This window comes from Sphingomonas sp. PL20 (genome assembly GCF_017875905.1).
In the GTDB taxonomy this organism is placed as follows: domain Bacteria; phylum Pseudomonadota; class Alphaproteobacteria; order Sphingomonadales; family Sphingomonadaceae; genus Sphingomonas; species Sphingomonas echinoides.
The window spans coordinates 1798134-1911534 of record NZ_JAGINH010000002.1; the positions used below are offsets into that span (position 1 = coordinate 1798134).

Annotated in this window: 115 protein-coding genes, 2 tRNA genes and 1 pseudogene (2 of these 118 only partly in view); 70 read left to right on the top strand and 48 right to left on the bottom strand. The window is 64.5% G+C overall.

The genetic code is table 11. The annotated features are described in order from the left end of the window. Positions 1-260 carry the 5' end (the start) of a potassium channel family protein gene (locus H4W01_RS08125; RefSeq protein ID WP_209610628.1) on the bottom strand. The gene continues 820 nt to the left of window position 1, outside the view, so 260 of the gene's 1080 nt are visible here — the first part of the coding sequence; its start codon is at positions 258-260; its stop codon lies beyond the left edge, outside the window. 59 nt (positions 261-319) lie between these two features. Continuing rightward, the gene (locus tag H4W01_RS08130) at positions 320-865 is read right to left on the bottom strand and encodes a DUF882 domain-containing protein (RefSeq protein WP_029622319.1); all 546 of its coding nucleotides are present in this window, start codon (positions 863-865) and stop codon (positions 320-322) included. Positions 866-944: 79 nt separating this feature from the next. Between H4W01_RS08130 and H4W01_RS08135 the strand changes: the two genes are divergently transcribed. The 25 genes from H4W01_RS08135 (at position 945) to H4W01_RS08255 (ending at position 24382) form a co-directional block, all read left to right on the top strand. Beyond that, positions 945-1961, top strand: a complete 1017-nt coding sequence (locus H4W01_RS08135; RefSeq protein ID WP_209610629.1) for a L,D-transpeptidase family protein — start codon at positions 945-947, stop codon at positions 1959-1961. 3 nt (positions 1962-1964) lie between these two features. Next, positions 1965-2567 (top strand): M23 family metallopeptidase, encoded by a 603-nt coding sequence (locus tag H4W01_RS08140; RefSeq protein ID WP_209610630.1) that lies wholly within the window; start codon positions 1965-1967, stop codon positions 2565-2567. Positions 2568-2604: 37 nt separating this feature from the next. Next, a complete protein-coding gene (gene efp, locus H4W01_RS08145; protein WP_010402584.1) occupies positions 2605-3168 on the top strand; it encodes an elongation factor P in 564 nt (187 codons plus the stop codon). A 146-nt stretch (positions 3169-3314) separates the two neighbouring features. Beyond that, positions 3315-4127, top strand: coding sequence for an inositol monophosphatase family protein (locus H4W01_RS08150; RefSeq protein ID WP_010402585.1), 813 nt, complete (start codon positions 3315-3317; stop codon positions 4125-4127). A gap of 273 nt (positions 4128-4400) precedes the next feature. Next, positions 4401-4775, top strand: coding sequence for an NADH-quinone oxidoreductase subunit A (gene ndhC / locus H4W01_RS08155; RefSeq protein WP_010402587.1), 375 nt, complete (start codon positions 4401-4403; stop codon positions 4773-4775). Next, a complete protein-coding gene (locus H4W01_RS08160) occupies positions 4766-5308 on the top strand; it encodes a NuoB/complex I 20 kDa subunit family protein (protein ID WP_010402589.1) in 543 nt (180 codons plus the stop codon). Before ndhC ends, H4W01_RS08160 begins: the two co-directional genes overlap by 10 nt. Then, a complete protein-coding gene (locus H4W01_RS08165; RefSeq protein WP_209610631.1) occupies positions 5305-6144 on the top strand; it encodes an NADH-quinone oxidoreductase subunit C in 840 nt (279 codons plus the stop codon). The genes H4W01_RS08160 and H4W01_RS08165 overlap by 4 nt, the downstream gene beginning before the upstream one ends. Before the next feature lie 121 nt (positions 6145-6265). Then, the gene (locus H4W01_RS08170; RefSeq protein WP_209610632.1) at positions 6266-7501 is read left to right on the top strand and encodes an NADH-quinone oxidoreductase subunit D; all 1236 of its coding nucleotides are present in this window, start codon (positions 6266-6268) and stop codon (positions 7499-7501) included. After that, the gene (locus tag H4W01_RS08175; RefSeq protein ID WP_126847275.1) at positions 7498-7836 is read left to right on the top strand and encodes a nuclear transport factor 2 family protein; all 339 of its coding nucleotides are present in this window, start codon (positions 7498-7500) and stop codon (positions 7834-7836) included. The genes H4W01_RS08170 and H4W01_RS08175 overlap by 4 nt, the downstream gene beginning before the upstream one ends. Beyond that, on the top strand, positions 7836-8504 hold the full coding sequence (locus H4W01_RS08180) for a complex I 24 kDa subunit family protein (RefSeq protein WP_209610633.1): 669 nt from the start codon (positions 7836-7838) through the stop codon (positions 8502-8504). The genes H4W01_RS08175 and H4W01_RS08180 overlap by 1 nt, the downstream gene beginning before the upstream one ends. Beyond that, positions 8501-8671, top strand: coding sequence for a hypothetical protein (locus H4W01_RS08185; protein ID WP_154651252.1), 171 nt, complete (start codon positions 8501-8503; stop codon positions 8669-8671). Before H4W01_RS08180 ends, H4W01_RS08185 begins: the two co-directional genes overlap by 4 nt. 1 nt (position 8672) lies before the next feature. After that, a complete protein-coding gene (gene nuoF, locus H4W01_RS08190) occupies positions 8673-9977 on the top strand; it encodes an NADH-quinone oxidoreductase subunit NuoF (protein WP_209610634.1) in 1305 nt (434 codons plus the stop codon). Beyond that, complete coding sequence (gene nuoG, locus H4W01_RS08195) at positions 9977-11977, top strand: NADH-quinone oxidoreductase subunit NuoG (protein ID WP_209610635.1); 2001 nt, start codon at positions 9977-9979, stop codon at positions 11975-11977. The genes nuoF and nuoG overlap by 1 nt, the downstream gene beginning before the upstream one ends. After that, a complete protein-coding gene (gene nuoH / locus H4W01_RS08200) occupies positions 11974-13029 on the top strand; it encodes an NADH-quinone oxidoreductase subunit NuoH (protein WP_209610636.1) in 1056 nt (351 codons plus the stop codon). Before nuoG ends, nuoH begins: the two co-directional genes overlap by 4 nt. Then, complete coding sequence (nuoI, locus tag H4W01_RS08205) at positions 13026-13511, top strand: NADH-quinone oxidoreductase subunit NuoI (RefSeq protein ID WP_209610637.1); 486 nt, start codon at positions 13026-13028, stop codon at positions 13509-13511. The genes nuoH and nuoI overlap by 4 nt, the downstream gene beginning before the upstream one ends. Positions 13512-13544: 33 nt before the next feature. Next, positions 13545-14156: an NADH-quinone oxidoreductase subunit J gene (locus H4W01_RS08210; protein WP_010402604.1), complete on the top strand. Its 612-nt coding sequence runs from the start codon at positions 13545-13547 to the stop codon at positions 14154-14156. Beyond that, on the top strand, positions 14153-14458 hold the full coding sequence (gene nuoK / locus H4W01_RS08215) for an NADH-quinone oxidoreductase subunit NuoK (protein WP_010402606.1): 306 nt from the start codon (positions 14153-14155) through the stop codon (positions 14456-14458). Before H4W01_RS08210 ends, nuoK begins: the two co-directional genes overlap by 4 nt. Before the next feature lie 7 nt (positions 14459-14465). Further along, positions 14466-16556 (top strand): NADH-quinone oxidoreductase subunit L, encoded by a 2091-nt coding sequence (nuoL, locus tag H4W01_RS08220; protein WP_209610638.1) that lies wholly within the window; start codon positions 14466-14468, stop codon positions 16554-16556. Continuing rightward, positions 16553-18082 (top strand): NADH-quinone oxidoreductase subunit M, encoded by a 1530-nt coding sequence (locus tag H4W01_RS08225; RefSeq protein ID WP_209610639.1) that lies wholly within the window; start codon positions 16553-16555, stop codon positions 18080-18082. Before nuoL ends, H4W01_RS08225 begins: the two co-directional genes overlap by 4 nt. Next, positions 18079-19518: an NADH-quinone oxidoreductase subunit NuoN gene (gene nuoN / locus H4W01_RS08230; RefSeq protein ID WP_209610640.1), complete on the top strand. Its 1440-nt coding sequence runs from the start codon at positions 18079-18081 to the stop codon at positions 19516-19518. The genes H4W01_RS08225 and nuoN overlap by 4 nt, the downstream gene beginning before the upstream one ends. An 8-nt stretch (positions 19519-19526) precedes the next feature. Next, a complete protein-coding gene (locus H4W01_RS08235; RefSeq protein WP_209613290.1) occupies positions 19527-20243 on the top strand; it encodes a biotin--[acetyl-CoA-carboxylase] ligase in 717 nt (238 codons plus the stop codon). Positions 20244-20342: 99 nt separating this feature from the next. Then, positions 20343-21125 carry a type III pantothenate kinase gene (locus H4W01_RS08240; RefSeq protein ID WP_010402619.1) on the top strand — a complete coding sequence of 261 codons (783 nt, stop codon included), beginning with the start codon at positions 20343-20345 and terminating at the stop codon, positions 21123-21125. 201 nt (positions 21126-21326) lie between these two features. Further along, positions 21327-22904: a ribonuclease J gene (locus H4W01_RS08245; protein WP_209613291.1), complete on the top strand. Its 1578-nt coding sequence runs from the start codon at positions 21327-21329 to the stop codon at positions 22902-22904. 5 nt (positions 22905-22909) lie between these two features. After that, positions 22910-23188, top strand: coding sequence for a DUF1467 family protein (locus H4W01_RS08250; RefSeq protein WP_209610641.1), 279 nt, complete (start codon positions 22910-22912; stop codon positions 23186-23188). A gap of 234 nt (positions 23189-23422) precedes the next feature. After that, positions 23423-24382, top strand: coding sequence for an IS110 family transposase (locus H4W01_RS08255; RefSeq protein ID WP_209610642.1), 960 nt, complete (start codon positions 23423-23425; stop codon positions 24380-24382). Between the two features lie 100 nt (positions 24383-24482). Here the strand turns inward: H4W01_RS08255 and bfr are convergent, their stop codons facing one another. The 7 genes from bfr to aroQ form a co-directional block, all read right to left on the bottom strand. Then, on the bottom strand, positions 24483-24968 hold the full coding sequence (gene bfr, locus H4W01_RS08260; protein WP_209610643.1) for a bacterioferritin: 486 nt from the start codon (positions 24966-24968) through the stop codon (positions 24483-24485). A gap of 32 nt (positions 24969-25000) precedes the next feature. Continuing rightward, positions 25001-25171 carry a (2Fe-2S)-binding protein gene (locus tag H4W01_RS08265; protein ID WP_010402626.1) on the bottom strand — a complete coding sequence of 57 codons (171 nt, stop codon included), beginning with the start codon at positions 25169-25171 and terminating at the stop codon, positions 25001-25003. 82 nt (positions 25172-25253) lie between these two features. Next, positions 25254-27494, bottom strand: coding sequence for a phosphoribosylformylglycinamidine synthase subunit PurL (gene purL / locus H4W01_RS08270; RefSeq protein WP_209610644.1), 2241 nt, complete (start codon positions 27492-27494; stop codon positions 25254-25256). Between the two features lie 94 nt (positions 27495-27588). Next, positions 27589-28542 (bottom strand): alpha/beta fold hydrolase, encoded by a 954-nt coding sequence (locus tag H4W01_RS08275; RefSeq protein ID WP_209610645.1) that lies wholly within the window; start codon positions 28540-28542, stop codon positions 27589-27591. A gap of 179 nt (positions 28543-28721) precedes the next feature. Then, on the bottom strand, positions 28722-30074 hold the full coding sequence (accC, locus tag H4W01_RS08280) for an acetyl-CoA carboxylase biotin carboxylase subunit (protein WP_209610646.1): 1353 nt from the start codon (positions 30072-30074) through the stop codon (positions 28722-28724). A gap of 129 nt (positions 30075-30203) precedes the next feature. Continuing rightward, a complete protein-coding gene (accB, locus tag H4W01_RS08285) occupies positions 30204-30683 on the bottom strand; it encodes an acetyl-CoA carboxylase biotin carboxyl carrier protein (protein ID WP_209610647.1) in 480 nt (159 codons plus the stop codon). Between the two features lie 36 nt (positions 30684-30719). After that, positions 30720-31154: a type II 3-dehydroquinate dehydratase gene (gene aroQ / locus H4W01_RS08290; RefSeq protein ID WP_209610648.1), complete on the bottom strand. Its 435-nt coding sequence runs from the start codon at positions 31152-31154 to the stop codon at positions 30720-30722. A 167-nt stretch (positions 31155-31321) separates the two neighbouring features. Between aroQ and thiS the strand changes: the two genes are divergently transcribed. Both thiS and H4W01_RS08300 read left to right on the top strand, forming a co-directional pair. Then, positions 31322-32329 (top strand): sulfur carrier protein ThiS, encoded by a 1008-nt coding sequence (gene thiS, locus H4W01_RS08295; RefSeq protein WP_209610649.1) that lies wholly within the window; start codon positions 31322-31324, stop codon positions 32327-32329. Positions 32330-32374: 45 nt separating this feature from the next. Beyond that, a complete protein-coding gene (locus H4W01_RS08300) occupies positions 32375-33130 on the top strand; it encodes an alpha/beta hydrolase (protein ID WP_334685204.1) in 756 nt (251 codons plus the stop codon). Here the strand turns inward: H4W01_RS08300 and H4W01_RS08305 are convergent. Next, positions 33127-33624, bottom strand: coding sequence for a class I SAM-dependent methyltransferase (locus H4W01_RS08305; RefSeq protein ID WP_010402639.1), 498 nt, complete (start codon positions 33622-33624; stop codon positions 33127-33129). The two genes, H4W01_RS08300 and H4W01_RS08305, sit on opposite strands and share 4 nt — an antisense overlap. A 160-nt stretch (positions 33625-33784) precedes the next feature. Here H4W01_RS08305 and H4W01_RS08310 point away from each other — a divergent pair, with 160 nt between their 5' ends. Beyond that, positions 33785-33955, top strand: a complete 171-nt coding sequence (locus H4W01_RS08310; RefSeq protein ID WP_029622322.1) for a CsbD family protein — start codon at positions 33785-33787, stop codon at positions 33953-33955. 33 nt (positions 33956-33988) lie between these two features. On the opposite strand, the gene H4W01_RS08315 is transcribed toward H4W01_RS08310, so the two are convergent. The 4 genes from H4W01_RS08315 to H4W01_RS08330 form a co-directional block, all read right to left on the bottom strand. Further along, the gene (locus H4W01_RS08315) at positions 33989-35656 is read right to left on the bottom strand and encodes a thiamine pyrophosphate-binding protein (RefSeq protein WP_209610650.1); all 1668 of its coding nucleotides are present in this window, start codon (positions 35654-35656) and stop codon (positions 33989-33991) included. A 243-nt stretch (positions 35657-35899) separates the two neighbouring features. Then, the gene (gene grxD / locus H4W01_RS08320) at positions 35900-36235 is read right to left on the bottom strand and encodes a Grx4 family monothiol glutaredoxin (protein ID WP_010402645.1); all 336 of its coding nucleotides are present in this window, start codon (positions 36233-36235) and stop codon (positions 35900-35902) included. Between the two features lie 4 nt (positions 36236-36239). Then, positions 36240-36479: a BolA/IbaG family iron-sulfur metabolism protein gene (locus H4W01_RS08325; protein WP_010402646.1), complete on the bottom strand. Its 240-nt coding sequence runs from the start codon at positions 36477-36479 to the stop codon at positions 36240-36242. Continuing rightward, complete coding sequence (locus tag H4W01_RS08330; RefSeq protein WP_010402647.1) at positions 36479-36802, bottom strand: DUF1476 domain-containing protein; 324 nt, start codon at positions 36800-36802, stop codon at positions 36479-36481. The genes H4W01_RS08325 and H4W01_RS08330 overlap by 1 nt, the downstream gene beginning before the upstream one ends. Before the next feature lie 197 nt (positions 36803-36999). On the opposite strand from H4W01_RS08330, the gene H4W01_RS08335 reads away from it, so the two are divergent. Next, positions 37000-38445 (top strand): Nramp family divalent metal transporter, encoded by a 1446-nt coding sequence (locus tag H4W01_RS08335; RefSeq protein WP_209610651.1) that lies wholly within the window; start codon positions 37000-37002, stop codon positions 38443-38445. Positions 38446-38450: 5 nt separating this feature from the next. Here the strand turns inward: H4W01_RS08335 and H4W01_RS08340 are convergent, their stop codons facing one another. From H4W01_RS08340 to H4W01_RS08370, 7 genes are all read right to left on the bottom strand, one after another. Continuing rightward, a complete protein-coding gene (locus H4W01_RS08340; protein WP_209610652.1) occupies positions 38451-39452 on the bottom strand; it encodes an NADPH:quinone oxidoreductase family protein in 1002 nt (333 codons plus the stop codon). Next, on the bottom strand, positions 39415-40044 hold the full coding sequence (gene leuD / locus H4W01_RS08345; RefSeq protein ID WP_209610653.1) for a 3-isopropylmalate dehydratase small subunit: 630 nt from the start codon (positions 40042-40044) through the stop codon (positions 39415-39417). The genes H4W01_RS08340 and leuD overlap by 38 nt, the downstream gene beginning before the upstream one ends. 226 nt (positions 40045-40270) lie before the next feature. Beyond that, entirely contained in the window at positions 40271-41725 is a 1455-nt protein-coding gene (gene leuC / locus H4W01_RS08350; protein WP_209610654.1) for a 3-isopropylmalate dehydratase large subunit, read from the bottom strand. 101 nt (positions 41726-41826) lie between these two features. Then, positions 41827-42462 carry a CoA transferase subunit B gene (locus tag H4W01_RS08355; RefSeq protein WP_209610655.1) on the bottom strand — a complete coding sequence of 212 codons (636 nt, stop codon included), beginning with the start codon at positions 42460-42462 and terminating at the stop codon, positions 41827-41829. Continuing rightward, the gene (locus tag H4W01_RS08360; protein ID WP_209613293.1) at positions 42462-43322 is read right to left on the bottom strand and encodes an HAD family acid phosphatase; all 861 of its coding nucleotides are present in this window, start codon (positions 43320-43322) and stop codon (positions 42462-42464) included. Before H4W01_RS08360 ends, H4W01_RS08355 begins: the two co-directional genes overlap by 1 nt. 146 nt (positions 43323-43468) lie before the next feature. Next, entirely contained in the window at positions 43469-44170 is a 702-nt protein-coding gene (locus tag H4W01_RS08365; protein WP_209610656.1) for a CoA transferase subunit A, read from the bottom strand. A 476-nt stretch (positions 44171-44646) separates the two neighbouring features. Beyond that, positions 44647-45339 carry a VIT1/CCC1 transporter family protein gene (locus tag H4W01_RS08370; protein ID WP_209610657.1) on the bottom strand — a complete coding sequence of 231 codons (693 nt, stop codon included), beginning with the start codon at positions 45337-45339 and terminating at the stop codon, positions 44647-44649. A 132-nt stretch (positions 45340-45471) separates the two neighbouring features. On the opposite strand from H4W01_RS08370, the gene H4W01_RS08375 reads away from it, so the two are divergent. The 8 genes from H4W01_RS08375 (at position 45472) to H4W01_RS08410 (ending at position 52532) form a co-directional block, all read left to right on the top strand. Then, complete coding sequence (locus tag H4W01_RS08375; RefSeq protein WP_209610658.1) at positions 45472-45840, top strand: BlaI/MecI/CopY family transcriptional regulator; 369 nt, start codon at positions 45472-45474, stop codon at positions 45838-45840. Beyond that, positions 45837-47474 (top strand): M56 family metallopeptidase, encoded by a 1638-nt coding sequence (locus H4W01_RS08380; protein WP_209610659.1) that lies wholly within the window; start codon positions 45837-45839, stop codon positions 47472-47474. The genes H4W01_RS08375 and H4W01_RS08380 overlap by 4 nt, the downstream gene beginning before the upstream one ends. Before the next feature lie 56 nt (positions 47475-47530). Then, positions 47531-48388 carry an MBL fold metallo-hydrolase gene (locus H4W01_RS08385; RefSeq protein WP_209610660.1) on the top strand — a complete coding sequence of 286 codons (858 nt, stop codon included), beginning with the start codon at positions 47531-47533 and terminating at the stop codon, positions 48386-48388. Further along, positions 48385-49068 (top strand): DUF4230 domain-containing protein, encoded by a 684-nt coding sequence (locus H4W01_RS08390; RefSeq protein WP_209610661.1) that lies wholly within the window; start codon positions 48385-48387, stop codon positions 49066-49068. The genes H4W01_RS08385 and H4W01_RS08390 overlap by 4 nt, the downstream gene beginning before the upstream one ends. A 107-nt stretch (positions 49069-49175) precedes the next feature. After that, positions 49176-49913: a hypothetical protein gene (locus H4W01_RS08395; protein WP_209610662.1), complete on the top strand. Its 738-nt coding sequence runs from the start codon at positions 49176-49178 to the stop codon at positions 49911-49913. A gap of 51 nt (positions 49914-49964) precedes the next feature. Continuing rightward, the gene (gene nadA / locus H4W01_RS08400) at positions 49965-50966 is read left to right on the top strand and encodes a quinolinate synthase NadA (protein ID WP_209610663.1); all 1002 of its coding nucleotides are present in this window, start codon (positions 49965-49967) and stop codon (positions 50964-50966) included. After that, complete coding sequence (gene nadC / locus H4W01_RS08405) at positions 50963-51808, top strand: carboxylating nicotinate-nucleotide diphosphorylase (protein ID WP_209610664.1); 846 nt, start codon at positions 50963-50965, stop codon at positions 51806-51808. The genes nadA and nadC overlap by 4 nt, the downstream gene beginning before the upstream one ends. A 10-nt stretch (positions 51809-51818) precedes the next feature. Beyond that, positions 51819-52532 (top strand): ribonuclease T2 family protein, encoded by a 714-nt coding sequence (locus H4W01_RS08410; RefSeq protein WP_209610665.1) that lies wholly within the window; start codon positions 51819-51821, stop codon positions 52530-52532. Between the two features lie 21 nt (positions 52533-52553). Here H4W01_RS08410 and H4W01_RS08415 read toward each other — a convergent pair whose 3' ends face one another. From H4W01_RS08415 to H4W01_RS08445, 6 genes are all read right to left on the bottom strand, one after another. Further along, positions 52554-52964, bottom strand: a complete 411-nt coding sequence (locus tag H4W01_RS08415) for a DUF4112 domain-containing protein (protein WP_029622326.1) — start codon at positions 52962-52964, stop codon at positions 52554-52556. A gap of 27 nt (positions 52965-52991) precedes the next feature. Continuing rightward, positions 52992-54470: an ABC transporter substrate-binding protein gene (locus H4W01_RS08420; RefSeq protein WP_334685205.1), complete on the bottom strand. Its 1479-nt coding sequence runs from the start codon at positions 54468-54470 to the stop codon at positions 52992-52994. A gap of 79 nt (positions 54471-54549) precedes the next feature. Further along, positions 54550-55863: a formate dehydrogenase accessory sulfurtransferase FdhD gene (fdhD, locus tag H4W01_RS22820; protein ID WP_334685206.1), complete on the bottom strand. Its 1314-nt coding sequence runs from the start codon at positions 55861-55863 to the stop codon at positions 54550-54552. 7 nt (positions 55864-55870) lie between these two features. Beyond that, complete coding sequence (locus H4W01_RS08435; RefSeq protein WP_209610666.1) at positions 55871-56680, bottom strand: formate/nitrite transporter family protein; 810 nt, start codon at positions 56678-56680, stop codon at positions 55871-55873. A 74-nt stretch (positions 56681-56754) separates the two neighbouring features. Continuing rightward, entirely contained in the window at positions 56755-57216 is a 462-nt protein-coding gene (locus H4W01_RS08440; RefSeq protein ID WP_209610667.1) for a hypothetical protein, read from the bottom strand. A 71-nt stretch (positions 57217-57287) separates the two neighbouring features. Continuing rightward, positions 57288-59588, bottom strand: a complete 2301-nt coding sequence (locus H4W01_RS08445; RefSeq protein WP_209610668.1) for an FdhF/YdeP family oxidoreductase — start codon at positions 59586-59588, stop codon at positions 57288-57290. Between the two features lie 281 nt (positions 59589-59869). Between H4W01_RS08445 and H4W01_RS08450 the strand changes: the two genes are divergently transcribed. Together H4W01_RS08450 and H4W01_RS08455 are read left to right on the top strand one after the other, a co-directional pair. Next, positions 59870-60754: a 2-dehydro-3-deoxygalactonokinase gene (locus H4W01_RS08450; RefSeq protein WP_209610669.1), complete on the top strand. Its 885-nt coding sequence runs from the start codon at positions 59870-59872 to the stop codon at positions 60752-60754. Then, the gene (locus H4W01_RS08455) at positions 60751-61383 is read left to right on the top strand and encodes a 2-dehydro-3-deoxy-6-phosphogalactonate aldolase (RefSeq protein ID WP_209610670.1); all 633 of its coding nucleotides are present in this window, start codon (positions 60751-60753) and stop codon (positions 61381-61383) included. Before H4W01_RS08450 ends, H4W01_RS08455 begins: the two co-directional genes overlap by 4 nt. Before the next feature lie 39 nt (positions 61384-61422). Here the strand turns inward: H4W01_RS08455 and H4W01_RS08460 are convergent, their stop codons facing one another. Further along, entirely contained in the window at positions 61423-62574 is a 1152-nt protein-coding gene (locus tag H4W01_RS08460; protein ID WP_209610671.1) for an aldose epimerase family protein, read from the bottom strand. A 117-nt stretch (positions 62575-62691) separates the two neighbouring features. On the opposite strand from H4W01_RS08460, the gene araD1 reads away from it, so the two are divergent. The 3 genes from araD1 to H4W01_RS08475 all read left to right on the top strand — a co-directional run bounded on the left by araD1 (position 62692) and on the right by H4W01_RS08475 (position 66081). Beyond that, complete coding sequence (araD1, locus tag H4W01_RS08465; RefSeq protein WP_209610672.1) at positions 62692-63672, top strand: AraD1 family protein; 981 nt, start codon at positions 62692-62694, stop codon at positions 63670-63672. Further along, complete coding sequence (locus H4W01_RS08470) at positions 63669-64595, top strand: Gfo/Idh/MocA family protein (protein WP_209610673.1); 927 nt, start codon at positions 63669-63671, stop codon at positions 64593-64595. The genes araD1 and H4W01_RS08470 overlap by 4 nt, the downstream gene beginning before the upstream one ends. 184 nt (positions 64596-64779) lie before the next feature. Beyond that, a complete protein-coding gene (locus H4W01_RS08475) occupies positions 64780-66081 on the top strand; it encodes a sugar MFS transporter (protein WP_435804124.1) in 1302 nt (433 codons plus the stop codon). A gap of 194 nt (positions 66082-66275) precedes the next feature. Here the strand turns inward: H4W01_RS08475 and H4W01_RS08480 are convergent. From H4W01_RS08480 to rpsA, 3 genes are all read right to left on the bottom strand, one after another. Continuing rightward, positions 66276-66361: transfer RNA gene (locus H4W01_RS08480), tRNA-Leu, on the bottom strand. Between the two features lie 45 nt (positions 66362-66406). Continuing rightward, positions 66407-66685 carry an integration host factor subunit beta gene (locus tag H4W01_RS08485; RefSeq protein WP_010402707.1) on the bottom strand — a complete coding sequence of 93 codons (279 nt, stop codon included), beginning with the start codon at positions 66683-66685 and terminating at the stop codon, positions 66407-66409. A gap of 162 nt (positions 66686-66847) precedes the next feature. After that, entirely contained in the window at positions 66848-68575 is a 1728-nt protein-coding gene (gene rpsA / locus H4W01_RS08490) for a 30S ribosomal protein S1 (RefSeq protein WP_010402708.1), read from the bottom strand. Between the two features lie 328 nt (positions 68576-68903). Here rpsA and bla point away from each other — a divergent pair, with 328 nt between their 5' ends. The 3 genes from bla to H4W01_RS08505 all read left to right on the top strand — a co-directional run bounded on the left by bla (position 68904) and on the right by H4W01_RS08505 (position 70482). After that, complete coding sequence (gene bla / locus H4W01_RS08495) at positions 68904-69800, top strand: subclass B3 metallo-beta-lactamase (RefSeq protein ID WP_334685207.1); 897 nt, start codon at positions 68904-68906, stop codon at positions 69798-69800. A gap of 141 nt (positions 69801-69941) precedes the next feature. Beyond that, positions 69942-70202, top strand: coding sequence for a type II toxin-antitoxin system ParD family antitoxin (locus H4W01_RS08500; RefSeq protein ID WP_209610675.1), 261 nt, complete (start codon positions 69942-69944; stop codon positions 70200-70202). Further along, a complete protein-coding gene (locus H4W01_RS08505) occupies positions 70102-70482 on the top strand; it encodes a type II toxin-antitoxin system RelE/ParE family toxin (RefSeq protein WP_209610676.1) in 381 nt (126 codons plus the stop codon). The genes H4W01_RS08500 and H4W01_RS08505 overlap by 101 nt, the downstream gene beginning before the upstream one ends. On the opposite strand, the gene cmk is transcribed toward H4W01_RS08505, so the two are convergent. The 3 genes from cmk to aroA are packed head-to-tail and all read right to left on the bottom strand — an operon-like array spanning position 70479 to position 72699. Continuing rightward, positions 70479-71108: a (d)CMP kinase gene (gene cmk, locus H4W01_RS08510; RefSeq protein WP_209610677.1), complete on the bottom strand. Its 630-nt coding sequence runs from the start codon at positions 71106-71108 to the stop codon at positions 70479-70481. The two genes, H4W01_RS08505 and cmk, sit on opposite strands and share 4 nt — an antisense overlap. Then, complete coding sequence (locus H4W01_RS08515; RefSeq protein ID WP_010402712.1) at positions 71105-71353, bottom strand: CBU_0592 family membrane protein; 249 nt, start codon at positions 71351-71353, stop codon at positions 71105-71107. The genes cmk and H4W01_RS08515 overlap by 4 nt, the downstream gene beginning before the upstream one ends. Then, positions 71350-72699, bottom strand: coding sequence for a 3-phosphoshikimate 1-carboxyvinyltransferase (gene aroA / locus H4W01_RS08520; RefSeq protein WP_209610678.1), 1350 nt, complete (start codon positions 72697-72699; stop codon positions 71350-71352). Before aroA ends, H4W01_RS08515 begins: the two co-directional genes overlap by 4 nt. 108 nt (positions 72700-72807) lie before the next feature. Between aroA and H4W01_RS08525 the strand changes: the two genes are divergently transcribed. Beyond that, a complete protein-coding gene (locus H4W01_RS08525; RefSeq protein ID WP_010402715.1) occupies positions 72808-73125 on the top strand; it encodes a TIGR02300 family protein in 318 nt (105 codons plus the stop codon). Between the two features lie 127 nt (positions 73126-73252). Further along, positions 73253-73328 (top strand) — tRNA-Ala (locus H4W01_RS08530). 27 nt (positions 73329-73355) lie between these two features. On the opposite strand, the gene H4W01_RS08535 is transcribed toward H4W01_RS08530, so the two are convergent. Then, the gene (locus H4W01_RS08535; protein ID WP_209610679.1) at positions 73356-74339 is read right to left on the bottom strand and encodes a zinc-dependent alcohol dehydrogenase family protein; all 984 of its coding nucleotides are present in this window, start codon (positions 74337-74339) and stop codon (positions 73356-73358) included. 285 nt (positions 74340-74624) lie between these two features. Between H4W01_RS08535 and guaB the strand changes: the two genes are divergently transcribed. The 4 genes from guaB (at position 74625) to H4W01_RS08555 (ending at position 78249) form a co-directional block, all read left to right on the top strand. Then, positions 74625-76082 carry an IMP dehydrogenase gene (gene guaB, locus H4W01_RS08540; protein WP_209610680.1) on the top strand — a complete coding sequence of 486 codons (1458 nt, stop codon included), beginning with the start codon at positions 74625-74627 and terminating at the stop codon, positions 76080-76082. A 122-nt stretch (positions 76083-76204) separates the two neighbouring features. Further along, the gene (locus H4W01_RS08545) at positions 76205-77377 is read left to right on the top strand and encodes an RsmB/NOP family class I SAM-dependent RNA methyltransferase (RefSeq protein ID WP_209610681.1); all 1173 of its coding nucleotides are present in this window, start codon (positions 76205-76207) and stop codon (positions 77375-77377) included. Positions 77378-77411: 34 nt separating this feature from the next. Further along, on the top strand, positions 77412-77918 hold the full coding sequence (locus H4W01_RS08550; RefSeq protein ID WP_209610682.1) for a tetratricopeptide repeat protein: 507 nt from the start codon (positions 77412-77414) through the stop codon (positions 77916-77918). 118 nt (positions 77919-78036) lie between these two features. Then, a complete protein-coding gene (locus tag H4W01_RS08555) occupies positions 78037-78249 on the top strand; it encodes a DUF4287 domain-containing protein (RefSeq protein ID WP_209610683.1) in 213 nt (70 codons plus the stop codon). 69 nt (positions 78250-78318) lie between these two features. On the opposite strand, the gene rsmA is transcribed toward H4W01_RS08555, so the two are convergent. The 4 genes from rsmA to H4W01_RS08575 form a co-directional block, all read right to left on the bottom strand. Continuing rightward, positions 78319-79161 (bottom strand): 16S rRNA (adenine(1518)-N(6)/adenine(1519)-N(6))-dimethyltransferase RsmA, encoded by an 843-nt coding sequence (gene rsmA, locus H4W01_RS08560; RefSeq protein ID WP_209610684.1) that lies wholly within the window; start codon positions 79159-79161, stop codon positions 78319-78321. Beyond that, positions 79158-80153, bottom strand: a complete 996-nt coding sequence (gene pdxA / locus H4W01_RS08565) for a 4-hydroxythreonine-4-phosphate dehydrogenase PdxA (RefSeq protein WP_209610685.1) — start codon at positions 80151-80153, stop codon at positions 79158-79160. The genes rsmA and pdxA overlap by 4 nt, the downstream gene beginning before the upstream one ends. Before the next feature lie 16 nt (positions 80154-80169). Then, entirely contained in the window at positions 80170-81573 is a 1404-nt protein-coding gene (locus H4W01_RS08570; RefSeq protein ID WP_010402726.1) for a peptidylprolyl isomerase, read from the bottom strand. A 92-nt stretch (positions 81574-81665) separates the two neighbouring features. Continuing rightward, complete coding sequence (locus tag H4W01_RS08575) at positions 81666-83903, bottom strand: LPS-assembly protein LptD (protein ID WP_209610686.1); 2238 nt, start codon at positions 83901-83903, stop codon at positions 81666-81668. 196 nt (positions 83904-84099) lie between these two features. Here H4W01_RS08575 and H4W01_RS08580 point away from each other — a divergent pair, with 196 nt between their 5' ends. The 4 genes from H4W01_RS08580 (at position 84100) to H4W01_RS08595 (ending at position 87189) form a co-directional block, all read left to right on the top strand. Beyond that, on the top strand, positions 84100-85575 hold the full coding sequence (locus H4W01_RS08580; protein ID WP_209610687.1) for a leucyl aminopeptidase: 1476 nt from the start codon (positions 84100-84102) through the stop codon (positions 85573-85575). A 122-nt stretch (positions 85576-85697) separates the two neighbouring features. Then, positions 85698-86138, top strand: coding sequence for a DNA polymerase III subunit chi (locus H4W01_RS08585; protein WP_209610688.1), 441 nt, complete (start codon positions 85698-85700; stop codon positions 86136-86138). A gap of 78 nt (positions 86139-86216) precedes the next feature. Continuing rightward, on the top strand, positions 86217-86639 hold the full coding sequence (gene ndk / locus H4W01_RS08590; RefSeq protein ID WP_209610689.1) for a nucleoside-diphosphate kinase: 423 nt from the start codon (positions 86217-86219) through the stop codon (positions 86637-86639). Positions 86640-86658: 19 nt separating this feature from the next. Next, entirely contained in the window at positions 86659-87189 is a 531-nt protein-coding gene (locus tag H4W01_RS08595; protein ID WP_334685208.1) for a GNAT family N-acetyltransferase, read from the top strand. Here the strand turns inward: H4W01_RS08595 and H4W01_RS08600 are convergent. Genes H4W01_RS08600 through purM form a run of 3 tightly spaced genes read right to left on the bottom strand, consistent with a single transcriptional unit; the run spans position 87167 to position 89529 of the window. Beyond that, complete coding sequence (locus H4W01_RS08600; protein WP_334685209.1) at positions 87167-87817, bottom strand: hypothetical protein; 651 nt, start codon at positions 87815-87817, stop codon at positions 87167-87169. The genes H4W01_RS08595 and H4W01_RS08600 overlap by 23 nt on opposite strands. Positions 87818-87825: 8 nt before the next feature. After that, positions 87826-88380 (bottom strand): phosphoribosylglycinamide formyltransferase, encoded by a 555-nt coding sequence (purN, locus tag H4W01_RS08605; protein ID WP_209610692.1) that lies wholly within the window; start codon positions 88378-88380, stop codon positions 87826-87828. A 39-nt stretch (positions 88381-88419) separates the two neighbouring features. Beyond that, positions 88420-89529 carry a phosphoribosylformylglycinamidine cyclo-ligase gene (purM, locus tag H4W01_RS08610; protein WP_209610693.1) on the bottom strand — a complete coding sequence of 370 codons (1110 nt, stop codon included), beginning with the start codon at positions 89527-89529 and terminating at the stop codon, positions 88420-88422. Positions 89530-89591: 62 nt separating this feature from the next. Here purM and H4W01_RS08615 point away from each other — a divergent pair, with 62 nt between their 5' ends. Genes H4W01_RS08615 through H4W01_RS08635 form a run of 4 tightly spaced genes read left to right on the top strand, consistent with a single transcriptional unit; the run spans position 89592 to position 95910 of the window. Next, complete coding sequence (locus tag H4W01_RS08615; RefSeq protein ID WP_010402738.1) at positions 89592-90854, top strand: hypothetical protein; 1263 nt, start codon at positions 89592-89594, stop codon at positions 90852-90854. Between the two features lie 19 nt (positions 90855-90873). Next, complete coding sequence (locus H4W01_RS08620) at positions 90874-91497, top strand: HdaA/DnaA family protein (protein ID WP_209613298.1); 624 nt, start codon at positions 90874-90876, stop codon at positions 91495-91497. Beyond that, a complete protein-coding gene (locus H4W01_RS08630; protein ID WP_334685210.1) occupies positions 91494-94403 on the top strand; it encodes an RNA degradosome polyphosphate kinase in 2910 nt (969 codons plus the stop codon). Before H4W01_RS08620 ends, H4W01_RS08630 begins: the two co-directional genes overlap by 4 nt. 7 nt (positions 94404-94410) lie before the next feature. Continuing rightward, positions 94411-95910: a Ppx/GppA phosphatase family protein gene (locus tag H4W01_RS08635; protein WP_209610694.1), complete on the top strand. Its 1500-nt coding sequence runs from the start codon at positions 94411-94413 to the stop codon at positions 95908-95910. A gap of 21 nt (positions 95911-95931) precedes the next feature. Here the strand turns inward: H4W01_RS08635 and H4W01_RS08640 are convergent, their stop codons facing one another. Beyond that, positions 95932-96270: a RebB family R body protein gene (locus tag H4W01_RS08640; protein WP_010402742.1), complete on the bottom strand. Its 339-nt coding sequence runs from the start codon at positions 96268-96270 to the stop codon at positions 95932-95934. Between the two features lie 108 nt (positions 96271-96378). After that, positions 96379-97566 (bottom strand): ribonuclease D, encoded by a 1188-nt coding sequence (gene rnd / locus H4W01_RS08645; RefSeq protein WP_010402743.1) that lies wholly within the window; start codon positions 97564-97566, stop codon positions 96379-96381. 175 nt (positions 97567-97741) lie between these two features. Here rnd and aspS point away from each other — a divergent pair, with 175 nt between their 5' ends. The 3 genes from aspS to H4W01_RS08660 are packed head-to-tail and all read left to right on the top strand — an operon-like array spanning position 97742 to position 101384. Next, on the top strand, positions 97742-99544 hold the full coding sequence (aspS, locus tag H4W01_RS08650; RefSeq protein ID WP_209610695.1) for an aspartate--tRNA ligase: 1803 nt from the start codon (positions 97742-97744) through the stop codon (positions 99542-99544). A gap of 2 nt (positions 99545-99546) precedes the next feature. After that, positions 99547-100590, top strand: coding sequence for an SMP-30/gluconolactonase/LRE family protein (locus H4W01_RS08655; RefSeq protein WP_209610696.1), 1044 nt, complete (start codon positions 99547-99549; stop codon positions 100588-100590). Beyond that, complete coding sequence (locus H4W01_RS08660; RefSeq protein WP_209610697.1) at positions 100587-101384, top strand: polyphosphate kinase 2 family protein; 798 nt, start codon at positions 100587-100589, stop codon at positions 101382-101384. Before H4W01_RS08655 ends, H4W01_RS08660 begins: the two co-directional genes overlap by 4 nt. 1 nt (position 101385) lies before the next feature. Here the strand turns inward: H4W01_RS08660 and H4W01_RS08665 are convergent, their stop codons facing one another. Both H4W01_RS08665 and H4W01_RS08670 read right to left on the bottom strand, forming a co-directional pair. Continuing rightward, entirely contained in the window at positions 101386-101841 is a 456-nt protein-coding gene (locus H4W01_RS08665; protein WP_209610698.1) for a hypothetical protein, read from the bottom strand. A gap of 89 nt (positions 101842-101930) precedes the next feature. Next, positions 101931-102560, bottom strand: coding sequence for a carbonic anhydrase (locus tag H4W01_RS08670; RefSeq protein WP_209610699.1), 630 nt, complete (start codon positions 102558-102560; stop codon positions 101931-101933). Between the two features lie 66 nt (positions 102561-102626). Here H4W01_RS08670 and lipA point away from each other — a divergent pair, with 66 nt between their 5' ends. Together lipA and H4W01_RS08680 are read left to right on the top strand one after the other, a co-directional pair. Further along, positions 102627-103544 (top strand): lipoyl synthase, encoded by a 918-nt coding sequence (gene lipA, locus H4W01_RS08675; RefSeq protein WP_209610700.1) that lies wholly within the window; start codon positions 102627-102629, stop codon positions 103542-103544. Beyond that, on the top strand, positions 103544-104041 hold the full coding sequence (locus tag H4W01_RS08680; protein ID WP_029622336.1) for a type II toxin-antitoxin system RatA family toxin: 498 nt from the start codon (positions 103544-103546) through the stop codon (positions 104039-104041). Before lipA ends, H4W01_RS08680 begins: the two co-directional genes overlap by 1 nt. Here the strand turns inward: H4W01_RS08680 and H4W01_RS08685 are convergent. Next, positions 103963-104502: a CinA family protein gene (locus H4W01_RS08685; protein ID WP_010402752.1), complete on the bottom strand. Its 540-nt coding sequence runs from the start codon at positions 104500-104502 to the stop codon at positions 103963-103965. The two genes, H4W01_RS08680 and H4W01_RS08685, sit on opposite strands and share 79 nt — an antisense overlap. A 2-nt stretch (positions 104503-104504) precedes the next feature. Continuing rightward, positions 104505-105758 (bottom strand): 2-C-methyl-D-erythritol 2,4-cyclodiphosphate synthase, encoded by a 1254-nt coding sequence (gene ispF / locus H4W01_RS08690; RefSeq protein ID WP_209610701.1) that lies wholly within the window; start codon positions 105756-105758, stop codon positions 104505-104507. 100 nt (positions 105759-105858) lie between these two features. On the opposite strand from ispF, the gene dusB reads away from it, so the two are divergent. The 6 genes and pseudogenes from dusB to hfq form a co-directional block, all read left to right on the top strand. Next, positions 105859-106863 carry a tRNA dihydrouridine synthase DusB gene (dusB, locus tag H4W01_RS08695; protein ID WP_209610702.1) on the top strand — a complete coding sequence of 335 codons (1005 nt, stop codon included), beginning with the start codon at positions 105859-105861 and terminating at the stop codon, positions 106861-106863. Continuing rightward, positions 106842-107921, top strand: a complete 1080-nt coding sequence (locus tag H4W01_RS08700) for a two-component system sensor histidine kinase NtrB (RefSeq protein ID WP_209610703.1) — start codon at positions 106842-106844, stop codon at positions 107919-107921. Before dusB ends, H4W01_RS08700 begins: the two co-directional genes overlap by 22 nt. Then, positions 107918-109336 (top strand): nitrogen regulation protein NR(I), encoded by a 1419-nt coding sequence (gene ntrC / locus H4W01_RS08705; protein ID WP_209610704.1) that lies wholly within the window; start codon positions 107918-107920, stop codon positions 109334-109336. Before H4W01_RS08700 ends, ntrC begins: the two co-directional genes overlap by 4 nt. Positions 109337-109468: 132 nt before the next feature. Then, positions 109469-111646, top strand: a complete 2178-nt coding sequence (locus tag H4W01_RS08710; RefSeq protein WP_010402760.1) for a sensor histidine kinase — start codon at positions 109469-109471, stop codon at positions 111644-111646. 4 nt (positions 111647-111650) lie between these two features. Next, positions 111651-113024 (top strand): nitrogen assimilation response regulator NtrX, encoded by a 1374-nt coding sequence (gene ntrX, locus H4W01_RS08715; RefSeq protein WP_010402761.1) that lies wholly within the window; start codon positions 111651-111653, stop codon positions 113022-113024. A gap of 98 nt (positions 113025-113122) precedes the next feature. Beyond that, a pseudogene (hfq, locus tag H4W01_RS08720) lies at positions 113123-113401 on the top strand (RNA chaperone Hfq); its annotated part runs 237 nt beyond the window's last position; the annotation flags it as partial.

The window sequence follows — 113401 nt, forward strand, 5'->3', positions numbered from 1 at the left end:
ATCATCCCGGTGCAGCCGAACACGATCGTTGCGATCGTGATGGTGTGCAAATAGCCGGTGTCGATCGGCCTGACTTCGTCATACCCGACCGAGAAGACCGTCAGCAGCACCATGTACGAGGCGTCGACGAAGCTCCACCCCGCCGCCATATAGCCGAGTGTCGCCAGGACGATGACGAGCCCGACATAGCCGAGAATCGTGATCAGATTTCGGGCGGGGGAGCCGAGGACGGCTTCAGCGTCGGCTAGGATCTTGCGCACGGACCGGGACTGTTGCCCAGCGCGACAGGCAAGTCCAGTGGGCGATTAACGGCTCACGGTTACCAGTGCCGCACGCGCCCGGTATCGACATGGACGAAGCCGTCGCGCGGATAATAGCCGACCCCGCCGCCACCCAGGGCAAGGGCCGCGCCATGCAGCCGGTCGAGCGTCACGCCGGGCACCATGATGTCGGTCGCCTTGCCCAGCATGTGCTGGCTCTGGCTGGCGACGCCGGTATGTTCGCCGCCCTTGGCGCGGAGCGCGGCATTGGTCGCGGGGGAGCGATAGCCCGAGATCAGATTGATCTTGCTGCTGCCGCTCAGCTCCAATTTGTCGCGCAACTGCACCAGCAAGGCGAGCAAACGGCGGTCCATCACCGTCGCTTCGCCCGTGCGCCAGTCGCGCAAGCCATGGTTCAGCTCGGCCAACCCCTCGGGCAGGAAAGTCCCGTTCCGCGCGAACAGCGCATCGACGGTTTCGTTATTGTGGACGTTGCGAATGGCGAGGCGCCATTCCGTGCCGACCGCCATCGCCGGAAAAGGAAGCGCAAGCGCCGCACCGCCGACCAGCGCGCCGCCCAGCATCGCGCGTCGGGACATTATCATCGCTTCAGGCATCGCGCTGGACACAAGCCGCTATTCCAATCGTTCGTCTGGTTAGCTTACTATGTAGGAGATTGAAGCGATGCGAAAAACCTTGGCCGGATCGGCTTGTCTGGCAATAGCATCGCTTGGCCTTGTTGCGGCCGCGCCTGTGGGAACCATCAGCGCAGCGGCCACTCCTGCGCTCGATCTTTCGACGTTACATGTGCAGGTCATCCTCGATCATCTTGGCTTCTCGCCCGGGGTGCTGGATGGTCGCGCCGGGAAATCGCTGGTGGCGGCGCTCAAGGGCTTTCAGGAAACGCGCGGGCTGCCGCAAACAGGCGAGATGGATCTGACGACGCTGCGCGCGCTGCATCCCTATGCGCAGTGGCGGCCGACCCAGACGATCGCGTTGACCGCCGCCATGCTGGCCGGGCCGTTCGTCAATCCGCTGCCCAAGAACCCGCAACTGCAAGCGAAACTGACCACGCTCGGATATCGATCGCCGATGGAGAAGCTCGGCGAGATGTTTCACACCAAGCCTTCGGTCTTGCTTGAGTTGAACAGTCCGCAAACCCGGCTGGTGCCCGGCAGCAAGATCGTGGTGCCCAACGCGATCGCCGCCGACCATGCTTATGATCCCAAGCTCCCTGAGAAATGGCGGCAGACGCTAAGCGACCTCAACGTCGACTCGACCCAGCCGACGGGGGCCAAGGTGGTGGTCGACAAGTCCGAGGAGGTGCTGCGCGTTCTGGACAAGGACGGCAAGCTGGTCGCGCAGTTCATGGCGACGATGGGGAGCGAGCATGATCCCTTGCCGATCGGCACCTGGAAGATCCTGGGGCCATCCTACAACCCGCCCTTCCACTACAACCCAAAGCTGTTCTGGGATTCAAAGAAGGGGGCAAAGGCGGCGTTGTTGCCGCCCGGGCCGAATGGGCCGGTGGGCGTGGTGTGGCTTGATCTGTCCAAGCCGCATTACGGCATCCACGGTACGCCCTCGCCCGAGACGATCGGCCGGGCGGAAAGCCATGGCTGTATCCGCCTGACCAATTGGGATGCCGCGCGGCTGGCCCTGATCGTGAAGCCGGGCACGCCCGCAGTCTTTCAGGAGTAAGCGATGGGTCGCTTCGGTCGGATCGTCTTATGCGTCCTGGCTTTGATGGCGGCGGGGTGGATCGGGCTGCTGGTGGTGCTGCCAAAGGCGGCATCGCGCTCAGCGGAGGCGATCTCTTCCGTGCCCGCAACGGCCGTGGCGGAGCGGGGCACGCAAGCCCAAGGCGTGTTGCGCGTGCCGGTTGACGGGATTGCGCGCCGCGACCTGCGCGACACTTGGGACGATCCGCGTGACAATGGCCAGCGCGCGCATCACGGCACCGATATCGCAGCCCCTGCCAACACGCCGGTGCGCGCCGCAGCACCAGGAACGGTCGAGAAGCTGTTCGTTAGCGCCGCTGGCGGCACTACGCTTTATGTCCGCTCGCCGGACAAAGCCTGGACATATTATTATGCCCATCTGGCGTCCTATGCGCCGGGCCTGCACGAAGGGCAGGTCGTGCAAGCGGGCGCGCTTCTTGGCTATGTCGGCGACACCGGGAATGCGGGCACCGGCAATTTTCATCTGCATTTTGGCCTGGCGCGCACCACGCCCGATCAACATTGGTATGAAGGGGTGGATATCGACCCTTACCCCTATCTTGCCGGAAGGCGCGTGCCCGGCTAAAGGCCGCGCCTCGCTCTTTCCAACTACAGGCACCCCCATGAAGATCAACGCGGTCGAAATCCGTCCCGGCAACATTCTGGAATATGAAGGCGGCATCTGGAAAACCGTCAAGATCCAGCACACGCAGCCGGGCAAGGGCGGGGCCTATATGCAAGTCGAGATGAAGAACCTCATCGACGGCCGCAAGACCAACGTCCGCTTCCGTTCGGCCGAAAGCGTCGAGAAGGTCCGGCTCGACACGGTCGATTTCCAGTTCCTGTTCCGCGAAGGCGACACGCTGACCTTCATGGACAAGATCAATTACGAGCAGATCACGCTCGACGCCGACATCCTCGGCGATGCCGCCGCTTTCCTGCAGGACGGGATGGATGTGGTGATGGAGCTGTGGGAAGAACGCCCGATCTCGGTGCAATTGCCCGACACAATCGAAGCCCTGATCGTCGAAGCGGACGCGGTGGTGAAGGGGCAGACCGCCTCGTCGAGCTACAAGCCCGCGATCCTCGAAAACGGCGTACGCGTGATGGTGCCGCCGCACATTGGCGCTGGCACGCGCATAGTCGTCGATGTGTATGAGCAGAGCTACGTCCGCCGCGCGGATTAATTCATCTCCCTCTCCCCGCTGGCGGGGAGAGGGCAAGCGAGCGAAGCGAAGCGCGGGAGAGGGGCAGTTTCGGACGGTAATGTTCGGCGCTGCCCCTCTCCCCGACCCTCTCCCCTGAAGGGGAGAGGGAGAAAGAAAGTAAGATTATGGCATCCCATTCCGGTCTGATGACCATCATGGACCGCGCCGCGCGCAAGGCGGGGCCGCGCTTGCGTCGCGATTTCAACGAGGTTCAGCAGTTGCAGGTCAGCCGCAAGGGCCCCGCCGACTTCGTGTCGATGGCCGATCAGCGCGCCGAGCAGACGCTGTATGAGGAATTGTCGCGCGCGCGGCCCGATTGGGGCTTTCTGATGGAAGAGCGCGGCGAAGTTGCGGGTGACCCCAACAAGCCGCGCTTCATCGTCGATCCGCTCGATGGCACCACCAACTTCCTCCACGGCATTCCGCATTTCGCGATTTCGATCGCGGTTGAGGAGCCGATGCCCAATGGCAAGCGCGAGATCACCTCGGGGCTGATCTATCAGCCGATCACCGACGAAGCGTTCTGGGCCGAAAAGGGGCGCGGCGCGTGGGTGCAGGAACAGCGGCTGCGCGTCTCGGCGCGGCGCGACCTCGCCGATTCGCTGATCGCAACCGGCATCCCGTTCCTGGGCCATGGCAATTTCGTCGAATGGAGCCGCATTTTCGGTGCGATCGCGCCGGAAGTTGCCGGTATTCGCCGGATGGGATCGGCCGCGCTCGATCTCGCCTGGGTCGCGGCGGGGCGGTACGACGGCTATTGGGAATCGTCGCTGAAGCCGTGGGACGTTGCGGCGGGCCTGTTGCTGGTTAAGGAAGCGGGCGGATTCGTCACCGATTTCCGAGGCGGCGACCGCATGATGGAACGCAGCGAATTCCTCGCCGCCAATGATGCCTTGCAATCGCGCTTGCACAAGTTGCTGGCGGGCGCGCTCCGCTAACACTCGTTCGGTCCCTGTTTGGGAGCCTAGCCCGGCGTAAAGGCGAGTGTTTTGTGGCTTTGTGCCCGCGTGCGAGAAACCGTCTCTGCTCGCACCAAGGCCCAAAGCCACAAAGGGCACAACCGTTTGTGATCGGTTGCGCTAACAGCGCGAGACCGTCTTCCCTAGTGGAGGGTGTTCAGTTGCGATTCATTCTCACTCCCGCGACCCTTGCCCCTCAAAGTGCATCGTCCTAAAGCCCACGAACACCTGTTCGCACATGCGAGAAACCCATTGGTTGACCTGTCCCATTATCTGCCGATCCTGCTGTTCCTCGGCGTGGCACTCGCGCTCTCCAGCGCGTTCGTGTTCCTGCCGATGATCGTTGCCCGCCTGACCGGCGCGCACAAGCCGACCCCTGAAAAGCTGAGCGAATATGAATGCGGCTTCCCCGCCTTCGAGGATCCGCGCAGCCAGTTCGATGTGCGCTTCTACCTCGTCGCGATCCTGTTCATCATCTTCGATCTGGAAGCGGCGTTTCTGTATCCTTGGGCCGTGTCGGTGTTCAAACTCGGCTGGGTCGCCTGGGGTTCGATGATGCTCTTCATCGTCGAACTGGCGCTCGGCCTGGTCTATGCGTGGAAGAAGGGAGCGCTCGAATGGGAGTAGAACTCATCCGTCCGTCCGGTCAGGATATCGTCCAGCCCGACGCGTCGTTCTTCAACGATCTCAATGGCGAGCTCGGCGACAAGGGTTTCCTCGTCACCTCGACCGAAGAGCTGTTCCAATGGGCACGCACCGGCTCGCTGTGGTGGATGACCTTTGGTCTTGCCTGCTGCGCGGTCGAGATGATCCACGTCAACATGCCGCGCTATGATCTGGAGCGCTTCGGTGCTGCCCCGCGCGCGTCGCCACGTCAGTCGGACGTGATGATCGTGGCGGGAACGCTGTGCAACAAGATGGCCCCGGCGCTGCGCAAGGTCTATGACCAGATGTCGGAGCCGAAATATGTGATTTCGATGGGCAGCTGCGCCAATGGCGGCGGCTATTACCATTACAGCTATTCGGTGGTGCGCGGTTGCGACCGGATCGTGCCGGTCGACATTTATGTGCCTGGTTGTCCGCCGACAGCGGAAGCCTTGCTCTATGGCATCATGCAGCTGCAGCGGAAGATCCGCCGTGTCGGGACGATCGAACGGTGAGGGCCCCCGCACCAGCCTATGTCGCCAATGATGGCGTGATCGACACCGCGCGCGCGGCGCTGGGCGACAAGTTGCTCGCGCCGGTCGAGGCGGTGGGTGAGGTCGCGCTGCATGTCGATCGTGCCTCGCTGGTCGAGACGATGGTCGCGTTGCGCGACACGCCGGGCCTCGAATATCAGCAGCTGATGGAAATCGCGGGCGTCGATTATCCCGATCGCGGTGTCGATCGTTTCGAGGTCGTCTATTGCCTGCTATCGCTGACGCGCAATCACCGCATCCGCGTGCATGTGCAGACCGATGACGAAAAGCCGGTGCCGTCCGTGACCGGCATCTGGCCGGTCGCGGGCTGGCTCGAGCGCGAAGTGTACGACATGTATGGCGTACTGTTCTCGGGCAATGGCGATCTCCGCCGCATCCTGACCGATTACGGATTCCGGGGGCATCCGCAGCGCAAGGACTTCCCGCTCAGCGGCTATGTCGAACTGCGCTATTCGGAAGAGGCCAAGCGCGTGGTGTATGAACCCGTCGCGCTTGCGCAGGACTTCCGCACCTTCGATTTCATGAGCCCGTGGGAAGGCGCGGAGTACGTCTTGCCGGGTGACGAGAAGGCGAAGCTGCCCGAGGAAAAGGGGGCACCCACTCCGCTCAAGGCCGACGAGGTCGTCAAGGCGGATGCGGCTGCCTCGCCCAAACAGGCATCGAGCCAGCCCAAGACGACCGACAGCACTGCGCAGTCCGGTGCCGGTAAGGCGGGGCCCGATGCGGGCGATAAGCCGGCCAATCCCGATGTCGTCGCTTCGAAGGGCAGCGGCACTGGCGGAGGGCAGAACCAGTGAGCACTCTTCTTCCGTTCGTTTCGAGCGAAGTCGAGAAACCGACACGCGCGCCCGGCTCCTGTTTTTCGACGTCGCTCGAGACGAACGGGGCGGGGGTGGCCGTACACTCAGAGGTGGTCGCATGACCGAATATCTCGACCAGATCGAACATCGCCTTGACGGGGAAGATCCCGAAGTCGGCGATGTCGAGATTCAGAATTACACGATCAACTTTGGCCCGCAGCATCCCGCCGCGCACGGTGTTTTGCGTCTGGTGATGGAGCTGGACGGTGAAATCGTCGAGCGGGTCGACCCGCATGTCGGCTTGCTGCACCGCGGCACCGAGAAGCTGATCGAGTACAAGACCTACAAGCAGGCGCTGCCGTATTTCGACCGGCTCGATTATTGCTCGCCTCTGTGCATGGAGCATAGCTATGTGCTCGCGGTCGAGAAATTGCTCGATCTCGAAGTGCCGCTGCGTGCGCAATATCTGCGCGTGCTGTTCGCCGAGCTGACGCGCATTTCGAACCACATGCTCAACCTCGGTTCGCACGTCATGGACGTCGGCGCGATGACGCCGAACCTGTGGCTGTTCGAAATCCGCGAAGATTGCATGAACTTCTTCGAACGCGTCTCGGGCGCGCGGATGCACAGCGCCTATTTCCGGCCGGGCGGCGTCCATCAGGATGCGCCGCTCAAGCTGCTGACCGACATCGCCGACTGGCTCGACACGCGCTTGCCGCGTTTGTTCGAGGATGCGATCTCGCTCGTCGCCGACAACCGCATCTTCAAGCAGCGCAACGTCGACATCGCGACGGTCAGCCGTGACGATGCGATCAAATGGGGCTTTTCGGGCCCGATGATTCGCGGTTCGGGCATCGCTTGGGATCTGCGCAAGTCGCAGCCTTATGACGTTTACGCCAAGATGGACTTTGAGGTGCCGGTCGGCACGCGCGGCGATTGCTATGACCGGTTCATGGTGCGCGTCGAGGAAGTCCGTCAGTCCGCGAAGATCATGAAGCAGTGCCTGCGCGACATGCCCGAAGGGCCGATCGCGTCGCTCGACCGCAAGGTGGTGCCGCCCAAGCGCGCCGAGATGAAGCGGTCGATGGAAGCGCTGATCCATCACTTCAAGCTCTACACCGAGGGCTATCACGTGCCTGCAGGCGACGTGTATGTCGCAACCGAAAGCCCCAAGGGCGAGTTCGGCGTGTATCTGGTCGCCGACGGCACCAACAAGCCGTATCGCTGCAAGATCCGCCCGACGGCGTTCTCGCATCTGCAGGCGATGGACTTCATGGCGAAGGGCCATATGCTGGCGGACACCACGGCTATTCTCGGCGCGATGGATATCGTGTTCGGGGAGTGCGACCGGTGAGCAGCGCCCGTCTCGCCACCGCGCATCGCATGATCGCGCGCTACAATGCGCAGGATGCCGATGGCTATGTCGCGGAGATGACCGGCGATGCGTGCGAGGCGACCTATCGCGGGGCGGTGATCCGCGATGGGCAGGAGGGCGTTCGTGCTGGCTTGAAGGCGATGTTCGCGCAATATCCCGAGAACCGGGCCGAGGTTCTGTCTTCATACGTGCTCGGTGAGACGGTCGTCTTGCACGAAAACGTGTCGCGCGGCCCCGGTGCCGAGCAGTTTGAAGTCATGTCCATTTATTCGTTTGAGGGCGACAAGGTCGCCCGCGTGGAGTTCATCCGCTAATGGCCGACGCGCCCAAAATTCCTGACGAAGCCGAGACCCGCGCGCGCTGGGGCGCGTTTGCGTGGACCGAGGAAAACCAGAAAAAGGCGAACGAGATCCTCGCGCGCTATCCCAAGGGCCGCGAGCAATCGGCGTCGATCCCGTTCCTCGACCTTGCCCAGCGCCAGGTTGGGGCGGAGACGCAGACGCAAGGGTGGCTGCCGGTCCCGGTGATCGAATTCGTCGCGCGGCAAATCGGCGTGCCGTATATGCGCGTGTACGAGGTCGCGACCTTTTACACGATGTTCAACATGGCGCCGGTCGGCCGCTATCACGTCCAGGTGTGCGGCACGACGCCGTGCCTGTTGGGTGGCAGCGACGATGTACTGTCGGCGTGCAAGAATAAGGGCCTGTCCAAGGGGCACACCACCCCGGATGGCCTGTTCACGCTGACCGAGGTGGAGTGTCTGGGCGCGTGCGCCAATGCGCCGATGGTCCAGATCAACGACGATAATTTCGAAGACCTGGATTACAACAAGACGATCGCGCTGCTTGAGGCACTGGCCGAGGGCAAGCCGGTGACGCCGGGTTCGCAGACCGGGCGCCGCGACAGCTGCCCGGCAGGCGGGCCGACCTCGCTCAAGGACATGGTTGCCGAGAACCACGATTATCGCGGGGAATGGGCATGAACAAAAACACCATCGTACTGATCCTGGCGATCATCGGCGGCATCGTGGTCGCGGGTTGGGTGTTGCGGCTGACGCTGTCGCTGCTCGGGCCGTTGATCGTGATCGGTCTTGGCGTGGTGATTTATCTCGCGCTCACCGGCAACAAGCGGATCGGGGGGGGCAAGTAACGTGCTCGCGGACAAGGATCGCATTTTCACCAACGTTTACGGTTTTCAGCCGTGGACGCTCGACGCCGCGATCATGCGTGGCGATTGGGACGATACCAAGGGCCTGATGGCGCGCGGGCAGGATGCCCTGATCGACGCGGTCAAGGCATCGGGGCTGCGTGGCCGTGGCGGCGCGGGTTTCCCGACCGGCACCAAATGGTCGTTCATGCCCAAGGAGCCGAAGGCCGATCGCCCGAACTTCCTGGTGATCAACGCCGACGAATCCGAGCCGGGTTCGTGCAAGGACCGCGAGATTATTCGGCATGATCCGCACAAGCTGATCGAAGGCGCGCTGATCGCGGGCTATGCGATGCGCGCGCGGGCGGCCTATATCTACATTCGCGGCGAATATATCCGCGAAGCCGAAGTGCTGTTTGCGGCGGTCGCCGAGGCGTATGCCAAGGGGCTGATCGGCAAGAATGCTAGCGGATCGGGCTATGATTTCGACGTGTTCGTCCATCGCGGCGCGGGTGCGTATATCTGCGGTGAAGAAACCGCGATGCTCGAAAGCCTGGAGGGCAAGAAGGGCCAGCCGCGCCTGAAGCCACCCTTCCCGGCGGGTGCAGGCCTCTATGGCTGCCCGACCACTGTGAACAACGTCGAGTCGATCGCGGTGGTGCCGACGATCCTGCGGCGCTCGCCGGAATGGTTCGCCAGCTTTGGTGCGGAGAACAATCGCGGCACCAAGCTGTTCCAGATCAGCGGACACGTGAACACGCCGTGCGTGGTCGAAGAAGCGATGTCGATCACCTTCCGCGAACTGATCGAAACGCATTGTGGCGGCATTCGCGGCGGGTGGGACAATCTGCTTGCGGTGATCCCGGGCGGTTCCTCGGTGCCGCTGGTGCCAGCCGCCGAGATCATGGATTGCCCGATGGATTTTGACGGCTTGAAGAAGGTCGGCTCGGGTCTGGGCACGGCGGCGGTCATCGTGATGGACAAGTCGACCGACATCGTCCGCGCGATCAGCCGCTTGTCGTACTTCTACAAGCATGAAAGCTGCGGCCAGTGCACGCCGTGCCGCGAGGGCACCGGCTGGATGTGGCGTGTGATGGAGCGGATGCGCACCGGGGACGCCGACATCTCCGAGATCGATACGCTGTATCAGGTGACCAAGCAGGTCGAGGGCCATACGATCTGCGCGCTGGGCGATGCGGCGGCCTGGCCGATCCAGGGCCTGATCAAGCACTTCCGCCCCGAGATGGAGCGGCGCATCACCGAAAAGCGTGGCGGCGGGTTGAGCCCGATGATGGAAGCGGCCGAATAATGCCTATTGTCAAAGTCGATGGTGTCGAGATTGAAGTTCCCGCCGGGGCCACTGTGCTCCAGGCGTGCGAACTCGCCGGCAAGGAAATCCCGCGCTTCTGCTATCATGAACGGCTGAGCATCGCGGGCAATTGCCGCATGTGCCTGGTCGAGGTGAAGCCCGGACCGCCTAAGCCGCAGGCTTCCTGCGCGCTGCCGGCGGCGGACAAGCAGGAGATCTTCACCAACTCTCCAATGGTCAAGAATGCGCGCGAAGGGGTGATGGAGTTCCTGCTCATCAACCATCCGCTTGATTGCCCGATTTGCGATCAGGGTGGCGAATGCGATTTGCAGGACCAGTCGGTGGCTTATGGCCGTGGCACGTCGCGCTATGACGAGAATAAGCGCGCGGTCACCGAGAAATATATGGGGCCGATCGTCAAGACGGTGATGACGCGCTGTATCCAGTGCACGCGCTGCATCCGCTTTGCCGAGGAAGTGGCCGGCGTCGAGGAAATCGGCGCGATCGGGCGTGGCGAGAACATGCAGATCGTGTCGTATCTCGAACATGCCGTGACGAGCGAACTGTCGGGCAATGTCGTCGACCTGTGCCCGGTCGGCGCGCTGACCGCCAAGCCTTATGCGTTCGAAGCGCGCCCGTGGGAGCTGAAGAAGACGCTGACGATCGACGTAATGGACGCGGTCGGCACCAACATCCGGCTCGATTCGCGTGGTCGCCAGGTGCTGCGCGCGCTGCCGCGCATCAATGAGGACGTGAACGAGGAATGGGCGAGCGACAAGACGCGCCACGCGGTTGATGGCCTCGTCCGCCGCCGCCTCGACAAGCCGTATATCCGCAAGGATGGCCGCCTGACCGAAGCATCGTGGGATGCGGCGTTCCTGGCGATTTCGCAGGTCGACGCAGGCGCGAGCGTGGCTGCGGTCGCGGGAGATCTGGTCGATTGCGAGACAATGTATGCCACCAAGGCGTTGCTCGGCAGCTTCGGCTCGACCCTGCTCGAAGGCCGCCAGACCGGCATGGATTATGACACGTCGAACCTGGCTGCGGTCAATTTCAACACGACGATCGCGGGCACCGAAAAGGCCGATGTGATCCTGATCGTGGGCAGCAACGTGCGCTGGGAAGCGCCGCTGGTGAACACGCGCATCCGCAAGGCGATCAAGAAGGGCGCAAAGGTCTTCGCGATCGGGCCGGAAACCGAGCTGACCTATAAGGTCGAATGGCTGGGTGCCGATCTTGGCGTGCTTGGCAATCTGCCGGAAGCGGTGACCGAGGCATTCGCCAAGGCGGAGCGTCCGATGGTGATCGTCGGCGGGGCCGGGCTCAAGGTGTTGGGCGCGGCGCTGGCGCTGGTGCCGTCGCTGGGTCTGATCAAAGACGGCTGGAACGGCTTCAACGTTCTGCACATGGCGGCGAGCCGCATGGGCGGGTTGATGCTAGGCTATGCGCAGAAGGGCGGCATTGCCGACCTGGTCGCGGCCAAGCCGAAGCTCGCTTTCTTCCTGGGCGCGGACGAGGTCGATTTCGGCGCGTTTGCGGACAGCTTCAAAGTCTATATCGGCCATCATGGCGACAAGGGGGCTGCGGCTGCGGACGTGGTTCTGCCAGCGGCGAGCTATGCCGAGAAATCCGGCACCTATGTCAATCTCGAAGGCCGGGTGCAGCGCGGCGAGCGCGCCGTGTTCCCGCCGGGCGATGCGCGTGAGGATTGGACGATCCTGCGCGCCCTGTCGGGCGTGATGGGCAAGACGCTGCCGTTCGATACGATCGAGGAACTGCGCGCGGCAATGGCGGTCGATACGCCCGCGCTGGGAACGCTGGGTCTGGCGACGTTCGACTGGGCACCGCCTGCGCTGGATGCAGCGGCTGCGGGCGAGATCACGGGCTATCCGATCAAAGATTTCTATCTGACGAACGCGATCTGTCGCGCGTCGCCGACGATGCAGCGCTGCTCGGATGAACTTGTCCACGGCCAGGAATTCGCGGAGGCGGCGGAATGACCAGTTTCTTCACCTACCGCTTCGGCCTTCCCTTTGGCTGGGCGTGGTTCCTTGCCACGCTGATGGACATCTTGCTGATCGCGCTGCCGGTGATGCTGGCGGTGGCAATGCTGATCTATGCCGATCGCAAGATCTGGGCGTCGATGGCGTTGCGCCGGGGGCCGAACGTGGTTGGCCCGCTCGGGCTGCTGCAGTCCTTTGCGGACGGCCTCAAGGTGTTCCTGCAGGAGACCATCGTTCCGGCCGCCGCCAACAAGGCGCTGTTCCTGATCGCGCCGATCATCACCTTCACGGTTGCGTTGATCGTGTGGGCGGTGGTGCCGTTCGATGCGCGCGCCGCACTTGCCGATATCAATGTCGGCTTGCTGTATGTGCTCGCGGCCTCGTCGCTTGGCGTTTACGGCATCATCCTCGCGGGTTGGGCGTCCAACTCGAAATATCCGTTCTTCTCGGCGATCCGCGCAGCGGCGCAGATGGTGTCGTATGAAGTCGCGATCGGCTTCGTGCTGATCTCGATCGTGATGTGGGCGGGCAGTTTCAACCTGACCACGATTGTGGAGGCGCAGAAGAGCGTGATGGGGACGCCGATCAACGGCTTCTTCCTCAACCCCTTACTGTTCCCGATGGCGGTGGTGTTCTTCATCTCGTCGCTGGCCGAGACACAGCGCGCGCCGTTCGATCTGGCCGAGGCCGAGAGCGAGCTGGTCGCGGGCTATCAGACCGAATATTCGTCGATGGCGTTCGCACTCTACTGGCTTGGCGAATATGCCAACGTCATCCTGATGTGCGCGCTGAATGCGACGCTGTTCTGGGGTGGCTATCTGCCGCCGCTGGATCTGCCGATCCTGTATGCGGTGCCGGGGATCCTCTGGCTGTTCATCAAGATCCTGCTGTTCTTCTTTGTGTTCAGTTGGGTGAAGGCGACCGTTCCGCGCTATCGCTATGACCAGCTGATGCGGCTGGGGTGGAAGATCTTCTTGCCGCTGTCGCTGTTCTGGGTGTTCCTGGTGTCCGGCTTCCTCATGCTGACCCGCGTTGGAGTTCCGTCATGAGCCTTGCTCAGATCATCAAATCCTACACGCTTTGGGAATTCCTCAAGGCGCACGCGCTCACCCTGAAGTACTTCTTCAAGGCCAAGGCGACGATCAACTATCCGTTCGAGAAGAACCCGCTCAGCCCCCGCTTCCGCGGTGAGCATGTGCTGCGGCGCTACCCGAATGGCGAGGAACGCTGCATCGCGTGCAAGCTGTGCGAGGCGGTGTGCCCGGCACAGGCGATCACGATCGAGGCCGAACCGCGCGACGACGGCAGCCGCCGCACGACGCGCTACGACATCGACATGACCAAGTGCATCTTCTGCGGCCTGTGCCAGGAAGCGTGCCCGGTCGACGCCGTCGTCGAGGGACCGAATTTCGAATATGCGACCGAAACGCGCGAGGAACTGATTTACGACAAGGCGAAATTGCTCGCCAACGGGGATCGCTGGGAAAGCGCCATCGCGGCGAACCTTGCCGCCGATGCGCCGTACCGTTAATCGCCAGCCGACTGTAAGGGGCCCACTGATTCCGTGATACAGGCACTCGCCTTTTATCTCTTCGCGACGATCGTTATCGTGTCGGCCGCGTTGACGATTACCGCCCGCAACCCGGTCCATGCCGTGCTGTGGCTGATCCTCGCTTTCTTCAACGCCGCCGGCCTGATGGTGCTGGTGGGGGCGGAGTTCATCGCGATGCTGCTCGTCATCGTTTACGTGGGCGCAGTCGCCGTGCTGTTCCTGTTCGTGGTGATGATGCTCAACATCGATTTCGCCGAGCTGCGCGCGGGGTTCGTGCGCTATGCAGCACTCGGCGCGGTGCTCGCGATCGGGCTGGCGGCGGAGATCATGGTCGCCTTCGGGGCGTGGAGCGCGGGCAAGATCGAACTCGCCCGCCGCGCCGCGCCCACGCCGGAAACGGTGCCGAACATCGAGGCGATCGGGATGCTGCTCTACACGCGCTACCTGTTCGTGTTCGAAGGGGCGGGGCTGGTGCTGCTGGTTGCGATGATCGGCGCGATCGTGCTGACGCACCGTGACCGCACGGGTTCGCGCAAGCAGAACATCGCACGCCAGAATGCGCGGCGTCCGCAGGATGCGACGCGCAACACGCAGCCGACTGTCGGCGGAGGGATAGACCTGTGATTGGGCTCGGCCATTATCTCGTCGTCGGGGCGATCCTGTTCGCGCTCGGCGTGTTCGGCATCATCGCCAATCGCAAGAATCTGATCGTCATGCTGATGGCGATCGAGTTGATCCTGCTGGCGGTGAACCTCAATTTCGTGGCCTTTTCGGGCTATCTGCATGACCTGGTGGGCCAAGTGTTCGCGATGTTCGTGCTGACGGTGGCGGCTGGCGAGGCCGCGATCGGCCTGGCCATTCTCGTTATCTATTTCCGCAGCCGCGGGACGATCTCGGTTGACGATGTCAACCGGATGAAGGGGTGATCGCGACGTGACTTCGATCCTTTTCATCGTTTTCCTGCCGCTGCTGGCGGCGATCGTCGCGGGCTTCTCGAACAAGACGTTCGGTGCGGTGCTGCCGAAGATCGTGACGACGGGCGCGCTGTTCGTGTCTGCGGTGCTGAGCTGGACGGTGTTCATTCCGTATCTGAGCGGTGGCGAAGCCACGGTGACGCCGGTGCTCGACTGGATTCATTCGGGCGACATGCGCATCGACTGGGCGCTGCGCGTCGATGCGCTGACGGCCGTGATGCTCGTGGTGATCACCAGCGTCTCGGCGCTCGTCCATCTGTATAGCTGGGGCTATATGGATGAGGACCCGGACCAGCCGCGCTTCTTCGCCTATCTGTCGCTGTTCACCTTCGCCATGCTGATGTTGGTGACCGCTGATAATTTGGTCCAGATGTTCTTCGGCTGGGAAGGCGTGGGTCTCGCGTCCTACCTGCTGATCGGCTTCTGGTTCCGCAAACCCAGCGCCAATGCCGCCGCGATCAAGGCGTTCGTCGTCAACCGTGTCGGCGATTTGGGCTTCATGCTCGGCATCTTCGGCACCTATCTGGTGTTCCACACCATCTCGATCCCCGAGATCCTGCGGCTCGCGCCGGGGATGGCGGGTTCGACGATCGGGTTCGTCGGCTATCGCATCGATACGATGACGCTGCTGTGCCTGCTGCTGTTCGTCGGTGCGATGGGCAAGTCGGCGCAGCTCGGCCTGCACACCTGGTTGCCCGACGCGATGGAAGGCCCGACCCCGGTGTCGGCGCTGATCCACGCGGCGACGATGGTCACCGCCGGTGTGTTCATGGTGTGCCGCCTGTCGCCAATGTTCGAGACCTCGCCCTTCGCGCTGCATGTCGTGATGACGATCGGTGCGGCGACCTGCCTGTTCGCGGCGACGGTTGGGCTGGTGCAGACCGACATCAAGCGCGTGATCGCCTATTCGACCTGTTCGCAGCTTGGTTATATGTTCTTTGCCGCCGGCTGCGGCGCATATGGCGCGGCGATGTTCCACCTGTTCACGCACGCTTTCTTCAAGGCGCTGCTGTTCCTGGGTGCCGGTTCGGTGATCCATGCGATGCATCACGAGCAGGACATGCGCTATTATGGCGGCCTGCGGAAACACATCCCGCTGACCTTCTGGGGCATGATGATGGGAACGCTGGCGATTACCGGCGTTGGCCTTCCGGCGGTGTTCGGCAATCCGGTCGCCTTTGGTTTCGCGGGCTTCCATTCGAAGGACGCGATCATCGAGGGCGCCTGGGCCGCAGGCCAGCATGGCGCGTCGATCGTCGGCACTATCGTTGCCTTGCTGACCAGCTTCTATTCGTGGCGCCTGATGTTCCTGACCTTCTGGGGCAAGCCGCGCTGGGAGCAGTCCGAGCATATCCAGCACGCGCTGCACGCTGCGCACGGCCATGACCATGACCATGACGATCACGGTCACGACCATGCGCACGCCCATGCCGATCACGGCCATGGTCCTGCGGCGCATAGCGACGGGACGGGTGGCTATCATCCGCATGAGAGCCCGTTCCCGATGCTGATCCCGCTGATCCTGTTGTCGGTTGGTGCGGTGCTCGCGGGCTTCGTGTTCCACGGCTATTTCATCGAACCGAGTGCAGGGGAAGCCTATTGGCACGGCGCGATCGCCTTCAACGAGCATCTGATGCACGCGATGCACGAGGTGCCGCTGGGCGTGAAGCTGTCGGCCTCGGTGGCGATGCTGCTCGGCCTGCTGGGCGCGTACATCTTCTACATCCGTTCGCCGGAAGCACCGGGCAGGCTGGCCGCGACCTATCGTCCGATCTACCTGTTCCTGTTGAACAAATGGTATTTCGACGAGCTTTATAACCTGCTGTTCGTGAAGCCTGCCTTCGCGCTCGGCCGCTTCTTCTGGCACCGTGGTGACGAGAAGACGATCAACCGCCTTGGCCCCGATGGTGCCGCGTGGGTGGTCGAGCGGAGTGCGCGCGTCGCGGGCAGAGTCCAATCGGGATATGTATACACGTATGCGTTCGTCATGCTGCTGGGGCTAACCGGGGCCGTGACCTGGGCGATCAACATTTGGGCGACGAGCAAGTGAGCGGCCTTCCCATGCTATCGATCATGCTCGCGATCCCCGCGATCGCAGCCATTGCCTGTCTCTTTGCCAGCGCGCAGGGCGCGCGCTGGATCGCGTTGATCGCGACCCTGGTTGATCTCGTGCTCGGGATCTGGCTGTGGGCGCATTTCGACATTGGCGGGCCGCAGTGGCAGTTCGTCGAAAATGCCGGCAGCCTGGGCGTGTTCAGCTGGAAGCTCGGTATCGACGGCTTCGCGCTGATGCTGGTGATGCTGAGCGTGTTCCTGATGCCGATCTGCATCGGCGCGAGCTGGGTGGCGATCACCGAGCGCGTGCAGGAATATATGGCGGCGTTCCTCATCACCGAAATGCTGATGATCGGCACCTTCACGGCGCAGGACATGTTCCTGTTCTACATCTTCTTCGAAGCCGGCCTGATCCCGATGTACCTGATCATCGGCATCTGGGGCGGCGCGAACCGGATCTACGCGTCGTACAAATTCTTCCTGTACACGCTGCTGGGCTCGGTGCTGATGCTGGTGGCGATGCTGTGGATGGTCAGCTTCTCGGGTACGAGCGACATTCCGACGCTGCTCAATACCGATTTCCCGGTGCGCGTGCAGCCGTGGCTGTGGCTCGCTTTCTTCGCCTCGTTCGCGGTGAAGATGCCGATGTGGCCGTTCCACACCTGGTTGCCCGATGCGCACGTGCAGGCACCGACGGCAGGCTCTGTGATCCTGGCGGGCGTGTTGCTGAAGCTCGGCGGATACGGCTTCCTGCGCTTCTCGCTGCCGATGTTCCCCGAAGCCTCGGCGCAGTTCGGCTGGCTGATCCTGTCGCTGTCGGCGATTGCAGTGATCTACACCTCGCTGGTCGCGTTGGTGCAGTCCGACATGAAGAAGCTGATCGCCTATTCGTCGGTTGCGCACATGGCGATCGTGACGATCGGCCTGTTCGCCTTCAACCGCCAGGGCCTGGAAGGTGCGATGATCGTCATGTTGAGCCATGGTCTGGTATCGGCGGCGCTGTTCCTGTGCGTTGGCGTGATCTATGACCGGCTGCACACCCGCGAGATCAGCCGTTATGGTGGCCTTGCGATCAACATGCCGCGTTACGCCTTGCTGTTCATGTTGTTCACTATGGCGTCGGTCGGTTTGCCGGGCACGAGCGGGTTCGTGGGCGAATTCCTGTCGCTGGCCGGGACCTATCGCGTGTCGACGCTGGCGACCTTGCTGTGCACCACCGGGATCATCCTGGGGGCTGCCTATATGCTGTATCTGTATCGCCGCGTGGTGTTTGGGGAGATCGTCCATGACGATGTCCGCGCCATGCCGGATTTGAGCCTGCGGGAGATTGCGTTGCTGGCCCCGATTGCCGCCGTTGTGTTGTGGATGGGGGTATACCCTGAGAGCTTCCTCGCGCCGATGCGGGGCGATGTGGCGACGTTGCAGGCACGGATCGCACGGGCGGCCCCGGCCGGGGATTCGCTGCCGACCGCTGGCAAGGCGCTGGCGACACCCGCCGAACATGCGGAGGTACGGCCATGAACGCGTCGCTGTTGATGTCCTTGCCGGAGCTGGTGCTGTCGGTCGGCGCGATCGCCTTGATGCTGGTGTCGGCCTGGGGCGGACAGGCGTCTACGCGGTTGGTGTCCTGGGCATCGGTCGCGGTCCTGATCGGCGCAAGCATTGCGTTGGTGGGCCCGGCCTCGTCGGGCGGGGCGGCCTTTGGTGGTTTGTACCGCGCGGACGCCTTTGCGGCCTTTGCCAAGGTGCTGATTTATGGCGCGTCTGCGGTAGCCATCATCCTCGCCCCGCGCTTTTTCGCAATCGGTCGGGGTGATGACTTGCGCCCCGAATATCCGGTGCTGATCCTGCTGTCGGCAGCGGGCATGGGCATGATGGTGTCGGCGGGCGATCTGCTGACGCTGTATGTCGGCCTCGAACTGCAGAGCCTTGCCGCTTATGTGCTGGCGAGCTTCATGCGGCGCGATGTGCGCTCGGCTGAAGCGGGCCTCAAATATTTCGTGCTGGGCGCGCTGGCGAGCGGCATCCTGCTCTACGGCATCAGCCTGGTCTATGGTTTCAGCGGGACCACCTTGTTCTCGTCGATTGCGACCGCTTATGGCGCGGGCCAGTCGCTTGGGCTCACCTTCGGGCTGGTGTTCGTGTTTGCCGGGCTGGCGTTCAAGATGAGCGCAGTGCCGTTCCATATGTGGACCCCCGACGTGTACGAAGGCGCACCGACCCCGGTGACGGCCTTCTTCGCCTCGGCCCCCAAGGTGGCGGCAATCGGCCTTGCGGTGCGCGTTGCCGTGGAAGCGATGGGCCCGGCGACCGACCAGTGGCGGCAAATTGTGATTTTCGCGGCGCTTGCCTCGATCATCTTCGGTGCGGTCGCCGCGATCGGGCAGACCAACGTCAAGCGCCTGCTGGCCTATTCGTCGATCAACAATGTCGGCTTCGTGCTGATCGGCCTTGCGGCCGGTACGCAGGAAGGCGTGGCGGCGGTGCTGTTCTATCTGACGGTCTATGTCGTCATGACGCTGGGCAGCTTCATCGTGGTGCTGCAGATGAAGGATAGCGAAGGGCAGCCGGTCGAGACGATCGCGAGCCTGGCGGGCCTGTCGCGCTCGCGTCCGGCCTTGGCTTTGGCGATGGCGACCTTCATGTTCTCGCTGGCGGGGATTCCGCCGCTGCTGGGCTTCAACGCGAAGTTGGCGGTGTTCAATGCGGCGGTGCATGGCGGGCTGTATCCGCTGGCAGTGGCAGGTTTCGTCGCTTCGGTGATCGGTGCCTATTATTACCTGCGCGTGGTCAAGGTGATGTACTTCGACGCGCCGGGTGAGGCGTATAGCGGTCGCGCGACGCCGGTGGAGAGCCTGCTGGTCACGCTGGCGGCGTTGTTCGTCTCGCCGGTCGGGTGGCTGACGCTGGGGGCGCTCGGCGTGTGGACCAATACTGCCGCCAAGGCGCTGTTCTGACGGGTACGATCCGCACCGTCGCCGAGACGGGCTCGACCAACGCCGATATGCTGCAGCTTGCTCGCTCCGGGGTGAGCGAGGGGCTGTGGTTGCGCGCCGAGCGGCAGCTTGGCGGGCGCGGGCGGCAGGGGCGGGCGTGGGTTTCCCCGGTCGGCAATTTCTACGGGTCGACGCTGGTCCGGGTGCGCGGTCGCGATCTGGCTGCTGCCACGCTGGCGCTGGTGGCTGCGGTGGCGTTGGAAGAGGTGGTCGGGGTCTATCTCTCGCACTTCCCCGGCCTTCGCCGAGGAAGTGCGGTCATCAAATGGCCCAACGACCTCCTCCTCGATGGTGCGAAGCTGTCCGGCATCCTGCTGGAACGTGCGGGCGATGCGGTGATTGTCGGCATCGGCGTCAACCTCGCGCATCACCCCGATGATACCGATCGCCGCGCCACTAGCCTCGCCGCGCACGGTGCGGCACCCGACCCTGCCGACTTCGCCGAGACGCTCGCCGATGCGTTTGCGCGCTGGCTGAGCATCTGGCGTGGACAGGGGCTGGTACCCGTCCGGGCGCGCTGGCTTGAGCGAGCGCATCCGATCGGCACCGCGCTGACGGCGCGTCTGGCCGATGGCACGGCGGTGGACGGCTTGTTCGACGGGCTGGACGCGGACGGCGCGCTCATCCTGCGCTTGGCGGATGGCGCGACCCGTGTCATTCACGCCGGCGACGTGTTTTTGCTGTGATCTCCGCCTCCGCTCGTTTCGAGCGCAGTCGAGAAACCGGCACGGAACTGCATATCGCTGTGTCTCGACTTCGCTCGACACGAACGGAAGGGTGACCCAATGCTGCTCGCGATCGATGCCGGTAACACCAATGTCGTCTTCGCGCTGGTCCAGGGCCGCACGATCAAGGCGCGCTGGCGCATCGCCACCGACCCGCGCCGCACCGCCGATGAATATGCGGTGTGGCTGAGCCAGTTGCTGACGCTGGAAGGCTATGACCGGAGCGAGGTGACCGGTGTCATCATCGCCACCGTCGTGCCGCGGGCACTCCACAACCTGCAAACGCTGGCGCGCAAATATTTTGGTGGCGAGCCGCTGATTGCGGGGGAGCCGCCGGTCGAATGGGGCATGGCGCTGGATGTGGACGAGCCGCGCAGCGTCGGGGCCGACCGCGCCGTCACCATGATAGCGGCGCATGCGCTGCACAGCGGCGATCTGATCGTGATCGATTTCGGCACCGCGACGACGCTCGACCTGGTCGATTATAGCGGGGCCTATAAAGGCGGGATCATCGCGCCGGGCATCAACCTGTCGCTCGACGCACTCGTTACCGCAGCCGCCAAGCTGCCGCGCATTGCGATCGAGGCGCCAGCGTCGAAGAGCGTGATCGGGCGCGATACCGTCAGCCAGATGCAGATCGGCATCTTCTGGGGCTATGTCGCGATGATCGAGGGGCTAGTCGCGCGGATGAAGGCCGAGGTGGGCAGGCCCGTGCGGGTGATCGCAACCGGAGGCCTCGCGATCCTGTTTGAACAGCATACCACTATGTTCGATGTGGTCGAACCCGACCTGACAATTCAGGGGCTGGCGATTCTGTGGGATCGCGCCCATATAGCATCCTAGAGTCAGCGTGCGTGCGCCTCCGCCAGAACCCTGTGGTTGTGCGGTGCCCCGCTTCCCCGATCTCTACGAAATTCCGCGCCTGACCGCGCACATTCCCCGGTTCGCGTTCGCGCGGCCATCTTTGAAAGAACAGACACCTCCGTGACGACACCAAAGAAAGAACTCCTGTTCCTGGCCCTTGGCGGGTCGGGCGAAATCGGCATGAACGTCAATCTCTACGGCTGCAACGGCAAGTGGCTGATGGTCGATTGCGGCATCACCTTTGCCGATCCGCAATATCCCGGCATCGACGTCATCCTGCCCGATCTGCAATTCATCGAGGAGCGCCTCGATGATCTGGTCGGGATCGTGCTGACGCACGGCCACGAGGACCATATCGGCGCATTGCCGTATCTGGCCGAAGATTTGGGCGTGCCGCTTTATGCGACGGCGTTCACCGCCGGGCTGATCCGCGGCAAGCTCGAGGAAGAGGGCAATGCCAACCGCGTCAAGCTGAAGGTGATCAAGCCCGACACCAAATTCGATCTTGGACCGTTTGGCGTGACCTTCGTGCCGCTATCGCACTCGATTCCCGAGGCGAGCGCACTGCTGATCGACACGCCTTATGGCCGCGTGTTCCACACTGGCGACTGGAAGCTCGATGCTGCTCCGGTGATCGGCCATCCGACCTCGCCGGAAGCGCTCGAGGCGATCGGGAACGAAGGCATTCTCGCGCTGGTGTGCGATTCGACCAATGTTTTCAACGCCGAGGCGTCCGGTTCGGAAAGCGATGTGCTGTCGGGCCTGATGGGCGTGATCAGCCAGGCCAAAGGCCGCGTGATGGTGACCTCGTTCGCGTCGAATGCGGCGCGGCTCCACACGCTTGGCGTGGTTGCGCGCGAGACCGGACGGCAACTCAGCGTGCAGGGGCGCTCGCTCGATCGCATCCTGAAGGTCGCGCGCGCGACCGGCTATCTCAAGGACTTCCCCGACACGATCGATGCCGAGGCGGCGATGCGGCTGCCGCGCGACAAGGTGCTGGTGGTGGCGACCGGCGGGCAGGGCGAGGATCGCGCAGCCTTGGCGCGGGTCGCCAATGGCCAGCACCCGATTTCGCTCGATAGCGGCGATACGGTCGTCTTCTCGTCCAAGCAGATCCCCGGCAATGAAGTCGCGATCGGCCGCATCCAGAATCAGCTTGCCGCCAAGGGCGTGATCATGATCACCGATCGCCAGGCGCATGTGCATGTATCGGGCCATCCGGGCCGCCCGGAATTGCTCCAGATGTATCGCTGGATGGAGCCGGAGCTGCTGATGCCGGTGCACGGCGAAATGCGGCATCTGATGGAACAAGCGCGCTTCGGCCTGTCCGAAGGCGTGCCGCGTGCGTTGGTGCAGACCAATGGCGACATCGTGCGACTGGCTCCTGGCGCGCCGACCAAGATCGGCAATGCACCGGTCGGACGCCTCGTGCTCGATGGCGATGTGATCCTGCCGGGTGATGGCCAGACGATCAACGAACGCCGCAAGCTGGCGATCAACGGGCAGATCTCGGTTGCGGTGGCAATTGGGTCGCGCGGCCTGATCGGCACGCCGCAAGTGCGCATCCAGGGCATTCCGGTCGAGGAAGACCGCGAGCCCTTCCTGGAAGAAACCGTCGATGCCGTGATCGCGGCCGCCAAGCAGAACGGACGTGATCGCGACAAATTGCGCGAAACGATCCGCCTTGCCGCGCGCAAGGTGGCGACGCGCTGGACCGGCAAGAAGCCCAATGTCGATGTGCTGCTGATCGAGGCCTGACCGACATGCGGTGGACCTCGGCGCTGGCGATTTATTTCCTGTTCTGGGCGTTCTCGGTGTTCTTCGTCTTGCCCTTCGGGGTCAAGACCAGCGACGAGGCCGGGGTCGACCGCGTCCCCGGCCAGGCCGAGAGCGCCCCGCATGAGTTCCATCCGCGCAAGGTCGCGATCCGCGTGACGATCGTCGCGACGTTGCTGTGGTCGCTCTATATGTTGAACTATCACTTTGGTTGGCTCACTCCGCAGATGATCGACGTGCTCGGCACGTGGAACGGCGTGGAGTGACACAAACCTGTTCGTTTCGAGCGTAATCGAGAAACGGCCGCAAGCGCTGTGCCTGGTTTCTTGCATGTTGCGGCTGGCCTGATCTGGTGATCCAGAAGGGTTGACCTGCAGGGGTGGCCGCCCCTGCAGGTCGGACGGGCGGGACCGTGGGTTTCTGGGCTATGCGCCGCAGTCGAGCGTGGTCCGTCCGTCCTCTTTGTCTGGCCTGAACAGATGATGGGGAGCAAGACCCGAATGCAAGAAAAGGCCGAGGCAACGCCGACGATCCATGTCGGCATCGATGTGAGCAAGGCGCATCTCGATGTGCATCTGCACCCGCTGGGCGAGCGGTTGCGCGTGACCAACGATGCGCACGGCCACCGCCACCTTGTGGCGCTGCTCACCCAGCACGCGGTGGCGCTCGTGCTGATGGAGCCGACCTCGCGCTATCACCGCGCCGTCCATCGTCGGCTGCATGAAGCCGGTCTGCCGGTCGCGCTCGCCAATCCGCTGCGCGCGCGGCTGTTCGCCCAGGCGTCCGGCACGCTCGCCAAGACCGATGCGATCGATGCCGCGATGCTGGCGCGCATGGCCGAGCGGCTTGGCCCCGATCCGGTCGCCCCGCCGACACCGGCGCAAGAGGAGCTTCAGGAACTCGCCAGCGCCCGCCAGGCCGCAATCGCTGAACGCACCGCGCTCGGCAATCGTCTCGCCGCTGCCACCAGCGCCTTCCTGCGGCGCGAACTCGCCACCCGCCTGCGCACGCTCGAGCGCCATATCGCCCGGCTCGATAGCACGATCGACGCCATGATCCGGGCCGATCACGAGCTCGACCGCAAGGCCCGCATCCTGCGTTCAATCCCCGGCGTCGGCCCCGTCACCTCGCTCGCCTTCCTCGCCCAGCTCGGCGAACTCGGCCGCATCACCGCCAAGCAGGCCGCAGCCCTTGCCGGGCTCGCTCCCTTTGCGCGGGATAGCGGGACATCCCAGCCAAAGCGCCGCATCCATGGCGGGCGTGCCCAGCTCCGCTGTGCCCTCTACATGGCGGCGCTGAGCGCCAGCCGCCGCAACGCCGATCTCAAACGATTCTACCAAGGCCTCATCGAACGCGGCAAACCCGCCAAACTGGCGCTCGCTGCCGTCGCCCGCAAAATCGTCGTCCTTGCAAACACCCTCATCACTGAAAATCGACACTGGACGCAAGTCACCCCTTGACCGCCAACACAGATGCTCGACTTCGCTCGAAACGAACGGAAAAAGGACGCGATCCGGCGTAAGGCCCCCCCAAGGGGAGGGGCTACAGCGGACCAAGGGCTCAGCCCTCGTCGTCGGCGGGCTTGCTCTGCAGCTGCACGTAATTTTCGATGCCCATGCGCGCGATCATCTCGAACTGGCGTTCGAGCGTGTCGACATGCTCTTCCTCGCTGTCGAGGATGCGGCGGAACAGGTCGCGGCTGACATAGTCACGCACCTTCTCGGAATGCTCGATCGCGTCGCGCAGCAGCGGCAGCGCGTCCATTTCGAGCGCGAGGTCGGCCTTGAGCACTTCCTCAACGGTCTCGCCGATGCGCAGGCGGCCGAGCATCTGGAAATTGGGCAGGCCGTCGAGGAACAGGATGCGCTCCGACAGCCAGTCAGCATGCTTCATCTCATCGATCGATTCGTGGCGCTCGAAGGCGGCGAGCTTGCGCACGCCCCAATGGTCGAACAGCCGATAGTGGAGCCAATATTGGTTGATCGCGGTCAGTTCGTTCTTGAGCGCCTCATTGAGATACTCGATGACCTTGATATCGCCTTGCATGCGTTCGCCCTTTTTGCGGTTCGCAGATCACCTTAGGCGACGGCGCGCTCTTCGTCGATAATGGCACGGGCGACGGGCACACATTGCCCACATTTCGCCTGACAGCCCATCGCACGATAGGCTTGGCACGCGGTGCGCGACCCGTTGCGGGCCGCCGCGCGGACATCGCGTTCACGGATGGCATTGCAAATGCAGACGACCATGGATTCCCCCTTCGGAGCCCATGATGTATCGCTAATGAGAATGGATCGCAAGCCCTGTTGCGATCCATTCTCATAAGGAGTGTCAGCTTTCGACGGGAGCGACGTCGCCCATCAGCGCCGGGAAGAATCCCTCATGTGCCGCGCGCAGATCGGTGAGCGGGACCACATAATCATTGTCGGGCAGTTCGAAGATCAGTCGATTGGCGATGGTGCGGCCAATGCGTTCGATCTCGACGCCAGCGGCATCGGCGGCCGTGAGTGTCTCAAGCAGGAGATGATCCGCGATGGTCGCCACGTACAGGCCCTGGTCTTCCCCGAACAAGGCGCAAGCAACACCGCAGGGCAGCGGTGCGTGCAGCATGGCACCGACATTCCCAGCCAGCGCCATCTCGGCGACCGTCACCGCGATGCCGCCGTCGGATACGTCATGCACCGCGGTCAGCGCGCCATTGGCGATATGCGCGCGGACGAATTCGCTGTTGCGACGCTCGGCGTCCAGGTCGACCGGGGGCGGGGCACCTTCTTCGCGGCCATGAACTTCGCGCAACCACAGCGACTGACCGAGATGACCCGAGCGTTCGCCGATCAGCACGATCACGTCGCCCGTGCCCTTGAACGCGATGGTCGCGGATTTGGACCAATCGGCGAGCAGTCCGATCGCGCCAATGGCGGGGGTGGGGAGGATCGCCGAGCCGCCGCCGGTTGCCTTGCTTTCATTGTAGAGCGAGACGTTGCCCGACACGATCGGGAAGTCGAGCGCGCGGCAGGCATCGCCCATGCCCTCAAGGCAACCGACGAATTGCGCCATAATTTCAGGGCGTTGCGGGTTTGCGAAGTTGAGGCAGTTGGTGACGGCGAGCGGGGTGGCACCCACTGCCGACAGGTTGCGATAGCATTCCGCGATCGCTTGCTTGCCGCCTTCATAAGGGTCGGCATAGCAATAGCGCGGGGTGCAATCGGTGCTCATCGCGAGCCCTTTTTGCGTGCCGTGGACGCGCACGACAGCGGCGTCGCCACCGGGGCGCTGGATCGTGTCGGCACCGACCTGCGTGTCATATTGCTCGTAGATCCAGCGGCGCGAGGCGATGTCGGGCGAGCCCATCAGCTTCAGCAGATCCGCGGCGATGTCGGTCGATTCGGGGATGTCGCCGAGCGGCTTGACCTTGGCCCAAGCCTGATACTCCTCCTTCGACGCGGCGGGGCGATCGTAGAGCGGGGCTTCGTCTGCAAGCGGCGCGAGGGGGATGTCGGCGACGGTTTCGCCGTTGAATTTCAGTACCATATGGCCGGTGTCGGTGACGTGACCGATCACCGCGAAATCCAGCTCCCATTTGCGGAAGATGGCTTCGGCGAAATCCTCGCGGCCGGGCTTCAGCACCATCAGCATCCGCTCCTGGCTTTCGCTCAGCATCATTTCATAGGGCGTCATGCCGGTTTCGCGCTGCGGCACGGCGTTCATGTCGAGTTCGATACCGACGCCGCCCTTGGACGCCATTTCGACCGAGGAGGAGGTGAGGCCGGCCGCGCCCATGTCCTGGATCGCGACGATCGCGTCCGAGGCCATCAGTTCGAGGCACGCCTCGATCAGCAATTTCTCGGTAAAGGGATCGCCGACCTGCACGGTCGGGCGCTTGTCGCCGGTTTCTTCGGAGAAATCGGCCGAAGCCATCGTCGCGCCGTGAATGCCGTCGCGACCGGTCTTGGAACCGACATAGACGATCGAATTGCCGATACCCGAAGCGGCGGAATAGAAGATCTTGTTGGTTTCGGCGACGCCGACCGTCATCGCGTTGACGAGGATATTGCCGTCATACGCCGGGTGGAAGTTCACTTCGCCGCCGACGGTCGGCACGCCGACACAATTGCCATATCCGCCAATACCATGGACGACGCCGGAGATGAGGTGGCGCATCTTGGGGTGGTCGGGGCGACCGAAGCGCAGCGCGTTTAGGTTGGCGATGGGGCGGGCGCCCATGGTGAAGACGTCGCGCAGGATGCCGCCGACGCCGGTCGCAGCCCCTTGATACGGCTCGATATAGGACGGGTGGTTGTGGCTCTCCATCTTGAAGATCGCGGCCTGGCCATCGCCGATATCGACCACGCCGGCATTCTCGCCGGGGCCGCAAATCACTTGCGGGCCAGTAGTCGGCAGCTTTTTCAAATGGATACGGCTGGATTTGTAGGAGCAATGCTCGGACCACATGACCGAGAAAATGCCAAGCTCGGTCAGATTGGGCTCGCGCCCCATGGCGTGCAGGACGCGCTCATATTCTTCAGCGGAAAGCCCGTGCTGGGCGACGATCTCTGGGGTGATGTCGGTCATGCGAGAGCCTTTAACGAGGTGCTTCGTGTCCGTCACCCTCCTCGCGTAACGGGCGAGGCCGCGCGGACGCACTTTTCCGCGCGCGTTTGCGCCGCTAACGCGCCAGCCCTTGCACGAATCGGTCGAGATCGCGCGCGCTTTGGTCGGGATGTTCCTCCATCGGCACGTGGCCAACGCCCGGATAGGCGATCAACACGCTGCCCGGAATGTGTGCGTGGAGCCATTTGGCCGAGGATAAGGGGATCAAGCGATCCTGCTCGCCCCACAGGATCAGCACCGGCAGTTTGAGGCTGGCGAATTGCTGGGGCGTGCCGCTGTCGGGCGGCAAGGCGAAGCGATCGAGCGTGGCCTGGCGATTGCCGGGATAGCGCAGCAGCTCCCAATAGCGATCGACCATCGCCGCGTCGGCATAACGCGGATCGCCAAAGGCGCCGGGCAAGCTTTCCGCGATCAAGCTGCGCGGGGTGATCGCACCGGCGATAGTCCGCAGCACCGGCGTGCGCGCGATGCGGAAGGCGAGCGGGGCGGTTTCGCCGCCGGGATCGGGCTGGCCGACCGAATCGACCAGCACCAGCGCGCGCAGATGGTCGGGATGCGCGAGCGCATAATGCCACGCGACGCCGCCACCCATGGAATTGCCGACCAGCACGAGATGATCGACGCCGAGCTTCGCGCGGAGGCGTTCGACGACGTCGGCAAAAGCAGTGGCGCGATACTCGCCGGTCGGGCTCGGCCCGGTCAGGCCGTGGCCGGGCAAATCCATGCGGATGACGCGGTAACGGCGGTCGAGCCGGGCGGACCAGGGCTCCCAGGTATGGAGCGAGGCATTGGAGCCATGGATGAGCATCAGGACCGACGCGTCGCGCGGGCCGGTGTCGCGGACATGCACGGTAAGGCCGCCGCCGAGATCGACGAAGCGCGAGGGCGGCGCCCCATATTTGGCGCGCATCGCGGCGGGATCGGTATCGGGGGTGCGGAAATAGAGGAAGGCGAGCAGCGCCGCCGCCGCGATACCCAGAACGATATAGCCCAAAACGCGCCAGCGCATTGCATCCCCCCCGGGTTGGCCGTCCTGTGTTCGGACTGGTTCTTGGCGGGAAGGTTGCCGGTTTTGGGGGCGCTGGCAAGCGGGATGCTCGCTAGGGGCAGCTTAGCGCTCCGCGGCGAGCCGTGGGGTAGGCTGCGGCGTGGACCCCGGCACGAGGCCGGGGTGACGGTGGGTTGTTTTTACGCCTCCTGGCGTGCCAGCCATTCTTCGAGCCACTTGATCGTATAGTTTCCGTCCTGGAAGTCGGGGTCCTCGATCAAGGCCTGGTGCAGCGGGATGGTCGTGGTCGGGCCTTCGATCACGAACTCTTCGAGCGCACGGCGCAGGCGGCGGATCGCGCCGGCGCGGGTGGTGCCGTAGACGATCAGTTTGGCGATCATCGAATCGTAATAAGGCGGCACGCGGTAACCGGCATAGAGCCCGCTATCGACGCGGACGTTCATGCCGCCCGGCGCGTGATAGGCCTTCACCAGGCCGGGCGACGGCGCGAAGGTGCGCGGGTCTTCGGCATTGATGCGGCATTCGATGGCGTGGCCGCGGAACTGCACGTCTTCCTGGCGCAGCGTCAGGCCATGGCCTTCGGCGATGCGGATCTGTTCGCGCACCAGATCGAGCCCGGTGATCGCTTCGGTCACGGGATGTTCGACCTGCAGGCGCGTGTTCATTTCGATGAAATAGAACTCGCCATTTTCCCACAGGAATTCGATCGTGCCGGCACCGCGATAGCCCATATCGGCCATGGCTCGCGCGCAGATGCCGCCCATGCGCGCGCGGTCCTCTTCGCCCAGCACGGGCGAGGGGGCTTCTTCGAGCACCTTCTGGTGGCGGCGCTGGAGCGAGCAGTCGCGTTCGCCCAGATGGATGGCGTTGCCATTGCCGTCGCCAAACACCTGAAATTCGATGTGGCGCGGGTTGCCGAGATATTTTTCGAGATAGACGGTGGCATCGCCGAACGCGGCCTTCGCCTCGCTGCCGGCCTGCTGCATCAGCGTTTCGAGCTGATCCTCGGAGGTGCAGACCTTCATGCCGCGCCCGCCGCCGCCCGACGCCGCCTTGATGATGACGGGATAGCCCGCTGCCGCCGCGATTTCCTTGGCCTCGGCCAAATCGCTGATCGGCCCGGCCGAGCCCGGCACCAGCGGCAGGCCGAGCGCGCCGGCGGTGCGCTTGGCCTCGATCTTGTCGCCCATGGTGCGGATATGTTCGGGCTTGGGGCCGACAAAGATGATGTCGTGTGCCTCGACGATCTCGGCGAACTTGGCGTTTTCACTTAAGAAACCGTAGCCCGGATGGATCGCGTCCGCGCCCGAAATTTCGGCGGCGGAAATGATGTTGGGGATGTTCAGATAGCTCTCGACCGCCGACGGCGGCCCGATGCAGATCGCCTGATCGGCCAGGCGCACATGCATCGCATCGCTGTCTGCGGTCGAATGCACGGCGACCGTCTGGATGCCCATTTCATGGCACGCACGGTGGATGCGCAGCGCGATCTCACCGCGATTCGCGATCAGCAGTTTCTTGATTTCAGGCATTCGTAACTGTCCAATCCGCAAACCCAGGACGCCGCTCGCCCTGAGCCTGTCGAAGGGCTACCCTGCTCTGGCGAGCGGGCGCAAAAGGAGGGCAGGGCTTCGACACGCTCAGCCCGAACGGTTCTCTGGTCATTCCACCACGACGAGCGGCTGGTCGAATTCGACCGGCTGGCCGCTTTCGACGAGCACGGCCTTCACCGTGCCCGCGCTCGGCGCGAGAATCGGGTTCATCACCTTCATCGCCTCGACGATCAGCAAGGTGTCGCCTGCCGCAACTTTGTCGCCAACGCTGACGAACGGCTTTGCTTCTGGGTTGGGCGAGAGATAGGCAGTGCCAACCATCGGCGATTTGACCGCGTTGAACGCAGCCTGCGGTGCGGCGACGATCTCGGCGGGGGCCGTTACGGTCGCTACGGGCGCGCTGGCCGCTGGTGCCGGGGCATATTGCACGGCGGCGGCAACGGCGGCAGCCTTGCGCGCGATGCGGATCTTGCGACCGCCATCCTCGACTTCGATTTCGGTCAGCTGCGTGTCATCCAGCAGCTGGGCGAGCTGACGCACCAGATCGACATCGATCCGCATTGCATCGGTGTGTGTTTCTTCGGCCATACGACCCCATTATCTCCCTTATTGCGGCGCGTCCTGTCAGAGTCGCGCCGCCGCTTCAAGCGCCAGCAGATAGGAAAGTGCCCCAAAACCGCAGATCGTGCCCTTTGCCACAGGCGAGATACGGCTGATATGGCGAAAAGCTTCGCGCGCGTGCGGGTTGGAGAGGTGGACTTCGATCACCGGCGTGCGGATCGCCTTGATCGCATCGTACAGCGCGATCGATGTGTGGGTGAAGGCCCCGGCGTTGAGCAGCACGGCCTTGGCGGGCAGTGCCTGGGCTTCGTGCAGCCAGTCGATCAAATGCCCTTCATGGTTGGACTGGCGCAAATCGATGTCCAATCCGAGCTCGCGGGCGCGGTCTTCCAACTGACCGGCGATGTCGTCGAGCGTTTCATGGCCGTAGATTTCCGGCTCGCGCGTGCCGAGCAGGTTCAGATTCGGGCCGTTGAGGACGAAGATGGTTTCGCGCATGTGAGTCTTCCGGTTGAATGACGTGAGGCAGACGCCTAGGTGATGCGCAGCCATAGCCCGTTCGCCCTGAGCTTGTCGAAGGGCTCTTCGTCCTCTCAACGGGTGGGGGCGAAGAGGGCTTCGACACGCTCAGCCCGAACGGAGGCGGGGATAGTCCCCGGTTACAGATGCCCCATACCGACGGAACCGTAACCATCCAGATCAATGGCGAGCATCGCCGTGTGCGCGCGGGGTTGAGTCTGGCCGATCTTGCCGCCGACCTTGGCTTGCTGCCGGAAAAGGTGGCGGTGGAGCGCAATCTGGAAGTGGTGCCGCGCTCGACGTTGGCGCAGGTGCAGGTGGAAGATGGCGATACGCTGGAGATCGTCCATTTCGTCGGCGGCGGCGACCATGCCCCCGCGGTGAAGGCCGACACCTGGACGGTGGCGGGCCGGACGTTCCGTTCGCGCCTGATCGTGGGGACGGGCAAATATAAGGATTTCGCGCAGAATGCGGCGGCGCTGGAAGCCTCGGGCGCGGAGATCGTTACGGTAGCGGTACGACGGGTCAATGTGTCGGACCGCAATGCGCCGATGCTGACCGATTTCATCGACCCCAAAAAGGTGACCTATCTGCCGAACACGGCGGGCTGTTTCGATGCCGAATCGGCGATTCGCACGCTGCGGCTGGCGCGTGAGGCGGGCGGTTGGGATCTGGTGAAGCTGGAAGTGCTGGGCGAGGCCAAGACGCTGTACCCCGACATGGTCGAGACGCTGCGCGCGACCGAGGTGCTGGCCAAGGAAGGTTTCCTGCCGATGGTGTACTGCGTCGATGATCCGATTGCGGCGAAGCGGCTGGAAAATGCGGGCGCGGTGGCGATCATGCCGCTGGGCGCGCCGATCGGATCGGGCCTGGGCATCCAGAACCAGGTGACGATCCGGTTGATCGTGGAAGGGGCGAGCGTCCCCGTGCTGGTCGATGCCGGGGTCGGCACTGCGTCCGATGCGGCGGCGGCGATGGAACTGGGTTGCGACGGCGTGTTGATGAACACCGCGATTGCCGAGGCCAAGGACCCGGTGCTGATGGCGGCGGCGATGAAGGCGGGCGTCGAGGCCGGGCGCATGGCGTATCTGGCGGGACGGATGGGCAAAAGGCGCTATGCCGATCCCTCCAGTCCTTTAGCGGGGCTCATTTGACCCGCGCGCTGTTATTCCGGCGACGATCGGCCTAGCCTTGCGCGCATGATGCACCGCCTTCTTCCCATCGCCATGCTCCTGACGGCGTGCAGCGCGCCGCAGGCCGACACCACCGCTTCGGCGTTCGAGGCACCAGCCCAGGCGGTGACGCTGACGGCGGCGGATGGAAAGAGCGTCTTTGGGCGGCTGTACCGTGCGGAGCATCCCAAGGCGACGATCCTGCTGTTTCACCAAGCGGGATCAAGCAAGGACGAATATCGCACGATCGCGCCGCGGCTGGTGGCCGCAGGCTATAGCGCGCTGGCGATTGATCAGCGCGCCGGTGGCACGCTCTACGGCCCGAACGAGACCAGCGCGCAATATCCGCATCCCGCAACCTATCTGGATGCGGTTCCCGATCTGCAAGCCGCGATTGACTGGGCGGCGCAGCAGCACGCCCCGGTGATCCTGTGGGGGAGCAGCTATTCGGCTGCGCTGGTCTTTGTGGTGGGGGCGCGCAATCGCCAAAAAATAACCGCGATTTTGTCGTTTTCGCCGGGCGAATATTTCGACGACAAGCAGCTTATAAAGCGCGCGGCGGCGCAGCTATCGGCCCCTGCCTATATTACCGCCGCCGCCAATGATGAGGAAACTGCCGCCGCCAAGAGCATTGCCGATGCGATGCCATCCCGCCTGGTGACGCGCTATATCCCCAAGCAGGGCGTGCACGGCTCCTCGACGTTGATCCGCGCCAAAGACCCAAAGGGCGCGGAAGACAATTGGTTGCCTGTGCTCGCTTTTCTGCGGAAAGTGGCCCCTTAAGGCTTGCGCGCGAGCCAGACGCCCGCGCCGCCGCAACTGGCGTCTTCGGCGACATACGCCATTTCGACCATGCCGCCAGCTTGGATCGCCGCGCTGTAATTCGCCGCCTCCAAGTCGGCGCGGTAGGGGGTTCCACTGCGATAGTCGTCGCGCGTCGGGTCGCGGTCGGGCGGCGCGTTGAACAAGAGCCGCCCGCCGCGTTTCAGCCAGTCGGCGGCGCGGCGCGCCATCAGCGCCTGGTCGGCGTGGGTAAACCAGGTCAGCGAATTCCAGGCGATCACGCCGTCAAACTGCCCGTCGAGCGTGACGGTGCGCATATCGGCCTTGACCCAGCGCTCGCGCGGAAACCGCGTTTGCGCCAAGTTGATCATCGATTGCGCGTGATCGACCCCAACGACCGCGTGGCCGCGCGCGATCAGAAAGCGCCCGATCGGCTCGCCGGCGCCACAACCAAGATCGAGGATCCTGCCGCCGCGCGGCAGCGGCTCGATCATGCGTTCGATCCAGTCGCGCGCCTCGAACGCGCCAGGGCGGATGGGTTTAGCCAAGGTGTATGGGAACCTGTTCGATTTTAAGCTGTTTTACAATCAGAAGCCGCTGATGTCGTCCAAACGACATCGCCCCTTCTTGGCGCAAGACGGAAAGGAAGCTCTCATGGGCGAACTCATCGACAAGATCAAAGGCAACGTCAACGAAGCCATTGGCAAGGCCAAGCAACACAGCGACAATCCTGACACGCAGGCCGAAGGTGCTGCGCAGGAGCTGAAGGGCAAGGCCCAGCAGACCGCAGGCAAGATCAAGGGCGCGCTCGGCGACGATATCTGAGCCAGCCTGACGTGGTGAAAGAAGGCCGCTTCGCTACCGCGAGGCGGCCTTTTTCATGGCGGTCAGCGTGGTGCCCGCGGTGATGGTCTCCACATCGGTTTTGAGGTGGAGCAGGCGCACGCCGGTCTGGCCCATCGCGCGGGCGAGGGCGGGGGCGAACTCTGCCGTCGTCTCGACCGTTTCCGCCCAGCAGCCATAAGCGCGTCCGAGCGCCGCAAAGTCCGGATTGGCGAGCGTGGTGCCGCTCACGCGACCGGGAAATTCGCGCTCCTGATGCATCCGGATCGTACCGTAAGCACCATTGTCGATGACGAGGACGAGCATGTTTGCGCCGTGCGCCACCGCCGTCGCGAGTTCCTGCCCGTTCATCAGGAAGCACCCGTCGCCCGCGAGCGCGACGACGGTACGATCCGGATGGCGCAAAGCGGCGGCGGTGGCGGCGGGGACGCCATAGCCCATTGCGCCTGCGGTGGGGGCGAGTTGGCTGTTCCGCTCATAGCGCCAGTAACGGTGCCACCAGCCGCTGTAATTGCCAGCGCCGTTGCAGATGATGCTGTCGGCGGGGAGTTGCTCGCGCATTTCGGCGACGCAGGGGCCGAGATCGAGTTTTACGCCCTCACGGGAGGCGGGGGTCGACCAGGCGAGATAGTCGGCATGGGCTTCCCGCGCGTCCGCGCGCGGCTCGGACGGCTCTTTTGCACTGACCAGATCGTTGGCGATCGGCCACATACCTGAACAGATCGCGATGTCGGTGCGATAGGTGCGGTTCAATTCGTTTGGATCTGGATGGACGTGGATTAGGGTCTGGCCGGGATGATTGGGCGTGATCAAGGTGTAGCCGTCTGTAGTCGCTTCTCCCAAGCGCGGGCCGACCACCAAAAGGACGTCGGCCTGCTTGATCCGCGCGACCAGTTTGGGGTTCGGCCCATAACCGAGATTGCCAGCCCATACCTTGTGGGTGTTGGGGACGGCATCCTGCCGCCGGAAGGCTCCCGCGACCGGAAGGCCCCACAGCCCCGCAAAGTGGCCGAACGCAGCACCGGCGGCCAAATCCCAACCGGCACCACCCACGATCGCCATCGGTGCCTTGCTCTGGCGGATAGCGTCGAGGGCACGCGCGACCAAGTCGGGATCGGGTATCGAATCCGCCCGTTCCACCCTGGGCCGGTCTACGGCCACCACTTCATCGAGCAGCATATCCTCGGGCAGTGCCAGCACCACCGGCCCCGGTCGGCCCGACATGGCGACGTTCCAGGCGCGCGCGACATATTCGGGGATGCGGCGGGCGTCGTCGATCTTGGCGGCCCATTTGGCGATGGGGCCAAACATCGCGGGAAAGTCGATTTCCTGAAAGGCCTCGCGGTCCTTGGTGGCGCGGTCGACATCGCCGATGAACAGCACCATCGGCTGCGAATCCTGCATCGCGACATGGACGCCAATCGAGGCATTGGTGGCACCGGGCCCGCGCGTGACGAAGGCGACGCCGGGCCGCCCGGTCAGCGCGCCATCGGCACACGCCATGAAGCCGACCCCGCCTTCCTGACGGCACACCACCAGATCGATTTCGGGCGTGTCGTGCAGCGCATCTAGCACGGCGAGGAAGCTCTCGCCGGGGACGGTGAAGATGCGGTCGCAGCCTTGCGCGACAAGCTGGTCGACCAGGATACGGCCGCCGGTGCGGGAGGTGGGGGAGCTGTGCATCGCCGGTTTTTAGCGAAGCGCTCACGCTTTGGGTAGGCCGCGATCGCGGACGGCGCGGTTTTCAGCAGTGTCGGGTTTCTTTACGGTCGGTGCTGTCACCGGCGACCGATTAACTATAGATCGTATTGGAAATCAGCGCTTTGCGGCAATTGGCACGCAGACTGCATCACAATGAGCACGCCGAGCGGTAATCGCTTCAGCAGGGCGGGCCAGCGCTTCAGCGCGGCCCGCCCGACCCGGCCATCAACCCGCTTTTACGACACCTTGCTCTTCGAGCAGCGTCGCAAGCTCGCCGCTTTCGTACATTTCCATCATGATGTCGGAGCCGCCGATGAACTCGCCCTTCACGTAAAGCTGCGGTATCGTCGGCCAATCCGAAAATTGCTTGATGCCCTGGCGCACGCCTTGGTCCTGCAGCACATCGACGCTGTCGAACTCTGCGCCGAGATGGTTGAGGATGGCCACCGCACGGCTGGAAAAACCGCATTGCGGGAAGAGCGGACTGCCCTTCATGAACAGCAAAACGTCGCTCTTGCCGACGAGTTCGGCGATACGGATCTGGTCTGGGTCAGTGCTCATTGTCTTACTCCTGTACAGGCACGGCGGTCGTAAGCTGGAGGGCGTGCAGCACGCCGCCCATGCGATCGCCGAGTGCGGCATAGACCGCGCGTTGTTGTTTCAGCCGCGGCAACCCGCGAAAACTCTCGGCGGTGACACGCGCCGCCCAATGGTCGCCGTCACCCGCCAGATCGGTCATTTCGACGCGCGCATCGGGAATCCCCGCGACGATCAGCGCCTCGATTTCGTCGGCCGCCATCGGCATTATTCGGACCCCATCAACTGACGGCGTGCTTCGATCGTCTTTTCCTCGATCGTGCGCCGGATCGCCGCTTCATCAATCGCGACATTGGCAGCGGTCAGATCGCTGACGAGCTTGCGGATCACATCCTCGTCGCCAGCTTCCTCGAAATCCGCCTGGACCACGGCGGTTGCATAAGCGTCGGATTCTTCCTTGGTCAGCCCCATCTGCGTCGCGGCCCATTGGCCCAGCAGACGGTTGCGGCGGGCCACGATCCGGAAAGCGACTTCTTCATCGCGGGCATATTTGGTCTCGAAGGCGCGCTCGCGATCGTCGAAAGTGGTCATGTGGATGGTCCCTTGGGCCTGTCGAATAACCCGACCGAGATAAGCGTGAGCCGGGCCGTGCGCAACGCCTGCAATAAGCGGGCACGCAAAAGGTGGCGTTTGCGCTGCTTTCGCGCGCTTGGCGGTGGCCCAATCGCCGTAGCGCGGTATAAACGCCGCCGATCGTATGTGCTTCAATCGGGAATTGCAAAACCCCAATGCCGCTTTTCCCCGACCGACCTTCCCCCAAAATTGTCCTTCGGCCGCCCGGCGCACAGGATTTTATCCCATCGCTGCCGGAGGCGCACCGCACGGTGAAGGTGTGGGAAACCGGTGATGCGAGTCAGCCGCGCTGGCGGCAATGGCTGGGTTTCGCCGGGCCGGGCTTCATGGTCTCGGTCGGCTATATGGACCCCGGCAATTGGGGCACCGATCTCGCGGGCGGCAGCCAGTTCGGCTATGCGCTGTTGTGGGTGATCCTCGCCTCGAACCTGATGGCGATCTTCCTGCAAGTGCTGTGCGCACGGCTCGGCATCGTGACCGGGCGCGACCTCGCGCAATCGTGCCGCGATTATTATCCCAGGCCGGTTGTGATCGGCCTGTGGCTGTTGTGCGAAATCGCCATCATCGCGTGTGATCTGGCGGAGGTGGTTGGGTCGGCCGTGGCGCTGAACCTGTTGCTCGGTTTGCCGCTGTTATGGGGGGTGCTGGTCACCGGGCTCGATGTGTTGCTGCTGCTGCTGCTGATCAATTTGGGGTTCCGCAAGATCGAGGCGGTGGTGATCGCGCTCGTCTCCACGATCGCTGCGTGCTTCGCCTATACGATCTATCTCGCCAAACCCGACTGGAGCGCGGCCGCGCTTGGCGCGATTACGCCGTCCATCCCCAATCAAGCGGCCTTGATTGTTGCGCTGGGGATCCTTGGGGCGACGGTTATGCCGCATAATTTGTATCTGCATTCGGCGATCGTGCAGACCCGTGCCTTTGGCAAGGGGGTGCGGGACATCAAAGCCGCGCTGGCGTTCAACACGGTCGACACGGTGCTCGCGCTGGGGGCTGCATTCTTCGTCAATGCGGCGATTCTGGTGCTTGCGGCGGCGGTGTTCTGGCGCAGCGGCGTGGTGGTGACCGAATTGCAGGACGCCCACCAATTGCTGCGTCCGGCGCTGGGTGGAGCAGCCGCGACGGCGTTTGCGCTGGCGTTGCTGGCGTCCGGACAGTCGAGCACCATTACCGGAACGCTTGCCGGGCAAATCGTGATGGAGGGGTTCCTGCGCATCCGGGTGCGGCCGTGGCTGCGCCGCCTGGTGACGCGCTCGCTCGCGATCATCCCGGCGCTGATCGTGATTTCGGCGACCGGCGGCAAAGACACGGTCGAATTGCTGGTCGTCAGCCAGGTCGTGCTGTCGATGCAATTGCCCTTCGCCATCTTTCCGCTGATGCTGGCGACGAGCGACCGCGCGCGGATGGGGGAATACGCCAATCCTGGCTGGGTGAAGGTGATGGGTTATACGATCTGTACGGGGATCGCCGTGCTGAACGTGTATCTGCTCTGGCAGACGATTGGGCCGGTGTGGGTTGCGGCGATGGCGACAGCGTTGATCGGATTTGCGGGATATGTCCGCTTCCTGAGCCCTTCCCCGACACCGGCCGAGGAAGGGTAGGGGGTCTATTCCGAGACGGTCACGACGAGTTTACCGATGGCCCCGCGCGCGGCCATCTTGGCGATGGCCTTGCCGCCATCTTCGAACGCGAAGGTCTCCGTCACGCGCGGCGCGATCTGGCCGTCTCTCCACAGCAAAAACAGCCGCTCGATATGCGCACGGTTCGCCTCCGGGTCGCGCGCCGCAAACGCACCCCAGAACACGCCGCACACGTCGCAGCTTTTGAGCAAGGTGAGGTTGAGCGGCAATTTCGGGATGCCGGCGGGGAAGCCGACGACGAGATAGCGTCCCTCCCAGCCGATGGAACGCAGCGCGGGTTCGGCATAATCGCCACCGACCGGATCGTAGATCACGTCATAACCGGCCTTGCCGCCCGCCGCCTTGAACTGTTCGGCCAGGGCCTTGGACTGGTCCTTGTCGAACGGCGCGCGGGCGTAGACGATCGTGTCGTCCGCACCAGCTTGTCGGGCGGCCTCTGCCTTTTCCTCGGACGACACTGCCGCGACGACGCGTGCGCCAAAGGCTTTGCCGAGTTCCACTGCGGCCAGCCCGACGCCGCCCGCCGCGCCCAGCACGAGCAAGGTCTGCCCCTCGGCAAGGTGTCCGCGGTCGAGCAGGGCGTGGATGGTAGTGCCATAGGTCAGCAACAGCGATGCGCCTTCGGCGAAGCTGCGGCCCTCGGGCAAGCGGTAGAGGCTGGCGGTGGGAAGGGCGATCTTTTCGACCAATCCGCCCGATCCGGTCATCGCGATCACGCGGTCGCCGGGCTTCCACTCGGTCACGCCAGTGCCGACGCTGTCGATCACCCCGGCGATTTCGCTGCCCGGCGCGAACGGGCGCGGCGGCTTGAACTGATATTTGTCCTCGATGATCAGCACATCGGGATAGTTGATCGAGCACGCCTTGACCGCGACCACCACCTGGCCCGGCCCTGCCACCGGATCGGGCAGGTCATCGATGACTAGAGTTTCAGGTCCGCCCGCTGCCTTCGACAACAATGCCCGCATGTGCCCGCTCTCCGCTTATCCACGGCCGGTGTTCTGCTACCCCGGCTTCGTATTTCGAAATCTGGGTATCTCTTGCCAGTGTCAGACCGACTTCGTCCAGCCCTTCCATCAGGCATTGGCGGCGGAAGGCGTCGAGGTCGAACGGAAAACGATCCTGATAGGGGGTCGTAACGGTCATCGTTTCGAGATCGACGGTAATCGGCTGGTCCTGCGCGACCACGAGCAGCCGGTCGATCGCATCTTGCGGCAACACGACGGCGACGATCCCGTTCTTGAAGGCGTTTCCGGAAAAAATGTCGGAGAAGCTTGGCGCGATCACGGCGGTGATGCCCATATCGGCAAGCGCCCAGGCGGCATGTTCGCGACTGGAGCCACAGCCGAAATTGTCGCCCGCGATCAGGATCTGGGCTCCGGCATAGCGCGGATCGTCGAAGACATTGCCTGCTTGCGCACGCACCGTTTCAAACGCGCCCTTGCCAAGGCCCTCTCGCGTAACGGTCTTCAGCCAATGCGCGGGGATAATGACGTCGGTATCGACATTCTTCTGCCCCCACGGATAGGCCGTGCCGGACACGCGCGTTACCGCCTGCATCACTGCGCTCCCGCTGGGCGATAGCCGCCGGAGCCCATGCGAAACATCGTCATCATGGAATATTTTCCCTAGCTTTCCAGCCCGACCGACACGGCAGGCGGGCATGCGACACCAGCCGCGCGTTATTTTCCGGCGGATATACCGATCGCGCTGGTCTTGGCGGTGGCGGCATAAGCGGCGAGACCGCTCAACACGGTGCCCATGATGAGCACAACCAGAACACGCTTCATACTCGATCCCCTTCCGCGGGATGTGTTACCAGATCTCGCACGTCACACAGTCTGCCGGTCACCGCCGCAGCCGCTGCCATCGCCGGTGACACCAGATGCGTCCGCGCGCCTGGGCCCTGCCGTCCTACGAAATTACGATTCGAAGTGGAAGCGCAGCGTAACCCTGGCGGTACTTTATCCGGGTTCATGGCAAGGCACATCGAACAGCCGGGCTCGCGCCATTCGAAACCGGCGGCGAGAAAGATGCGGTCGAGCCCTTCGGCTTCGGCCTGGCGCTTGACCAGGCCAGAACCCGGCACGATCAGCGCGTGCACACCATCGGAGACGCGGCGTCCGTTGGCGACGGCAGCGGCAGCGCGGAGATCCTCGATCCGGCTGTTGGTGCAACTGCCGATGAAGACATAATCGACGCCGATATCCTGCATCGCCGTGCCGGGAGTGAGGCCCATATAGGCGAGCGACTTATGCGCGGCATCGCGCTTGGCGGGATCGGCGAAGCTTTCCGGATCGGGGACGACGCCAGTAATCGCGACGACGTCCTCGGGCGAGGTGCCCCAGGTCAATTGCGGCGCGATGTCGGTGGCATCGAGCGTGACGACGCGGTCATAGACGGCACCGGGGTCGCTCGGCAGCGTCTGCCAATAAGCGACGGCCGCATCCCAGGCGGCTCCGTGCGGTGCCATCGGGCGGCCCTTGAGATAGGCGAAGGTGGTCGCGTCGGGCGCGATCAACCCTGATCGGGCACCGCCCTCGATCGACATGTTCGACACGGTCAGCCGCCCCTCGATCGACATCTCGCGAATGATCGATCCGGTATATTCAAGCACATAGCCGGTGCCCCCGGCGGCACCGATCTTGCCGATGATCGCCAGCGTCACATCCTTGGGGCTGATCCCGAAGCCGAGCGTGCCATCGACCCGCACCTCCATCGTCTTGGACTGGCCGAGCAGCAAGGTCTGCGTCGCGAGCACATGCTCGACCTCGCTGGTGCCGATGCCGAAGGCGAGCGCGCCGAGCGCGCCATGCGCCGAGGTATGGCTATCGCCACAGACCAGGGTGGTGCCTGGCAGGGTAAAGCCTTGCTCCGGGCCGACGACGTGGACGATGCCCTGTTCGGGGGCGAGTGCGTCGATATAGTCGATGCCGAAATCGCGGGTGTTGGTCTGCAGCGCGTCAAGCTGCGCCGCACTTTCGGGATCGGCGATCGGCAGCGGAGCCCCAGCCGCATCGCGCCGCGCGGTCGTCGGCAGATTGTGATCGGGCACGGCCAGCGTCAGATCGGGGCGTCGCACCGCGCGCCCATTGGCGCGAAGGCCCGAAAAGGCCTGCGGACTGGTGACCTCATGGACGAGGTGGCGATCGATATAGATCAGGCAGGTGCCATCGTCGCGGCGTTCCACGACGTGATCGGCCCAGATCTTTTCATACAGGGTGAGGGGACGGCTAGCCATTGGGGGTCTTTAACCGAAAGATGCGCCAGTTCAAGGCGCAGGCGACAGAATGTTACACGGACCAAGCCGTTCGCGCGGACAAACGGCGAGCTCGGACGTCGTCAGCGGATATAGTGGGCCGTGGTTTTGGCGGCGATGTCTTCAATCGTCACACCGGGGGCGGTTTCGACCAGCTTAAACGGCGATTGGTGGTCGGGGCGCTGGAATACCGCCAGATCGGTGATGATCATGTCGACGACGTTCTTGCCGGTCAGCGGCAAGGTGCAGGCCGGGATGAACTTGGGATCGCCATTCTTGGAGGTGTGCTCCATCACCACGATAATCTTCTTGACGCCCGCGACGAGATCCATCGCGCCGCCCATGCCCTTGATCATCTTGCCCGGGATCATCCAATTGGCGATGTCGCCATTTTCGGCGACTTCCATCGCGCCAAGCACGGTCAAATCGATATGGCCGCCGCGGATCATCGCGAAGCTGTCGGACGAGCTGAAATAGGCGCTTTGCGGCAATTCGCTGATCGTCTGCTTGCCGGCGTTGATGAGGTCGGCGTCTTCCTCGCCTGCGAGCGGGAAGGGGCCGATGCCGAGCATGCCGTTTTCGGACTGGAGCGTGACCTCGACCCCCGCCGGAATATGGTTGGCGACCAGCGTCGGGATGCCGATGCCGAGATTGACGTAGAAGCCGTCCTGCAGCTCGCGCGCGGCGCGCGCGGCCATTTCGTCACGGGTCCAGGCCATTATTTCTCTCCAGATGCTGGGGGCGACCAGCGCTTGTCGGCGGGGAAAATATCGTCGAGCCCGCCTTTGAGCGCGGTGCCGTAAACCGGGTTGGGCAGCACGAACCAGAAGCGGCCCCACATGCCGTGGATGGCTGGGGAGGACACGGCGGCACGGCGCTGTTGCGGGGTGCCGGTGAACAGATCGGAGAAATCGCCGAGCTGATCGCCGCCCATCGCCACGACGCAATAGCGCGCGGCGATTGCCTGACGGCGCGAATCCTTGCCCGAGCCGCTGCCGAGATCACCCTTCAGCCACAAGGTCTCGCCGTGTTTCGCGGTGCCCAATCCGGCGTGCGCGATCGCCGCTTCGGTGAAGGCGGCGTTGGCGGCACTGCGGTTGGTGTTGAACACCACGGTTACGCCCATCGTGCGGAGCTCGTTTACGGCGGCGATGGCGCCTGGCACGGCCGCGACCCGGTCGACCCCGGCTTGCTCCCATTGCAGCCAGTGCGCCTCGTCATACGGGGCACCCGGATGCGTCGCATCGTCATATTCGAAGCCGAGATTGAGCAGCAGCGTCTCGTCCACGTCGAACACCACCGCGCGGGGACGGTCTCCGCAGGGAAGGGTTTCGGGCTGGTCGAGCGTGGAGCCGGGGCGGAGCACCGCCGAAGTGCGGTCACTCAGCGCCTTGGGATCGGCCTTTTCGCTCGCCAAGCGGCGGCGCACGGCATCGACCAGCGTATTGTAGGCCTGCCGATCGAGCGCGGCGGCTTCGCCCGAGCCGTAGAGGAATTGCATGGCGGGGGGGACCGTGGCGGGTGCGACGGGGGCGGGCGCAACTGTTGTCTGCGACACTGTCGTGCAGGCGGACACCATCAAAGCGAGCGCAAGCAAAATCCCCCTCCCGCTTGCGGGAGGGGTTAGGGGAGGGGCGTGCCTGTCGAGAGCCGTGTTGGATTCAAGCCCTCCCCCAGCCCCTCCCGCCAGCGGGAGGGGGGCAGAAGAACGGGTGAGCACCCGCATCACGCCGCCTCGCGGACGGTGCGGAATTCGATCTTCTTGTCGTAGGGCGCGCCGAGGATCAGGCGCTGGACGTAGATGCCGGGCAAATGGATGCAATCGGGATCGAGCGAACCGACGGGGACGATCTCTTCCACCTCGGCGATGCAGATCTTGCCCGCGGTCGCCATCGGCTGGTTGAAGTTGCGCGCGGTCTTGCGGAAGATGAGGTTGCCGCTTTCATCGGCCTTCCAGCCCTTGATGATCGACAGATCGGCGCGGATGCCGCGTTCGAGGATATAGTCATCTCCGTCGAAATTCTTCACTTCCTTGCCCTCGGCGACGAGCGTGCCGACGCCGGTCTTGGTGTAGAAACCGGGGATTCCCGCGCCGCCTGCGCGGCAACGCTCGGCGAGCGTGCCTTGCGGGCAGAATTCGACCTCGAGTTCGCCCGCCAGATATTGCCGCTCGAATTCCTTATTCTCGCCGACATAAGACGAGATCATCTTCTTGACCTGGCGCGTGCGCAGCAGCTTGCCCAAGCCCTCGCCATCGATACCGGCATTGTTGCTGGCGATCGTCAGATCCTTGGTGCCGGCGTCGCGAATCGCGTCGATCAGGCGCTCAGGGATACCGCACAGGCCAAAGCCGCCCGCGCAAATCGTCATCCCGTCGTGGAGCACACCGTCCAGGGCGGCAGCGGCATCGGCGTAGATCTTGCGCATGGGCATGGCCTTTCGATTTTCGCGCCGATTAGGGCGGGGAAGGGCGGTGGGTCAAGCCGTGGTGGCTCCGGAAGAGATGGTTCTCGCGGAGGCGCGGAGAGGGCGTGTTGGCCGCGCGCAGCGCCCTTCATACTCAAGCCGGGGGCGCGCAGGGCAACACAGGCGGTGAGCGGCTCTTCTCCGCGCCTCCGCGCCTCCGCGCGAGCAGATTTTCACGCGAAGGCGCGAAGGCGCGAAGACGAGTTTCTCTGCGTCCTCTGCGTCCTCTGCGCCTCTGCGCGCAAAAAAGAAGATCTTTTCGCGCAGAGGCGCGGAGGACGCAGAGGGGAGGGAAATTAAGGCGTGTCACCGGGGTTGATGAGGGCGGTGTGGTGGGATTGCTTCGCGTCTTCGCGTCTTCGCGTGATCAAAAATTCACGCGACGTCGGTTGATCGGAGGAGGACCATCTCCGCGCCGCCGCGCGAACAACAACCGTTTAAACGCGGGTGCCGAAGACGTGGCCGATCCCCGCGGTGACGGCCATGGCGAGCGCGCCCCAGAACAGCACGCGGACCGCGCCCTTCCACAGATTGGCGCCGCCGACATAGGCCCCGGCCGCGCCCAGCACGGCGAGCAGGACCAGCGTCGCGGCGACGACGGCCTCGACCAATACCGTGCCGCGGAACAGGAACGCCATCAGTACCGGGAAGATCGCGCCAATGGCAAAGCTCGCCGCCGAGGCGAGCGCGGCCTGGACTGGCTTGGCCTCCATGGTTTCATGGATGCCGAGTTCGTCGCGCATATGCGCGCCCAGCGCATCATGCGCCATCAATTGCTCGGCCACCTGGTTGGCGAGCGCGGTATCGAGCCCGCGCTGACGGTAAATGGCGGCGAGTTCCTTGGTTTCGGCCTTGGGGTCTTCCTCCAGTTCCGCCGCCTCGCGCGTGCGTTCGGCGGTTTCGGTATCGGCCTGCGAGCTGACCGAGACATATTCGCCCGCCGCCATCGACATCGCGCCCGCGACCAACCCGGCAATGCCGGTGGTGAGGATCGCGCTCTGGCTCTGCGCGGCGGCGGCGACCCCGACGATCAAGCTGGCGGTCGACAGCAAGCCGTCATTCGCGCCGAGAACCGCCGCGCGCAGCCAGCCGATGCGCTGAACCACATGTCTTTCGCCGTGTCTGATCATGCGGGTGGCGTAGCTGCCGCGCGCGCAACATGCCAGTTGCAATCCGCCAATTTCGCACAGCCGTCTTTTGCCATATTGACTACAGGCGTAATCGGTATGATTACGGGCGTAGTCAGTACGGAGGCGAGTCGAATGGCCGAACGGATTAGCGATGCCGAACATACCGTGATGGAGGTGCTGTGGGATGAAAGCCCGCTGACCGCGCAGGATGTGGCCGAGCGTATTCCGGCCGAGCGCGAGTGGAGCGCCAATACCGTCAAGACCTTGCTCGGGCGACTGCTCGCCAAGAATGTGATCGCCCATGAGGAAGATGGGCGGCGCTATCTTTATCGTCCGCTGGTGCAGCGCGAAGAGTATGTCGCGGGGGAATCGCGCAAGCTGATGGATCGCCTGTTCGGCGGGAAGCTGAGCCCGCTGGTCGCGCACCTGGCCGAGCGCGATGCGCTGACCGCGCAGGACATTGCCGAGATCGAGGCATTGCTGAAGGAGCTCAAGGCATGATCAGCTGGCTTATCGAGAGTTTGATCGCGTCCACGCTGCTGATGGTGGCGGTGCTGGCGCTGCGCGTGCCGGTGCGCAAAGCATTCGGGCCCGATATCGCTTATGCTCTGTGGCTTCTGCCGGCGGTGCGGCTGGTGCTGCCGCCTTTACCCGGCATCTGGCATGCAGCGGCGGTCGCGCCGGTGTTGCGCGCAAGCCAGGAGGTGACCGTTCTCTTCGTCGATCCGGTCGGCGAAAGTGCGGTCGGCCCGGCGGCGCAGCCGCTCTGGGCGATCCTTGCCGTGCTCTTGGCGATACTATGGGTTGTCGGTGCGATCGCGTTCTTTGGCTGGCACTGGCACCACCATGTGCGGTTTTGTCGCCGGATGGTGGAGCAGGCGGCGGCGAGCGACGACCTGGACGGCGTCCGTGTCATCGAAACCGATGCGGCCACGGGTCCGCTCGCCTTTGGCGTGCTGCATCGCTACGTCGCCTTCCCGCGCGACTTTGCCGAACGCTATGAGCCCGAAGAGCGCGATCTCGCGCTGGCGCACGAGCTCGGCCACCATGCGCGCGGGGATTTGATCGCCAATTGGGTGGCGCTCGCGGTGCTGGCGCTGCACTGGTTCAACCCGATCGCCTGGCGCGCCTTCCGCGCTTTCCGCGCCGACCAGGAAATCGCCAACGATGCGCGCGTGCTGGCGGGCATGAACCCGATGCGGCGGCACACTTATGCCTGCGCGATCCTGAAGGCGGCGCATCCAAGCTTTTTGGGCGGGACGGTTTCGGCGACCTGCCACCTCCACACCATCGACGATCTGAAAGGGAGACTGAGGATGTTGACCACGACCAAAACCTCGCGCCTGCGCCTGATCGGCGGTGGTGCGGCGGTATCGATCTTCGCGCTGGCGGGGCTCGGTTTGACGGCGTCGGGCACGGCGGCGGCGGCGAAGGTGCGCAGTTCGGTGGAAACGGCGACCGGGGTCAAGCTGGCCAGCCTCGACCAGGTTGCGGCACCCGCCGCACCCGCCGCACCCGCTGCGCCGGCCACGCCCGAACCAGCCGCTCCGGCACAGTCCATCGCGCCCGAGGAGGTCGCGGCGGTTCCGCCCGCGCCGCCCGCGCCGCCCACGCCGCCCGCTACCGCCGCAGATGCAATCGGCACGGGCAGCACGACGGTGATAACGGTGACCAAGGATGGCAAGCGCATCGTTCGCTATGGCCGCTATGTGAAGCTCAACCGAGACGGCAGTTCGACCTTGGTCGGCGAAATTGATCCGGTGCACGGGCTGGCGGCGATGCCGCCAATGCCTGCCATGCCGCCAATGCCGAAGATGCCACAGGTGGTATCGCGCTCCTGCGGGACGGGTGGTCCGGGCGAGACGATGGTGATCCACAATCAGGATGCGGCGGGACGGCGTATCATCATCTGCAGCGATCGCATCGCCGCTGCGGCCGCCAAGGGGATTGCGATGGCCGCGAACAGCAAGGTCATTCAGCGCACCGCCTATACCAGCGCGCTGAGCGGGCTGCGCAAGGCGCAGGAAAAGATGCGCATGGACACCGACCAAGGCGTGGAAGCGCGAGCACAGGCGCTGCATGCGATCGATACCGCGATCGCCGAAATCGAGAGCAAGCTTGCCACTGTCGACTGACCCTGCCGGGTCGTGCGGGCTTGCGTCTGCCCGCACGACCCGCCATCTCGATGGGTATGAGCGACCAAATCTCCGGCGTGCCCGAGCAACTCGAGCCCCTTGTCGCGCGCTTGCTTGCCCCCAATCCGTCGCCTTTCACCTCGACCGGGACGCAGGTGCATTTGGTCGGCACCAGCGATGTCGCGGTGATCGATCCCGGCCCCGACACACCCGACCATATCGCGGCGATCCTCCGCGCCATCGCCGGGCGTCCGGTGCGCGCCATCATGATCACCCATACCCATCGCGACCACAGCCCAGGCTCGCGTCCGCTGGCGGCGGCGACGGGTGCGCCGATCGTCGGTTGTGCGCCGCTCGCGCTGGATGACGATGGCATCCGCAGCGACGCCTCCTTCGATCGCGACTACGCCGCCGACCGCATTCTCGCGGATGGGGACGCCGTGACGGGGGACGGGTGGACGCTGACCGCGCTGGCGACCCCCGGCCACACCTCCAACCATCTCGCCTTTGCCTTGCCCGAGAGCCGGGCGCTGTTCAGCGGGGACCATGTGATGGGCTGGTCGACCAGCATCGTCTCGCCGCCCGACGGAGACATGGCGGCGTATATGGCAAGCCTGGAAAAGCTGCTGCCGCGCGACGACCGTATCTATTATCCCTCGCATGGCGATCCGGTGACCAATCCGCAGCGGCTTGTGCGCGGGATGCTCGGCCATCGCAAACAACGCGAGGGGCAGATCCTGCGGCTGCTCCGCGCCCAACCGGCGACGATCGCCACGATGGTCGAGCGCATGTATGTCGGGATCGATCCGCGCCTGTTTCCCGCCGCTGAACGATCTGTGCTGGCGCATTTGATCGACCTCGCACAGCGCGGCGAGGTTTTTGTTGAAGGTGAGCTTTGGAGCGCGAAAGCATGACGTTCGTCGGCAAATTCGCAGCGGCGCTGGCGCTGATCGCCGTGTTCATCCTGGGGCTGGTATGGGGCATCGGCGCTATGGTCGAGCACAAGCTTGCCGGCCCGGACCCCGTGACGATCGCCAGCGGGTCGCTTCAAGGGTTGCGCGAACAGAACCGGCTGTCGGCCTTCGCCGCGCGGTTCGTTGCGGTCTCAACCTCGACCCAGACGCAATTCGGTTTGCAAGCCAAGAAGACGCTGATCATGCCGGGAACGGTTGAATATCACGTCGATATGGCGAAGCTGAACGCGCGCGACGTGACGTGGGACGCCAAAAGCCGCACGCTCGGCGTCGTGCTGCCGCCGGTCGAGGCATCGGCACCGCAAATCGACATGACGCAGATCCGCGAATATGGCGAAGGCGGAATCCTGTCCAAAATCACCGATGCCGATGCGAAACTCGAGGCGGCAAACCGCGCCGCCGGTCAAAAGGAACTTGTGCGCCAGGCGCATGAAGCGGTGCCCCTCCGCCTTGCCCGCGACGCTACGCGCCGTGCGGTGGAGCGGAGCTTTGCGCTGCCGCTCAAGGCGGCAGGCCTGGATGCGACCGTCAAGGTGCGCTTCGCCGATGAGGGACACGACAATAGCGAAGTGTGGGACACCACCAAGTCCATCGCCGAAGTCCTGGCCAATCGCAAATAACGGACGGCGCGGTTCCTTCATCGCCGATTCAATGGTATAGACCCCTATCGATTCGATTTCGTCGGGGGGCGGGCATGGCATCTTTAGCGGAATCTCATCGGATCGTTGTGAAAGACGATCGTTTCTTTTTCATCACGTCGCTTATCATGGCGGCAATTGTCGTCGCGGGCTTCTCGTTAATGATCGTCACGGGCCGGTCGAGCTTTGGCTCCCCGCCCATTGTTCATGCCCATGCCGTGGTCTTCATGGGCTGGGTGGTGTTGTATGTGACGCAGAATGCGCTGGTCGCGCGGGGCTCGATCGCGCTGCATCGGCGGCTTGGGTGGATTGCTGCGGGCTGGGTCGTGGCGATGATCGTGCTCGGCACGGTCGTCACGGTGCGCGTGATACGGCTCGGTCATACGCCGTTCTTCTTTCCACCGGCCTTGTTCCTGGTGCTCAATCCGGTGATGATTCTGACCTTCGCGGGTTTGATCGGCGCTGCGATCGTGCGGCGGCGGCAGACGGAGTGGCATCGGCGGCTGAATTTCTCGGGAATGGCATTGCTGCTGGGGCCGGCATATGGGCGGTTGCTGCCGATGCCGTTTCTGATCCCTTATGCTTATGAGGTCGATACTCTGGCCGTGCTGATCCTTCCCGTCATCGGCATCGTCTTTGATCTGCGCCGTAATGGCACCATTCATCCGGCCTGGTGGTGGGGTCTCGCGGCGATCATCGGATCGACGTTGCTCTCCGAAGCAATCACCTACAGTCCGCTGGGTACGGCCCTGTACCGCGTGGCAACGGAAGGATCGGCGGGCGCGTCGATTGCACCGCTTGCCTATCCGCCATTCCCGCTCTCTTGATCGCGCGGCCGCACGCGTCCATGTGCAGCGCGCAAACGCGGGAGCATGGTGATGGACGCACGTGGTGGTATCGGCGGAAGCCTGACCGGGCTCGATTTGAGGGCTGAGATCAATCGGCTGCGCAAGGAGCGCAACGCCGTGATCCTGGCGCATTATTACCAGAAGCCCGAAATTCAGGATCTGGCGGATTTCGTTGGCGACAGCCTTGATCTGTCGAAAAAGGCTGCGGCCACGGACGCCGACGTCATCGCCTTCTGCGGCGTGCGCTTCATGGCCGAGACCGCCAAGATATTGAGCCCCGACAAGATCGTGGTGCTGCCCGACATGGACGCCGGGTGCAGCCTGGAAGATAGCTGTCCGCCCGACCAGTTCGCCGCGTTCCGCGCCGCGCACCCTGATCATATCGCGCTGACCTATATCAACTGCTCGACCGAGGTGAAGGCGCTCTCCGACGTGATCGTGACGTCGTCGTCGGCCGAGAAGATCCTCAACCAGATCCCGCTCGACCAGAAGATCATCTTCGGGCCCGACAAGAATCTGGGCGGCTATCTCGCACGCAAGACCGGGCGCGAGATGCTGTTGTGGCCGGGCGTGTGCATCGTGCACGAGGCGTTCAGCGAAACCGAATTGCTCAAGCTGCAATTGCAACACCCGGGCGCGCCGGTCGCGGCACACCCCGAATGCCCGCCCTACATTCTCGATCATGCCGATTATGTCGGGTCGACCAGCGGTATCCTGGCCTATGCCGATGCGATGGCGGGCGACACGCTGATCGTCGCGACCGAGCCGCACATCATCCACCAGATGGAAAAGGCCGCACCGCTCAAGAACTTCATCGGTGCACCCGGCGCAGACGGCAATTGCAACTGCAATGTCTGCCCGTACATGGCGCTGAACACGCTGGAAAAACTCTACCTGGCCTTGCGTGACCTGACCCCGCGCGTGGAAATCGAGGAAGGGCTGCGGCTGCAAGCCAAGAAGAGCCTCGACGCGATGCTCGCTATGGCCAGCGGCACGGTGGGGCAGGGCGATCTGGGACCTGTAAGAGCATGACCTTCCAGCTCGATCGTTTCGACCTCGCTACCTTCGTGCAGGCGACGCTGGCCGAAGATTTGGGGCCGGGCGGCGACATTACCTCTGCCGCCGTCATTCCGGCGGAGGCGCGCTTTACCGGGGTGATGGACAGCCGCGATGCGATCGTCGTCGCTGGGCTGCCGATCGCCGAGGCGTTTTTCCGCGCGCTGGACTCGGATGTCGAAATCGAGCGGCTTGTCGAGGATGGGCAAGCCGTTGCGGCGGGCACCGATCTGCTGCGGCTCCACGGTCTGGCGCGGGCGATGCTGACGGCAGAGCGGTCGGCGCTCAACACGGTGCAGCATCTGTCGGGCATCGCGACGATGACCCGCGCTTACGTTGACGCGATTGCAGGCACCGGCGCGACGCTGCTCGACACGCGCAAGACCATTCCCGGTCTGCGCGTGCTGGGAAAATATGCGACGCGCATGGGCGGTGCGACCAACTATCGCATGGGCCTGTGGGACGCCGCGATGATCAAGGACAATCACGTCGCGGTGGCGGGGGGTGTCGGCCCGGCAACCGCGCGCGCGAAAGCCGCCGGGATCGCGCGGATCATCGTTGAGGTCGATGCGATCGACCAGATCGAACCCGCGCTGGCGGCGGGCGCGACGCATTTGCTGCTCGACAATATGGACGTGCCGACGCTGCGCGCGGCGGTGGCGCAAGTTGCCGGGCGCGTGCCGACCGAGGCGTCGGGCGGCGTGCGGCTCGACACGATCCGCGCGATTGCCGAAACCGGCGTGACCTATATCAGCGTCGGGCGCTTGACGCAGTCGGCTCCGGCGGCCGATATCGGGCTCGATTTCACGACAGTATAAGGGGCGGGCGATGCGGATGTCTCTGGCGATCGGATGCGGGGTGCTGGCGATGCTGCCGGTGGCAGCGCAGGCGCAAAGCTATCAATGCACTGTCCCGGCGACGCTGCCGCGCCCGCACCCCGATGTCGCCTCGGCCAGCCAACCGCAGCGTGTGCGCCCGATCACCGGCTATACCCTGGCGCTGACCTGGGCACCCGAATATTGCCACAAGAATTTCCGGGATCCGTCTGCCAAATTCCAGTGCCAGAGCGGCAATCGCTTCGGCTTCACGCTCCACGGCCTGTGGCCCGACGGGGTGGGCAAGGAATGGCCGCAATATTGCACCTCGACCGCGTTGCTGCCTGCGGCGCTGATCAAGGAGCACGTTTGCTCGACGCCCTCGCCGCAATTGCTCCAGCACGAATGGGCCAAGCACGGCACCTGCATGGGCACAACGCCCGATGCCTATTTCAGCAAATCGACCGGGCTTTACGCCAAGTTGCGCTACCCGGACATGGATGCCCTGTCGCGCAAGCCGCTCAATGCCGGGCAATTGGCCGAGGCGATTGCCGCCGCCAATCCCGGTATCCCCGCCAATGCTGTGCGCGTTACCGTCAACGCGATGGGCTGGCTGGATGAGCTGTGGCTGTGTCTCGACAAGCGCTTTGCCTATACGCGCTGCGAAACTGGCTCTGGCGGCATTGCCGGCAATGCCACCGTCAAAATCTGGCGCGGCAAGCGCTGAGCGCGTCTCCGCGCCGAGAGATCATCCGTTAATGGTGGCGGTCGACGGGTGATGCTTGTCGAGATGGCGCTTGATGATTTTCAGGTTGCGCGTGTTTGAGCGGAACAGGAAATCGGGAACGGCACCCACCACCGGAATGATACCCAGCAGAAAGTCGATGCCGACATTACCGAACATCCGGGCCATCTGGAGCTTGGACATGCCGAGATTGCGCGCCTCCCACACCATCCACGCGCCCATTGCGGCACCGATCGCATCGCCACCGATCGGGATCAGGTCCAAGATGACGTCGAGCCCGATCTTGCGGTTGAGCACCGGCACCGTGAACAGCCCTTCGAGCAAATGCTCCATCGCCTCAATTCGCTTGCGCACCGCGGCCGGATCGCGCCCCGCATAGCTGGAGGCAAACGCGCCGAGGGGCGGGGGGCTCATGCGAGTGGTGGTGTCGGCCATGTCACCTCAATTGGTGTCGCTGCGGAGATGATTCAACGGGTGCCACGCCCGCGAGTTCCCGGTCCACGCTTTCAATCGGATACTGACCAGCGACCAGCGCAGCGGACGCGCAATCGGGATGAAGGCGACTTCGCTGGCAAGGGCAGCATCGGCAATGGCGATTTGCTGCGCGCGCATCCGCGGCGAATCCGCGTCGCGGGCGGCGTCGATCGCGGTTTGCGTTGCCTCGCTGCAAAGCTGGCAGGCGGTTGCCACGTACCAACGCCCGCTATCATATGGCGCAACCGCGTCGATCAGGCGGAGATCGGCCGGGGCCTCGGCCGCAACGCGCTCGGGCACGATGCCAAGCGACACCAAGGCTGCGCCGACATAGCCGTAAAGCAGGTTCGCGCCGGGCCCATCGGGAAGCGCGACACGGATCGTGATCTCGCCCGGATGGGTGGTCTTCCAACGCGCGATGCGGGCTGCGGGATTTTCGGCCGTGCCGTTTTCGGTTTGCGCCCATGCCGGGATGGCGGGGGGAGCAGCCGAATCCAGTTGCTCGGGCAGCAATTGCGATACCGGTGCCCAATCGGGGGAAATGGTGGCGGTGAACGCGGCTCGGTCAAAGGCCTGGGCGATCGCCGCGCGATTGGCGGGATCAGCCAGCACTCCCGCGCGGTTGACGATCGCCAGACCGAAGAGGCCAGCGGCTGGATCGAGCCGTCGGTTGATGGGCGCAATCTGGGTGAGGCCGACCAGCGGCCAATCCGCGAACGTGCCGCCGGTTACGAGTTGGGCCTCGCGCCGCTCGAACCGCACGATCGCGCGCGCCGCGCGCTCGCCAATCAAGCGGATGTTGGCAGCCGCAGGCGGTTCGACCGCATCTTCGTCGGGGCTGCGGGCCGGGTCGAAGGCGGGGCGCAGGAGAACGCTGCGCCCGCGTTGTGCGGTGGCGCGATACGGGCCGCTGCCGCCGGGTGGTTTGGTGCGGAAAATCGCCAGTTCGGGCTGGGCGAACAGCTTGAGCAAATCCGGCCGTGGCCGCTTCAGGCGGATCTCGATGACCTCGGGCGTCATTTCGACGATTTCGTCGATCGCGGTCAGATAGGGGTGCAACGCGTTGCGGGACCCTGCTGCGATTTGACGGCGCAGCACCTTGACCACCTCGGCGGCGGTGACCTTTTCGCCGTCATTCCATTCGCTGTCGCGCAAGCGGAAGATATAGCTCCGTCCCTGGTCGATCACGCTCCACCGTTCGGCCACGCCCGGTTCGATCTGGCCGCTCGCGTCGAAGCGCACCAGGCCCTGCGCGGTCGCGTCGAGCATGAGCCGGGCGGGCGTGTCGAGCGCGCCGCGCGCGGGATCGGCCAATGCGGGAGCCGCTCCGATCGCGCTGACCGTCACCGGACCGTCGTCACCCCGCGCATTGCACCCGGCGAGCAGGGCCAGCGCGGCAAGGGCGGTATGGCGGATCCTCTCAGGGTGCGTGGGTACTCGGAGCATGGCCGCCCTTGTGCCACCCGGTCGCGGTGCGCGCCACCCGATCGTTCGCTATTCGACCGGGATTGGTGGCGCGATCGTCTTACCCGAACGACCGATGCGGATCGTGCGCGATCAACATCGTATCGTCGCGCGCGATAACGGCGAGCGCCAGCCCCGCTTCGCGCGCGCGGTCGATGGCGAGGCTGGTGGGTGCGCTGATCGTGATCAGCATCGGGAATCCCGCCCGGACCGTCTTTTCCACGAGTTCCTGGCTGCACCGGGCCGATAGCAACACGAAGCCGGTGGCGCTCGAGATGCCGTGGCGTGCCAGCGCCCCGATCAACTTGTCGAGCGCGTTGTGGCGGCCGACATCTTCGCGCGCGAGCACGATATCGCCGGCCGGGCTGCAAAAGGCAGCAGCATGCGTGGCACCCGTCGCGCGCCCGAGCCGCTGGTGATTGCGCAACTCGCCGAGCGCGCGCGCGACGGCAGCGCGCGGGAGCGATATCCGGGCGGTGACCGGGGGCAGCGGCGCAAGCGCGGCCGCGATGCTGTCGATCCCGCATATGCCGCAGCCGCTTTCCGAAACACGCGTGCGGGCGCGCGCGAGGACGCGGGGGGTGGAGCGTTGCGGGAGTTCGGCGCGGACGATCCAGCCGCCGTCGACCGCCACGATGCTCGGCTCGGTCAGCTCGGCGAGCGTCGCCAGCCCTTCGCTGATCGTGAAGCCGGTGACGAAATCGGCCAGATCGGTCGGCGTGCCCATCATCACGGCATAGCCGATGCCGTTATACTCAATCGCGATCGGTGCTTCGACCGGCACGCTGCGATCGATCGCCGCACCGGGCGTGTCATCATAGGCAACCCGCAGCACCGGCACATCGCGGACCGCCGCGGTCAGATGCGCGAGGTCGTCGGGGCGGTTGATGTTGACCAAGCCCAGCTCGGTGTCGTCGATCCGGCGGGCGTCGGTGAGCGCGATCCAGGATTCGAGCGAGCGCGCGCCGGTGGCGATATGGGTGTCGAGCCGGATGGCGAGCGATGTCGGCCACCAGCCGATCGCCGTCTGCCGGTCCAGCACCGCCGCGCCCGCGCCTTCCAGCAAGCGTCGCAGCGTGGTGGGCAAGGGATGGACGTCGACGGGCACGGTCAGCACGGCATCATATCCGTGCACGGCAGCATAATGCAGCGCGGCATTCAGCGCGCCGAGCGGCCCGAGCCCCGGTTCCGGTCGGTCGGCGACGCTCTCCAGGCCATCCCAGACGCGTCCGCACAGCACCACATGGTCGACCTGTGGCGATAGCGCGGCTGCGCAGTGCGCGAGCAGCGGGGCACCGTTCCACTCCGCGAGCGCTTTGTCGGTGCCGAAGCGGCGCGACTGCCCCCCGGCCAGGATCGCGCCTAGCGCGCGCATGGCACGCTCATTTCGCCTCCGCGTCGCTCCGCACCTGCGCGTGCGCCAGCAGCGCGAAAATGCCCGCGCCGCCGAGCAGATTGCCGAGGATCGCCGGGATTAACGACGACGATATCAACGCGAGCGCCGATGCCTTGCCGCTGAAGATCAGCAGGAAAACCTCGGACGAGCCAACGATCGAATGGCTGAACCCGGCGAGCGCGACGAGATAGGTGATCGCGCTGATGATCAGGAAGGATTGCGCGCGGGCGCTTGGCAGCGTCCAGGCGAGGATGGCGATGAAGAAGCCGGCCGGAACCGCGTTGACGAAGGTGGCACCCGCGCCGAGCATCGTTACCTTGGTCGCAACCGCGATCATCGCGGTACGCAGCGCGTCATCGCCGATCAGCCCGCCCGCCATCGCCGACGCGACCAGTGCAGTGCCTGTGAGATTGGCGAGGATTACCAGCCCCCACAGCCGGAGCGTAAGCCCCAGCGCCGCAAGCGAAGGCTTGGTGGCGAGCGGCAGCATCGCGGTGATCGTGCTTTCGGTGAACAACTGCATCCGCCCCAGCACGACAATCAGGAATCCGATCGGATAGCCGAGCGACACCACCGCCGGTCGCCACGGTGCATCGGGCAGATGCGCATAAAGCGCACCTTCGAACAGAAGCGAGGCGTTGATCGCGATTCCCGCCGCAAGGCCCGACCATAATAAGGCGGCGGCTGGGCGTTTGACCGCGGTTTCGCCCTCTTCGCGCACCGTTCGGTGAAGGTCGGTCGCATCGGCCGCACCGAGATCATCGTCGCTTTTGGGGGTGTTTTTGCTGGAGGCCATCGGTCAGTTGCTATGCACAAAAGCGCGGCGTGGCTAGCGCACGCCAGAAGGCGCGCGGACAATCTACCGTCATACTAAGACACGAAGAGGGTTCGAATGTCCCCCTGGCGCTTCCAGCCTTTCGCCGTACGAATATAGTGGGCCTCGAAACCCGAGCCGCATAATCCGGTACAAGAAACATCCATTCGGACAGTCGCGGTTTTGAGGTCGGCACCGATCTCGGGAACTTCGATCGAGTAGATGAAGGCGGCCTTAATCGCCTGCCCCGCTATGGGCACGTGCATGTTTGCTCGTGCCCGCGCGTCTCTATCCGCCAGCGGATAGCCAGCCGGAATCTCACTCACAAGTTTTGGGCAAACTTCCAGGACATCGGTTCGTTCAGCGTCGTGACCCGCATAGTAGAGATCGGCGCTTCGTTCGCGATTAGTGCTGGGCAGGTCCTGCAACGCCACGCGTCCGACTTCGCATATCGCGTCGGCTTTGGCTGCGCTCGACGAAACGGAAGCTGCCATCAAGACAAACACCGTGATGATCATTGTTCATCCCCCAAGAGCAGGACTTTCCCGGTACTGACGATGTTACAGTACATGAGACACGTAGGCCAATCTTACGAGCCTGGGTATCGCTCCGCTTCCACCCGTACCGGCACCGATTTCGACGCGGGCGTGCCCGATAGCGCGTCGTGATGCTGCATCGGCACCAGCACGTTGCATTCGGGGTAATAGCCGGCGATCGTGCCGCGCGGAAGCTGGTAGGCGGTCAGTTTCAGGCCGCTCAGACGGCGGTCGTGGCCGTCGGCCACATCGGCGATGAGCGTGATCGTCTGGCCATCGGTGAGCCCAGCCTCGGCAATGTCCTCCGGGCACATCAGCACGATGTCGCGCGAGCCTTCGAGCCCGCGCAGCCGGTCCGAATAGCCGTAGATCGTGGTGTTGAACTGATCGTTCGAGCGCATCGTGATGAGGCGGTAGCGGCCCGGCGCATCCTGAAAGCCGACCGAATTGAGCGCGTCGGGCGTGGTGAACACCGCCTTGCCCTCGGGCGTCTTCCACACCCGCTCATGCGCGCCATTGCCGCGATAGAAGCCGCCCGCCTGATACATGCGTTTGTTATAATCGCGGAAATCGTCGGGATAGGTGCGTTCGATCAAGTCGCGTACCAACCCGTAATCGGCCGTCCAGGCGTCCCATTGCAGCGCGGGCAGCGGCGGGAGCGTCGCCTTGGCGATGCCGGCGACGATCGCCAACTCGCTCTTCACGCTCTCCGACACCGGCGCGCGATAGCCGATCGAGGCGCTGATCATCGAAAAGCTGTCCTCGCTGGTGATGGTCTGCGGTCCGCTTGCCTGCTCGTCCGTCTCGAAGCGACCGAGACAGGGGAGGATATAGGCCTGCTTCGCCGGGAACAGGTGGCTGCGGTTGAGCTTGGTCGAGACCATCACGGTGAGGTCCTGCGCTGCCCAGGCCGCCTCCATCCGGTGTTGATCGGGCACGGCGCGGACAAGGTTGCCGCCAAGCGAGATGAACGCTTTCACCTTGCCCTCGAACAACGCCTCGGCGGCGTGGACGATGTTCATGCCGTCCTCGGTCGGCGGATCGAAGCCGAACAGTTCCTTTAATTTATCGAGCGGGACGAGATGCGCTTTCTCGGCAATGCCGACGGTGCGCTGACCCTGCACATTGCTGTGTCCGCGCACCGGGCAGCAGCCGGCACCCGGGCGACCGATATTGCCGCGCAGCAGCAGCAAATTGACCAGCATCGCGATGTTGAGCGCGCCGTGCGCATGTTGCGTCAGCCCCATGCCATAAACGCCGATCACCTTTTCGGCGGCGATATAGATGGCGGCGGCCTCGCGCAGCGCGGCTTCGGTCAGGCCGGATTCGCGCTCGATTTCGGCCCAGTCTGCGTCGCGGCACGATTGGATGAAGCTGTCGAAGCCAGTGGTGTGTTGCTGGACGAAGGCGTGATCGATCACTTCTGCGGTGCCCGCTGCCTTGGCGGCATCGTCGGCCTCGACCACGCATTTGCACAGGCCGAGGATCGCGGCGATGTCACCACCAGCCTTCACCTGGTGATATTGGTCGGAGATCGTGGTCTCCTTGCCGGTCAGCATCGCTGCGGGGCTTTGCGGATCGACGAAGGAGACGAGGCCCTGTTCGATGACGGGGTTGAAGGTGACGATCTTGCCGCCGCGATCCTTCAATTCCTTCATCGGGTGCAGGAAGCGGGGGCTGTTGGTGCCGGGATTCTGGCCGAATACGAAGAAGGCGTCGGTTTCGGCGAGATCCTCCCACACGATCGTGCCGACTGGCGAGCCAATCACCTTGGTTAGCCCGACCGACGTGGTCTCGTGGCACATGTTGGAGCTTTGCGGCAGGTTGTTGGTGCCGTGCACGCGCGCAAGCAGCGCGTAGAGATAGGAGGCTTCAAGCCCGGCATGGCCCGAGGCGTAGAACACCGCGCTGTTTTTGGGCAGCGCGGTGAGCGTCGCGCCGATCGCGGCGAACGCCTCGTCCCACGACACTTCCTCATAGCGGTCGGTCGCGGCATTGTAGCGCAGTGGGTGCGTCAGGCGGCCGGTTTTTTCGAGGTCGTGATCCTTCCAGTCGCGCAGCGCGGTGACGGTGTGGCCTTCCTCGTCCCAGAAGGCCGGGGTGCAGCGCGCGCTGGTGAGTTCCCACAGCGTCGCCTTCGCGCCGTTTTCGCAAAATTCGAAGGCCGAATAATTGGCGGGCTTGGGCCAGGCGCAGGAGACGCACATCACGCCCTTGGGCTTGTTGATCCGACCGAGACTGCGCAGCGCGGCGGGGCTGGGCAAGGCGTCGCCATAAGCGTGCGCGATTCCCCGCAGCGATCCCCAGCCACCAGCCGGACCAGCAGCGTGGGGAAGGTCCTTTTGCTCGGCCATGTCTGCGCGCCTTGTCGATACGATCGGGAATGTCAGATGCTGCTTACGCTGCAATCGCTCTCTGGCTCAACGCCGAATGCGCGACGAGGTTGCACGGCGGATCGCCCGCGCGTTGGTGGCGGGGCCAGATTCTGGCTGGTTGCGGGCTTGTCAGCGGGAAGAGAGTCGAACATGACGCCGCGCAGTGGCTGTGCTGATGCGGGGGTTGTGCCCCGAAATTCCGGAGGTTGGATGGCGGACGTTGCAAAGATCGGCCGCGACATGCGCGAGGCCGCGGGGCGATGACCGGATTGATCGGCATCGATTGGGGCACCTCCAACCTGCGGGGTTTTCGCTTCGATGCACATGGCACGGTGATCGAACGGCGTGCCTCACCGCGCGGCATTGCGACGATCGAGGATGGCGCATTCGAGGCGGTGCTGGGCGAACTGGTTGCGGGCTGGACTGGCGATCGGCGTCCAATCGTGCTGAGTGGCATGATCGGCAGCCGCAATGGCTGGCGCGAGGCCGCGTATCTGCCGTGCCCGGCGGATCCGGTCGCGCTGGCGGCGGCGACGCTCGGCTTCGATACGGCGCTTGGCCGTTGCCACATCGTGCCGGGCCTGGCGGTAAATCAGCCCGGTCGGCCGGGCGATGTGATGCGCGGCGAAGAGACGCAGATTCTGGGTGCGGGCGTGCGTGACGGCATATTGGTGCTGCCCGGTACGCATAGCAAATGGGCAACGCTGGAGGCGGGCCGCGTGACCGGTTTCCGCACGGCGATGACGGGCGAACTCTATGCGGTGCTGCTGCGGCACTCGCTGCTGGGCCGCCTGGCCGAGGATCCGGGCGCGCGCGACACCGGCGCTGGCTTTGCCCGTGGGGTGGAGCGGGCGCTGGCCGATCCGGCGCTGTCGCTGCTGCTGTTCTCAGCGCGGGCCGAGGTGTTGCTGGGCGGGCTGTCGCCGCAGGAGGTTGCGGCGTATCTGTCGGGTTTGCTGATCGGTGCCGAAATCGGCGCGATGATCGGGAGCGCGCACAGCAGCATCACCATGATCGGCGATCCCGCGCTCAGCGCACGCTATCGCACCGCCTTCGGCCTTGCCGGGCGACAGGACATCAATCTCGTCGATGGCGATGCGGCAACCGCCGCCGGGCTGTGGACGATCGGAAAGGAAATCCGATGACCTTCGAAGACGTGCTGCAAGAGCTTCCGCTGATCGCCATTCTGCGGGGGCTCACGCCGGCCGAGGCGGCACCGGTGGCGCGCGCTTTGTTCGCCTGCGGCTTCCGGTGCCTGGAAGTGCCGCTCAATTCGCCCGAGCCGTTTGCGAGCATCCGCGCCATCGTCGATACGCTGGGAGACACCGCGCTGGTCGGGGCGGGGACGGTGCTGCACCCGGACGATGTGCAACGCGTCAAGGATGCCGGGGGGCAGATCGTGATCTCGCCCAATTGCAATATCGAGGTGATCCGCGCGACCAAGGCGCTGGGGCTGGTGTCGCTGCCCGCCTTCTTCACTCCGAGCGAAGCCTTTGCCGCGATTGAGGCGGGGGCCGATGGATTGAAGCTGTTCCCCGCCGAAGTCGCCGGTCCGCAAGGCCTGAAGGCGATGCGGGCGGTGTTGCCGAAGGCGATGCCGGTGTTTCCGGTCGGCGGCGTCGATGCCGAGACGATGGCCGCGTATTGCGCCGCCGGGGCGCGGGGCTTTGGCATCGGATCGTCGCTATATGCGCCGGGTCGTTCGGCTGACGACACCGGCGCGCGCGGACGTGCGCTGGTTACCGCCTTCCGGGCGGCGCGCGCCACCGCGTAGGTCGCGCGCCGCCCGGTCGACGGGGCCTGTCGCTAAGCCTTAGCGCGTGGTCGACAAGCGGAAGATCATCCGGTGGTGATAAGGGTGTGCCGGATCGACGCGCGCCGATCCGAACGCCGGTTGGTTGGGCGTGTCGGGGAAGAGCTGCGGCTCGAGCGCGATGCCGTCGCCCATCCGGTACAGGTGCCCGCTTTTTCCGATCAGCGTGCCATCCAGGAAATTGCCGGTGTAGAGCTGAACGCCGGGTTCGGTCGTCAACACCTCGAGCACGCGACCCGACGCCGGATCTTCCAGCCGCGCCGCGAGCTTGGGCTCCTTTGTCCGCCCGGCATCGAGCACGAAATTGTGATCATAGCCGCGGCCGAACACGATTTGCGGATCGGTGCCGTCGCGTATGCCATCCTGCAGCACGCGCCCGTGCGTGAAATCAAACACGCTGCCCGCGACGGGCTTCAGCACGCCGGTCGGGATCAGCTGCGCGTTGACGGGCGTGTAACGGGCGGCGGGGATAGTCAGCCGGTGTTGCAAGGCACCCTGCGGCGCGCCATCCCCAGCGAGATTGAAGATCGCGTGGTTGGTGAGGTTGACGATCGTCGGCGCGTCGCTGGTCGCATCATAGTCGATCGTCACATTGCCGGTGTCATCGAGCGCGTAAGTGGCGGTGACCGCCAGCGTGCCGGGATAACCCTGGTCGCCCGCTGCACTCGTCAGCGCGAAGGTGACGCGCGCGGTGGGGCCGGAGGTGACCGAGACGACGCGCCAGGGCAGTTTATCGAAGCCCTTGGTCCCGCCGTGCAGCGAGTTGCTTTTGTCGTTCTGGGCGAGTTGGATGCTCTTGCCATCAAGCGTGAAGCGTCCGCCGGCAATGCGATTGGCATAGCGGCCAACGCTTGCACCCCAGAAATTGGGATGATCGACATAGCTTTGCAGATCGTCATAGCCGAGTTCGACATCGGCAAGCTTGCCGTCCCGGTCGGGGGCCTTCAACGCCTGCAGCGTCGCACCGAAGGAGATGATCGTCGCGCTGACGCCGTTCGCGCCCTTCAGCGTCACCGCTTCGACGGCCGTGCCATCGGCCAGCGTCCCGAACGGGCGTCGTTCCGCCGACGCGGCAAAAGCAGGCGTCGCAGCGCACGTCGCGAGCGCTGCGAGCAGCGTTGTTTTCGTCCAACCCAGACCGTTATGCCGCATAAACTCTCCCGTCGTTGACCAGTTTGATCTTGCTATATACTCAGACAAAATAGATGCAAAGGCCAGTCGGCGCGATTGTGGATGCCGCCGGACTGGTACAAATGACGGAGAAATAGAGTGACGGTTTCGCTGATTCAGATCCGCCAGCCAGACGGCGTGCGTGCCGTGGTCGTCGCGGAGGGCGATACGCTGCGGACCGTTCCGGGCGTGGCCACGGTGGTGGAATTGGCGCGCCGCGCGCTTGCCGAGCGGCGCAGCCTGGTCGAGATGGTCCAGGCGCTGGGCGAGGGCGCACCGGTTGATCTGTCAGGCGTCACCGTGCTCGCGCCGATCGACCACCCCGATACCGCGCATTTGCTGATGACGGGTACGGGCCTGACGCACCTCGGCTCGGCTGAAGGCCGCGACAAGATGCACCGCGCCATCAACGATGCCGCGCAGCAGACCGATTCGATGAAGATGTTCCTGATGGGCGTGGAGGGCGGCAAGCCCGAGGGCGACGCGGTCGGCGCGCAGCCCGAATGGTTCTTCAAGGGCGATGGCAGTGCGTTGATCGCACCCGACGCGCCGTTGCCTTCACCGTCATTCGCGCTTGATGCCGGGGAGGAGCCGGAAATTGCGGGCATCTACCTGATCGATGAGGACGGTACGCCGGTGCGCCTCGGCTTTGCGCTCGCCAATGAGTTTTCCGATCATGTCACCGAACGCGGCAATTATCTGTGGCTCGCCCATTCCAAATTGCGGCCGGCGGCGCTCGGCCCGGAATTGCTGATCACCCCCTTGCCATCGCATGTCGAGGGCAGCAGCAAGATCCTGCGCGATGGCGCGACGCTGTGGGAAAAGCCGTTCGTATCGGGCGAAGCCAATATGTCGCACAGCATCGCCAATCTTGAGCATCACCATTTCAAATATGCGCTGTTCCGGCGTCCCGGCGACGTGCACGTCCATTTCTTCGGCACGGCGACGCTGTCGTTCAGCGACGCGGTGCAGACCCAGGCGGGCGACATTTTTGAGATTGCGGCGGCACCCTTCCGCTACCCCGTGCGCAACCCGATCGGTGCGGAACCCGCCACGCCTGTGTCGGTAAAAACCCTGTGAGCCCGATCCGCATCGCCATCGTTGGCCTCGGCAAGATTGCCCATGACCAGCATTTGCCGGCGATCGCAGGGTCGCCCGAGTTTGAATTGGTCGCGGCGGCAACGCTGGCCGGGACGCTCGCCGATGTGTCGGTGTTCGCGTCGGTGGAGGCCATGCTCAATGCCGACATCGCGATCGATGCGGTGGCGATGTGCCAGCCGCCGCAAGCGCGGTTCGATGCCGCCGTGCAGGCGATCCGCGCGGGCAAGCATGTCCTGCTGGAAAAGCCGCCCGGCGCGACCCTGTCCGAGGTCGAGGCGCTGACGCGCTTGTCCGAAGCGGCGGGGACGACGCTGTTCGCAGCCTGGCATTCGCGGTTCGCGCCCGCAGTGCACGACGCCCGCGCATGGCTGACCGAACGGCGCATCAACCATGTCGAGATCACCTGGAAAGAGGATGTCCGGCGCTGGCATCCCGGGCAGCAGTGGATTTGGGAGCCGGGCGGGCTCGGTGTGTTCGACCCCGGCATCAACGCGCTGTCGATCGCGACGCGCATTCTGCCGCGCCATTTCTATTTGCACGACGGAACGCTCGACTTCCCCGCGAACCGTGCAGCGCCGATCGCCGCCGAGCTCAACATGATCGGGATGAGTGGGGCGCCGGTCCACGCCGTGTTCGATTGGCGGCAGACCGGCCCACAGACATGGGATATCGTCGTCGATACCGATGACGGCACGCTGGCGCTGACGCATGGCGGCAGCCGCTTGGCGATCAACGGCGTGGTTCGGGAAAGCGCCCCTGAGGCCGAATATGCCGCGCTCTATCACCACTTTGCCGCGCTGATCGCAAAAGGCGAGAGCGATGTCGACCGCACCCCGCTGCGACTGGTCGCCGACGCCTTTCTGCGCTGTCGCCGCCGCGATACGGACCCCTTCGACGATTGAATCCGCCTTAGCGGGCGCACGACGATCGTGACCGGCCGCACCGCTTTGCGGGCTGGATTCGTGCGCCGGTCTTCAACATCTTGCGCGCTGGCACCGTGCGCCATCCGCAGCGCGATCGGCGTTTGACGCGCTCGCTGGCCACATATACTCAGACAATAGAGGATTGATTCAGGAGAGACAGGTAATGGCGATGGTGGCCCCAGTGGCGCGGATATCGGAAGGCGCGAGCGGACCAAAAGCAGGGCGGGCGCTGGCACTGCTTGCCAGCCTGTTCTTCATGTGGGGCTTCATCACCGTCATCAACGGTACGCTGTTGCCGCACCTGCGCAGCGTGTTCGCGCTGAGCTACACGCAGACCACGTTGATCGAATCGGTCTGGTTCATCGCCTATTTCTTCGCCTCGATCCCATCGGCGATGGTGATCGAACGGGTTGGCTATCAGCGCTCGATGGTCATCGGCCTGACGATGATGGCGGTGGGTGCGCTGATCATGGTGCCCGCGGCAAAGCTGCCCTCTTATGAGGTCACGCTGTTCGCGCTGTTCGTGATCGCCAGTGGCATCACGCTGCTGCAGGTGGCGGCCAACCCCTATGTCTCGGTGCTGGGCAAGCCCGAGACCGCGTCATCGCGGTTGAACCTGGTGCAGGCGTTCAATTCGGCAGGGGCGACGCTCGCGCCGCTGTTCGGCGGCTATCTCATCCTTGGCCGCACGACCTCGGGCACGGCCGCGGCAGGGGCTGCGGCCTTGACCCCGGCCGAGCGGCTGGCCGACGCGCAATCGGTGGTACTGCCTTATGTCATCGTCGCTGTTGTCCTTGCGGTGCTGGCGGTCATCATCGCACGCTTCCCGCTGCCGCCAATGGGCGTCGCGACGCAGCGCGCCGCCAAAGCCCCCCCCTCGGGCAAGTCGCTCGGCTATCGCATCGCGCATCATCCGCTGTGGCAGCACCGCAATCTCGTGCTCTGCATCCCGGCGATCTTCATTTACCTGATCGCCGAGATCGGCGTCGGCAACCTGTTCATCAACTTCGTGTCGCAGCCCGAAATCGGCAATCTGACGCACCAGCAGGCGTCCAATTATCTGTTCCTGTTGTGGGGCGGAATGATGGTGGGCCGTTTGGTCGGGGCGTTCGCAATGCAGCGGGTCGAGGCCGGGCACGCGCTGGCAGTGGCCAGTATCGGCGCGACGATCGTGATGCTGGTCGCTGCCTTCACCACCGGCCATGTCGCGATGTGGGCGCTGATCTCGGTCGGGCTGTTCCACTCGATCATGTTCCCGACGATTTTCACGCTGGGCATCAAGGGCCTTGGGCCGCTGACCGAGGAAGGGTCGGGCCTGCTAATCATGGCGATCGCAGGCGGCGCACTGGTCGTGGTGCAGGGATGGCTGGCCGACAGCTATGGCCTGCAGACGTCGTTCCTGTTGACCGCCGCGTGCGAAGTCTATGTGCTGTTCTACGCGCTGTGGGGCAGCAAGACGGCATAGCCGCGCTGACGGGCGCACGGCCGGGTTGGCCGTGCGCCGGTTATGGGTGCCGGTTATGGGTGCCGGTTATGGGTGCCGGTTATGGGTGCCGGTGATGGGTGCCGGTGATGGGGGTCGTCCCGGTCCACGCTCAAGCGACCGGGACGCACCGCCTGCTCCTGCCAGGGCAGGGCGCATCGTTTCAGAGATATAAATGGTGCGGACGGCGGGACTCGAACCCGCACACCCTGAGGGCGAGGGATTTTAAGTCCCGTGCGTCTACCAATTTCGCCACGTCCGCATGTGCGGAAATTCCAAGCGTACCGCGCGGGTTGCGTCAAGTCGCTTAGACGTTGAGACGCGCGCGCATTTCCTTGCCAGGCTTGAAATACGGGACGCGCTTCGCGCCGACATCGACCAATTCGCCAGTGCGGGGATTGCGTCCGGTACGCGCATCGCGCGCGCGGGTCGAAAAGGCACCGAAGCCGCGGAGCTCAACACGTCCGCCCAGTGCCAGTCGCTTCGTGATCTCGTCGAAAAAGGTGGTCACCAGCGCCTCGATGTCGCGCATCGACAGATCGGGATTTTCGGCAGCCAGTGTCTGTACCAGTTCTGATCGGATCATCGTGTCGTTTCCCCCTGCCGTCGTGGCCATACCCTTGCGGTACAAAAAGGCCGCTTCGGTCATGTTTTTTATCGCAATTCTGTCATTTACGATAGCCACGAAACGACGGGGAAAGACAGGGCAGGGCTACTCCATTTGGATGAATAACCCCGCCCTTTACGCTTACTTCTTGCTGTCGGCACCCTGCGCCTTGAGCGCTGCACCGAGGATGTCGCCCAGCGACGCGCCCGAGTCGGACGAGCCATATTGTGCAACGGCCTGCTTCTCTTCGGAGATCTGCATCGCCTTGATCGAGAAGGTCGGCTTCTTCGAACGGTCGAAACCGGTGACCATGGCGTCGAACTTCTGACCGGTCTGGAACCGCTCCGGACGCTGCTCGTCGCGATCGCGGCCGAGGTCGGTGCGCTTGATGAAGCCGGTCGCGCCGTCGTCGCCGACCTGCACTTCGAGACCCGCATCGCGGACTTCGAGCACGGTGACCGTGACGATGGCATTCTTGTTGAGGCCCGACGAAGCGTTGCCGCCTGCCGCTGCCGCACCGGCTGCCGGAGCACCACGCTCAAGCTGCTTCATGCCAAGCGAAATGCGCTCCTTCTCGGCATCGATGTCGAGCACGATCGCCTGAACGACTTCGCCCTTGCGATGCAGGTTGAGCGCGTCTTCGCCCGACACGCCCCAGGCGATGTCCGACATGTGGACCATGCCGTCGACGTCGTTGTCGAGGCCGATGAACAGACCGAATTCGGTCGCGTTCTTGACTTCGCCTTCAACGGTCGAACCGATCGGATGCGCCTCGGCGAAGGCCTCCCAAGGGTTGCTGATCGCCTGCTTGAGGCCGAGCGAGATGCGGCGCTTGTCGGGATCGACCTCGATGACGACGACGTCGACTTCTTGGCTCGTCGACACGATCTTGCCGGGATGGACGTTCTTCTTGGTCCAGGACATTTCGGACACGTGGACCAGGCCTTCGATGCCCGGCTCGAGCTCGACGAACGCACCATATTCGGTGATGTTCGTGACGCGGCCCGACAGCTTGGCGCCGACCGGATACTTGGCGGCGGCGCCTTCCCACGGATCGCTCTCGAGCTGCTTCATGCCGAGCGAGATGCGCTGCGTGTCCTTGTTGATGCGGATGATCTGAACGCGGACGGTATCGCCGATGTTCAGCACTTCCGACGGATGACCAACGCGCTTGTAGCTGAGGTCGGTGACGTGCAGCAGGCCATCAATGCCGCCCAGATCGACGAACGCACCGTAATCGGTGATGTTCTTGACGACGCCGTCGATGATCTGGCCTTCAGCGAGGCTGAGGATCAGGCCCGAACGCTGCTCGGCGCGGGTTTCTTCGAGGATCGCACGACGCGACACGACGATGTTGCCGCGCTTGCGGTCCATCTTGAGGATCTGGAACGGCTGCGGAATGTCCATCAGCGGGGTGACGTCGCGCACGGGGCGGATGTCGACCTGCGAACCCGGCAGGAAGGCGACGGCACCGTTGAGGTCGACCGTGAAGCCGCCCTTGACGCGGCCGAAGATGACGCCCTCAACGCGGGCAGTCTTGGCGAATTCGGTTTCGAGCGTGTCCCAGGCGGCTTCGCGGCGTGCGCGGTCGCGCGACAGCATCGCTTCGCCGTGCACATTCTCGACGCGGTCGACGAACACTTCAACTTCGTCACCGACCTTCAGGTCTGCCTTCTGGCCCGGCATCGCGAATTCGCGCAGCGGAACGCGGCCTTCCGACTTCAAGCCGACGTCGATGACGGCGAGGTCGTTTTCAATCGCGGTGACGGTGCCCTTGACGACGCGGCCTTCGAAGCTGTCGGCACCGCCGAGCGTCATTTCGAGAAGGGCGGCGAAATCGTCGCGGGTTGGGTTTGCCTGAGTGGCCATAAAGTCTTGTATTCCTAAATCATGTTCCGGCCAGCCGGTTGTCTCCGGCGGTCTTGGCCTATGGTGTCGGGCTGGCCGTATGCGCAACCCGACATCCGTCGATCGGAGTGGATGGAGGGGCAAGTCGCGCGAATGCGAAAAGGGCGCGAGAGGACATGCCTGTCGCGCCAGCCTCCGTGAACACCGCTCACCGGACCGCAGCCCTATAGCGGGATATGCGGCAGCGGGCAAGCCGTAGGAGGGCGTTGAAGCCACGGTGCCGGTGGCTATACCAGATAAGGAAAGATCATAGGGGGGCGATATGCGGAAGTACCGATCGGCGATGGGAATGAGCGCGGTATTGATGATCGGCGGCAGCGCCGTAGCGCAAGCCGTCGACGACCCGCTGACCCGCCCGATCGCCACCGATTATGCCGCGCGCTGGCTGGCCCCGCAGCCGCCCAAGCGGATCTATGGCAACACCTATCTGGTCGGCTTCCGCAAGATGAACGTCGCGCTGATCGATACCGGGGCGGGGCTAATCCTGATCGACGCGGCGCTCCCGCAATCCGTGGCGGCGGTCGAGGCTAATATTCGCGCGCTGGGGTTCAAGCTGCGCGACGTGAAGTTCATTCTCAGCACCGAGCCGCATTATGACCATGCCGGCGGGCTCGCCGCGCTCGCGCGCGATAGCGGCGCGACGGTGGTGGCGAGCGCCCCGGCCGCCAAAACGCTTCGGCAGGGGCATAGCGATGCCGATGACCCGCAATTCGGCCAATTACCCAATCTTCCAGTGGTTACCGGCCCGCTGCGGGTGGTGAAGGATGGCGACGTGATCCGGCTGGGCAAAGTCGGCGTCATTGCGGTGGCCACGCCCGGCCATACCGCCGGAAGCACGAGCTGGCGGTGGCGCTCGTGCGAGGCCGGGCGCTGTTTGAACATGGTGTTCGCCTCCAGCATCAACCCGGTCTCGGTCGACGGCTACCGCTTTTCCGATCCGGCGCACCGCGCGATCGTCGCCACCTTCCGGCACACGATTGCGCGGGTCGGGGCATTGCCGTGCGATATGCTGTTTACGGCGCATCCCGACAATTCCGGCGGCGACGTAACGTTTGCACGGTTCGAGCAGCACCCGACGCCCAATCCGTTTATCGATCCGGCCGCGTGTCGAAAACTGAGTGTCAGCTATACGGGGATCGTCGACGCCCGGCTGGCCAAGGAAGCGCAGCCTGCCGACAGGCACTGAACGGTGCCGCCGCCCTTCGGCCTGGCCCATTTTCGCTTGAAGCTGGGGCGCAAATGATCTCGATCCCGCGCCGTACACCGCACGCCACGCACAGCTTGACAATCTTTGCCAAAAACCTAGCGTGAAGGCAGGAGACGGCGCATGGCTACGATGAATATCTCTCTGCCCGATACGATGAAGGATTGGGTCGAAGCGCAAACCGTGGATGGCCGCTACGGCAACAGCAGTGACGTTGTAAGAGACCTGATCCGACGCGAACAAATCCGCCTCGAAAAAATCGAAAACATACAGCGTTTGATCGATGACGGCATTGCGAGCGGAATTTGCGACCAGAGTGTTGAAGACATCATGGCGGAGGCCCGTCGGGAATTTCTCGAGCGGCAGACCATCACGGGTGCATAGGCTATCGAGAGAAGCGCGGATCGATTTCAAGGCCATTTATACGCGCAGCGCCGAGCTTTTTGGCATTCAGCAGGCAGATGCGTATGCAGACGGTTTGCTCAGGACTTTCAGGTTCCTCGCAGAGCATCCGAGAGCTGCGCGAGAACGCCTGGAAACGCGACCGCCCATTCGGGCTTTCGCCTATAAATCACATCTGATCCTTTACGTACTTGAAGATCACGACATTGTAATTCTGCGGATTCGCCACGTGCACGAGGATTGGCTTTCCAATCCGGTTTAACGGACGGTCGTGCGCCGCGCCTCCACAATCGCGATCGCGCGCTGCACGCTGGCTTCGATCGAGAGGAAGCTGGTGTCGAGCAACGCCGCATCGTTGGCGGGAACCAGCGGGGCGTTGGAGCGGGTGGAATCGCGCAAGTCGCGCGCGCGAATGTCTGCCAGCACCTTGTCGAGGCTGATCGTCGAGCCGTGCGCGCGCAGCTCGGCATGGCGGCGCTTCGCGCGGATATTGGGGGTTGCGCGGATGAACAGCTTCGCGTCGGCATCGGGGGCGATCACCGTGCCGATGTCGCGGCCATCGAGCACTGCCCCGCCGGGTTGATAGGCGAAGCGCTTCTGCCGGTGAAACAACGCCGCACGCACCAGCGGATGCGCCGACACCACCGAGGCGAGCGAACCGATCGCGTCGCTGCGCAGGATCGGGTCGTCGAGCAGCGCCTCGTCAAAATCGCACGCGGCGACCGCGTCGGCCTCGATCGCGCCGTCCAGTTCCAGCCGCGCAACGTTCGCGGCGACGGCGCGATACAGCAGCCCGGTGTCGAGATGCGGCAGGCCATAATGCTGGGCGAGCGCCCGCGCGATCGTGCCCTTGCCGGAGGCGGCGGGACCATCGACAGCAATAATCATCGGCGAACACTCAAAGTACGTACCAATCCAAGGAGCGCGATCACCGCCCAGGCCAATTCGAGGGCGAGCGCGGGGAGGTTGTAGTTGACCATCAACGATATCGCCAGCAGCGATGCGCCAAGAAAATTCAGACCGTTCGACAGAAGGTTGGGCGCGGCATTTCGCAGCGTTTGATACGCGAAGCCGGCGAGAATGGTCAGGGCACCCACAAAGCCGATGATATCGGCCGCATGCGAATCGATCACCGGGCGTCGCCCTGCAATTGCCGGATCTGCGAGAAGAACGCGGGGTAACTGGTCGCGACCGGGCTCGCATCGTCGAGCGTCAGCGCGGCACCGGCATTGGTTTTGCGGCAATGGAGCGCCGCCACCGCCATGCTCATCGCAATACGGTGATCGAGCAAGGTCGCCACCGTGCCCCCGCCGGGGAGGGGATCGCCGCCGCTACCGTCGATGATCATGCCGTCCTCGACCTCTTCGACGCGCGCGCCAATCACGCCGAGCGCGGCGGCCATTGCGGAAATGCGGTCCGATTCCTTGACGCGCAATTCGTCGGCCCCGCGTGCGATCGTCCGCCCGGAGGCGTAGGCGGCCGCGACGAACAGCACAGGATATTCATCGATCATGCTCGGGGCGAGATCGGGCGGGATTTCGATGCCGGTGAGTGCGGCATGGCGCACGCGCAAATCGGCGACGGGCTCGCCACCAACCTCGCGCCGGTCGAGTTCCTCGATGCTGGCACCCATCATGCGGAGCGCCGTGAAGAGACCCGCGCGGGTGGGGTTGAGGCCGACATTTTCGACGACGATGTCCGAGCCCGGCACGATCGTCGCCGCGACGACCAGGAAGGCGGCGGAGGAGGGGTCGCCGGGAACGACGATCTCCTGAGGAAGCAGTTCAGCCTCCCCCGTGATCGCGATGATTCGACCTTGCGGTGATGGCTCGACCGTCACCTTCGCGCCGAAGCCGCGCAGCATCCGCTCGCTATGGTCGCGGGTCGCGACGGGCTCGATCACGCGCGTGATCCCCGGCGTGTTGAGCCCGGCCAGCAACACCGCCGACTTCACTTGCGCCGAGGCGACGGGCAGGGTGTAGGTGATCGGAATGGCGGGGCAGATCCCGCGCAGCATCAGCGGCAGCCGTCCGCCGGGGCTCGACGTGAACTCCGCGCCCATTTGCGACAGCGGCGTGATCACGCGGCCCATCGGACGCTTCGACAAAGAGGCATCGCCAATAAAGGTGGCGATGATCGGATGGCTGGCGACCAGCCCCATCAAAAGCCGCGTCGAAGTTCCGGAATTGCCCATGTCGAGCGCGTTCGCCGGTTGCAGCAAGCCGCCGACGCCGACACCGTCGATCGTCCACACGCCGTCATCACCCCGGACGATGCTTGCGCCCATCGCGCGCAGCGCGGCGGCGGTGGCGAGGACGTCCTCGCCCTCCAGCAGGCCGGTGACCCGGCTGGTGCCGACCGCGAGCGCCGAAAACATCAGCGAGCGGTGGCTGATCGATTTGTCGCCCGGCACGCGGACGCGGCCGGTGAGCGGACCGGAAGGTTGGATTTCAAGCGGAGCGGGTGTAGGATGTGCCATCGGCCCCGCGCTTTGACAGTGCGCTTGCGCTATGGCAAGGCGCGCCCCACTTTGCGGCGTCGCGGTCGCAAGATCTCATTATCATCTTGAAGAAGGTCAACTCGGCATATGATCCAGCCGGAATGGGGCACGAAGCGTACGTGCCCGAAATGCGCCACCCGTTTTTATGACCTGGGCAAGGACGATCCCGTGACGTGCATCAATTGCGGTGCGCATTGGGAACCGGAGCCGATCCTGAAGTCGAAGCAGCCGCTGCCGTTCGAGCAGGCCAAGCCCGAGTTGATCAAGAAGGACGACGATCTCGCCGGTGACGACGAGGATCTGGACACCGGTGAAGACGAAGAGCCCTCGCCCGACGACGAGGTCGATCTCGGCGGTGATGACGATCTCGGCGTGGAAGCGCCGACCAATGACGACGATCATTGATTTTCACGTGTAATCGATGATTTTTTTGGCAAGCGGCGCATTGGCCGCTTGCCAAGGGCGCGCCGCCTCGGTAGGGGCGACGCCTTCCCGCTGAAGGGCCGGTTTAACGGACCTTCAAAAACGAGATGGGGCCGTAGCTCAGCTGGGAGAGCGTTCGCATGGCATGCGAAAGGTCAGGGGTTCGATCCCCCTCGGCTCCACCATTTTCCGTATACATTCTGAATGGCGTGTCACGGGACCAGAACCGCGGCACCGTCGAAGCGGCCATGCCGCAAATCGTCCAATGCCGTATTGGCGTTTTGGAGCGGGTAGACCGTGGTCCTTACGGCGATCCCGATTTTGGGGACGAGGCCGAGGAACTCGATTCCATCCTGCCGCGTGAGATTGGCGACCGAGACGAGTTGCAGTTCTTCCCAGAGAATGTCGTAGGGGAAGCTCGGGATATCGCTCATATGGATCCCGGCGCACACCACACGGCCACCTTTGCGGACCGCCTTTAGCGCCATCGGTACAAGATCCCCGACCGTCGCGTAAATGATCGCGGCGTCCAGCCTCTCCCGCGGGCTTTCATCCGAGCCACCCGCCCACACTACCCCCAGGCTTCGCGCAAAGTCCTGCGTGCGGGTGTCGCCTGGCCGGGTGAAGGCGTAGACCGCGCGTCCCTGCCATTTGGCGACTTGCGCGACGATATGTCCAGCGGCACCAAAACCGTAGATCCCGAGGCGCTTGCCGTCGCCCGCGATCTTGAGCGACCGCCAGCCGATCAGCCCAGCGCACAGGAGCGGTGCCAAGGACACGTCGCTACCTGTTTCTCCAAGCGGGAAGGCAAAACGCGCATCGGCGACCACCGACGTCGCAAACCCGCCATCGCGGGTATATCCGGTAAATTGCGGTGCATCGCACAGGTTTTCGCGCTGCTCCTGGCAATAGGGGCACACGCCGCAGGTGTGGCCAAGCCACGGGATGCCGACCCGTTCCCCGATCTGCAAGCCTGCAACGCCCGCGCCGATCGCGTCGATGCGGCCGACGATCTCATGGCCGGGGATGATCGGCGATTTCGAGTCGGGCAATTCGCCATCGACAACGTGCAAATCCGTGCGGCAAACCCCGCAGGCGAGCACCTTTACCCGGACCTCGCCGGGGCCGGGCGCACGATCGGGCAGTTCGGTCCATTCAAGCGGCGTTCCCGGGCGGTTCAGTACCATTGCCTTCATGGGTCGCATGCTCCTTGCACGGGTGTTTTGGGTCTGCCCTGGACGGGCGCAGGTTCGTGATCGTTCAAACGAGAATTCCGACGATAACGGGCTAGGAGCCCGTCGGGAGGGTCGGATATTACGCACGCCTTTCGCCGGTCTGGGCCGTGAGCCGACCGGTCGCGATGGAGTGCGCAGTCCCGGTCTGTCGCATCACATCCCTCCACACCCCTAGCGTATCGGCGGGTCGGCGTTTACATGGACCGCCACGACTCGCTCCCCACTACGCGCAGGACACGGCATCTCATGGACATTCGACTCGGCTTAACTTTCGACGATGTCCTGTTGGTGCCCGCCGAATCGGACATCGTCCCCAGCCAGACCAACACCGCCACGCGCGTGACGCGCGGCATTTCGCTCGACATTCCGATCCTGTCCTCGGCGATGGACACCGTCACCGAAGCCGACATGGCGATCGTCATGGCGCAATTGGGCGGCATCGGCGTGCTCCACCGCAATCTCGAAGTCGACGAACAGGTCGCTGCGGTGCGCGCGGTGAAGCGCTTCGAAAGCGGTATGGTGGTCAACCCGATCACGATCACGCCCTCGGCGACGCTGGCCGAAGCGCAGGCCCTGATGCTGCGCAACCGCATCAGCGGCATCCCGGTGGTCGAGGCCGATGGCAAATTGGTCGGTATTCTTACCAACCGCGATGTGCGTTTTGCCGAAAACCCGCTGCAGCCGGTGTCGGAACTGATGACGCACGAGAACCTTGCCACCGTTTCGACGGGCGTCGGCAAGGAAGAGGCGCGGCGCCTGCTGCATCAGCGCCGGATCGAGAAATTGCTGGTGGTCGACGAGCAATATCGCTGCGTCGGGCTGATCACCGTCAAGGATATCGAGAAAGCCGTCACCTATCCCAATGCGACCAAGGATGCCGCCGGGCGCTTGCGCGTCGCCGCCGCGACCACGGTTGGCGACAAGGGCTTTGCGCGGACCGAGGCACTGGTCGATGCCGAGCTCGATCTGGTGGTGATCGACACCGCGCACGGCCATAATCGCGACGTTGCGCGCGCGGTCGAGCGGGTGAAGAAGCTGAGCAATTCGGTGCAGGTGATCGCGGGCAACGTGGCCACCGCCGAGGCAACGCGCGCACTGATCGATGCCGGCGCGGATGGCATCAAGGTGGGCATCGGGCCGGGCTCGATCTGCACCACGCGCGTCGTCGCAGGTGTCGGCGTGCCGCAATTGACCGCAGTGATGGATTGCGCCGAAATCGGGCTGAAGGCAGGCGTGCCGGTGATCGCCGATGGGGGCCTGCGTACCTCGGGCGACCTCGCCAAGGCGCTGGCGGCGGGGGCATCGGCGTGCATGATCGGATCGCTGCTGGCGGGCACCGAGGAAGCGCCGGGCGAGACTTTCCTGTACCAGGGCCGGGCCTACAAATCCTATCGCGGCATGGGCTCGGTCGGCGCGATGGGGCGCGGTTCGGCCGATCGCTATTTCCAGGGCGACATCAAGGACCAGATGAAGCTGGTGCCCGAGGGCATTGAAGGCCAGGTGGCGTTCAAGGGCCCGGCCAAGGACGTGATCCATCAGCTCGTCGGCGGGATTCGCGCGGCGATGGGCTATACCGGCTCGGCCACGCTCGAAGATTTGCAGGCGCGCGCGCGCTTTGTGCAGATTACGGGTGCCGGCTTGAAGGAAAGCCACGTGCACGACGTTGATATTACGCGCGAAGCGCCGAATTACCCGACGCGCTGATTTTTCTCCCTCTCCCCGCGTGCGGGGAGAGGGCTGGGGAGAGGGGCCGTGTTGCGCCACCTTCCCGTTGCGTCCCCCTCTCCCCGACCCTCTCCCCTGAAGGGGAGAGGGAGAAAGATGCCATGACCCCATCTGCCCGCACCCAAGCCGCGATCGAACTGCTCGACCAGATCATCGCGGGCGCACGCGATTCGGGGGCGGCGGCGGATACGATCGTCGCGCGCTACTTTGCGACGCGGCGGTATGCCGGATCGAAGGATCGGCGCGCGGTGCGCGAATTGGTCTATGCCGCGATCCGGGCACTGGGCGAACGTCCGGCCTCGGGCCGCGCGGCGCTGCTGGCGCTGGCCAAGGCGGACCCGGAACTGGCCGCGACCTTTGACGGCGTCGGCCACGGCCCGGCGGTGATCGGACCGAGCGAAACCCCGGCCAAGACCGGTATCGCGCCCAACTGGATCCTCGATCGCTTGCGCCAATCGGGGCTCGACGATTCCGAATTTCCGGCGTTGATCGACCGCGCGCCGCTCGACGCGCGGATCAACCGGGCGATCGACGAACTCATCGAGATCGAGGGCGCGGAGCCGATTGCCGGGCTGGCCGACGGGTTGCGCCTGCCCTCGGGCACGCAAGTCGAACAACTCCCCGCTTATAATCATGGCGCGATCGAGGTGCAGGATGCGGGCAGCCAGTTCGTCACGCTCGCCGCGCGCGCGCAAGCCGGGCAGCGGATCGTCGATCTGTGCGCGGGGGCGGGCGGCAAGACGCTGGCGCTGGCGGCGGCGATGGGCGGGCAGGGCGTGGTGCTCGCCACCGATACCGACCGTGCGCGCTTGTCCCGTCTCGCTCCGCGCGCCGAACGCGCGCGCGCCGGGATCATCGAGACGCGGCTGCTCAATCCGGGGCGTGAAGTCGAAATGCTCGACGATTGGCAGAACAGCGCCGATTGCGTGCTGATCGATGCGCCATGCTCGGGCACCGGCACCTGGCGACGCAACCCCGAGGCACGCTGGCGGCTGACCCCCGACCGGATCGAACGGCTGGTCGAGACGCAGCGCCATGTCCTCGAAGTCGGTGCCACACTGGTCAAGCCCGGCGGTGCCCTTGTCTACATCGTCTGTTCGCTGCTCGATGAAGAAGGGGCGGGGCAAGTTGCGACGTTCCTCGCGGCCAATCCGGGGTGGCGGGCGCAGCCGCTCGATCTGGGCGCAGGACGCGCGCAGGGTGCGGGCACGCGGCTGACACCAGCGCATGATGCAACCGACGGGTTTTTTGTCGCGCGATTGCAACACGCGTGATAGCTCTGTCGCCGTGCCAAAGCTGGAGTATCTCATGCGCTATACGTCTGTCGCCGTCGCCGCTGCGCTGACGCTGCTCACCGTTGCGACTGCGGTGCAGGGGCAGCGCGGTGAGGATACGATCGATGGCCGATCGATGGCGCTGCTCGCGCGCGGCCGTGCGCTGCAAGCGGCGGGCAATCTTGATGCCGCGACCGATACGCTGGAAAGCGCACTGGCGGTCGACCCGCGCAATCGCGGTGCATTCGTGACGCTGGCCGAAGTTGCCCAAACCCGTGGTTTGCCGGGCAAGGCGATCCGCCTGTATCGGGAAGCGCTGTCGCTCGATCCCAATGACGTGGCGGCGCTCAGCGGGCAGGGCGAGGCGCTGGTCGCCAAGGGTGCCGTTGCACGCGCGCGCGACAATCTGGCGCGGATCAAGACGGTGTGCGCCAAGCGCGCCTGCCCGGAAATCGCGGCGCTTTCCGCGTCGATCGCCAAGGGGCCGCCCGTGGTGACGGCTGCTGCGGCGGTTGCTGCGTCTGCTGCCAAGAAGGACTGAGCGCCGTGCTTCGCCTTTGCGTCTGTTCTTTCAGGTAATGTCGAGCAATCCGGGCTCGCGTTGACAATAGAGTGCGCTTTTGTGATCCTTCGCCATCACTCAGCGAAGACAATTCCCTATGAGCGCAGACAAGATCAAAGGTCCGGCCTCCTATTTTCCTTCGATCGAGAAGACCTACGGTCGGCCGATTTCGGAGTGGAAATATCTGGTTCGCGCGGCACTGCCTGCGAAACATATGGAGCTCGTCGCCTTACTGAAGGAACAGCACGGCATGGGGCACGGCCATGCCAATGCAATTGTCGCGCATACCCTTGCCGAGGGCGATCGCTGAGGCGGTTCCTGGTGGGGATTTGCCGACGGCGCTGTGTGTCCCGACTGATCCTCCCTGTGCAGGGGAGGATTAGCTGAGCGCGCGGGCGAGGGCGACAAACTCCGCGACGCTGACGGTTTCGGCGCGGCGCATGGGGTCGATGCCGACTTCCTCCAGCGCCTCAATCGCTCCGACGACGCTTTTGAGGCTTTGGCGCAGCATCTTGCGCCGTTGCCCGAACGCCGCTGCCGTCAGCCGCTCCAGCGTTGCAAAGCGCACGCCTTCGGGCGCATCTGCGGGCACGATATGCACCACCGCCGACATCACCTTGGGCGGCGGAGTGAAGGCCGAGCGATGCACCGGCATCGCCAGCGTGGCGCGCGACCGCCACTGCGCGAGCACCGCAAGCCGCCCATAGGCCTCGCCATCGGTCGGCGCGACGATGCGATCGGCGACCTCGCGCTGGAACATCAAGGTCAGGCTCTGCCACCACGGTGCCCATTCCGCCGACAGCCAGCGCACCAGCAACGCCGTGCCGATATTGTACGGCAGGTTTGAGGCGATATGCGGCTTGCCCTCGAACAGCGACGCAGCGTCGATTTCCAAGGCGTCGCCCTCGATCACGCGCAGCTTGCCCGGAAACGCCTCGCCCAGTTCAGCGAGCGCAGGGATACAGCGATGGTCGCGCTCGATCGCGGTGACGCGTGCGCCCGCCGCCAGCAAGGCGCGGGTCAGGCCGCCGGGGCCGGGGCCAATCTCCAGCACCTCGGCGTCGTTCAAGTCGCCGGGAATGCGCGCGATCCGCGCCAACAATTGCGCGTCGAGCAGGAAGTTCTGCCCCAGCGCCTTGCTCGCATTCAGGCCATAACGCGCGATGACGTCGCGTAGCGGGGGCAGGTCGGGGCGTGGTGGTACCAAAACGGTCTGGCTCACGCGTCGGCGGCGGCGCGGCGATCGGCGGCCTCGCCCGCCAGCCGGATCGCGGCGATCGTCGCGCCGGGCTCGGCAATGTTCTGGCCCGCGATGTTGAACGCAGTCCCGTGATCGGGCGACGTGCGCACGATCGGCAGCCCGAGCGTGATGTTCACGCCGGAGTCGAAATACAGCGTCTTGATCGGGATGAGCGCCTGATCGTGATAGCAGCACATCGCCGCGTCGTAGGTCGCGCGGGCACGGGCATGGAACATCGTGTCGGCAGCAAACGGCCCGGTCGCGTCGATCCCCTCGCTTTGCAGGATCTCGATTGCGGGGGCGATCAGGTCGATTTCCTCGCGACCGATCGCGCCGCTCTCGCCCGCATGGGGGTTGAAACCGGCAAAGGCGATGCGAGGCTTGAGGATCCCGAAATTGCGCATCAGCCCGCGCGCCGTCGCCCGGGCTTTCGAAACGAGCAAGTCGATCGAAAGCAGCTCGCTGACCGCAGCGAGCGGAACGTGGGTGGTAATTGGAACCACGCGCAAATCGGGGCCGGCCAGCATCATCACCGCGTTTTCGCCGGCGATGCCACAGCGTTCGGCCACGAACTCGGTCTGCCCCGGATGGTTGAAGCCGATCTTGTAGAGTTGTGCCTTCGACACCGGCCCCGTGACCAACGCGCGCGCCGCGCCCGAGCGGACCAGCCCGGCGGCAAGCTCGAGCGCACGCAGCGCACAGCGCGCGCCCTCGACATCGGGCACGCCGGGCATGATCTCGCCGCCATCCTCCACCGTCAGCACCGGCAACGCGGTCTCGAACACGCGGTTGGTGTCCTCGGGATGCGAAATCGGCTCGACCGGGCCATCCCACACCGCCGCGATCGCGCGAGCGTCACCCGTGGCGAAAAACGGCGGCAACCCTTCCGCGACGCGTTGCGCCCAGGCTTTGGCGATGATCTCGGGGCCGATCCCGGCCGGATCCCCCATCGATATGGCGAGCGGCGCGAGCATGGCGTTGATCCCCTGGTCAGCGATATTCGATGATCGCGTCGCGTCGCAAATCGCGGAGCAACTGGTTCGCACGCAGGTTCACGCGCGAATTTTCCATCGACGTTCGCACTTGCTCGACGCCCGGAATGCGCGGGCCCGTCGCTTCGTCGCGACCGCACAGCACCAGCGAGCGAATGCCATCCTTGGCCGAGCCGAATGGCGGGGTCGATTCGCCGACCTGCAGTTTCAGCATGATCTCGCGCAGCGGCCCCGGCAGATCCTTGATCCGCACCGAATCATTGTCGACCACATCGGCACCGAGCGCGGTCGCGACCTTGGCGACTTCACCGCAACCATGGATCGTCTGGCTCAATTTGGCGAATTCGGTCACGCGCGCATCGGCCTGGGCCTGCGTCGTGCCTTCGGCAAAGCGCACGCTGAGCTGCTTGAGCGTCAGCTTGGCATCCATCGGATCGGCGACGCCGACCTTGCGCGTGTCGACCAGATAGATGATCGAGAAACCGCCCGGCACCTCGATCGGGCCAGCCAGATGCTCGGGCGTCATCGACTTGATCGCCTCGACCAGCGTCGGCGGCAATTGCGACAATTGCGTTTCGCTCAGCCAGTCGAGATCGCCGTCGGTCGCGCGGGTGGTGGCGTCGGACAGGCGCGCGTAATAGCCGAACGTGTCCTCGCCCTTTTCGCGCTTCTGGATCGATCCGATGATCTGTTGCGCCTGGTTGAACACTTCCTGCGCGCGATCGGGGTCGGCCTTCAGATAGATTTCGCGGACGTGATATTCGGTCGTGCCTTGCTGCTTCTTCAGCTTCTCGATGATCGCATTGACCTCTTCGTCGCCGACATTGATGTCGACCTTGCGCCGCAAATAGCGGTTCCACGAAAGCTCGGCCTCGATCTGGCGCTTCAGCGAACGCTCGGACGAGCCGATCCCGCGCAGATAGACGCGCATCTCGGCGACCGACTTGCCGAAGTTGCGCGCGACGGTCTCATAGCTCTTGTTGATCTCGTCGGGTGCCAGCTTGACCTCGGCGGTCTTGGCCTGCTGGATCTGCAGCGTTTCGTCGATCAGCTGCCGCGCGATCAGCAGCTTGTACTGCGCCATTTCCTCGGGCGACAGCTTCAGGTCGCGCGCTGCCACCAGCAAGGCGACGCGTTGGTCGATGTCGGTGCCGGTGATCACCGCGCCGTTGACGATCGCGGTTGGCTTGCGGATGTTGGGATCGACCTTGCCGAAAATCTGCAGGTTCTTCGGAATGTCGAGCCCCACGGCGGGCGTCGCATCGTCGGGAACGGTCTGCGCGATCGAACCGCCGCTGGTCGAAACAAGCGCGACGAGCGCGGCACCGAGCGCCAGACGGCGGCCGAGCGAAGCCAGGCCGGTGGTGGTTGCGCCGGTCTTCTTGGTGATGTCAGTCTTCACGTAGTTAAAATCCCATCCCGCGCGGTCTGCGTTTCTGCTCAGCCCAACGAGCCCTTGGAAAGGTCCGTGCAACAGACCGCCTGAACCAGTGCTTAGCGGCCAAGATTTTTGAATGCCAGCGTCAACAGGAAGCTGTTGCCCGCGCGCGCGTCGCCAGTGTCCTGATAATCGCGTTTCCAGGTGACCCCGAGGCGCAGGCAATCATCCTCATATTGGAAGCCCAGGCGGTGCCGCACGGGGTCGAACCCATTGGCGAGCGACAACGGATCTTCGTTGCGGTCGGTGAGATCGATCACGGTCGAGCCGAAGACCGACCAGAATTTGGTGACCTGCACGCGCGCGCCCAAGCGCACTTCCTCGCGATCGCGCAGATCCTCAAGCGTCGGGTCGATGTTGCGGTTGAGCCTTAGATAGCCGACGAGGACATAGGTGCTGCGCGAGCCGACGCTCGCATCCACTTCGTTACGGCGAATCGCCAGGTTGCTCTTGTCGAGCCGGTAGCGATGCGTGATCGAAACGAAATCATGATAGCGGATTTCGGTACGCCCGACGATGTCGGAGACGCGCCCCGAAAGCCCTGTCCCATCCGGGAACAGCGTTTCGCGATTGTTCAGGCGGTAGCTTTGGCCGACATTTGTCGAAATCGAAAAGCCGGGCAGGTCGGCTGCCCAATCGACGCCATAGGTGAAACGCGTCGAATCCTCGAACCGGTCATAGCCCGGGAAGCGGTTCAGGGCGAACAGGTTCGAATCTTCAAGATCGACGGCGCGCGCATCTTCATTGGGCACGGCAAGATTGGTCGTCTGCGGCGACGCGACCACTTGGAAGCGTGGCGTGAGCCGCTGCGTACCGCCCAGGAAGGTGCCGATGAACGGCCACTTCACGTCGATCGCAAACGCGCCGATCGCGCGCGCGCTGATCCCTTCATTGCCGCGATAGCTCGCCACCGTCGTGGCCAGCGTGTCCTTGGCATTGTACACATCGCCGCGACCGAAGGCGGTGAACGTCACCTCCTGGCCCCATGGCGTCAATTTGCGCAGATCCCAGCGCGCGCTGGCAAAGGCGCGCTGCGTATCCTGGCCGGCCGGACGCGAAATGGCGAGGCTGTTGGCCTGCAATTCGAAGGTACCGCCCAGCAAACTGTCGGTGAAACGGTGCCGATAATCGATTTCGGGCAGCGCGATCGGTTGGAGGCCCTGCCGATCGGCGACGCGCAATGTTTGCACGTACCAGCCGGTGATCGCGAAATAGCTGTCGGTGTCGATGCGCTGCAAGCTGGCGGTGGTGCGCAGGCGGTCGTCGCGCGAAATGTCGTAGCGGCGCAGGAAGGTGCGATCGGTGGTCAGCCGCAGCGATCCGCTGAGGCTCCAATTGGGGCTGAGCTGAAACCGGCCGACGCCATCCAGATAGCCACGAAACGAATCGGGCGTGCCGGGCGGGGTGGGGGTGAGCAAATCGACGCTGCGCGGGCTCGCCGTGGCATAGCCGGTGATCGTATAGGCCCCGAGCGTATTGAGTTCCTGATACTCCGCCTTCAGCATCGGCAGTACGGCCGTGAAGAAGCGCGGCGTGATCGTCAGCCCGCGATTGGGGGCCAGGGCAAAATGATAAGGCTGCGCAAATTCGAAACCGTTCACCCGGCCATAGCGGAAGTCCGGGGTGAGCAAGCCGCTGTTATTCCCGCCTCCAACCGGGTTGGAAAAGGCGGGCAGCGGCAGCGTCGGCAAGCCAAACAGATTGATGCGCGCACCGGTATAATAAATGCGTTCGCGATCGGGGCGATACAGCACGCGCACCGCCGTGATCTTCCACGACGGTTCTTTCGGGCAGTTGCTGGAATCGGTCACGGCGCACGGCGTGTAGGCCGCATCCTCGAGCACGACGACTTCATCGAGCGAGCGCGTGCCCTTGCGGGCCGCCAGACGCCCGCCCTTTTCGAGCACCAGCAGCATATTGTCGACGACGCCGTCCTTCAGGGCGTCGGTCAGTTCGATCGAATCGCCATAAGCGGTGTCGCCGCCGGGGTTGACGACCGCGATATTGCCGCTCGCATGGACTTTCCCGGTCTTGCGGTTCCACACGACCGTGTCGGCGCGCAAGCGGTCGCCCGAGCGATACATGCGGACATCGCCCGTTGCGGTGACGATATCCTCCTTGCTGTCATATTCCAGGTTGGTCGCGGTGAACTGGACCTGGTCATCGGGCGCGCTCGGCGTGGCGGAGGGCGGCGGCGGGGTTACTGGGCGTGTCTGCAGATCCTGCGCCAACGCCGGATTGGCGAGCAGCACAGCAGGAAACACACAAGTGACAAGGAGAACGGCACGCTTCACGTCGGAACAAGCACCCTGTTGCGAGAAGGCCCCGGTTGAACCCCGGTTGCCGCTGGTCGATCCCGCCCTATCGCATCGACGCCGCTTTGCTGCAATCGTGCTGCGGTGAATTCGGCGTGCCCGCTTTGCCAGCGACGCGTCGCTGTCCTAAGAACACGCGACTCATCGCATTTTTCGTAACCGAGGCCTCCCCGTAATGCAGATCGACTTTTCCAGCGCCGCGCCCGCGTCGGCCGCCGCCATTGCCCTTCTTGTCGAAAAAGACGGGCTCGCGCGTCTCGCGACCACACTGATCGACGCCGCTGCGCTCGATCTGGTGAAGGCGGCGGCGCAGGCAAGCCGGTTCGAGGGCGAAGCGGCCGCTGTGGTGGAAACCTTCGTGGCGGATGGTGCCGGTGGCGTGCGCCGCATCCTGCTGCTCGGCACCGGCGCGGCCGGCGAGGCCGAGTATGAACGGGCAGGCGGCGCATTGACCGCGCGCTTGCTCACTTCGGGCGTTAAGACCGCGAGCGTCGATTTCGCCAGCGCCGGAGCCACGCCCAAGGCGGCTGCGCGTTTCGCAGCGGCGGCCGCGCAGCGCGGCTGGCGGCATGACGTCTATCGCACCAAGCTGCCCGAGAAATCCAAGCCGACGCTCAGCACGATCGTGCTGCACGGCGTGCCCGAGGGCACCGATGCGGCGTGGAGCAAGCAGAAGGCGCTGACCGAGGGTCTGGAGCTGACGCGCACGCTGGTGGCCGAGCCGCCAAACGTGATCTATCCCGAAACCTTCGTCGCCAAGGTGCGCGCCGAGGTCGAGGGGCTGGGCCTGGAGATCACCGTGCTGGGCGAAGCCGAGATGCGGGAACTGGGCATGGGCTCCCTGCTCGGCGTGTCGCAGGGTTCGGCCAAGCAGGCGCAGTTGCTGGCGCTCAAGTGGAATGGCGCGGGCGAGGGCGATCCCGCTCTGGCGCTGGTCGGCAAGGGCGTGACCTTCGACACTGGCGGCATTTCGCTGAAGCCCGGGCCCGGCATGGAAGACATGAAGTGGGACATGGGCGGCGCGGGCGCGGTGGTCGGCGCGATGAAGGCGCTGGCCGGGCGCAAGGCCAAGGCGAATGTCATCGGCGTGTGCGGCCTGGTCGAGAACATGCCCGATGGCGATGCGATCCGCCCGGGCGACGTGCTCACCTCCATGTCGGGCCAGACGATCGAAGTGCTCAACACCGATGCCGAAGGGCGGCTGGTCTTGTGCGACGTCATCACCTGGGTGCAGCGCACGCACCGCCCCAAGACGATCGTCGATCTCGCCACGCTGACCGGCGCGATGATCATCAGCCTGGGCAATGAACATGCCGGCTGCTTCGCCAATGACGATGCGCTGGCCGATCAATTGCTGGCCGCCGGCAAGGCGTCGGGCGACCTGTTGTGGCGCTTCCCGTTGTCGGATGCCTATAACAAGCTGATCGACAGCCCGATCGCCGACATGAAGAATGTGGGGCCGCGCGGGGCAGGGTCGATCACCGCGGCGCAGTTCATCCAGCGCTTCGTCGAGCCAGGCGTGAAATGGGCGCATCTCGACATTGCCGGGATGGTGTGGGCGGACAAGCCGGGCGCGACCTATGACAAGGGCGCGACGGGCTATGGCGTGCGCTTGCTCGACCGGTTTGTGGCGGACACGTTCGAGGGCTGAGCGCCAATTCCCCCCCCGCTGTGCGGGAGGGGTTAGGGGAGGGGTGTTTGATTATGGGCTGCGTCAAGGGTTGCGGCACTGCCCTCCCCCAGCCCCTCCCGCAAGCGGGAGGGGAGTAACAGGTGCAAGTCGATTTCTATCACCTTACGCTGCACCCGCTCGACCGCGTGCTGCCGCGCATTGCCGAGCGCGTGGTCGACGGGGGCGGGCGGTTGCTGGTGGTGGCGGAGAGCCTGGACCAGCGGGCCGCGCTCGATCGCTTGTTATGGACCTATGCCCCTGACAGTTTCCTGCCGCATGCGCAGGCCGAGGGTGAGGGGGATGCGGCGCAACCGATCCTGATTGCCGAGCAGCCGGTGGCGGCGAACACCGCGCGCAACATTGCGATTGCCGATGGCCTGTGGCGCGAGGAAGCGCTGGAGTTCGACCGCGCCTTCCATTTTTTCGACGAAGACCGCATCGGCGCGGCGCGGGTGGCGTGGAAGGCGCTGGCTGACCGTCCCGGGATCGAACGCCGCTATTGGAAGCAGAATGAAAACGGCCGCTGGGAGCAAGCCGCCTAGACTTGCATCACGATCGTCCGAAGACTAGGGACACGCGACTTTCCACATCCCATCATTCAACACAGGAGCTTCACGGTCATGGCCGCGAACCGCACGTTTTCGATCATCAAGCCCGACGCCACGCGCCGCAACCTGACGGGTGCCGTCACCAAGATGCTCGAGGAAGCCGGCCTGCGCGTCGTCGCCTCCAAGCGCATCCACATGACCCGCGAGCAGGCCGAGGGCTTTTACGCGGTGCACAAGGAACGCCCGTTCTTCGGTGAACTGGTCGAGTTCATGATTTCGGGCCCGGTCGTCGTGCAGGTGCTCGAAGGCGAGAATGCGATGCAGCGCAACCGCGACATCATGGGCGCGACCAACCCCGCCAATGCCGAGCCGGGCACGATCCGCAAGGAACTGGCCGAATCGATCGAAGCCAACACCGTGCACGGTTCGGATTCGGACGAGAATGCGGCGATCGAAATCGCCTATTTCTTCCAGCCCGAAGAAATCGTCGGCTGATCAGCGGATGCAATGGCGCGTGCGACAGGCAGGGGTGGCGGATGCCGACCTGCTGTCGCTCGTCGCCAATGCGACCTTTCTGGATACCTATGCGCCGTCTTTGGAGGGTGCCGATTTGCTCGCGCATTGTCTCAAGAACAATCGCGCTGAGGCCTTTGCGACGTGGCTCGCCGACCCCGGGACCATCGTGACCGTTGCCGAGATCGAGCCGGGCCATGCGCCGCTCGGATACGCTGTGCTGACCACCCCCCATTTTCCGATTGCGCTGGAACCGAGCGATGTCGAACTCCGCCGCATCTATGCGTTACGCCAGGCGCATGGGACCGGCCTTGGGCCTGCGCTGATGGCGCGCGCGATCGAGGATGCGACCCGGATCGGCGCGCACCGTCTATTGCTCGGCGTGTGGGAGCACAATGCCCGTGCGCGCTCTTTCTACGAACGCCACGGCTTTCGCGTGATCGGCACGCGCGAATTCCAGGTCGGCAGCGAAGTGCATATCGACCCGATCTACGCGCTGGAGCTTCCGGTCAGGATTTCGGCTTCGGCTTGACGCTGGCCCATACGGCATCGAGACGGCCTTGCGTGCCGCCGAGTTCGTGCAGGTGCAGGCTTTCCAGCTTGAGCGAACGGCCAAACGGGAAACCGCCCTCCGCCTTCCAGCCAATATCGTATATGCCGCGCGTCGTGCGTGGGGTATCGCCGTCCCAATAAGTGAGTGTGATCAGGACGGGCAGGCGGCCGGTCCTCTTTTCCGCAGCGCCATCGGTCGCTTTGAGCATTTCATGTTCGAACCAGCCGCGTTCAATCGTGTCACCGACGGTGTCCTTGCTGCCAATGCCGAGCTCGCTCGGAAAGGTGACACTCGCGTCGCGAATGGGGTGGCGGTCGTCATGCTGGAGCAGCAACGCCGCGCCGTTGGACGTCGGCACCGCGCGGATATCGAAGCGCGAGGAGTCGCGCTGCGCCTTGACAGCGGCGACCTGCTTGTCGGCCTGGTCGGCACGGTGATCGGACCAATTGAGATACAGGCTGCCACCCGCGATCAGCAATCCGGCGACGGCGATGAATTCGCCGAGGTTGATCCAGCGCCGCCGCGTTGCTGCGGCTTCGGCCTTGGCGACGGCTTCGGTCGCGGCGACCTGGAGCGCGGGGTCGTGCTGGGGCGGGGTCTTCGGCATGTCGTCGCTCATCGCGTTACGAACTCCGCTAACATTGTGGGGTAAAGACGATGCTCCGCCTTCAGGACGCGCGCGGCGAGGGTTTCGACGGTGTCGTCGGGGAGGATCGGCACTTCGGCCTGGCCCAGCACGTCGCCGCCATCGAGTTCCTCGGTGACGACATGGACCGAGCAGCCCGCCACCGCATCGCCCGCCGCGATCGCGCGGGCATGGGTGTCGAGGCCCTTATATTTGGGCAGCAGCGAGGGGTGAATATTGATGATCCGCCCGCGCCAGCGCGCGACGAAATCGTCCGACAGCAAGCGCATATAGCCGGCGAGCGCGATCACTTCGACCCCGGCGGCGCGCAGCGCGGCGTCGATCGCGGCTTCATAGTCGGCCTTGGGCATGCCCTTGGGCGATTGGGTGAAGGTGGCGAGGCCGCGCTCGCGTGCCCAGGCGATGCCGGCGGCATCGGGCTTGTCGGAGGCGACCAAAGCGACGTTATAGCCACGTGCGTGTTCGACCAGCGCCATCATGTTGGAGCCACGCCCCGAGAGCAGGATGCCGACTTTGCGGGTCACGACTCCCCTCCCGCCTGCGGGAGGGGGAGCAGGCGCGTGTCACCCATGATTGTGCGTCGCGGTCCAGGCGCTACGGCCGCCCCAGGTTTCGAGCGAGCCGGTCACGGTGCAACCGCGCACGCCGGCTTCGACCGTGCCGATGGTGAACACGGTCTCGCCCGCTGCGGTCAGCGCGGCGGTGACCGCCTCGACCTGATCGGGCGCGACCGCTGCGACCATGCCGATGCCGCAATTGAAGGTACGCGCCATTTCCTCGGGCTCGATATTGCCCTGCGCTTGCAGGAACGCCATCAACCGTGGCTGCGGCCAGGCGTCGGCGTCGATCCGCGCGTGCACGCCTGCGGGCAGAACGCGCGGTACGTTTTCGAGCAAGCCGCCGCCGGTGATATGGGCGAGGCCCTTGATGCGGCGCTCGGCCAGCAGCGGCAGCAGCGACTTCACGTAAATGCGCGTCGGTGCCATCAGCGCGTCGATCAGCAGCACGTCGGCATCGAACAAGGCCGGGCGATCGAGCTTCCAGCCCTTGTCGGCAGCCAAGCGGCGGACCAGCGAGAAACCGTTGGAATGCACGCCCGACGAAGCGAGGCCGAGCAGCACGTCGCCCGGCGCAATGTCCTGCCCGGTCAGCACGCGGGCGCGCTCGACCGCGCCGACGCAGAAGCCCGCGAGATCATAATCGTCGGCGGCGTACATGCCGGGCATTTCGGCGGTCTCGCCGCCGATCAGCGCGCAGCCCGCCTGGCGGCAGCCTTCGGCGATCGAGGCGATGACGCGTTCGGCCACGGCCGGGTCGATTTTTGCGGTGGCATAATAATCGAGGAAGAAAAGCGGTTCGGCACCCTGCACAATCAGATCGTTGGCGCACATGGCGACGAGATCGATTCCGACTCCGTCATGCGCATTGTGATCGATCGCCAGTTTCAGCTTGGTGCCGACGCCGTCATTGGCGGCGACCAGCAGGGGATCGACAAATCCCGCCGCCTTCAGATCAAAAAAGCCGCCAAAGCCGCCGAGTTCGGCATCCGCGCCCGATCGTCGGGTGGACTTGGCGAGCGGCGCAATCGCCCGGACCAGGGCATTGCCCGCTGCAATCGAGACGCCCGCTTGGGCATAGGTATAGGACGTCGCGTCCGGGTTCGTATCGCTCATGATGCCCGCCTAGCCATATCCTGCTTGGATTTCCACGCCTCCTTCGCCAAAAGGGCGCCGACATGTCGATCCGCCGCTTTTCCCGCCCCCTGCAGTTCGCCGCTGCGCTTGCCCTTGCGGCGACCGGCGGGCTTGTGCTCGCGCAAGTCGATGATCCCGATCAGGGCCTCGCATCTGCCGACAGTTCGGGTAGCTATGAGGTCAGCGGCATCGCGGTCGACGTCACGGGCAAGACCGCCGAGGCCGCGCGCTATGCCGGCTGGCGGATCGCGCAGCGCAAGGGCTGGGCGATGCTGGCGCAGCGTATGGGGCAGAGCGCCACGGCGCTGTCCGACGGTGCGCTCGACGGGATGGTGTCGGGCATCGTCGTCGAGGACGAGCAGATCGGGCCCAACCGCTATGTGGCGCGGCTCGGCGTGCTGTTCAGCCGCGCCAAGGCCGGGGCGATCCTCGGGATAGCCCCCGAAGCGGCACGATCGGCCCCAATGCTGACGATTCCGATCGAGATCAGCGGCGGCGTCGCCACCGGTTTCGAACAGAAGACGGCGTGGCAGGACGCCTGGCGGCGCTATCGCACCGGCAACAGTTCGGTCGATTATGTTCGTCCAAGCGGTACTGGCGGCGATGCGCTGTTGCTGACGCTCGGCCAGGTCGAACGGCCCGGTCGCGGCTGGTGGCGCGTGGTGCTCGATCAATATGGCGCGAACGACGTGCTGGTTCCTAAGGTCACGCTGCGCCGCGAATGGCCGGGCGGGCCGATCATCGGCATGTTCGAGGCACGGCACGGCCCGGATAACCGGCTGCTCACGCAATTTTCGCTGCGCGTCGATCGTGGCGATGCGCTGCCCGTGCTGCTCGACGCCGGGGTCAAGCGGATCGACGATACCTATCAGGCGGCGCTGCAGGCCGGACTGCTCGGGACCGATCCCGGCCTCGCCTTCGTTGCGCCGACCGCCACGCCGACGCCAACCGACACGCCGAGCGATATCGGTGCCACCGACGCTGCGCTGGGTGCGCAAACGGGGGTGAGCGGCAGTGTCGTCACCATTCAGGTCGACACGCCCAGCGCAGGGTCGGTCACCGCAACCGAATCGGCGTTGCAAGCGGTGCCGGGGGTCCGCTCGGCGGTCACCACCAGCCTCGCCATTGGCGGGGTGTCGGTGATGCGCGTCGGCTTCGATGCCGATCCGGCGGTGTTGCGCGCGGCGCTGGAGGCACGCGGCTGGACGGTCGTCGCCAGCGGCGCGACGCTGCGCATCCGGCGGTCGGGACAGCCCTCTGCGGGCGGGCAAGCCGCGCCCCCGGCCGATAACGCGACGGGCTGACGCGATGCAGCCGGCCCAAATGGCGCTGCCGTTCGACTGGCCCGCCGATCCCCGCGATGACGAATTCCTGATTGGCCCTTCCAACGCCCGCGCGGTGCAGCAGCTTGAGCGCTGGAGCACCTGGCCGGTGATGGCCGTGGTCGTCACCGGCCCGCGCAAATCGGGCCGCAGCCTGCTCGCCCGGATCTTCGCCGCGAAGACCGGTGGCGGTTTGATCGACGATGCCGAACGCCAGAACGAAACCGCGATTTTCCACGCCTGGAACCGCGCGCAGGAAGAGCGCCGCCCGGTGGTGATCGTCGCCGATGCACCGCCCCCGGAATGGTCGATCAAACTCCCCGATTTGCGCTCACGGCTGGCCGCAAGCCCGACGATCCGGATCGGCGACCCCGACGAAACGCTGATGCGGGCGCTGTTCGAACGCCAGTTCCTGCGACGCGGGCTCGATGCCCGGCCCGAGCTGATCCAATGGCTCGTGGTCCGGGTCGAGCGCACGCACGTAGCCCTGCTGCGCGCGGTCGATTTGCTCGATCAAGTTGTGCTGGAAGGCCACAAACGCTTGTCGATTCCGCTCGCACGGGCCACATTGGAGGAAGCGGGGTTGATCCCCGGTCGCCCACCCGAATCGATGGAAAACCCATGACCCGACCCGCCCATATCGCGAGCCTGGACCACGATGACGACCCCTTCGCAGGAAGCGAGGGGAGCGATCGCTATTTCAATCGCGAGCTGTCGTGGCTCGCCTTCAACCGGCGCGTGCTGGAGGAAGCATGCAACACGGCGCACCCGTTGCTGGAGCGGCTGCGGTTTCTGTCGATCTCAGGATCGAACCTCGACGAATTCTTCATGGTGCGCGTCGCCGGCCTGAAGGGGCAACAGCTGCAGGACGTCGCCCGCCTGTCGAGCGATGGGCTCACCTCGGGACAGCAATTGGCGGCGATCGTGGCCGAGGCCGATGCGCTGGTGACCAGCCAGCGTGATGTGTGGCGCGACCTGCGCCGTCAGCTCGCCGAGACGGGCATTGCCGTGCTCAGCTCGCGCACGATCGATGAAGCGCTGTCGGCCGAGGATCTGCACTGGCTGGAGACGCAGTTTCGCGAGCAACTGTTCCCGATCCTGACGCCGCAGGCGCTCGATCCGGCGCATCCCTTCCCGTTCATGCCCAATAAGGGGCTGGCGGTGATGTTCGATCTGGTGCGGATGGCTCGTGGTCCGGGTCGAGCGCACGCACGTAGCCCTGCTGCGCGCGGTCGATTTGCTCGATCAAGTTGTGCTGGAAGGCCACAAACGCTTGTCGATTCCGCTCGCACGGGCCACATTGGAGGAAGCGGGGTTGATCCCCGGTCGCCCACCCGAATCGATGGAAAACCCATGACCCGACCCGCCCATATCGCGAGCCTGGACCACGATGACGACCCCTTCGCAGGAAGCGAGGGGAGCGATCGCTATTTCAATCGCGAGCTGTCGTGGCTCGCCTTCAACCGGCGCGTGCTGGAGGAAGCATGCAACACGGCGCACCCGTTGCTGGAGCGGCTGCGGTTTCTGTCGATCTCAGGATCGAACCTCGACGAATTCTTCATGGTGCGCGTCGCCGGCCTGAAGGGGCAACAGCTGCAGGACGTCGCCCGCCTGTCGAGCGATGGGCTCACCTCGGGACAGCAATTGGCGGCGATCGTGGCCGAGGCCGATGCGCTGGTGACCAGCCAGCGTGATGTGTGGCGCGACCTGCGCCGTCAGCTCGCCGAGACGGGCATTGCCGTGCTCAGCTCGCGCACGATCGATGAAGCGCTGTCGGCCGAGGATCTGCACTGGCTGGAGACGCAGTTTCGCGAGCAACTGTTCCCGATCCTGACGCCGCAGGCGCTCGATCCGGCGCATCCCTTCCCGTTCATGCCCAATAAGGGGCTGGCGGTGATGTTCGATCTGGTGCGGATTTCGGATGACCAGCCGATCCGAGAATTGGTGATGATTCCGGCACCAATGCCGCGCTTCCTGCGCTTGCCGGGTGAAAAGGCGCGCTATGTCGCGGTCGAATCGCTGGTGAAGCGCTTCGCGCCCTTGGTGTTCCCTGGCTACCGCGTGATCGGCGGTGCGGAATTCCGCGTGCTGCGCGACAGCGATATCGAGATCGAGGAAGAGGCGGAGGATCTCGTCCGCTATTTCGCCAATGCCATCAAGCGCCGCCGCCGTGGCCGCGTGATCCGGCTCGAGCTGGAAAGCGGGATGCCCGAGGGGCTGGGCGCGGTGCTGCGCGACGAGCTTGGCGGATCGGACGCGTTCGTCACCGAAAGCGGTGCCTTCCTTGGCGTCGGCGATTTGGAGGCGATCGTCGATGAGGACCGCCCGGACCTGAAATTCACGCCCTTCTCGCCGCGCTTCCCCGAGCGCATCCGCGAATTTGGCGGGGATTGCTTTGCCGCGATCAGCGCCAAGGACATTGTCGTCCACCACCCGTATGAAACCTTCGACGTGGTGCTGGCTTTCCTGAAACAGGCCGCCGCCGACCCGGATGTGGTCGCGATCAAGCAGACGCTCTACCGCGCCGGCAAGCAGCCCGCCGTCATCAACGCACTGATCGCCGCCGCCGAAGCCGGCAAGTCGGTGACCGCGGTCGTCGAGCTGAAGGCGCGTTTTGATGAGGAGCAGAATCTGCTGTGGGCGTCGGCGCTGGAGCGCGCCGGGGTGCAAGTCGTCTATGGCTTTATCGACTGGAAGACCCACGCCAAGGTGTCGATGGTCGTCCGCCGCGAAAACGGCCAGTATCGCACCTACTGCCATTTCGGCACCGGCAATTATCATCCGATCACCGCCAAGGTGTATACCGACCTCAGCTTCTTCACCGCCGATCCCCGCCTTGGGCGCGATGCCGCGCAGATGTTCAACTACATCACCGGCTATGTCGAACCTGAGAATATGGCGCTCATCAGCCTGTCGCCGCGTGATTTGCGCCCGCGCCTGATGCGGCTGATCGACGCCGAAATCGCCAATGCGCGCGAGGGCAAGCCCGCAGCGATCTGGGCCAAGATGAATTCGGTGGTCGATCCCGCCGTGATCGAGAAATTGTACGAAGCCTCCAATGCGGGGGTCGAGATCGATTTGATCATCCGCGGTATTTGCTGCCTGAAACCCGGCGTTCCCGGCATGTCCGAGAATATCCGCGTCAAATCGGTGATCGGGCGCTTCCTCGAGCACAGCCGGATCTGGGCGTTCGGCAATGGCAAGGCCTTGCCCAATGATGGCGCGAAGCTGTTCATGTCCTCGGCCGACTGGATGCAGCGCAATTTCGATCGGCGGATCGAATATATGCTGCCGATCGAGAACCGCACCGTCCACAAGCAGATCCTCGACCAGGTGATGGTCGCCAATCTGATCGACAATGAACAGAGCTGGGACTTGCAGTCCGATGGCAGCTACGTTCGCGTCCAGCCGGGCGAGCGGCCGTTCAACCTGCACCGCTATTTCATGACCAATCCATCGCTGTCGGGTCGCGGTGCCTCGCTCGCCGCCAGCGGGTCGGTGCCGAAGCTGTCGCTGCGAAACCGGCGTTAGTCGCCCGATGGCGACGCTTCTGTTCCGTAAGGCGAAACCCGAAGTCACGGGAGAACCGCGCACCGGTATCATCGATATCGGGTCGAACTCGATCCGCCTGGTCGTGTATCAGGGCCCGGAACGCTTGCCCGCGATCCTGTTCAACGAAAAGGTCATGGCTGGCCTCGGTCGTGGTCTTGCCGAAACCGGGACGATCGCCGAATCGGGGCTTGCGGTGGCGAGCGACGCGCTGGCGCGCTTCGCCGCTGTCGCCCGCGAGATGGAGGTGACGCGGCTGCGCACCGTCGCCACCGCTGCGGTGCGCGATGCGACCAATGGCAAGGTGCTGCTCGACACCGCGCGCGACCTTGGGCTCGAGGTCGAACTTTTGTCGGGCGAACAGGAAGCGACGGCGGCCGGACACGGTGTCTTGTCGGCGATCCCCGCAGCCGATGGGATCGTCGGCGATCTTGGCGGCGGCAGCCTCGAGCTGATCCGTATCAGCGGCGGCAAGGTGGGCGAGCGCGTCTCTTTCCCGCTCGGCGTGCTGCGGCTTGGCGCGTTGCGAGATAAAGGGCAGGGCGCACTCCAGCGCCAGGTTGCGCGCTTTCTTGATGCCGCCGGGTGGACGGGCAAAGGCGCGGGATTGCCGCTGTATCTCGTCGGTGGATCATGGCGCGCGCTGGCGCGACTGGACATGCATCTGGGCAGCTATCCGCTGCCCGTGATCCACGAATATGCGATGTCGGCCGAAGCGGTCGCGCGGATGGGGCGCACGATCAGCCATGTGAACAAGGCTTGGCTCCGCGCGATCCCGGGCCTGTCGGCGGGGCGCGCGGCGACGCTGGGCGATGCGACGGCGTTGCTGGTGGTGTTGCTCAAGCATTTGCAAATCGAGACCACCATCGTTTCGGCGTTCGGCTTGCGTGAGGGGCTATTGTACGGCGCGCTGGATGAGAGCGTGCGCGCGCAGGATCCGCTGATCGTCGCGACGCGCGATGAGGGGCGGCGGCATGGGCGCTTTGCCGAACATGGCGATTTGCTCGACGGCTGGATCGCGCCATTGTTTACCCGTGACGCGCCGGACCTGGCGCGGCTGCGGTTGGCGGCATGCTTGCTCGCCGATGTCGGCTGGCGTGCGAACCCGGAATTTCGCGCCGAACGCGGGGTCGAGATCGCGCTGCACGGCAATTGGGTCGCGATCGACGCGCGGGGCCGCGCGCTGGTGGCGCAGGCGCTTTACACCAGCCTGGGGGGTGGCATCGAAACACCCGAGCCGCTGGGCGTGCTGGCAAGCCCGTCCGAGCTGCGCCATGCGGTGTTGTGGGGGCTGGCGATGCGGCTCGGGCAGCGCATGAGCGGTGGCCTGGCTGGGCCGCTGCAGCGCTCGTCGATTGCCGATGATGGCGCGACGATCACGCTGAGCGTGACCGCTGGCGATCTCGCTCTGTACAGCGAAACGGTGGAACGCCGCCACAACGCGCTGGCGACCGCCTTGGGGCGCAAGGCCCTGATCCTTGGGCGCTAGCGCATAGCGTTTGCGGACATTTCAGTCCGGCGTGACGCCCGTGCTCGATTGGAGCGCGGTTTCGGCGGCCTGCATCGCGGTTTTGATCGCGGCATCGGCCGCTGCCATCGCGGCCTGGACCGCGCTTTGGGCCTGCTCTAGCGACTTTTGCATCGTGGTGTTTGCGGCCGCCTGGGCCGCCTCCATTGCGGCATAATGCTGCTGCTGCGCCTCGTTCACATTGTGCGCGGCATTCGCCAGCGCCTGAGCGCTCGCCTGATACAGGTTTCTGGCCATCGCCGGAGCGCCCGTCAGAACCTTGACGTTGGCTTGCGTCACAGCATCGGTGATCTGGTCGTTGATAGCGGTTGGAAAGGCCATGAGCGTTCTCCGTCTGCGAGCACGTTTCTTTGTCGAAACTTTGCACGCGCAACCTTGGCCGTCAACGATCGGATAAACGCCAAGAAACGCGGCGGATTTTCTGTCGGTTTACTCGGGATAGACGGGGACATCCTCGGTGCGGGTCATCTTCAACTTGCCCTTCACGACCGCAAAGGCCAGGCGCCCCTCGACCAGATCGAGCGCATCGCGGCCGAACTGGTCGAAGCGCCAGCCCTCCAGGATCGACAGGCCGCTGCGCTGCCCGGCGGCGAGCGCGTCGAGATCGTCGGTGCGGGCGAGCAAACGCGCCGCCACGTCGATTTCCTTGGAGCGGATCTTGAGCAGCAGCTTGAGCAAATCGGCGACCAGCGCGCCATCCTTGCCCATGCCGGGCTTGCGGTCGTCGCGCGAGGGCAGTTCCTCAGGGGACATCGGTTGGGCATGTTCGAGCGCCGCCATCAGGCGCGCGCCGATATCGTTCTGCGCCCAGGTGGCGGAAAGCCCGCGGACCTTGGCGAGATCGGCCTGCTTCCGCGGGGCGTGGCCGGCGAGATCGGCGATCGTCTCATCCTTGACGATGCGGCCGCGCGGCAAATCCTTGCTACGCGCCTCGATCTCGCGCCAGCGCGCCAGCGCCTTCAGGCGGCCGAGCACTTCGGGCTTGCGGCTTGGCACCTTGATCCGGCGCCAGGCTTCCTCGGGGTCGTTGGCGTAATTCTTGGGGTCGCCGAGGCGCTCCATTTCCTGGTCGAGCCAGGCGCCACGCCCGGTGCGGCGGAGCCGTTCGAGCATCTTGGGGAAGATCTTGGCGAGATGCGTTACGTCGCCGATCGCATATTCGATCTGCCGCGCGTCGAGCGGACGACGGCTCCAGTCGGTGAAGCGCGCGCCCTTGTCGACGGTGATGCCGAGATAGGCATCGACCAGATTGGAATAGCCGACTTGCTCGCCTTGCCCCAGCGCCATCGCGGCGACCTGCGTGTCGAACAGCGGATGCGGGGTGGTGCCGGTGAGGTTGTAGACGATTTCGAGATCCTGCCCGCCGGCGTGGAAGACCTTCAGCACATCCTCATTGTTGACCAGCAATTGCAGCAGCGGCGTCATGTCGAGACCGGGGGCGAGCGGATCGATCGCGGCGGCCTCGTTCACGTCGGCGATCTGAATCAGGCAGAGTTCGGGCCAGAAGGTGTTCTCGCGCATGAACTCGGTATCGACGCAGACGAAGTCGGCTTCGGCCAATCGGGTGCAGAGATTGGCGAGGGTGGCACTGTCGGTGATGAGCGGATGGATATGCATACAGCCCCCCATAGCGAGCGCCGGGCGGGTTGACAAAGGTGGGTGAGGGAGGGAAGCGCGGGGCATCCATTTCACCGTCATCCCGGCACCCGCCGGGATCGCGCGGCGGTGGCGCTGAAGCGTCATCGCCAGTGGCCCCGGCCTCCGCCGGGGTGACGCCAAGAGAAGAAGAGCCATGCACGCCTATCGCACGCACACTTGCGCCCAGCTTCGCGCCACCGATGTCGGGGCCTCGGTCAAGCTTTCCGGCTGGATCCACCGCAAGCGCGACCACGGAAACCTGCTGTTCGTCGATCTGCGCGACCATTATGGCATCACCCAGATCGTCACCGACAGCGACAGTCCGACGCATGCGGTGCTCGACAAATTGCGGCCCGAGTCGGTCGTCACCATCACCGGCGACGTGGTTGCGCGTTCGCCCGAGACGGTGAATGCGGCGCTGCCCTCGGGCGAGATCGAACTGCGCGCGCGCGATGTCGTAGTGCAATCGGCGGCGCAGGAATTGCCGATGCCGGTGTTCGGCGAGAATGAATATCCCGAGGATATCCGGCTCAAATATCGCTATCTCGATTTGCGGCGCGAGCGGCTGCACGCGAACGTCCTGCTGCGCTCCAACGTCATTTCGTCGCTGCGCCAGCGCATGATCGGCCAGGGCTTCACCGAGTTCCAGACGCCGATCCTGACCGCCTCGTCGCCCGAAGGCGCGCGCGATTATCTGGTGCCGAGCCGCGTGCATCCGGGCAAATTCTACGCGCTGCCGCAGGCCCCGCAGATGTTCAAGCAGCTGCTGATGGTGGCGGGGTTCGACCGCTATTTCCAGATCGCACCGTGCTTCCGCGACGAAGATGCGCGTGCCGACCGCAGCCCAGGCGAATTCTACCAGCTCGATTTCGAGATGAGCTATGTCACGCAGGACGATGTGTTCGCCGCGATCGAGCCGGTGCTGCACGGCGTGTTCGAGGAATTCGCAAACTGGCAGGGCAAGGGCCGCACCGTCTCCCCGCTGCCGTTCAAGCGCATTCCGTACCGCGAATCGATGCTGAAATACGGCAATGACAAGCCCGATCTGCGCAACCCGATCGTGATCAGCGACGTGTCCGAGCATTTCAAGGGTTCGGGCTTCGGCCGCTTCGCGTCGATGGTCGAGGCGGGCGATGTCGTGCGTGCGATCCCGGCGCCGGGCACGGCCGAGAAAAGCCGCAAATTCTTCGACGAGATGAACAGCTGGGCGCAGTCCGAGGGTTTCCCGGGCCTGGGCTATGCGACGCAGAAGGATGGCGTGTTCGGCGGGCCGATCGCCAACAACCATGGGCAGGAGGGCATGCAGGCGATTGCCGCTGCGCTCGGCATCGGGCCGAATGACGGCATCTTCTTCTCGGCGGGCAAGGCAGCGCAGGCGGCCAAGCTGGCGGGCCTGGCGCGCACGCGCGTTGCCGAGCAGCTCGAGTTGATCGACCAGAAGCGCTTCGAATTCTGCTGGATCGTCGATTTCCCGATGTTCGAATATGATGAGGACGCCAAGAAGGTCGATTTCAGCCACAACCCCTTCTCGATGCCGCAGGGCGAGATGGAAGCACTGGAGACGAAGGACCCGCTCGACATCCTCGCATACCAATATGACATCGTCTGCAACGGCATCGAATTGTCGTCAGGCGCGATCCGGAACCATCGCCCCGAGATCATGTACAAGGCGTTCGAGATTGCGGGCTACACCCAGGCCGATGTCGACACCAATTTCGCGGGCATGATCAACGCCTTCAAGTTCGGCGCGCCGCCGCATGGCGGCTCGGCACCGGGGGTGGACCGCATCGTCATGCTGCTGGCCGATGAACCCAACATCCGCGAGGTCATCACCTTCCCGATGACGCAAAAGGCCGAGGATCTGATGATGGGCGCGCCCAATTTCGCGACGCCAAAGCAGTTGAAGGAACTCAACATCCGCGTGACCGGCGACGGCGCGCGGGCACAAGAGGGTTGAGGATGCCCGGAAGCGCTACAGCAGGGCAGTGGAGCCGCCGTGGCGTCATCGGCGCGGGGCTTGGCTTGCTGGCCGCACCGGTGCTCGGTGCCGAGATCGCTTCCGGCACCGCAGTCACGCCGCATATTCTGCGGCTGGCACCGGGGCTCGACCGCATTCTTGATCCGAATGCGCCGATCGAGACGATCGCAACCGGAATCCGTTGGGCAGAAGGGCCGGTATGGGTGCCGCGTGGGGACTATCTGCTGTTTTCGGACCCTCCGGCAAATATCATGCGGCGTTGGTCGCGCAGCGCCGGGACGTCGGTATTCCTTTCGCCTTCCGATGCGGTCGCGCCTGACCCCGCGACGGTGCGCGAGGGTGGCTCCAATGGCCTGACGCTCGACCATGTCGGGAACCTGCTGATCGCCGGCAGCGGATCGCGCGCGGTGGTGCGGCTCGATCTAAAGACCAAGCGCCGCACGGTGCTGGTCGATCGCTATCAGGGCAAGCGCTTCAACAGCGTCAACGATCTGTGCGTGGCGGCAGACGGCGCGATCTATTTCACCGATCCGCCTTATGGGCTGGTCGGGGGCGACCAATCGGCGCTGAAGGAACAGCCGCATAACGGCGTCTATCGCTGGACGCCCGGTGGTGAGGCGGTGCTGGTCGACGGCACGCTCACGCGGCCCAATGGCATTGCGCTGTCGGGCGATGGCAAGACGCTGTTCGTGTCGGTTTCGGACGAGCAGGAGCCCCGGATCATGGCCTATGCGCTCGACGCGCACGGTATGCCGACCGCGCGCACGCTGTGGCTGGATGCCAAGCCGATGCTCGCCAAGGCCGCACCCGGCCTGCCTGACGGCATGAAGATCGCGCGCGACGGCACGCATTTCAGCAGTGTGCCGGGCGGGATGATGCTGCTCACCCCCGAGGCCGAGCCGCTCGGCCTGATCGCCACAGGCGCGCCGATCCCGAATTGCGCCTTTGGCGAAGACGGTCGCACGCTGTTCCTGACCGCGAACGACCGCGTGCTGCGCCTGCGGTTGAAGGTATCCGCGCTGTGACGATCTCCTTGTCCGATTTTGAGGCCGGCAAACCCTATGTCGGCGATTACGAAGCCGATCTGCTCGCGTTGCAGACTCGGCTCGCGCATATCCAGGTCGCGCATATCGTCCATCGCAAGCGCGCGATCGTGCTGTTCGAAGGCTGGGATGCGGCGGGGAAGGGCGGGATCATACAGCGCATGTGCGCCGATTGGGACCCACGCAATTTCGAGGTGTGGCCGATCAAGGCACCGACCGAGGAAGAGTTAGACCGGCATTTCCTCTGGCGCTTCTGGCAGAAGCTGCCCGCCAAGGGCGATATCGCGGTGTTCGATCGCAGTTGGTATGGGCGCGTGCTGGTCGAGCGGGTCGAGGGCTATGCCAGCGAAGCCGAGTGGAAGCGCGGCTATGACGAGATCAACGAGTTCGAAGCGCAGCAAGCCGATTCGGGCACGACGATCGTCAAGCTGTTCCTGCATGTGACGCAGGCCGAACAGGACAAACGTCTGAAGGACCGGCTCGATCATCCCTGGAAACGCTGGAAAACCGGGCTGGAGGACTATCGCAACCGGGAAAAGCGCGCGGCCTATCACGAGGCGATGCGCGATATGTTCAAGCGCACCGATACGCGCTGGGGCCGGTGGACGATCATCGACGGCAATGACAAGAAGGCCGCGCGAATCGCGGGGCTTACCGCCATCGCCGAGCAGCTTGAGGCGCAAGTCGATATGACGCCGCCAGTGCTCGATCCCGAAATCGAAAAGGTGGCGCGGGCGGCGCTGGGACTTCCGCCGACGCCCGCTCCCCGACCGTAGCTTAGATCCAGAGCAAAACGATCGGCACCACAGTGCCGAGTGCCAGCAGGATGATCGAAATCCGCCGCATGGCACGGCTGGCAAGGGCGATCACGATGCCGGTGATGGTCGACAGGCTGAGCGCGATCGACAGCAACACGACGAAGATCTTGAGCGGCAAAGGCGAGGGGCGTTTGGCCGACCCCGCGCTGGCTTCGGCACGGGGCTTCTGCGCTTCGGCAGCGTCGCCTGCGGGCTTGGGCTTCTCCGCCTTGCGTTCGCGCGGCGGGCCCTGGTCCTTATGGACGCTCGCCAGCCATACGATCCAGTTGGGCGGCGTGCCGCCATACCCCTTGGCTTCCTGCAGCCGGAAAGTCTGCAGTGCGCCGCTGATCGCGAACAGCAGGATCATCGGGGCAAAGAACAGCCCGAGATAATGGTGATAGCGGCGGAGCAGCCGAAGCGTGTTGGGTCTCATGCCCGACGGCTAGCCGACCGACGCGACGGGAGCAACCGCAACCGGCACGCCGAAGCTATGGCGACATATATGTTTTCCCAACGGATGCCTTATGCGGCGGCGAACACGCCGTTATCGTCCATCACGTGCAGCACGCCGTCGGCGATCGCGAAATACGCGCCGCGAAGCTTCAGCTTACCCGCCCCCTCACGCTCGGGAATGCAGGGGAACGTCCGCAGGTTGGCGACGCTGACGCGGACGGTTTCGAGCTCCAGTTCATGGATCGCGTCAGGCCCCGACCCGTGCTGCGCCACGATCCGGTCGCGTGCTTCATCGAGCATGTCGACCCAGTGATCGATGAAGCCGCCTTCGCCGGGTGCCTTGCCCGCGAACGCCTGGGTCATCGCGGCGTGAACGCCGCCGCATTGGCCGTGCCCCATCACCACGATTTCGGAGACTTCGAGCTGAGTCACCGCGAATTCGAGCGCAGCCGACACGCCGTGGCGTCGACCGTCGAGCTCGAACGGGGGCACGAGGTTGGCAACGTTGCGCACGACGAAGATTTCGCCGGGCGAGGTATCGAAGATCTGCGCGGGATCGACTCGACTGTCCGAACACGCGATCACCATTACCTTGGGGCTTTGACCCTTGGACAAAGTGGACCACCGATCGCGCTGGCGCGGCCAATCCGTGTCGCGAAATCGGCGATAGCCGCCGAGCATATCGGTAAAATCACTCATGAGTGGCTCTTATCAGCGGACAACAGGGGGTGGCAAGCGGGCGCACCAGTCGCTATCTGCTCCGCCATGAACGAGATGTCCCCGCTCGCCCGGCAGCGTCAACGCAAGCCCGACTGGATCCGCGTCAAGGCCCCCGGTGGCGCTGCCTTTGGTGAAACCAAGGCGATGATGCGCCGCCTCAACCTCAACACCGTGTGCGAGGAAGCGGCTTGCCCCAATATCGGCGAGTGCTGGACCAAGAAACACGCGACGGTGATGATCTTGGGCGACACCTGCACGCGCGCCTGCGCCTTTTGCAATGTGAAGACCGGCATGCCGCGCGCTGTCGATCCGCTGGAGCCTCAGCACACCGCCGATGCGGCGGCCGAATTGGGCCTCGAACATATCGTCATCACCTCGGTCGACCGCGATGATCTGCCCGATGGCGGTGCCTCGCAGTTCGTCAAGGTGATCGAGGCGCTGCGCCGCACCACGCCCAACACGACGATCGAAATCCTGACCCCCGATTTCCGCAACAAGACGCAGGCTGCGGTCGAGTCGATCGTCGCGGCGCGGCCCGACGTGTACAATCACAATCTTGAAACCGTCCCGCGCCTCTATCCGACGATCCGCCCCGGCGCGCGGTATTACGCGTCGCTGCGGCTGCTGGAGAGTGTGAAGCGCCACGATCCCTCGATCTTCACCAAATCGGGCGTGATGCTGGGTCTGGGCGAAGAACGGCTCGAAGTGCATCAGGTGATGGACGACATGCGCTCGGCCGAGATCGATTTCCTGACGATGGGGCAGTATCTGCAGCCGACCCCGCGCCACGCCAAGGTGATGGACTTCGTCACCCCCGCCGTGTTCGATGCCTATGCCGCGATCGCCCGCGCCAAGGGCTTCCTGCTGGTGGCAAGTTCGCCGCTGACGCGGTCGAGCTATCATGCCGGTGACGATTTCGCCCGCCTGCGCGCCGCGCGGGAGGCAAAGCTCGCCGCGCGCTAATGCCACGCCATTCCGAAACGCGGCGGCTGCCTTACACGCCGGAGCAGATGTTCGATCTGGTTGCCGATGTTGCCCGTTATGCCGAGTTCCTGCCGTGGGTATCGGCAATCCGCGTCCGCTCGAACAGCGAAACGCAGATGGTTGCCGACATGATCGTCGGCTTCAAAGGCCTGCGCGAGACCTTCACGTCGAAGGTGGAGAAACATCGGCCCGATCGGATCGAGGTCGAATATCTCGACGGGCCGCTCAAATATCTGCGCAACGAATGGGTGTTCCGGCCCGATGGCACTGGGTGTGCGGTCGATTTTACGGTCGACTTCGCTTTCAAGAACCGCGTGTTCGAGATGCTGGCGGGCCAGGTGTTCGGTACCGCGCTGCGCAAGATGATCGGCGCGTTCGAGGACCGCGCCGCCGTGCTTTATGGGGCTTCCTCGGCCTCAGGCGCGGTATCGTCTTCGGATGGCAGCAGCAGTTCCAGCGCGCACAACGCGGCCTGAAGCCGCACGCCGCCACGCCCCAAATCGCCGAAATCCTTGCGATCGGCGACAACATGTCCGGGATCGGCACCGCGTTCGGCGCGGGCAAACACAACCGTGCCGACCGGCTTCTTCTCGGTGCCGCCGCCGGGCCCTGCGACGCCGGTGATGGCGACGGCGACATCGGCACCGCTGGCCTCCAGCGCGCCCTGCGCCATGCTCCACGCGGTCGCGACCGACACCGCACCGAAGGTTTCCAGCACATCGGCACTGACGCCCAGCATCTCCAGTTTGGCGTCGTTGGAATAGGTAACAAAGCCGCTTTCGAACATTTCGGACGAACCAGCGATTTCGGTGATGGCGGCCGCGACCAGGCCACCGGTGCAGCTCTCGGCCAGCGCCACGCGGCGGCCGGCGGCGAGATTGGCCGCCACCACCTTGCGGGCGGCCTCCACCAATTGGGCGGGCAGGATGGTATCCATCGTTATCGCTCCCCTGGAACCCGGACGGTGGCGGCGGCCTGCGCCGCAATCCCCTCGCCACGTCCGGTAAAGCCCAAACGCTCAGTCGTCGTCGCCTTGATGCTGACCTGATCCGGCGCGAGCCGCAAGAGCTCTGCGATACGGTCGCGCATCGCGATGCGATGCGGGCCGATCTTGGGGGCCTCGCAGATCAGCGTCAGATCGATGAAATCGATGATCCCGCCGCGCGCTTCGATCAGCGAGGCGGCATGTTGCAGGAACTGCGCCGAATCCGCGCCGCGCCACTGCGGGTCGCTGGGCGGGAAATGCGTGCCGATATCGCCCGCCGCGATCGTGCCGAGCAAGGCGTCCGTAATGGCGTGAAGCGCGACATCGGCATCGCTATGGCCGGACAAGCCCTTGTCATGCGGGATCAGCACGCCGCCAAGCCACAATTCCTCGCCTGCTTCGAGACGGTGGACGTCGAAGCCGGTCGCTGTGCGCGAGCGCATCGTGGCGGCAAGGCGCGACTCGGCGGCGGCGAAATCGGTGGGATGGGTGATCTTTTCGAGCATGGGGTCTCCTTCGACCAGCGCGACCCGGCCACCGACCGCGCGCAGCATTTGCGCGTCGTCGGTCGGTTCGGCACCGGTCCAGCCGCGATGCGCGGCGAGGGCGGTGGCAAAATGAAAGGCTTGCGGCGTCTGGATGCGGTGCAGGGCGTCGCGCGCGACGGTCTCGCCCAGCTCCGCTTCCCCGCGCGCCAGCGTATCGGCGACGGGCAGGGCAGGGACTGCGCCGTCCTGCGTATCGAGCGCGGCGAGCAACCGGTCGATCACGGCGGCGCTCAGGAACGGGCGCGCGGCATCGTGGATGAGGACCCGCTCGACCCCAATCGTCTCCCCGGGCTCGTCCCGGGGCCCACTGGTATCCGCGCTTTCAGGCCGCTGGTCGCGCGGAACGGTAGACCCCGGGACGAGCCCGGGGTGACGATTGGAGGTCGTCAGTGCTTCAAGTCCAGCCAGCACCGAAAGCCGCCGAGTCGCGCCGCCGATCACATATTCGACCTCGCCAAGGGCTTCGTGCAAGGACGCTTCCTGTCCGGCACCGATCACCACGATCACGCGGTCGATCGCGGGATGCGCGCGCAGTGCGGCATAGCTGTGGGCGAGCACCGCCTTGGTGCCCAGCGTTGCATATTGCTTTGGAACAGCGCTGCCCGAGCGGACGCCGGTGCCGGCGGCGACGATGATGGCGGCGGTCTTGGTCGAAGTCATGCGGCGCGCCTAGCCCAAGCCGTGGCCGCCCGCCAGCCCGCCTTGCCGCAAGACGGGCTTTCGCTTATAGGCTGCCCGTTTTTCAGGCAGATTCCATCCCGTGACTTCGCGTACTCTTGCCCCCCTGCACGTCGGCCCCGTGACGATCGCGAGTCCCGTGATCCTCGCGCCGATGACCGGCGTCACCGACATGCCGTTCCGCACACTGGTGCGGCGCTATGGCTCGGGCCTCAACGTGACCGAGATGGTGGCGAGCCAGGCGGCGATTCGCGAGACGCGCCAGTCGCTGCAAAAGGCGGCGTGGCACCCGATCGAGGATCCAGTCTCGATGCAGCTCGTCGGCTGCACGCCTTATGAAATGGGCGAAGCGGCCAAATTGAGCGAGGATCGCGGGGCCGCGATCATCGACATCAACATGGGCTGCCCGGTGCGCAAGGTGACCAATGGCGATGCCGGTTCGGCGCTGATGCGCGATCTCGACACTGCCGGTGCGATCATCAAGGGCGTGGTCGAGGCGGTCAGCGTGCCCGTCACGCTGAAGATGCGGATGGGCTGGGATCATAGCAGCCTCAACGCGCCGGACCTGGCCAAGATCGCACAGGATCTGGGCGTGAAGCTCGTCACCGTCCACGGCCGCACGCGCAACCAGATGTATAAGGGCAATGCCGATTGGGCGTTCATCCGCTCGGTAAAGGATGCGGTGACGATCCCGGTGATCGCCAATGGCGACATCTGCTCGATCGAGGATGCCGAGGCGGCACTCGACCAGTCGGGCGCGGACGGCGTGATGATCGGACGCGGTTCCTATGGTCGCCCATGGCTGCTCGGCCAGGTAATGGAGTGGTTCGCCAGCGGCCGCCGCGTCGCCGACCCCTCGATCGAAGAGCAATATACCGTGATCGCAGAGCATTACGATGCAATGCTCAGCCACTATGGCACCGAGACCGGCGTCAATATGGCGCGCAAGCATATCGGTTGGTACACGCGCGGCCTGCACGGATCGGCCGAATTCCGTAACCGTGTGAACCAGATTGCCGACCCCAAGGTCGTCAAGGCCATGCTCTCCGAATTTTATGCGCCCTTGTGCAGTCGCGCCGCCGCGTGAACGCGCCAGAGGGTCCCGATTTCGCAGAACTGTTCGCCGCGCTGCCGGTGGCGGTGCTGGTTGTAGACCCCGAGTCGCGCGTTGCCCACGCTAATGCCGAGTGCGAGGCGCTGCTCAATCTGTCCGAGCGGGCGATGCTCGGCCAGCCCCTGGCGTCGATCCTGAAAGCCCCCGAAGACGAAAATCCGCGCGACAATCACGGCTTCGCGGCGTTCGATATTGAAATCGAGCTGCGCCGCGGCGGCAAGGTGCGCGTCGATTATGTCGAATCGCGGCTCGCCGATCATCCCGGCTGGCAGACGATCACGCTGCATCATGCCGCCGCCTCGCGCCGGATGGGCCACAATGCCGATCGCGCCTCGGCCGCGCGCGCGGCGATCGGCGCGGCGGCGATGCTGGCACATGAAATCAAGAACCCGCTATCGGGCATTCGCGGCGCGGCGCAATTGCTGTCCAAGGGCAAGGGCGCGGCAGAACTGACCACGCTGATCACCACCGAAGTCGACCGGATCGCGGCGTTAATCGACCGGATGCAGGACTTCACCGACACGCGGCCGTTGCAGCTCGCGCCCGAGAATATCTATCCCCTTCTGGATCATGCCCGCCGTGTCGCGCTGGCCGGTTTCGGGCGGCACGTCGTGATCGAGGAGCGCTTCGATCCGTCGCTGCCGCCAGTGCAGATCGACCGTGATGCGACGCTGCAAGTGGTGCTCAACCTGCTCAAAAATGCCAGCGAAGCGGTGCGTGATCAGGCCGATGCGCGGATCACGCTCGCCACTGCCTATCGCCACGGCATGGCGATCGCGCCGGGTCCCGGCAAACCACGCCGTCCACTGCCAATCGAGATTTGCGTGATCGACAATGGCCCCGGGCCGCCCGCCGATATTGCCGAGCACCTGTTCGACCCGTTCATTTCGGGCAAACCCGAGGGGCAGGGGCTTGGCCTCGCGCTGGTCGACAAATTGGTGCGCGACATGGGCGGGATCATCCAATTTGCCCGGGAAGGAACCCCGCCAATGACCGTGTTTCGCATCATGCTGCCGCGTGGGGGCGCATGACTCGCACCGGACGAATCCTGGTCGTCGACGACGATGCCGCCATCCGCACCGTGGTCGGGCAAGCGCTGAAGCGCGATGGCCACCGCGTGATCGTCGTGGCGACGATCGCCGAGGCCGAAATGCAGCTTGCCGCGACCGCCCCCGACGTGCTGGTTACCGATGTGGTGCTGCCCGACGGTAACGGACTCGATCTGGTCGAGCGCGTCGTCCGGGCGCATCCGGGTTTGCCGGTGATCGTGTTGTCGGCGCAGAACACGCTGACGACGGCGGTACGCTCAACCGAGGTCGGCGCGTTCGATTATCTCCCCAAGCCGTTCGATCTCGACGTGCTGTCGCGCACCGTCCAGAGCGCGCTCGCGCGAGGGGCAGGGGCTGTCGCCGATCCGATCGAGGCCGAAGATCGCGCTCTGCCGCTGATCGGCCGCTCGCCCGCGATGCAGGATGTCTATCGCATCATCGCGCGCGTCGTTTCGAATGACCTCACGGTGCTGATCTCGGGCGAATCGGGTACCGGCAAGGAACTGGTCGCGCGCGCGATCCATGATTTGGGGCCGCGCCGCCGTTCGCCCTTCCTTGCGCTCAACATGGCCGCGATCCCGCGCGAACTGATTGAGGCGGAATTGTTCGGCCATGAACGCGGTGCCTTTACCGGCGCGCAGGCGCGCTCAGCCGGGCGGTTCGAACAAGCGGCGGGGGGCACGCTGTTCCTCGACGAAATCGGCGACATGCCGATGGAGGCGCAGACGCGGCTGCTGCGCGTGCTGCAATCGGGCGAGTTCACCACCGTTGGCGGCGCGCGCACAATCCGCGCCGATGTGCGCATCGTCGCCGCGACCAATCGCGATCTGGCGCAGCTGGTGGCGGTCGGCCAGTTTCGCGAGGATCTGTTTTATCGCCTGAATGTCGTGCCGGTACTGCTGCCCGCGCTGCGCGCGCGGCGGCAGGACATCCCATTGCTCGCCCGCCATTTTCTTGACCGCGCCGCCGAAGACGGTTTGCCGCGCAAGCAACTCGATCCCGACGCGATTGCGGTGATCGAGGGCTATGACTGGCCGGGCAATGTCCGCGAGCTGGAAAATATGATGCGGCGCATCGCGGTGCTGGCGCGCGATGAGCGGATTGATGCCGACGAGATGCGCGCGATGCTGGGTGGCGTGCTGCCGTCGACTCCGATGATCGGCGACGCCGGGATCGAGGCCGCCATTCGCGCGCGAATCGATCGGCTGGCGATCGAGGAGCCCGCCGCGCTCGACGATGGCACGCTGTATGATCGGATCATCGCCGAGGTGGAGCGACCGCTGATCGAGGCGCTGCTGGCCCGCCATGGCCAGAACCAGTTGCGCGCGGCGCGCGCCCTGGGAATCAACCGCAATACGCTGCGCAAGCGCCTGGATATGCTGGGCATCGATCCCTGATCGACGCACCGTACACGATCATCCGGGCCGGGTTTGGGACCAACCCATTTTTGTGTGTTTTCCTTGCAACGCAGGCGTTGTAGGAATGTCACGATGAGTGAGTCTTTGCTTTCGGTACCGGGATCTGGCGGCATGCCGCCGCGTTTCCGTATCGCGCGCTTTCTGGAACTCGCTGTTCTCGCGGTTGCCCTCATCGTTGCCGGGGTAAGCTATTGGTTCATCGCCCGCGACAAGGTGGATGCTTTGCTCAGCCCGGCGCTGGTCGCATCGTTGCTGCTGGCCAATCTGTTGCCTTGGATCGCGCTGCTGGTGTTGCTGGGACGGCGCATCGCAATGCGCCGCGCCGCACTCCTTCCGATCGGGGGACGCGGCCGTTTGCACGTGCAGCTGGTCGCCCTGTTTTCGATCATCGCCGCAGTACCGACGCTGTTGGTGGTGATCTTCGCCTCGCTCTTGTTCCAATACGGCGTGCAATTTTGGTATTCCGACCAAGCTCGCAGCATGATCGAAAATGCGACCGGGGTTGCGAAGACCTCGTACCAACAAATGCTCCAACGCTGGCAAGAAGCAACCGTTACGGCCGCGTCCGATATTGGAGAGAACTTTTCCGATAAGATCCGGTCACCAAGTTTTCCAGAATATTTTGGAAAATATCAGATCTTTTATCGGAGTTTTTCGGATGGTTTCCTCTTCATTGCGTCTCCGGACGGAAAATTTCATGAGATCATCAATTTAAATCCCGACAAGCTGGAGCTTGCTCGGGAGGTTTCGCCCGCCGACCTTTCCGACGTCCAGACAAAGGTCCCCAGTATCACGACTGTCAAAGGCGATCGGATCAAGACCCTGGCCCCGATCCCCGGCACGACGAACGTGTATCTCCTGACCGTTGCCAGATCGGATGTGCGGGTGATGGAGGTACAATCCCAACGGAGCGCCGCAGTCTTGTCGAGCTATCGCGACTTTCTGGCGCGCTCTCGATCTCTGCAGTTGAAATTCAATGCAGCGCTGCTCGGGATCTCACTGCTTATCATTGCGATTGCGGTGTGGATCGCGCTGGAAGTAGCAGATCGCATTGTGCGCCCGCTGGGGGATCTGGTGGCAGCCGCCGACCGTGTCTCGACCGGGGACTTTACCGCGCGCGTGCCCGCACCAAAGACCGACGACGAAATCGGCACGCTGACCAGCGCCTTCAACCAGATGACCGAGCGCCTGCAGGCGCAGACCGGTGCGCTGGAAAGCCGTCGCGCGTTGATCGAGGCGGTGATGTCGGGGGTGACGGCAGGGGTCATTTCGGTCGCCCCCGATGGCACGATCCGCCTGATCAATCGCTCGGCGATCACGCTGCTGGACGGCGCTGACGATATGCCGGTCGGCAAACCGCTGAAGCTGATCGCGCCCGAATTGGCGGCGCTGCTCGATGGCCAGGATCGCGAGGCGATCATCGAAACCGGTACCGGGAACGACGCGCGTACGCTGGCGGTGAAGGTCACGCGCGCCGTCGAGGGGCCGATCCTGACCTTCGACGACATTACCGGCCAATTGCTGGATCAACGCCGTGCCGCCTGGTCCGATGTCGCGCGCCGCATCGCGCATGAAATCAAGAACCCGCTGACCCCGATCCAGCTCGCGGCGGAACGGCTCCAGCGGCGCTATGGCAAGCAGATCGACCCAGAGGACACCACCTTCGCGCGGCTAACCGACACGATCGTCCGCCAGGTCGGCGATCTGCGCCGCATGGTCGATGAATTCTCCTCCTTCGCGCGGATGCCCAAGCCCGTCTTCCGCGAGGAATCGCTCGTCGATCTCGCGCGGCAGACGCTGTTCCTGCACGAGGTTGCACATCCGGGCGTGGTCTTCAGCCTCACCCACGAAGCCCCCGGCCCGATGCTGGTGTGCGACCGCCGCCAGATCGGCCAGGCGCTGACCAACATCGTCAAGAACGCGGTCGAGGCGGTCGAGGCCAATCCGGGTGCGGCGGAGGCGAGCGTCACGATGTCGCTCGACGAAACGCCTGAACGCACCACCATTACCGTCGCTGATACCGGCATTGGCCTACCCGCAGCGCGCGATCGCATCGTCGAGCCCTATGTCACGACCCGCGCGCGCGGCACCGGCCTTGGCCTGGCGATCGTCAAGAAGATCGTCGAGGAGCATTTCGGCACGATGACCTTTGCTGACCGCCCCGGCGGCGGCACCATCGTAACCGTCAGCTTCGACACCGCGATGCTCGCCAATCTCGACGCCGGCGATGGAGGCGATGGGGGCATCGCCGAAACGCCACCCCAGCAACTTTTGCAGAACCGGACCTGAACCCATGCCCCTGGACATTCTTGTCGTTGATGACGAACGCGATATTCGCGACCTGGTCGCCGGTGTGCTCGAAGACGAGGGCTATGGTGCGCGCGTCGCGGCCGATAGCGATTCGGCGCTGGAAGCGATTTCGGTGCGGCGGCCCTCGCTGGTGCTGCTCGACGTGTGGCTGCACGGCTCGCGGCTCGACGGGCTGGAACTGCTCGACGAGATCAAGCGGCGGGACCCGTCGATTCCGGTGCTGATGATCTCCGGGCACGGCAATCTCGATACCGCCGTCGCCGCGATCCGGCGCGGCGCGGCCGATTTCATCGAAAAACCGTTCGAGGCGGAGCGGCTGCTGCTGATGGTTGCGCGCGCGACCGAGACCGAGAGCCTGCGCCGCGAAATTGCCAGCCTGCGCGCGGTGGTCGGCCGCGACACCGACCTCACCGGCAATTCCGGCGCGATCAATGGCGTGCGCGCCACGCTGAAACGCGTCGCCGCGACGGGCAGCCGCGTGCTGATCATGGGCGCGGCCGGCGTCGGCAAGGAAGTGGCCGCCCGGCTGCTGCACGGCTGGAGCCAGCGGGCGGATGCGCCCTTCGTCGTTGTCAGTGCGGCGCGGATGACGCCGGAGCGGGTCGAGGAGGAACTGTTTGGCATTGAGGAGGGGGGGCAACTCGTCCGCTCCGGCCTGCTCGAACAGGCGCATGGCGGCACTTTGTTCCTCGACGAAATCGCCGACATGCCGCTGGCGACGCAAGGCCGCATCCTGCGCGTGCTGACCGATCAGAGCTTCAGCCGCGTCGGCGGTCAGCGCGTGGTGAAGGTTGATGTGCGCGTGGTGTCTGCCACCGCGCGGGATTTGACGCACGAAATCGCGGAAGGGCGCTTCCGTGAGGACCTGTATTACCGGCTCAACGTCGTGCCGGTGACCATTCCGGGGCTGGCCGAGCGGCGCGAGGATATCCCTGCGCTGGTCGATCATTTCATGGCGCATTACGCGTCCGAACGGCGGGTACCGACGCCCGCCGTGGCCGCTGACGCCATGGTCGCCCTGCAATCCTACGAATGGCCAGGGAACGTGCGCCAGCTTCGCAATATCGTGGAGCGCACGATCATCATGGCACCGGGCGACCGGATCGGGCAGATCGATCTCGATATGCTGCCGCCCGATGTGCTTGGTGATCCGGGCGAACTAGGCGGCGGGGCGACCGCGATCATGGGCGCTCCGCTCCGCGAAGCGCGTGAAACCTTTGAGCGCGAATATCTGCGGGTGCAAATCCGGCGCTTCTCCGGCAACATCTCGCGCACCGCCAATTTCATCGGGATGGAGCGGTCTGCGCTACACCGGAAGCTGAAATTGCTCGGCATTACCGAAGTACGCGAGGATTAATCGACTGGATCGGTGGACGAAACGATCGCGCATCCCTAGATTAGGGGACGGGTACATCACCTAACTCGACGCCGGAACCGGCGCGCCGCGGGCACCCCCCGCCAAGAACAAAGGATCGACCGATGGCCGACAAGCACACCTCTCTCCAAGACCTGTTCCTCAACGCCCTGCGCCGCACCAAGACCCCGATCACGATGTTCCTCGTGAAGGGCGTCAAACTCCAGGGCATCGTCACCTGGTTCGACAATTTCTCGGTGCTGCTGCGCCGCGACGGTCAGTCGCAGCTCATCTACAAGCACGCCATTTCGACGATCATGCCGGCCAACACGGTTGATATCGATGCGATCGTCAACGCCATTGGCGAGGCGCAGAAGAAG

Coding starts and splice junctions, on each gene's coding strand:
- H4W01_RS08450 (WP_209610669.1), top strand. CDS start 59,870: ATGACCGGATTGATCGGCATCGATTGGGGCACCTCCAACCTGCGGGGT.
- H4W01_RS08550 (WP_209610682.1), top strand. CDS start 77,412: ATGCGCTATACGTCTGTCGCCGTCGCCGCTGCGCTGACGCTGCTCACC.
- leuD (WP_209610653.1), bottom strand. CDS start 40,044: ATGCAGGCGGTAACGCGCGTGTCCGGCACGGCCTATCCGTGGGGGCAG.
- H4W01_RS08630 (WP_334685210.1), top strand. CDS start 91,494: ATGACCCGACCCGCCCATATCGCGAGCCTGGACCACGATGACGACCCC.
- H4W01_RS08460 (WP_209610671.1), bottom strand. CDS start 62,574: ATGCGGCATAACGGTCTGGGTTGGACGAAAACAACGCTGCTCGCAGCG.
- H4W01_RS08185 (WP_154651252.1), top strand. CDS start 8,501: ATGAACAAAAACACCATCGTACTGATCCTGGCGATCATCGGCGGCATC.
- H4W01_RS08355 (WP_209610655.1), bottom strand. CDS start 42,462: ATGGCCTGGACCCGTGACGAAATGGCCGCGCGCGCCGCGCGCGAGCTG.
- H4W01_RS08685 (WP_010402752.1), bottom strand. CDS start 104,502: ATGGATACCATCCTGCCCGCCCAATTGGTGGAGGCCGCCCGCAAGGTG.
- ndk (WP_209610689.1), top strand. CDS start 86,217: ATGGCCGCGAACCGCACGTTTTCGATCATCAAGCCCGACGCCACGCGC.
- H4W01_RS08330 (WP_010402647.1), bottom strand. CDS start 36,802: ATGACCACTTTCGACGATCGCGAGCGCGCCTTCGAGACCAAATATGCC.
- H4W01_RS08485 (WP_010402707.1), bottom strand. CDS start 66,685: ATGATCCGATCAGAACTGGTACAGACACTGGCTGCCGAAAATCCCGAT.
- bla (WP_334685207.1), top strand. CDS start 68,904: ATGAGCGCGGTATTGATGATCGGCGGCAGCGCCGTAGCGCAAGCCGTC.
- H4W01_RS08370 (WP_209610657.1), bottom strand. CDS start 45,339: ATGATCAGACACGGCGAAAGACATGTGGTTCAGCGCATCGGCTGGCTG.
- nuoN (WP_209610640.1), top strand. CDS start 18,079: ATGAACGCGTCGCTGTTGATGTCCTTGCCGGAGCTGGTGCTGTCGGTC.
- H4W01_RS08500 (WP_209610675.1), top strand. CDS start 69,942: ATGGCTACGATGAATATCTCTCTGCCCGATACGATGAAGGATTGGGTC.
- H4W01_RS08435 (WP_209610666.1), bottom strand. CDS start 56,680: ATGGCCTCCAGCAAAAACACCCCCAAAAGCGACGATGATCTCGGTGCG.
- grxD (WP_010402645.1), bottom strand. CDS start 36,235: ATGAGCACTGACCCAGACCAGATCCGTATCGCCGAACTCGTCGGCAAG.
- H4W01_RS08655 (WP_209610696.1), top strand. CDS start 99,547: ATGCCCGGAAGCGCTACAGCAGGGCAGTGGAGCCGCCGTGGCGTCATC.
- H4W01_RS08665 (WP_209610698.1), bottom strand. CDS start 101,841: ATGAGACCCAACACGCTTCGGCTGCTCCGCCGCTATCACCATTATCTC.
- H4W01_RS08380 (WP_209610659.1), top strand. CDS start 45,837: ATGATCAGCTGGCTTATCGAGAGTTTGATCGCGTCCACGCTGCTGATG.
- H4W01_RS08160 (WP_010402589.1), top strand. CDS start 4,766: ATGGGAGTAGAACTCATCCGTCCGTCCGGTCAGGATATCGTCCAGCCC.
- H4W01_RS08150 (WP_010402585.1), top strand. CDS start 3,315: ATGGCATCCCATTCCGGTCTGATGACCATCATGGACCGCGCCGCGCGC.
- H4W01_RS08455 (WP_209610670.1), top strand. CDS start 60,751: ATGACCTTCGAAGACGTGCTGCAAGAGCTTCCGCTGATCGCCATTCTG.
- nuoH (WP_209610636.1), top strand. CDS start 11,974: ATGACCAGTTTCTTCACCTACCGCTTCGGCCTTCCCTTTGGCTGGGCG.
- H4W01_RS08305 (WP_010402639.1), bottom strand. CDS start 33,624: ATGATCGAGCCGCTGCCGCGCGGCGGCAGGATCCTCGATCTTGGTTGT.
- nuoG (WP_209610635.1), top strand. CDS start 9,977: ATGCCTATTGTCAAAGTCGATGGTGTCGAGATTGAAGTTCCCGCCGGG.
- nadA (WP_209610663.1), top strand. CDS start 49,965: ATGGACGCACGTGGTGGTATCGGCGGAAGCCTGACCGGGCTCGATTTG.
- H4W01_RS08415 (WP_029622326.1), bottom strand. CDS start 52,964: ATGAGCCCCCCGCCCCTCGGCGCGTTTGCCTCCAGCTATGCGGGGCGC.
- H4W01_RS08600 (WP_334685209.1), bottom strand. CDS start 87,817: ATGCCGAAGACCCCGCCCCAGCACGACCCCGCGCTCCAGGTCGCCGCG.
- nadC (WP_209610664.1), top strand. CDS start 50,963: ATGACCTTCCAGCTCGATCGTTTCGACCTCGCTACCTTCGTGCAGGCG.
- H4W01_RS08340 (WP_209610652.1), bottom strand. CDS start 39,452: ATGCGGGCATTGTTGTCGAAGGCAGCGGGCGGACCTGAAACTCTAGTC.
- H4W01_RS08300 (WP_334685204.1), top strand. CDS start 32,375: ATGATGCACCGCCTTCTTCCCATCGCCATGCTCCTGACGGCGTGCAGC.
- cmk (WP_209610677.1), bottom strand. CDS start 71,108: ATGATTATTGCTGTCGATGGTCCCGCCGCCTCCGGCAAGGGCACGATC.
- rnd (WP_010402743.1), bottom strand. CDS start 97,566: ATGCATATCCATCCGCTCATCACCGACAGTGCCACCCTCGCCAATCTC.
- fdhD (WP_334685206.1), bottom strand. CDS start 55,863: ATGCGCGCGCTAGGCGCGATCCTGGCCGGGGGGCAGTCGCGCCGCTTC.
- H4W01_RS08640 (WP_010402742.1), bottom strand. CDS start 96,270: ATGGCCTTTCCAACCGCTATCAACGACCAGATCACCGATGCTGTGACG.
- H4W01_RS08680 (WP_029622336.1), top strand. CDS start 103,544: ATGCCACGCCATTCCGAAACGCGGCGGCTGCCTTACACGCCGGAGCAG.
- H4W01_RS08335 (WP_209610651.1), top strand. CDS start 37,000: ATGCCGCTTTTCCCCGACCGACCTTCCCCCAAAATTGTCCTTCGGCCG.
- aroA (WP_209610678.1), bottom strand. CDS start 72,699: ATGGCACATCCTACACCCGCTCCGCTTGAAATCCAACCTTCCGGTCCG.
- H4W01_RS08545 (WP_209610681.1), top strand. CDS start 76,205: ATGACCCCATCTGCCCGCACCCAAGCCGCGATCGAACTGCTCGACCAG.
- H4W01_RS08315 (WP_209610650.1), bottom strand. CDS start 35,656: ATGCACAGCTCCCCCACCTCCCGCACCGGCGGCCGTATCCTGGTCGAC.
- H4W01_RS08310 (WP_029622322.1), top strand. CDS start 33,785: ATGGGCGAACTCATCGACAAGATCAAAGGCAACGTCAACGAAGCCATT.
- H4W01_RS08385 (WP_209610660.1), top strand. CDS start 47,531: ATGAGCGACCAAATCTCCGGCGTGCCCGAGCAACTCGAGCCCCTTGTC.
- H4W01_RS08375 (WP_209610658.1), top strand. CDS start 45,472: ATGGCCGAACGGATTAGCGATGCCGAACATACCGTGATGGAGGTGCTG.
- purM (WP_209610693.1), bottom strand. CDS start 89,529: ATGAGCGATACGAACCCGGACGCGACGTCCTATACCTATGCCCAAGCG.
- H4W01_RS08555 (WP_209610683.1), top strand. CDS start 78,037: ATGAGCGCAGACAAGATCAAAGGTCCGGCCTCCTATTTTCCTTCGATC.
- rpsA (WP_010402708.1), bottom strand. CDS start 68,575: ATGGCCACTCAGGCAAACCCAACCCGCGACGATTTCGCCGCCCTTCTC.
- H4W01_RS08325 (WP_010402646.1), bottom strand. CDS start 36,479: ATGCCGATGGCGGCCGACGAAATCGAGGCGCTGATCGTCGCGGGGATT.
- guaB (WP_209610680.1), top strand. CDS start 74,625: ATGGACATTCGACTCGGCTTAACTTTCGACGATGTCCTGTTGGTGCCC.
- ispF (WP_209610701.1), bottom strand. CDS start 105,758: ATGACTTCGACCAAGACCGCCGCCATCATCGTCGCCGCCGGCACCGGC.
- H4W01_RS08710 (WP_010402760.1), top strand. CDS start 109,469: ATGCCGCCGCGTTTCCGTATCGCGCGCTTTCTGGAACTCGCTGTTCTC.
- ntrC (WP_209610704.1), top strand. CDS start 107,918: ATGACTCGCACCGGACGAATCCTGGTCGTCGACGACGATGCCGCCATC.
- H4W01_RS08240 (WP_010402619.1), top strand. CDS start 20,343: ATGCTGCTCGCGATCGATGCCGGTAACACCAATGTCGTCTTCGCGCTG.
- H4W01_RS08635 (WP_209610694.1), top strand. CDS start 94,411: ATGGCGACGCTTCTGTTCCGTAAGGCGAAACCCGAAGTCACGGGAGAA.
- H4W01_RS08365 (WP_209610656.1), bottom strand. CDS start 44,170: ATGCGCAAGATCTACGCCGATGCCGCTGCCGCCCTGGACGGTGTGCTC.
- H4W01_RS08525 (WP_010402715.1), top strand. CDS start 72,808: ATGATCCAGCCGGAATGGGGCACGAAGCGTACGTGCCCGAAATGCGCC.
- H4W01_RS08130 (WP_029622319.1), bottom strand. CDS start 865: ATGATAATGTCCCGACGCGCGATGCTGGGCGGCGCGCTGGTCGGCGGT.
- H4W01_RS08255 (WP_209610642.1), top strand. CDS start 23,423: ATGCAAGAAAAGGCCGAGGCAACGCCGACGATCCATGTCGGCATCGAT.
- H4W01_RS08135 (WP_209610629.1), top strand. CDS start 945: ATGCGAAAAACCTTGGCCGGATCGGCTTGTCTGGCAATAGCATCGCTT.
- bfr (WP_209610643.1), bottom strand. CDS start 24,968: ATGCAAGGCGATATCAAGGTCATCGAGTATCTCAATGAGGCGCTCAAG.
- H4W01_RS08245 (WP_209613291.1), top strand. CDS start 21,327: ATGAACGTCAATCTCTACGGCTGCAACGGCAAGTGGCTGATGGTCGAT.
- H4W01_RS08505 (WP_209610676.1), top strand. CDS start 70,102: ATGACGGCATTGCGAGCGGAATTTGCGACCAGAGTGTTGAAGACATCA.
- H4W01_RS08360 (WP_209613293.1), bottom strand. CDS start 43,322: ATGGTGTCCGCCTGCACGACAGTGTCGCAGACAACAGTTGCGCCCGCC.
- H4W01_RS08620 (WP_209613298.1), top strand. CDS start 90,874: ATGGCGCTGCCGTTCGACTGGCCCGCCGATCCCCGCGATGACGAATTC.
- H4W01_RS08170 (WP_209610632.1), top strand. CDS start 6,266: ATGACCGAATATCTCGACCAGATCGAACATCGCCTTGACGGGGAAGAT.
- lipA (WP_209610700.1), top strand. CDS start 102,627: ATGAACGAGATGTCCCCGCTCGCCCGGCAGCGTCAACGCAAGCCCGAC.
- H4W01_RS08475 (WP_435804124.1), top strand. CDS start 64,780: ATGGCGATGGTGGCCCCAGTGGCGCGGATATCGGAAGGCGCGAGCGGA.
- H4W01_RS08670 (WP_209610699.1), bottom strand. CDS start 102,560: ATGAGTGATTTTACCGATATGCTCGGCGGCTATCGCCGATTTCGCGAC.
- H4W01_RS08180 (WP_209610633.1), top strand. CDS start 7,836: ATGGCCGACGCGCCCAAAATTCCTGACGAAGCCGAGACCCGCGCGCGC.
- pdxA (WP_209610685.1), bottom strand. CDS start 80,153: ATGCTCGCGCCGCTCGCCATATCGATGGGGGATCCGGCCGGGATCGGC.
- H4W01_RS08615 (WP_010402738.1), top strand. CDS start 89,592: ATGTCGATCCGCCGCTTTTCCCGCCCCCTGCAGTTCGCCGCTGCGCTT.
- nuoI (WP_209610637.1), top strand. CDS start 13,026: ATGAGCCTTGCTCAGATCATCAAATCCTACACGCTTTGGGAATTCCTC.
- H4W01_RS08440 (WP_209610667.1), bottom strand. CDS start 57,216: ATGATCATCACGGTGTTTGTCTTGATGGCAGCTTCCGTTTCGTCGAGC.
- ntrX (WP_010402761.1), top strand. CDS start 111,651: ATGCCCCTGGACATTCTTGTCGTTGATGACGAACGCGATATTCGCGAC.
- H4W01_RS08410 (WP_209610665.1), top strand. CDS start 51,819: ATGCGGATGTCTCTGGCGATCGGATGCGGGGTGCTGGCGATGCTGCCG.
- H4W01_RS08265 (WP_010402626.1), bottom strand. CDS start 25,171: ATGGTCGTCTGCATTTGCAATGCCATCCGTGAACGCGATGTCCGCGCG.
- accC (WP_209610646.1), bottom strand. CDS start 30,074: ATGCCTGAAATCAAGAAACTGCTGATCGCGAATCGCGGTGAGATCGCG.
- H4W01_RS08445 (WP_209610668.1), bottom strand. CDS start 59,588: ATGGCCGAGCAAAAGGACCTTCCCCACGCTGCTGGTCCGGCTGGTGGC.
- H4W01_RS08390 (WP_209610661.1), top strand. CDS start 48,385: ATGACGTTCGTCGGCAAATTCGCAGCGGCGCTGGCGCTGATCGCCGTG.
- H4W01_RS08580 (WP_209610687.1), top strand. CDS start 84,100: ATGCAGATCGACTTTTCCAGCGCCGCGCCCGCGTCGGCCGCCGCCATT.
- purL (WP_209610644.1), bottom strand. CDS start 27,494: ATGACCGACATCACCCCAGAGATCGTCGCCCAGCACGGGCTTTCCGCT.
- aspS (WP_209610695.1), top strand. CDS start 97,742: ATGCACGCCTATCGCACGCACACTTGCGCCCAGCTTCGCGCCACCGAT.
- H4W01_RS08250 (WP_209610641.1), top strand. CDS start 22,910: ATGCGGTGGACCTCGGCGCTGGCGATTTATTTCCTGTTCTGGGCGTTC.
- leuC (WP_209610654.1), bottom strand. CDS start 41,725: ATGGCTAGCCGTCCCCTCACCCTGTATGAAAAGATCTGGGCCGATCAC.
- thiS (WP_209610649.1), top strand. CDS start 31,322: ATGCCCCATACCGACGGAACCGTAACCATCCAGATCAATGGCGAGCAT.
- H4W01_RS08420 (WP_334685205.1), bottom strand. CDS start 54,470: ATGCTCCGAGTACCCACGCACCCTGAGAGGATCCGCCATACCGCCCTT.
- efp (WP_010402584.1), top strand. CDS start 2,605: ATGAAGATCAACGCGGTCGAAATCCGTCCCGGCAACATTCTGGAATAT.
- H4W01_RS08275 (WP_209610645.1), bottom strand. CDS start 28,542: ATGCGCTGGCGCGTTTTGGGCTATATCGTTCTGGGTATCGCGGCGGCG.
- accB (WP_209610647.1), bottom strand. CDS start 30,683: ATGGCCGAAGAAACACACACCGATGCAATGCGGATCGATGTCGATCTG.
- H4W01_RS08535 (WP_209610679.1), bottom strand. CDS start 74,339: ATGAAGGCAATGGTACTGAACCGCCCGGGAACGCCGCTTGAATGGACC.
- aroQ (WP_209610648.1), bottom strand. CDS start 31,154: ATGCGCGAAACCATCTTCGTCCTCAACGGCCCGAATCTGAACCTGCTC.
- H4W01_RS08140 (WP_209610630.1), top strand. CDS start 1,965: ATGGGTCGCTTCGGTCGGATCGTCTTATGCGTCCTGGCTTTGATGGCG.